This is a genomic window from Lysinibacillus sphaericus OT4b.31, from assembly GCF_000392615.1.
In the GTDB taxonomy this organism is placed as follows: domain Bacteria; phylum Bacillota; class Bacilli; order Bacillales_A; family Planococcaceae; genus Lysinibacillus; species Lysinibacillus sphaericus_B.
Genome location: NZ_KB933398.1, coordinates 2,915,716 through 3,014,938 on the forward strand (window position 1 = coordinate 2,915,716; position 99,223 = coordinate 3,014,938).

The following is a 99,223-nucleotide window of genomic DNA, read 5'->3' on the forward strand; positions in this document are numbered from 1 at the left end:
AAAAAAGGAACGATAAATTATGCAATATTCAGAAAGAATTTTAAAAACACCATCATCATTCATCCGAAACATTTTGAAAGTAACCGATGCAGTGGATGTCATTTCCTTTGCGGGCGGACTTCCAAACCCAATCTCATTCCCAATCGATGCTTTAAGGGCATCTGTTGACCATGCAATTAGCGAAAATGGTAGTAAACTGTTCCAATATTCATCTACTCAAGGCTATGCACCACTTCGCGAATATATCGCTGCCAAATACCAACGTCTGCACGACTTAGATATCAACGCAGATGATGTATTCATTACAACTGGTTCACAGCAAGCACTTGAACTCATTGGGAAAGTACTCATTAACAAAGGTGATGGCATTGTCATCGAGGAACCTGGCTACTTAGGCGCTATTCAAGCATTCACATTAAGTGAGCCAACTTTCTATGGTGTAACTCTTGAAAATGATGGTCTTAACTTAGAAGAATTAGAGACTGCCTTACAACAACCAAACGTAAAATTCGTCTATACTGTACCCAACTTCCAAAATCCAACGGGACTGACATATTCAAAAGAAAAACGTGAGCAAATTTGCGAGATTGTATCAAAATATGACGTAGCTTTAATCGAGGATGATCCGTATGGAGAATTACGATTCCAAGGCGAACCACTTCCTTACATTGGTGCTGGTAAATTAGATAATAGTATTTTATTAGGTTCTTTCTCTAAAACGGTCACACCGGGTATGCGCCTAGGCTTCATCATTACGAAGAATAAAGAGTTGATGCAACATATTGAAACAGCAAAGCAAGCAACTGACCTACACACAAATATTTTCTCACAATATGTCATTTATGATTATTTAGCAAATAATGACTATACTGAACACGTAAAAAAAATTATTTCATTATATAAAAACCAATCAGATGCTATGCTAGAGGCCATTCAGGAGTTCTTCCCTGCACACGTTGATTACACACGACCAGATGGCGGGATGTTCATCTGGGCTACAATGAATAATGGTGCTTCATCTTTAGACGTATTCCAAAAAGCGATGGAACAAAAGGTTGCCTTCGTTCCTGGCGACCCATTCTACACTTCTAAAACAAATGTTAATACAATGCGTCTTAATTATACGAATGCAACACCGGAAGTCATCCGCGAAGGTATTAAACGATTAGGTAGTATTTTATAAACAAGTAATCAACCGTATGAGCGCTGACAACGCTTATACGGTTTTTTTCCATGATATTAATTTTTAATAGAAAAAAATGCTTGCTTAAATGAATTCTTTTCATCCTAAATCACCGTTAATAACAGTACATGACAGTTAGCTTGGATAATAAATGGTCATGCTTAATCGGGTCAATGTTTCCCCAGGATTACAATATGTGTGGGGTCGATCGGCTTTAAATCTAATGGAGTCCCCACTTTTTAATTTATATGCGCTTTCATTGACACGAATAGTTACCTCACCATCAAAAACTGTGATGAATTCCTCAGTACCTTCTCTATGGGCATCTGCACTTAATTTTCCGTTCTTTTCAATTTCGATAGTGTAAATTTCAAAGCGACTATCTTCTTGGAAAGGAAAATAAGGATAAACTTTATATCTTCCATTGTCTTCAGATAATACTTGAACATCATCCCTTAGAATAACTTTCGTATCAGGCTGTGGATTATTTATTAGGGCCGTAAAAGAGATCTTTAGTCCATTCGCTATTTTCCATATCGTTGTAAGAGTTGGGCTTGACTCTCCTCGTTCAATTTGTCCTATCATCGTTTTACTTACTCCACTTAATTGAGAAACTTTTTCCAAACTTAATTTCTCTTGCTCTCTAATCGCTTTTAAATTTCTTGCAAGAATAAGATGAATTTCTTCCATAAACTCACTCCTATAATTTGTACAATATAACGGTCTTTATGTATAATAAAAAGACCGACGCTATACCGTTCTTTTCGGACATTATAGCATACGAAGTAAAAGGAGGGTCAAATATGCCTTTATTTTCATTTTTATTATTTGTTTTTATCACGAGTTTTACTCCAGGTCCCAACAATATCATGGCAATGGCGTATGCAAATAAACATGGATTAAAGAAAACCTTGCCATTTTGTCTAGGTGTAGGCATAGGATTTTTCGTCATTACACTACTATGTAGTCTTTTTAATATTGCCTTAACAAATGTTATGCCTATTATTGAACATCCTTTAACAATTTTTGGGGTATGTTATATGCTATACCTAGCTTATAAAATCCTTGCTAGCAAAGACAGCGGCAACGAAAACACTGAAATTACTAACAATTTACTGCTAATGGCTATGCTGCTACAGTTTGTTAATCCGAAGGGCATTTTATTTGGTATTACTGTAGTAGCAACCTTCATCCTTCCCTATTATTCTTCTTACTTAAGCTATTTTCTTTTTTCATTATTTTTAGGAATGGTCGGTATGATGAGTACATATAGCTGGGGTCTATTTGGTTCCGCATTTCAAAAACTGCTATTGCAATATAGACGACAATTTAATATCGTTATGGCCATCTTACTAGTGTACAGTGCCTTTTCGATACTGATGAACTAGAAGGAAGAAGAAAAACAAGGGGATATTGTGGCAATACTATCGCAGCACGATAGTTTTCGATTAAAAAAAATCTGCCAGTTTTCCGACGGGGGCGTGAACAGGAAACTTCTACAGATGCTCAAGCTCTGGAGGGGTTTGCTGCTTACCTCGGAAATCTAGCAGAATATAGTTGTTTAGCATATTCTGTTTACCTTATTGTCATAGGACATTCCCAATCGAAACATCCAATGATGAGTTATTTTGTATACGTTAAAACGGCGTTTTTCTTAAATTTAGCTAATGCTTTCGTTGCTTCAACTTTATCTGTATATTCAAAAATACGAACTTCCTTTTTCTCAAAGACTGTAATAACCCACATTGTAAAATCTCCCTTCAAAATTGTTTTTTTCATATAAATCATCTAAAAATATGATGCTTCAATCAAACTGTCTTATCTTGCTTAATTCCTATTCTACGCCGATTTCCTCAAAAAGAAATAGGTATGTGAAGCCCTTCACAAACTGTTCAAATTCAAAACGCTTTCATTGAACAAATTGTGAAAATCAGCTTTTTTTAGGCATAACGTGTTTATGTTTCATCGCCAGGACTATGCCTCTTTTCTATCCGTCACTTTGGAGATTCTATCCGTCATTTACTCGTTACTATCCGTCACTTTAAGCATTCTATCCGTCATTTACTCGTTTTTATCCGTCTGCCATCATAAAAGACCATATGCACCCCTTTTCCACGACGCACATACGGCCTTTCCATGTTGATGATAATTAAATTAGTTGTAGCAGTAATAATTTTTCATTAAGGTTGGTCATTTTGCTCAGCACAATACTTCTTCCTGCTTTTGTGTTAACTCAATTTCAAAACCTAAATCTTCGAGCATACGATAATCACGATTCGCTTCTTGTCCTTCAGTAGTTAGGTAATCTCCAACAAAAATGCTATTGGCAGCATACATACCTAGTGGCTGAAGTGACCCAAGATTAACCTCACGACCACCAGAAATGCGAATTTCCTTTGTTGGATTTATATAGCGGAATAATGCTAATACTTTTAAACAATAACGAGGGTTCAATTCTTTTGTGCCCTCTAGCTTCGTGCCATCAATGGCATTTAAAAAATTGACTGGTATCGAATCTGCATCTAATTGGTGCAGTGCACGTGCAATATCCACCACATCATCTTTCGTTTCTTTCATGCCAATAATGGCACCCGAGCATGGGGAAATCCCATGTTTCTTAGCAATTTCCACCGTATTCACACGATCCTCATACGTATGGGAGGTTGTGATGTATGAGTGGTGGCGCTCAGAAGTATTTAAGTTATGATTGTACCGATCTACCCCCGCTTCTTTTAACTGTTGCGCCTGTTCTTCTTTCAATAAGCCAAGACAGGCACAAACTTTTAAGCCGTATTTTTCTTTAATTTCTTCGACCGCTTCACTGACGACATTGACATCCTTACGCGTTGGACCTCGACCACTCGCGACGATGCAATATGTACCTATTTTATTTTCAAATGCTCGTTTCGCACCTGCTAAAATTTCATCTTTTGTAATGAACGGATATTTATCAATTGGCGCAGTTGATTTGGACGACTGCGAGCAATACCCACAATCCTCTGGGCAATACCCACTCTTGGCATTCATAATCATATTTAATTTCACTTTTTTACCATAAAAATGTTTACGAATAGCAAAGGCCCCATCCATTAGCTTTAATAGGTCATCATCGTCACTATTTAAAAGGGCCAATGCCTCTTCATTGCTAATAATTTTTCCCGCAATGACTTCATCTGCTAGTTGTAACCAATCCACTATACATTCTCCTTTTCTACTTGTTCTATTGTGAGCTTTATTCGGCGAAAGTAGCCTTCTATTTCTTATTCGTAACAAGAGCGTTGCTAAATGCCTTCAATTCTGTTGCGTTTACACCTCGCCTGAATCGAGTCATTGCTAGATGCTTCTGTACTGATAACAAAGAAACAAAGACCATTAAGCCGAGGCATAATTGATGGACCTTGCTGATTGAAATACTTTATAAAGCCGTTCCGCTAAAAGTGCCGACGCAATGGCTATGCACAAGTCTGCAACAATGCTATTCAGAAAACCAACTAGAAAAATATGAGACCAGCTCGTTTTCATATGTAGCCAGAAGTTCAATGATACATATAAATACGGTACTGCCACCGCATAAATAACGATGAGCCCTACGATATTTGCGCCGATAAAATGCTTTGTCGTCGGACTCTCTATTCTGTCAATCATTAAACCAATGACAAGGGCAGCAAGTGCAAAACCAATTAGGTAACCAAAAGTTGGTTGCAACACATAGGTGATGCCTCCTCCTTGTGTAAAAACGGGTAAACCAACTAAACCAATTCCAATATAGACTATTTGACTTTGAAAGCCATTACGACTTCCCAGCAAACATCCAGCCAAAAAGACAAAGACAATTTGTAATGTAAACGGCACAACTGGTAGTGGTACTTTAATAAATGCACCAATGGCTGTTAAAGCAGCAAACATCGCAATCATGACGAGTGACAGTGTTGAATGACGTTGTAGCACACCTCATCCCTCCCGTTCCGCAAAAAATTGCACGATTGTTTCTTTCGCTGTATCTATCATGAAACGCATTTCGTCATCCGTTATGACATACGGTGGCATGAAGTACAATATATTTCCAAGTGGACGAATAAGTAACCCTTTTGCTAAAGCGCTTTTATATATTTGATAGCCGATGCGTTCTGCACTTGGCAACGGCTCCTTCGTCACAGGATTCGCGACAAGTTCGATTGCCCCGACGAGCCCTACCTGCCGATATTCACCCACATATGGCAGCTGATTAAATGCCTCCATTGCAAGCTTATACATGCGTTTACCTTTTTGTTGCACAATGTCGATATAATGTTCCTCTTCAAACATTGTTAATACCTCTAATGCAACGCGACAAGCCAATGTATTGCCGGTATAACTGTGTGAATGTAAAAATGCTTTCATTGTCCCGTAATCATCGTAAAAAGCGTTGTATACCTCGTCCGACGTCAGAACAACAGAAAGTGGCAAATAACCACCAGTAAGTCCTTTCGATAAACACATAAAATCTGGGGTAATTGCCGCTTGTTCACAGGCGAACATCGTTCCAGTACGACCAAAACCAACAGCAATTTCATCGGCAATTAAATGAACATTATACTTTGTACACAACACGCGTAATTGCTTTAAATAAATAGGTGGATACATTTTCATGCCTGCCGCCGCTTGGATAAGTGGTTCAATAATAACAGCTGTAATTTCTGCATGGTGTATTACGAGTTGTTGTTCTACAAAGTCAATACACTGGGCTTGGCATGTATCCGGGTGAGTTTTAAAAGGACAACGATAGCAATCAGGCCCCTGCGCACGTACTGTATCCAGTAAAAGTGGCTGATACACCTCGTTATAAAGATCTACTCCACCTACCGATAAAGCACCTAGTGTTTCACCATGATACGCATCCGTTAATGCTAGAAAACGTTTTTTCGATGTTTTCCCCGTTTGCATATGATATTGAAAACTCATTTTTAATGCGATTTCTATTGCTGACGAACCGTTATCTGCAAAAAATACTTTATTTAAACCTTCTGGCGTTAAAGCTACTAACTTCTCCGCTAATTTAATAGCCGGCTCATGTGAAAAATTCGCAAAGATTGCATGCTCTAATGTAAACGCTTGCTCACTTAAAGCCTGACTAATACGGGGGTTGGCATGCCCAAATAAATTAACCCACCAAGAAGACACAGCATCCAAATAGCGATGATCATGTTCATCATAAAGCCAAACACCCTGACCTTTTTTAATAACAATTGGCGGAAACTGCTCATAGTCTTTCATTTGCGAACATGGGTGCCATACATGTTGCATATCTCTTGCCTGTAATTCAGTTAATGCATATTTCATGTCTGTACAGCCTTTCGAACAATGTTGTGTCTGTAATGGCATATTCAACAATCTCCGAAATATTTTGGAACTGCGGAATGGTCGCATATGGTAATGCATGATATTGTAATATCGTTTCTATATTGCTTTGCTCGATCGGGCTACCGGTGTCACCATTGAATACGATGCCAAGTACTTCTATATCTCGGGACTGTAATGACTCTAATGTCAAAAGCGTATGATTGATCGTTCCGAGTGTTGTACGTGTAACGACTACAACAGGTAGTTTGCTCTGAACAATGACATCAAGGAGTGTCATTTCTCCAATAATGTCTAAAGGGACAAAAAGCCCTCCGGCACCTTCACAAATAACGACATCGTATGATTGCTGTAACATCTGCAATTGCTTTAATAAATGCTGGGTATTTATTTGCTGCCCCTCCAGTTGAGCCGCAAAATGAGGTGATGCCGCCTCTTTAAACGAATAACCATTCAAATTATCTAAATCAAGCATTTGCAAAGAATACTTTTCATACATTTCTGTATCGTGGTAATAGGATTCGCCATCCCTGTACACTTCACCCGTTTGTACAGGTTTGTATGGTGTAACACGAAAACCCTGCTGCTGTAATTGGCGCATTAATAATGTGGTAACACACGTTTTACCAACTTCAGTATCTGTTCCAACAACCCAAAAATGTTGCAACGTTAACCTCCCCCTCTTTTGAGTTAACTAACTACACAAATTAAGTTAACACATTTATTTTCACTTTGTAAATGCTCTTTCTTTTTTTCTACAAAAACACTTCATTTCTTCGCGAAATATAGTGAATTTTTAGATAATTATTAACACTCCTTTATAATCAAGTTAAATAAATATTAGGAAATCCCCACTGTGGGTGAAGCCTGTTCGCGCATTTCTCGGTTTATCAGCGATTTCTGCCTTCCTATCAGCGATTCTTATATTTAAAGGCGATGTTGAATAAAGTTTAAACTCGATACTATGGACTTACCGATACTGATTTCGCTATTTAGAGAAGATTTTCATCTGCAATTGAAAGGATTTTGATGTTCTTCTGTAGTATTTAAATACATGGGGGTGGCTGTATGTTTGGAATTTTTAAGGAATCTGAAAAGGTCATCGATATATATGAGCATGTTGGTTTTATTCTTAAATCATTGCTCACTTATGAACTCAAGGACTTACCGATACGCTATGAATTTTGGTACCGTGTGGCCATTCGCCAGGAGGAATTTCGAGCATTGCAGGCGGAACATCGGATGAAAAGTTCCATGCATAGTGCGATTGGACGCTTTCATCAAACACAGTATGAAGCGACAAAACAAAAGTGTACAAAGCTCGCGCGCCTTGCCGATATATATAAATATTTTTGTATCGAAGATGAGCGAGAATCCTTAAATCATCGACTTCATTTTTACAAAGAAACAGTCGCTGAGATATATGACCATGTACAAAATAAAGAACTCTATACTTATTGCGACTCCGTACAACAGCAATTTTGGGATGCAGTCAGTGAAGACATACTAAATGCCATAGCCCACCTAGACTAACACTCGGTGGGCTATGGCATTTAGTTTTAAATAGAGTTTCATCTGCACAAAGCCCATTGATAAACGGGTGTAAGTGATCGATTTCATTTTGGACAACTTTCTTCACTTTCGTGTATATTTCCCTACAGTAAATAAGCAAAAATCTTGTGCTTCCCTTGCAAAATAATCTTCTGTAGATTCCCCTATTTCGTAGCTTACAAGCTATATTATTATTTTAAGACCTATGGTATTTTTATTTTATACAAGTGTACTAACTACAGTGATACTTCATTCAGTAGGGGCTGTTTCCACACTGATGGTTAGTTGAACCAATCGGGCTTTTACGGTCTAGTTGTTTGAACACCTCGAGTCGGCTTACTGATCGTTATAACGGGATAAAAGGAGAGAATTTATGATTGCTTGGATTATTACGGCAGAGATCGCTTTTTGGATTGTCATTATAGTAGGATTAATTTGTAGATATGTCTTTAAAAAACCTAAACTTAGTTTGTTCTTTTTTGCACTTACACCTGTTATTGATTTACTGCTTGTGCTTCTTACAGTAATGGATTTAAAGGCAGGTACACCCGCATCAACAGCACACGGTGTCGCTGCCATTTATATAGGTGTTTCCATTGCTTATGGCAAGACCATGATTGCTTGGGCGGATATTAAATTCCAGCAGTGGTTTTTAAAGGTCCTCATTCAAAAAGAAAAATTAAGCGGAATGGCGAAAGCCAAACATGAAATGACCATGCTTGGTCGCCATATTGTAGCCTACATTATTGGCGCTGGCTTATTGTATGCCATGACACTATTTATTGGTTCGAATACTGATACATCTTCCTTAGTTCAGGTAATGAAAGTATGGGGAATCATTTTAGCTATAGACGCTGTTATAAGTTTTTCTTATGTCATTTTCCCTAGTATAAAATAGACTTCCTATTTTTTATAGAATCAAAAAACAACTAGGTGCCTGCTTAGTTTTCGGCACCTAGTTGTATCGCGTTTTATGACGATTTAACTACCGACTCAACCGATTACATATTTATTTTATTACTTTCCATTCCTTGTACAAGCATTTCTCTAAATTCATGCACTTGATCGGCTTTAATAGCGACTTTTGTATACTTCTTTGTAATGCCTAGCATAAATGTCACATCAATTGGTTCTTTCATCTTCAAAATAAATTGCGGATAGGCCTCACCAAAATCACGCGCAATAAAATCAATGGTATCTTTGCTCAATTTTCCTTGTAAAAGTTCTTTATCTTCAACAAGTTCTTCAATATTTTCAAAGTTAAATTCCGTACGTTTCATTAAACCTAAAGATAAATAAAGCTTATCATGAGTTGCATAGACAGGATTTAAACGAACCGCCTGCACATCCGCTATAAAATATACAACAGAATACACATTCACAAGAAGTAATAGTATGGAAAGTATCATAGATTTCTCATGAAGCCACCAATGAATTCCAATCGTTTCAATAACAATTGCATGGATAAGCATCATTTGAAAGGCGATATAGCTAGAGTTTTTATGCAAGGTTAATCCCGTTCGTGCTGTCCTCTTCCAACTTGCGCAAGCGTAGTAAAGAACTAAAAAATCTGTACACAGCATTTGAATAATTGGTTGCTTTGACGTATGCCTTTCAACCGCTTTAGGGAAAGAAAACAAATCAGGTAATACACTTCCCCTTACATCTGTTAAAATTTTTGGCATATAACGTACGAGAGACGCAACTAATAGTATTTCAAATAGAATGATTGTCCCTTCAATCGCAAATCCTACCCACGTTACCGCTACAAATGGCTGTAAATGCTCAAGTGGAATGATAAAGCGAGCAACAATGCAGCCAGTAGCTGCTAAAATAATCACTTGCTTTACAGAAAATTTACGTTTATAGAGCATAAATAACACGGGTATGACGATGAGAAAATCAATTAATGAGCCAATGACCACTCCATTTGATTCTGCCGGTAAAATCGACATTCCAAGGCCCGTATTATAAAGCGTGTAATTACTAGCTAATACTACTAATAAAAATGCTAACCATATATTTTGCCTCTTTTTTAAAGCGCTCATTACGCATTGCTCCTTTTCATCTCATTACTTTGGGTAACATAATACTTGCTTAAATGAACCTTTTATCCATGTTCTTTTCATGAATTCCTTCATCCAGTCAGAAGCTTAATAATAGCCTCATTATTTATAAAATTTTATTATAATTGGAATTATTTATCAATATCCAACAAATGAAATTCCATTCTTTTAACTGTATTTGTCATTAATCTTTCACTATTCGTTTATACAGTTAAAAAGTTTCATCCTTTGTCAAAAATTTCTTGCGATAAACATGAGGAGAGTAGCCAGTATAGTCCTTAAATCTTTCGATATAATAACTGACCGTGCTAAATCCTGTGCTGACTGCAATAGTGGTTACGGATTGCTCACTATCGCGCAACAGTTCCATACTTTTACGAAGGCGGTAATGCAAAATGTATGTGAAAGGCGTCATGCCCACTATTTTCTTAAAAAAGCGACTACATTCAGCGCGACTTAAAAAAACGTGGGCGGCTAAATTTTCAAGGGTAATTTTCTCCTGATAATGGCTATGTAAATAATCCAGCATCTCCTTAGCACGTTCATGCTGCACAATTACCGATGGAGTCATTCGTTCTTCTGTTAGCAAAGATTGTGTCAAAATTGTTTCCCAAATGAGTAACAGTTCTCGCCATACTTTCATCTCAAAAAATAGTTCGCGCTCTTTCAATAAAACGGCGGCACTTTCAACCGCTTGTGCCAACTCCCCAGAAAACTTAACAAAGGGTAGCCTATTAGTCGTAACATAGGGGAGAACATATTTTGTCGCCATAATACTCCCCTCATGCCCCCCTAATAACTTAGGATCAACATTGACACAGTAAATCTTCGCTTGCTCTTTGTCAGAAGGTTTCGCTTCATGTAAGCAAGATGCATTGACAAAGACACCCTCCCCCTGTTTAAGCACAATTTCATCCGCCCCTACACGATACTGCACACTTCCTTCTTTGACATAGACAAATTGAATCTCCTTATGCCAATGTAACGGTAAAAAATCCATGCGATCTAGTCGCAGTATTGTTTCATACAATGCTACAGGAAACGCCTTCGTGCCATGCAGCGTTAATTCTTGTAAATCCTTTGCTACTTTAATATGTGATAACGCCACTATTTCACCTCAATATATTGATATTAATAACCATATAATTCGATATTTCTTCTGATAAGCACCCTTTATAATTGCTTTATATTGATAGTTTAGGAGATGTTGCAGTATGAATCAACACGTAACGAAAAATCGTACAATGGGTTTTATCCTTGTTATTCTTGGCGCAAGTTTTTGGGGGATTGGGGGTACAGTCGCGCAAAAGCTCTTTCAGCAAGAAAATATTGAGGTTGGCTGGCTTGTATCCAGTCGTCTTCTTTTAGCGGGCTTGTTACTACTTATCGTTTATAAAATTACACATCGTAAAGAATCTCTTTTTGTGATTTGGCGTACAAAGTATAATGCTTTTAGACAAATTTTATTTAGCTTACTCGGCATGCTTGCTGTGCAATATACTTATATGATGTCCATTGCTTTAGGGAATTCTGCAGTAGCAACATTGTTGCAATACTTAGCGCCTCTTTTTATCATGGCCTATTATTTGATCACGAAACACAGCCAATTGACAAAACAGGATGGTATAGCCGTGTCACTCACACTCATCGGAACATTTTTTTTGCTTACTAATGGTTCTCTCTCTACACTTTCAGTTCCAGCAATGGCAGTGTTTTGGGGTGTATTATCTGGTCTTTCGGTCGCCTTTTATACATTATATGCTGTTCCGCTTTTACAACATTTTCATTCGTTACTTGTTGTAGGCTGGTCAATGCTTATTGGTGGTTCAGTTATGTCTTTATTTTATCAACCATGGCACATCGATATTTCAAACTGGGCTTTTTCAACTACAGCTTATTTTTTCTTTATCGTTATTTTTGGGACAATGTTAGCATTTTGGTTTTATATTGAAAGTCTGCAATATTTATCGCCTAAGGAAACAAGTTTACTTGGTAGCCTCGAACCATTAACTGCTGTCATCACAAGCGTACTTTGGCTACAAATTTCCTTTGGAAGCTACCAAGTAATCGGGACTTTACTCATTCTATGTATGATTTTATATCTTACTGTTTTTCAAAAAAACGCATAAAATTGTAACAAAATATAAGTATATAGTAATTTTGTAGTTAATTCAGATAATTCAAATAAATAATGGTTATAAATTCCTATATTAGAAATAATAAACCGAGAATTTATACATAAAATTTACATATTTCATATATCTTTTCTCCTTATTTGTCTATTATACTGAAATTATCATCATATTAAGGAGGTAATTATATGGATAGAAAAGTAATATTCTTCGAAGTACAGGGCGGTAATGACAAAGGACCCGATGGCTATCGAAAAGACACCATGCCGATGGTTCATGCACTTAAACAACGAGGTCAAGATGCTGAAGTCATTTTCTTTGATGTAACAAAAAAAGATAATATTTTTAATTATGTAAAAGAGCAAGGCATCGCCTACGTATCACGCATCAATCCCGGCAACTTACAGCATGAAACAGAATATTTTGAGATGTTGCGTGAGTTGAGTGCAGTGGGCGTTATTGGTATGCCTCACCCTGATGCAATGATTGGCTACGGTTCTAAAGATGTGTTATCGAAGCTGACTGCCACTAACTTAGTGCCGGATGATACGTTTGCCTATTACACGATTGAAGCTTTTAAAACTCAGTTTCCCACTTCACTTGCCATAAATGAACGGGTATTAAAGCAAAATCGAGGTTCAACAGGTGAAGGCATTTGGCGTGTGAAATTAGTCAATCCACTTGCTAAAGGAGTTACAGAAGTGCCACTTGATGCAGAAATTAAATGTACAGAAGCCAAGGATAATCACGTAGAATATTGGAAGCTAGGTGAATTCATGACTTTTTGTGAACAGTACATTACTGGTACAAATGGTATGTTAATCGATATGCGCTTCCTACCTCGTATTACCGAAGGCGAAATCCGCTTATTTATGTTGCGTGATAAACCAGTTCACGTCGTACATAAAAAACCAGCAGATTCCGAGGATGCCTTTAGTGCGACACTGTTCTCAGGCGCCCAATACCGCTATGATGCACCTGAAGAATGGGCTGAACTTGTACAAAACTTTTTAATCCAATTACCTCTTGTCACAAGCATATTGGGCAACTATGATTTGCCACTAATTTGGACAGCCGATTTCATGCTAGATACAAATGGCGCGGGAGAGGACTGCTATATTTTAGGAGAAATGAACTGCTCATGTGTGGGCTTTACGTCTGAACTCACATTGGCTCACCAAGTGGCTGAAGAAATTTTAGCCTGCATTAAAGAGCAAACAGAAATTTCAGCGTAAAAATAAAACATTCCGTCGCACTTTCAGGCCGTAAACAAACTCAAAAAATTGAGTTTGTTTACGGCCTCTTTTCTTTTAAATATAGAAGTATCTATATGAACCCGTTGCTTTGCGCTACGGCGGACGCTTTTCGCGGGCACGGCTTCAATCTCCTCGTCGCTACGCTCCTGCGGGGCCTTCAGCTCATGCTATTCTTTTATTCAACGACAATGAAAGAAGGCAGAAGACAATATAAATTCAATCCACTTCTATGCGCAAGTTTGTCCGTTATTGACTCAATGTACGACGAGTAAGGATCATCGGAAAATTATTCATATTTGAGCGTAAATGTGGAAGAATTCGATCATTTAGTGACATGAAACAAATCTATGCACTTCGAAAAGAAATGATTAAACGTGTAATTGCGGATGCGAAAGAAAAGCATGGTATGCGTTGGACAACCTTGTGCTATTCTCGTTAATAGGGGCTATTTATAACTACTATATCTGATAAAATGACAAAAGGTATTCGGAATGATCACATTCCGAATACCTTTTGTCGTTAATCTGAAAGTTCGACGTTTCCGTCGCACTTTTTTTTACAGATAAACCTTTATGCCCTGAATAAATTCATAAATAAAATAACCTGCAAATCCAATCAATAAGATGCCTGATAACATTGTAAGTGTTTTTATCATCTTACGACTCATCGCCCTACGCGTCACAGAAACAATGGTCATCAGACCCATATCATGCAGTAAAATACCGCTAAGTACTCCTGCAGCGATTACTAAAAAGCTTGTCGACTCAGCCTGATCATAAGACTTTGCTAGCACGACCCCAAAAACATTAACCCAAAAAACTAGATTTCCTGGTGATATCGCTACGAGCAAACCATTTCGATATGATTTAAAAAAAGACTTCGTCACCTTTTCACCAGCCAATGTAATATCATGGTCGGCATTTTTAATAGAATCAATTCCTAATAACAATAAGAACCCTGCCCCAATAATCCACATTGGCAGTTGAATCATCGGCATTGCTAATATTGAAGCAAGCCCCATATACAAAGCGAAAATCAATGCAATGTCGATAGTCATGCCACCAAGCCCTACAGCCCAGCCATGCATAAAACCGTTTTTTAATCCTTGCTTCGTCATTTCCACCGTAATGGCACCTACTGGCATAGCAATTGCCAGCCCTACCATGACATACGCTACATACAAACTCAAAGAAACACTTCTTTCATGCAATAAAATAAGTTTCATACGTCCGTTTATACGATAATTCTAGCATAAAAATACGGTAATATCTTGTATTTTTTATAAATATTCATTTTATTGAGCTCAATTGACAATTAACTATTGCCAAAATGACTGCTCTTTTTGATATGTAGAAATATGGAAAACAAGAAAAAGTTTAAATCCCTGATAGAACAATGACTTATGTTAATGAAAGGAAATGAGCCAGCTACTCTTGCATGAAGCGTGCTAAAGAAGGAGGCTAGATGGTTCGTCCGTGGAAAGCAGATGGCTAGTTCAGCATCTGATTATTACTTCTCGCTTGTATAAAAAAAAGCCTGTTGATAAACTCGAGTTTGTCAACAGGCTGAGTCATCCTACCTTACTGACATGCCTTCTTTTTTTATAGCATTTGCTTCTTCCATTGTGTAACGACATCTTTTAACTTTGCGATTTCTATTTTTAAAGCCACTTGCTTCTCGGTACAACGTTTTTCAGCCTTCATCCATGCTTCTTCTAAAGCAGGTAAATAACTTAAATTCTTTGTTGTTGAGACAAGCTGTAAAAAAATATTCCCTTGTATGAAGTACCAGCGAGGGTTCATATCATCTAACAAAATGGCTTCTTCAATAAGACGAAGTGCTAAAAAAGGACTCGCTTCAACTCGATTTACAAATTGCGCAAATGCACCCCAATATAGTGCTGTATTTGGCTGTAATTTAATAGATTCTGCGTATTGTACCATCGCCTTATCATACTCTTTCGCAAGTGCAAAATATTCAGCCATTGTATAGTAAGCATTGGCCTGAGCCTCGATTGGTCCTGCCAGTAACTCATCTACTACGTTACTGAATTGTTCATGATCCTGACTTCCTAAATAGCTCGCAAGTACATCACGCTCTGGATACGATCCATCTGTACGTTCGACACTTTGTTTCACCTTTTCATTCGTAGGGTTTGGCATATTGGCATAGCCATTGGCCTCTAAAAGCGCGACATGTTGCTGAACTGTTGAGAATGAAGCATCCCCTGCAAACAATTCATTAGCTATTAATGCTTTTGCTAAAGTATAGCTGTCTTTAACTCTACCATTTACAAACAATTCATTTATGTGTTGTACTTGCTCCTCAAATTGTTTTATCACTATTAAATTCCTCACCTTCACCAAAGAAAAAGTCTTATAGGTAGTTTACCATCTTTAGAAAGAAAAGTAGCTATTATCGTAAAAGCCACTGCCAAACAATGATTACTAGTCTTTCAATTTAAACGCCTCTACATATTTATTCAGTTCTTTTGCCAGTTGACTTGTTTCATAGGATCCATTTGTCACTTCGTCAATACTTGCCGTTGTTTGTTGCGCAGCTGCTTTAATATTATTCATCGTCTCTTCTATTTCGCGTATAGCCTCTGTTAACTGTTGAATCATTTGTACGACATGATCGGACTTCTCTGTTTCGAGAGTCAATACATTAGAAATACCTGTGATTTGCTCTACTGTTTCTGCAACTGCTGTTGAAATCTCACTTAACGACTGTACTGTTAAACTTACAGTGTCAGTACCTTTTTCTATATATTTCGTATTGTCGTTTGTGGAAGATATAACATGCTGAATACGTTCCATAATGTCTTGGACAAGCTTGTCCACTTCTAATACTTCTTGATTTGATTGTTCGGCAAGTTTGCGTACTTCCTCTGCAACAACTGCAAAGCCTTTACCATGTTCACCGGCTCTTGCCGCTTCTATAGATGCATTTAGTGCTAAAAGGTTTGTTTGTGTAGCGATGCCAGCAATTGTATTCGTAATATCTTGGACCTTTGTTGCGGATACTACTAAATTTTGAACTGTATGACTGACTTCATCAGAACCTTGACGAATTAACGCCATATCATTATTTATGTCTTTTGCACGTTGCTCGCCCTCGCTTGCAATTTTCATCGTGTCATTTGAAATTTCAACGCTATAATCAGCCTTCACTTTCATATTTTGTAAATCATCTGCTAATGACGTAAGTGCTCCTGTAGCATTTTCTGCATGATGCATACCTTCTGTCACCGCCGTCGATACCTCACCAATATTATTCGCAACAATTTGAACAGTATCGGTCATGCCGTTAAGTGTATTAGACGTTTCAACTGCATTGGCGGTTAATGCATCCGATGTGGACCGCATTGTTACAATCATATTTTGTAAACTCTTTGTCATACGATTTAAAGTATTGGCTAAATCGCCTACCTCATCATGACTTTTAACATCCGTCCCCTTTACAGCTAAGTTGCCATCCGCAATTTGTTTCGCCTGTTCAATTAAAAGGCTAATCGGTCTTACTTTTCGACGGATTAAGAAGCCTGTAATGATTGAAGCTAATAGCATGGGAATGATGCTTATTAAAATACCATTGCGTACAACATCCCACGTTCGTTCTTTCACGATATTGGCATCAAAATCGATAACACTAATGGCAATAATTTCTTTACTAGGATCATGATCCTTAAAAATGGGAGCATAACCAGACAGACGGTTCATCCCACCAAATGAATACGCTTCAGAATAAGTTGGGTGCTTCATGTCCAGTAGCATTGCAATCGCATCTTCATCGATATAAAAATCATCTCCTGGCGCAAATCCTTTATTCGCTAAGTGCTCATCAAGAGCAAGTATTGTCCCATCTAATGTTAAAATGTACTGGGTTTGAAATATATCTTTATGATTGGTTGTCCAATTTAAATCATTGCCGATGCGTTCCATTGCTTGTTTATCCCCAGTAAGTGCTTTTTCAATTTCTGCTGAACCTATTAATCCTGTCGTAATATTGGCACAACCATATGCCTCGACGCCAGCAGCATCATATAATTTGTTGTAAGCTGTTATGTATGTAGCAACCGAAGTAATACCTAGCATCACCACAAGGATGCCTGCAATAATCGTCCCTAGTTGAAAAGTTAATGAATTTCGTAAATTCACGTTTCATACTCTCCCCTTTCTTGTAAAAATCTATGAAAATTCGACTTTATCAATCATCATACTATAATAACATGTATTTAAAAAGCATCTTTTAAACTTAAACTTTCGCAAATACCTTGGTTGTTTTTCGGAATTATGAGATAATTGAAGTATATTTTCTTTATCTGAGAGGCAAATACATTTTAGGGGGGCTTGCTATGAATAGCCGTTTTCATTTTTTGACTCTTATTATGGGAAATTTATTAACACTTGGAGCCATTTTTATTTATGCCATACAAAGCCAAGTACAGGTCGCCCTCAGCACCTACGGCCTCGTGATGGGATATTTAAGTACGCTACTAATTTTTATTTTTTATTTATGGGGGAATGAGAAACCACATGTATCAAACCGTTTTTTCAAATAGAGGAAATGAGTAAAGATTGTAGTAAATGCCAATGCTACAATCTTTATCAATTGTTAAACTAGTAAGATGATAATAGCTTTCTCCCCTTTTGCTCAAATAGCAATCGCCGCAATATCTCCACCAATTAGCTATCTTTAAAAATATCACAACATTCTTATGCAGTTGTAGCAAAATCGTTTTCATGTTCTCTAGACACAAAATAGACGAAAAAAACTTTTAAATATTCTCTGTCCTTTTTTACGCAATTTCTTTCTATTTTCGGAGTATTCACCGCTGAAAATGGCTGATGATTGTAGAAAAATAAAATTTTTTGTGGAAAATTAAAAAACAATGATTGAGTAGTATATCAATTTTCTGTATAATCAGCTTGTTTGACAATACTTTATATGAACTTGGGGGTAGACAATTGGGTAAAGCATTGATTATAGGAGCTGGCGGAGTAGCCAGTGTTGTGGTACACAAGTGTGTTCAAAATTCGGACGTATTTGAGGAAATTTGTATCGCAAGTAGAACTGTTTCAAAATGTGACGCTCTAAAAGAGAAACTAGACGGCGGAAAAACAAAGATTCATACTGCACAGGTAGATGCCGATAATACAGACGAGGTTATTGAGCTTATTAAAGCCTTTGGACCAGACGTTGTGATTAACGTTGCACTACCTTATCAAGACTTAACGATTATGGATGCTTGCTTAGCGACAGGTGTGCACTATGTGGATACTGCAAACTACGAGCCACCTGAAACGGCAAAATTTGAATATAAATGGCAATGGGCTTACAAAGAAAAGTTCGAGAAAGCTGGTTTAACAGCATTACTTGGTAGCGGTTTTGACCCAGGTGTAACGGGCGTTTTCACTGCTCATGCACAAAAACATGAATTTGACGAAATTCACTACATTGATATTGTCGATGCCAATGCTGGTGATCACGGTTATCATTTCGCAACAAACTTCAATCCAGAAATCAATATTCGCGAAATTACGGCAAATGGTCGTTACTGGAAAGATGGCGAGTGGATTGAAACAGCGCCACTTGAGAAAAAAGAAGTGTATAACTTACCAGAAATCGGTCCAAAAGATATTTACCTGTTATACCATGAAGAATTAGAATCACTTGCGAAAAACATTAAAGGTTTAAAGCAAATTCGCTTCTGGATGACATTCTCTGAAAAATACTTAACACACTTAAAAGTATTAGAGAACGTTGGCATGACATCGATTGAGCCAATCGAATTTGAAGGACAAATGATTCAACCAATTCACTTCCTTAAAGCAATTTTACCGGATCCGGCATCACTTGGACCACGCACTAAAGGAAAAACAAATATCGGTTGTATCATCCGTGGACTAAAAGATGGCAAAGAGAAAACTTACTACGTGTATAATGTATGCGATCACGAAGCTTGTTACAACGAGGTTGGTTCACAAGCGATTTCATACACAACTGGTGTACCAGCAATGATTGGTGCAATGCTTGTCATGAACGGTCAATGGCGCAAACCAGGTGTGTGGAACGTAGAAGATTTCAATCCAGATCCATTCATGGATGCACTAAATAAATGGGGTCTACCATGGCAAGAAAGCCACAACCCAGAATTACTTGCCCTTGATTTAGATGCAAAGGAATTAAGCCGATGAAACCAATCGATTTCACAAAAGTTCCATCCCCTTCTTACGTTGTGGATGAACGATTATTAACCAAAAATCTTGAGCTTTTAAAATCGATTCAAGAACGCACAGGCTGTCGTATATTGCTTGCCCTAAAAGGATTTTCGATGCATTCGACATTCCCTTTAGTTGGTGAATACCTAGCAGGCATTACGTCAAGTTCCCTATACGAAGCGCGTCTTGGCTATGAAAAAATGGGCAAGGAAGTCCACGTCTACGCACCTGCTTATGTAGAGCATGAAATGGACGAGCTGCTTGGCTATGTCGATCACATCGTTTTTAACTCATTCAACCAATGGGCACAGTTCAAGAACAAGGTAAAAGCGGCTGGTAAATCAATCGATTGTGGTATTCGTGTTAATCCTGAGTACTCTGAAATTGAAACGGCGCTTTATGACCCTTGTTATACAAACTCACGGCTTGGTACAACATTAGCTAATTTCGACAAGACACAACTTGACGGTATCGACGGCTTACACTTCCATGCGATGTGTGAGCAAAACTCTGATACGTTAGAACGTATTATTAAAGTAGTCGAAGAGAAATTTGGCGATGTTCTACACCAAATGAAATGGTTAAACTTCGGTGGCGGTCACCATATTACACGCGAAGATTACGATATCGATAAGCTTGTAGACATTATTAATTACATTCAAGATAAGTATGACCTGCTTGTTTATTTAGAACCTGGTGAAGCAGTAGCATTAAACACAGGCTACTTAGTGGCAACGGTTCTAGATATTCAGAAAAACGGTATGGACCTAGCAATTTTAGATACATCTGCAACATGTCATATGCCAGATGTACTAGAAATGCCTTACCGCCCAGTTATTATTGGTGCAGGTCAGCCAAATGAACTTGCTTATACCTATCGCTTAGGAGGGCTTACATGCCTTGCAGGTGATGTAATTGGTGATTATTCATTTGAAGAACCATTACAACCAGGCGATCGTCTTGTTTTCACAGATATGGCACATTACTCTATGGTGAAAACCCATATGTTTAATGGTGTGAACCTTCCTTCTATCGTTTCTTATAATGATGAAGAAGGCGTTAAAGTCATTCGTGAATTTAAGTTTGAAGATTATAGCGGTAGACTTTCTTAATGAAACGAAGAGCCCCTCCAACTAGATGACTGGAGGGGCTCTTCAATATTGACAAAGACATTAACAGGAAAACAGTAAAATACAGTATCTCCCCTCTTAGGAAGTACTGTGTATTTCTTTATTCATAAGGCTTTCCCCTCTTCAACGAGGATAAAACGTTGCCTGTCACTAGAGGACCTGTTTTAAAACCTACAACGATTGCTTTATTTACTATGGGTTGTATTGACTATGTCATTTTCAGGTTGAGAAAAAACTCGCTCACCCAGGAAAAATAAAATTGAAAAAACATAGAGACTCAGGCCTCTACGTTTTCTTCTTCATTTTCAAGCATTTTGTGTAAATAATTAATAATTTCACGGATACCATCCAATGAGTTAACAAGTATTTTAGGGTCCACGTATGTGATCATACGATTTTCAAGGTTAGCCACAGCAGTAAAGTAACGTGTTTTTGAATAATTGACAAGCCCCATCTGCTTTAATACCGACTCTTCTAAATCAAGAATTTCACGAGCCTCTGTTACGAGTAAACCATAGTTCACGACATCTGTATTTAATACGATGACACGTGCCGTTGGTGAATTTGAAGAACGATTGTATAATATACGCTCAAAATCTAGCACAGGTACAAGTTCTCCACGGATTCTTGTAAAGCCAAGTAAATAATTGGGCAAATGAGGAATCGGCGTAATATGCTCTAATTTTTCAATGGATATCGCTTGTTCAACTGGCACTGCATATTCCTCTGTTCCACAAGCAAAAACCACTGCCTTTACACTTTCCATACGGTCACTTCCTTCAATTTTGTGTTATTTTTTCGCTGTCTCTTTGACTACTTCGACAAGCAAATCTGCTAATTTCTCTAATTCCTCTACTGGGATTTTTTCATTTGTCGTATGAATATCTTCATAGCCAACAGATAAATTCACCGTAGGAATACCAAATCCTGCAATGACATTGGCATCTGAACCACCACCAGAAATACCAAGCAATGGTGTACGATCAATATTACGTGCTGCAGCCATTGCTACTTGAACAACTTTATCAGATTCTGTTACACGGAAGCCAGGGTACATAAGCTTCACTTCTACTTCAGCACGCGCTCCCATTGAAGCTGCAATTTGCTCAAAAGTTTCTTTCATGTGATTTGTTTGAGTATCTAATTTTGCCTGATCAATTGACCGTGCTTCGGCTAAAATCGTCACTTCATCACAGACAATATTCGTTGCCTGACCACCCTCAAAGCGCCCAATATTTGCCGTTGTTTCTTCGTCTAAACGACCAAGCTTCATTTGTGCTATACACTTTGAAGCAACAGTAATTGCTGATATCCCTTTTTCTGGCGCAACGCCTGCATGAGCTGTTTTACCAATTATCTTTGCGAAAATTTTTGCTTGGAAGGGAGCTGCCGTTACGATACCGCCAACCTTGCCATCACTATCCACTGCGAAGCCATACTTTGCTTTTATTTTTGCAGGATCTAATTCTTTTGCTCCCACTAATCCACTCTCTTCGCCTGCGGTAATGATAAATTCAATATCCCCATGTGCAATATTTTGCTCTTTTAAGCGCTTTACCATTTCAAATAATGCCGCAAGACCAGCTTTATCATCGGCACCTAAAATTGTTGTACCATCAGAAACAATATAGCCATCTTCACGAATGGATGGTTTAATGCCTTTCCCTGGTACGACTGTATCCATATGACAAGTGAAATAGATTGGTTCTACCTCTAATGTACCTTTTAAAGTAGCGATTAAATTCCCTGCACCATGTCCATTACGTGTATGTGCATCATCTTGCTCTACTGTAAAGCCAAGTGCAGTTAATTTGTCGATTAAAATCGGTGCAATCACCTGTTCATGCTTTGTTTCTGAATCGATTTGTACGAGTTCAAAAAACTCTTCTACTAAACGACTTGTCATATTGTAAGACTCCCTTAGTTTACGTGTTTTTCCACGTCATAGTATAAGTATTATTTTAGCACAACCACTGTGTAGTTGAAATCATTCACATGAGATATCTTCCCTATTATGGGGAAGAACAGATAAATGCTCCTGTGAACAGGGGCGTGTAACCCTTTCCATAGCTAACTTTATCGTTGTAATATAATTGACTTCTCTTCTTGTAATGCTGCTAAATATTCAACTGCTTTATGATGTTTATCCTGCAATCGCCACATCGTATTATGTACATCATCCTGTACACGAGATACCTGCTCTCCTGCTGTCGATATTTTTGAATGCACAGACCAAGCTGAAAAAATATCATCGAAGAAATAATCCGCAAATTTAACCAAACCATCCGTCTCAACGTGTAGAGATTTAGTAGACATATCTTGTACGTCTAATAATTCATTTTGAAAACGCTGTAATGCAATTTGGGCATTATGAAGATAGCTTTCGGTTTTATCGAGGGAATCATGCTTTAAATGTGTAGCAATGAGACCTCCACCAAAAAACGTATCCCATGTCGAATAACCACTTGCTGAGTGCAAAGAAGCTGCTGCTTGTCCAAGCTTAGTAAGTGCTGCGTCTCCTGCTTCTTCAGCTTCTTTTATTTCTAGCATGAGCTGCTTAGTTAACATTTCTTCATTTGCTAATTGTTCTAATCTCTGTGCTTTTTCAGGAGCATGTAATTGGAGATAGCCTTTCTTTTTTGCATTTAATTGTGATAAGGCTGCATGCAGTTGTTGTTCATTGATTTGAGCCAACTTTACATTCACCTGCCCTAGATCTTGCGTCAAGTCCCGTTGCATATTTGTTGCTTCTTTTATTTTTAACTCTAGGATGGCTGCTTTATCAATTTTTTCTGCACGTAGCTCATCACGTTGTCCTGTCCATGTGCGGATCATATTCATAAACGAAAATCCTTCTAACTTATCGAGTCTTTTACGAATATGATTGAGTGCTGTCGAGTGATTGTATATTTCCTGTTGTGCATGGTCAATTTGCCCTTCAATTAAAAGTTTTTGTTCACTTAACCTGCTAGCATTTCTCAACTGCGCATGAAGCATTTCTTGCTCTTTTTGTAATTGTTGCCATTCCATTCATCTCAACTCCCCTTATATAGTTGTACGAATAAACGCAAAAAATGTTTCAATAATCTGTCATTTTACGACATTTTTTTCTTGTCTGCCTTCACTTTTATCGCAACCAACTACCTAATCATCTACTGATAGGAGCATATGGAACAATCTTTACAGCATGTCCTTTCCAAGAAAAACCCAGTAACCAAAAGGCTACTGGGCTTGTCTATACTTATAGCGGAATATTTCCGTGTTTTTTGTCTGGACGTGTTTCGTGTTTATTGGCTAACATATCTAATCCTTGTATTAACTTGATACGTGTATCACGAGGATCGATAACATCGTCTACCATACCACGAGATGCTGCAACGTAAGGGTTTGCAAATTTTTCTTTGTATTCTTCGATTTTTGCTGCACGTGTCGCTTCTGGATCATCGGATTTTGCGATTTCACGTGCGAAGATGATGTTTGCTGCACCTGCTGCACCCATAACAGCGATTTCAGCGTTTGGCCATGAGAATACAAGGTCAGCACCAATCGATTTAGAGTTAAGCGCAACATACGCACCACCGTATGCTTTACGCAGAATCACTGTAATTTTCGGAACAGTTGCTTCTGAGTATGCATAAAGGATTTTTGCACCATGTCGGATGATACCACCATGTTCTTGTTTAACGCCCGGGAAGAAGCCAGAAACGTCTTCAAATGTAATGATTGGTACATTGTATGCATCACAAGTACGGATGAAACGAGCTGCTTTGTCTGAAGAGTCGATATCAAGACCACCAGCTAAAACTTTTGGTTGGTTACAAACAAGACCCACCGATTCACCTGCAATACGTGCAAAACCAACAACAACGTTTTTCGCAAATTCAGAGTGAACTTCCATGAATGAACCTTCGTCCACTACTTGTTCTACTACTTTACGCACATCGTATGGACGAGTTGTTTCAATCGGCACAGTATCAACGATTTCTGGACGGTAGTCGTCACCTTCTGGCTTCGCTTGACGAGGTGCTTTCTCTTTATTGTTTTGCGGTAAATAGCTTAGTAGTTGTTTAATTTGATCAACAGCCGCCTCTTCAGAAGGAGCACGGAAATGAGCATTACCACTGATTGCATTATTTACTTTTGAACCACCAAGGTCTTCAGCAGAGATTTTTTCACCTGTTACCGTTTCAATAACTTTTGGTCCAGTAATGAACATTTGAGATGTTTTATCTACCATTAGGATAAAGTCTGTGATTGCGGGAGAATACACAGCACCACCTGCACATGGACCCATAATAACTGAGATTTGTGGAATTACACCAGAGTAGATTGCATTACGGTAGAAAATATGACCGTACCCATCAAGTGAAAGTACACCCTCTTGAATACGTGCGCCACCTGAATCGTTAATCCCAATAAATGGCGTACCGTTTTTCGCAGCAAGACCCATTACTGTTGCCATTTTTTTCGCGTGCATTTCACCAAGTGCTCCACCGAATACAGTGAAATCTTGAGAGAATAAGTATACTGGACGTCCGTTAATTTTACCGAAACCAGTTACGACACCGTCTCCAGGGCCTTCCATTTTGTCCATACCGAAGTCTACTGTACGATGTGTAATGAATGGGTTAATCTCGAAAAATGTACCTTCGTCTAGTAATAAGTCAATACGTTCACGCGCCGTTAACTTTCCTTTTTCGTGTTGCTTTTCGATGCGCTCATAGCCACCACCAAGTTCAATTACCGTCTTACGATCGTACAAGTCATTAATTTTGTCGAACATATCCATATAGATCACTTATCCCCTTTTCCACTTTTATCGCATAGTTCATACAACACACCAAAAGATGATTTAGGATGCATAAAAGCAACCTCTGCACCACCAGCACCTGGGCCTGGCTCATCTGATAAAAGACGCACACCTTTTTCACGAAGTTCTGCCATACGCTCACGAATTCCTGTTACACCGAATGCAACATGGTGAATACCTTCTCCACGTTTTTCAATGAATCCATGAATTGCACTTTTCTCACTCATTGGTTCTAACAACTCCATTTTCACGTTGCCAGCGTCGATGAATGCAACGCGAACCTGTTGAGATTCAACTTCTTCAACTTTCAGTAACTTTAATCCTAAAATTTCTGTATAATATGTAATGCGTTCATCAAGATTGCGCACTGCAATCCCAATATGGTCTACTTTCTCCATGGTGACATCTCCTTCTGTTATGGTACATACTCTATTTTACAGACTTTTTTGTCAAAACTCTACTACTTGAGAAATTTTTCAGATTTGCTAAACTATTTATAAGAAAAGAAGGAGCGAACGAGCATATGAGTAATAAAAAATTTCAAAAAATCGTTGTCTATGCAATGGTAGTTATCATGTTAATTTCATCTCTTGCATTCGGTTTATCAATGCTAGTCTAAAGGAATGCTAAGCGTCCACACTACTGTGGGCGCTCTTTCTTTACCTTCAGTCCTTTAAATGACTGCTTTATTTCTAAATAACGATCCATTTCTTCGATTAATTGATAGAGAGCTGCCTGTGCTAAAAATTCCTCATGATTTATAGGCAATGGTAATTGAGAGAAATCCCGTTTCACATGCTCCAATTTCTCCCTAAAATGACCTGCCGTATTACCTGAATGAACATGCTCTCCTAAGTCCTGCAAAAAATCTGCCACAATTGCAGCCTCTTGTACTATAACAGGAAGTGCCGTTATTTTTGGTAGCACTCGTTCGATTATTTCGAGCTGTTGTTCGCGCATATCAAAATATACATAATAGTCATTTTCTCGCCTCGTGAAATGATTTTCAACATCTTTAAAGGCTAATGACTTTGCACGATTCAACGTTTTGACCGCTTGAATTAATTCTTGCCCGTCCCACAATGTATCGCCTTCTCTTAAATACTCGGCAATTTCTAAAAAAATCTTACTGTAAAGCTCCTCAATTTTCACTCGATAATAATTTAATTCTTTTTGAATATCTGGCATATACATATTAATCGCAATACCTGTCCCGTAACCAATCGCCATTAAAGCCAGCTCATTATAAACGAGCGATAATGAAAAACCTCCAGCTGCATAGATATGCATAATGATAACCGCACTAGAGACAAAGCCATCTGCTACTTTTAAAGACACTATTGTTGGTATAAACAGCACAAGCATGCCTGCTAACGTTAGCGGATGATACGTAAATAATTCAAAGCTCAAAAATGCATAGAGCATGGCGATAATACTTGCAATAAAGCGTGTATAGGCAGCGTGAAGAGATTTTTTCTTAGTGGGCTGCACACATAATATCGTTAGAATACCAGCTGATGCATAAGAAGCTAATTCAAAGTACTGGGCAATGGCAATAGCCATTGCTGCCCCGGCTGCTGTTTTTAATGTACGATAGCCGATTGAAAACTTTTTCAAGTCGACTGCCTCCCATCTTGCAGCATTCATAACGAAGTTTTCTTCATTAGAAGTTCTGCTTATCTTTCTAAATTTGTCTGAATAAGACGATTATTTAGCCAATATTACAAAAATTCATAAAGGAATATGACTAAAGTGCACGAGGCACCCTAGTCATAGTCATATGAATCTTATAGTTCTTCGCAGTATTCTTCGAAGTTTGCTTGCAAGTTTGTCACAACTGACATTGGGTCATGCCCTTCGATTTCATAGCGTCCCACTTCTGCTACTACTTGTCCATCTTTTAGCAAAATAAATGATGGAGATGAAGGTAAGTGGTCCTCACCGAAGTGATAACGAGCTGCTGCCGTCGCATCTTTATCTTGACCTGCAAAGACAGTTACCAGATGGTCTGGACGTTTATCGTAATGCACACATTGTGTTGCTGCTGGACGTGCAATGCCTCCTGCACATCCACAAACTGAGTTCACCATTACTAACGTTGTCCCCGGACGAGCAAACGCCTCTTCAACAGCTTCTGGTGTGCGTAGCTGCTCATAACCTGCAGCCTCAATTTCAGCACGTGCTGTTTTTAAAATTTCTTGCATAAATAAATCGTAATCCATATTCATAAAGCGAAAGCTCCTTTCAAGTTCGCGCCACCCTCTGTTTTGACACTTTAGATTTTCTGCGCTAATACATCTCCTATCATAGCAGTTAGTGACGAATTTGTGCACCTACATGCTCATATAAAAGAACATATTATTTCTGTGACTGCTCATCGCTAAACAAACGATCCACACCTTGTGTTACCGTCAATTGTCCATTTAGAATTTGATGCTCCAAAAGTTGTACCTGGGCTTTACGATCCGCATCACCATAAAATGCATCAATTAAATGGTCAGTAATCATTGATTGAAACCATTCTTTTGTTTGATTTTGGCGCCTGATGGACCAGTAATGATTTGCTTCAACAGACTCTCTAAATTGGCCAATTGTATCCCACACTTTGTCGAGCCCTCGTTTTTCCCACGAACTAACTGGCATCGCTGTAGACATCCAACCTGGTGTTGCTGGCTGAAGGAAATGCAAAATTTGTTTGTACTCGGATACAGTCTTTTTCGCAAGACGGACATTATCGCCGTCAGCTTTATGCACAACAATGGCGTCCGCTAATTCCATAATGCCCTTTTTCATGCCTTGCAGCTCATCTCCTGCACCTGTCAACACTAACAGTAAGAAGAAGTCAACCATACCACGGACATACGTTTCACTTTGCCCGACACCAACCGTCTCAATTAAAATCACATCATAGCCTGCTGCCTCGCAGACAAGCATTGTTTCACGCGTCTTTTTATGAACACCCCCAAGGGTACCTGCAGACGGTGATGGACGAACGAACGCATTTGGCTTTTTCACAAGCTCTTCCATACGCGTCTTATCTCCTAGAATACTGCCCCCTGATAATGAGGAACTCGGGTCTATTGCTAGGACCGCTACCTTTTTCCCCATCTCACATAGCATCGTTCCGAAAGCTTCAATGAACGAACTTTTTCCTGCACCAGGTACACCCGTAATACCAATTCGGACACTGTTTCCTGTATGTGCAAGAAGCTCTTGTAATAACTCTTGCGCCTGTACTTTGTGGGCTGCATTTGAGCTTTCAATAAGCGTAATCGCTCTCGACAATTGCGTACGAGAGCCTGCACGTACTTCACGCGCAAGCTCCTGTATGTCGATTTTCTCTACTTTTTTCTTGCGGAATTTTTTCGGTACACCGTATTGCATACCGTCGTGAGATGCCTCTACGCCACCCATGACAAATAGTGCACTGTCCTGCGTCCCATTGTTTTTGTCCATTATTTAGACACTTCCTCATAACCTAAACGTTTGTAGATTTCCTCGATAATTTTGATGGCCGATACAGGAATAACTGTACCTGGGCCAAAGATTGCCACTGCGCCGGCTTCATAAAGGAATTCATAATCTTGTGCTGGAATAACGCCCCCAACGATAATGATAATGTCCTCGCGTCCTAACTTTGTCAATTCAGCAACCAGTGCTGGTACCAATGTTTTATGACCTGCTGCTAAAGAGGACACGCCAATGCAATGCACGTCATTTTCAACTGCCATTTGTGCAGTTTCCTCTGGCGTCATGAATAACGGTGAAATATCTACATCAAATCCTAGGTCAGCATAGCCTGTTGCGATAACTTTCGCGCCGCGGTCATGGCCATCTTGGCCCATTTTTGCGACTAGAATACGTGGGCGACGACCTTCATTTTCAAGGAATTCGTCTGTCATATTTTTCACTTCAGTAATTTGCTCTTCGTCAGAGAAGTTAGCAGAATATACGCCAGAGATAGAACGGATAATCGCTTTATGACGACCTGATACAACCTCAATAGCATCTGAAATTTCACCTAGCGATGCGCGTGCACGTGCTGCGTCAACAGCTACAGCTAGTAAGTTCTCTTCACCATCTTGTGCAGCTTTTGTTAGACGAGCTAAATGTTTTTGCACTTCTGCTTCATCACGAGAGGCCTTCATCGCATCTAATTGCTCAATTTGCTTTTGACGAACAAGTGTATTGTCAATGTCAAGAATATCGATAGGCTCTTCTTTGTCTAAACGATATTTATTTACACCCACAATTGTTTCTGATTTAGAGTCGATTTTTGCTTGGCGTTTTGCCGCAGCTTCTTCAACTTTCATTTTTGGAAGACCTGTTTCAATCGCTTTCGCCATGCCGCCAAGCTCTTCAATCTCTTCGATTAACGCCCACGCAGATTGTGTGATTTCATCTGTTAATTTCTCAACGTAGTATGAACCACCCCATGGATCGATTATTTTTGTCATAGCAGTTTCCTCTTGTAAGAATAACTGTGTATTACGTGCAATACGTGCAGAGAAGTCTGTTGGTAAAGCAATGGCTTCATCAAGTGCGTTTGTATGAAGTGATTGTGTATGCCCCATTGACGACGCATTCGCTTCAATTAATGTACGTGTCACGTTATTGAATGGATCTTGTTCTGTTAAAGACCAACCCGATGTTTGTGAATGTGTACGTAATGCTAATGTTTTAGGATTTTTCGGATTGAACGTTGACATCATTTGCGCCCAAATACGACGAGCAGCACGCATTTTTGCTACTTCCATGTAATAGTTCATGCCAATTGCCCAGAAGAACGATAAGCGTGGCGCAAAGGCATCGATATCAATTCCTGCTTTTAGCCCTGTACGAACATACTCAAGACCATCTGCAAGTGTATAGGCAAGCTCGATGTCATTCGTTGCGCCAGCTTCTTGAATATGGTAACCAGAAATAGAAATCGAGTTGAATTTAGGCATGAATTTCGCTGTATATTCAAAAATGTCTGCAATAATTTTCATCGACATTGCTGGTGGGTAAATATATGTGTTACGCACCATATATTCTTTTAAAATGTCGTTTTGAATTGTGCCAGCCAGTTGCTCGGGTGTAACGCCTTGCTCTTCAGCCGCAACGATATAGAATGCTAGCACTGGTAAAACAGCACCATTCATTGTCATTGAAACTGACATTTGATCTAAAGGAATTTGGTCGAATAAGATTTTCATATCTTCCACAGAGTCAATCGCTACGCCTGCTTTACCAACGTCACCTGTTACACGCGGGTGGTCAGAATCATAGCCACGGTGGGTAGCGAGGTCGAAGGCAACGGAAAGACCTTTTTGACCCATAGCAAGATTTCGTTTATAGAACGCATTTGATTCCTCAGCAGTTGAGAAACCAGCGTATTGACGTACTGTCCAAGGACGAGCTACATACATAGTAGGGTATGGGCCACGTGTATTTGGTGCAATCCCTGCAACGTCATTTAAGTGTTTTGCATCTTTGATATCTTCTTTTGTATAAATATCTTTAATTTCAATACCTTCGTTGGTCATGAATTTTTCTTCAGACGCCTCTGGTGCTTCAACTGTTAATACTTTTCCGATTTCAACTGCACTAAAATTTGGCTTGCTCATCGTTGGACCTCCTTCATGCTAACAAACACTGAATTTAATTTTTCAATGATGTTTTGTCCTGCGAAAATAAAGCCGTTTAAGCCATTTACTAACCAAGCTTCTTCTTCGTCTTTAAATTTACCTGCAACGTCCACAATCACATTAGCTGGTTTACCAGCTAAAATTGCTGGTACTAATTCCTTTGTATTGTCGTCATTTGCTGCAATAACAACGTATTTAGCCTCCGTTGCATGTAACCAAGCTAAAGCCTCCTCCGCTGTTGTAACAGGCTCGCTTTTTTGCGGTACTAAACCTACTGTATTTAAGAAACCAGAAACGAAATCTGCACGCGGTTTCGAACTTTTCAGTGAGCCTAAAGCTAAAATGCCTGTTTTTACATTAGCAGCAGTCATGTCAGCGCGTAATTGCTCGAAAGGTATAGCAATACGTTTAATTTCTGCAAATAGTGGATTTGTTTCAGGATCAAATACGTCTGCAGGATTCGCATAAATATTCGTACCAATTAATGATTGCTTACGAGTTTGTGCTGCTTTAATACGTGCTTGATAAGATTTTTCGAGCTCTTCTGCTAATTTACCGGATGCTGTGTATGCGTCAATGCCGCCAGCCGCTTCGATTTCTAGGAATAATGCCCAGGCTTCTTTCACAAAGTCTGCTGTCAACGATTCAATGAAGTACGAACCACCAGCAGGGTCTGTTATCTTTAATACATTTGTTTCTTCTTTTAATACTAATGATACGTTACGAGCAATACGAACAGATTGTTCTGTCGGTTTCGTTAACGCATCGTGTGGGTGAACTGTAAAGACGTCCGCACCGCCAATTAATCCAGAAAGCGCTTCATTTGCAGCACGCAGTAGGTTTACATAAACATCTAATTTAGAGAAACTACGAAGTGAAGTTTCTGCTACCGTTGGAATTTTTACATTTTTTTCTATGCCATACGCAGATGAGAACGCTTTCCAAAGTACTTTAAAAGCACGGAGTTTTGCGATTTCAGTAAAGAATTGTGTATCCACTGCAAATGAAACATAAAATTTCTTCGCGAATGCTTCAAAGCTTTCTCCTTGCTCTGCATATTTTGCCGCAGTTGCAAGCGCATACGCCAATTCCTGCACGGCATTGGCACCTTCATTGTGATAAATCACTGTGTTTGCCGAATATGTGCGTACATTAGGGAAGTCCGCAAGAACGATTGGGCTTTGAGACACGATGAAACCTTTTACAGCTTCACGTTTGTCAGCTGCAATTTTGTCGAATACTGCTAATAATGGGTCTTTTGCGCTTTTTACCGTAATTTTAAACGAATATTCTGAGAAATAAGTTGCTAATTGTGCCACTATTTCTTCAGTCCATTCAAAACTAACATGGCTATCAACTGTGACGATTTCATTACCACGAGCTAAGCTATCATCAAGTTGTGCAAAGAATGCTCCGCTTGTGTCAGCATAAACTTGCTGTGCCACACGAAAAACTTGACTATCTTGTAGGGAACGGATTGTAGCAACCTGTTTATCAAGTTCATCACCAAGTTTTGCTACTAAACTTTCTTGTGTGTAAAGAGGATCTAATGTAATACCTTCACTTGTTTTCGTTAAAAGAGACTCGAATGGTTTCCCTTTTAAAGCTTTGATTGCTGCATCTTGCCATTCTGAATAAGACGGCTTTTCAAATTCTATATTTTTCATGTTGTTTGACATGCGGACGCTTAATCAGCTTCCCCCCTTAGTAGTTTCTATTTGTTATTCTACATGACAAATTGCGACTCGAAAAGCATTAAAAAATCGGAAACCGTTATACAACAGGTTTCCGATAAGTCGTCAGTAGACTGACGTCGAGGATAAATTTGTATTTTCGAGTATTTCTTTTACTCTATTTAGGAATTTACCACAAACTAATCCATCTAAAACCCGATGGTCTAAAGATAAACATAAATTCACAATATCACGTGCTGCAAACATACCACCTGGTAAGACTACTGGTTTTTTAACAATACTTTCCACTTGCAGGATGGCTGCCTGCGGATAATTAATGATGCCCATTGACTGTACAGAACCGAAAGCACCCGTATTATTAACCGTAAATGTGCCACCTTTACTATCATCCATAGTTAGTTTTCCTGCACGAACTTTCGAAGCAAGTTCATGAATATCTCGTGCAATACCTTTAATTGATTTTTCGTCAGCGTGTTTTATAACAGGGACGAATAATGCATCATCTGTAGCAACTGCTATGGAAATATTAATATCATGCTTTTGAATAATTTTGTCATCTGCCCACATGGAATTCATCATAGGGAATTCCTTTAAGGCCTGTGCAACAGCTTTGACAAAGAAAGCAAAGTACGTAAGATTAAAGCCTTCTTTTTGTTTAAATTCTGTCTTCATGCTGTCTCGGTAAGCAACTAAATCTGTAACATCCACTTCCATCATCATCCATGCATGTGGCACTTCTTGTGCACTACGCACCATGTTATTTGCAATGGCACGGCGTATCTTTGTTACAGGAATTTCAATATCACCTGCTTGAATAGCCTGTGGTATAGCTGCTTTTTCCTGAGGTACTGAAGTTGATATTATTGGCTGAACAACAGCAGTGGCAATTACTGGCTCAGAAGACGTTACCTCTGTCGTTGGCACATTGCCAGCCTCAATCAATTGTTGAAGGTCTTTCCTTGTGATACGTCCGCCATCACCAGTCCCTGTAACAAGCTCAAGCGCAATATCATGTTCCTGTGCAAGTCGGAGTACGGCTGGTGAGTAGCGAACTTTATCACGTTTCACTGGCTTTTCAGCAGTTATAGTTGCTGTTGTTACTTTAGGCGACTCTTGTTTTTTTTGTACACCTGCATTTAAAATCGCCGTGCTTACTGCTGATTTTTTCGCTGGAGGTGGAGGCGGTAACTCACTGTCACCCGCTATTTCAATCGAACAAACAACCGCTCCAACAGGTAAAGTTTGCCCTTCCTCTGCTAGTAGCTCTGTAATGACCCCTTCAAAGGAAGATGGGATTTCTGCATTTACTTTATCAGTTGCAACTTCTGCTAATGAATCATATTTTTTCACCTTATCGCCTGGTTGTACGAGCCATTTTTCAATCGTACCCTCTGTCACACTTTCACCAAGCTGTGGCATTGTAATATTTTGAATCGCCATCATCTATTCCTCCCATCAATTACGCCTCGGCATAATTGAGTCCGAATTTTGAATTGTGCATATGCAATGCAAAATTCGTGACATCCGCCGAAAGCTTTAACTTTTTCAGTAAGTGCCGTCCCTTACACACACTGCATAGTGAATAACTATTTAGTATTATTATCACCATCTATAGTGGTGGAAGACTGCAACTGAATGGTTAAAAAGCGGCTAGCTCCCGCATCGCTTTTTCTACTTTTTCAGGATTGATCATGAAAAACTTTTCCATTGTTGGTGCATATGGCATCGCAGGTACATCAGGTCCTGCTAATCGTTGGATTGGCGCATCAAGGTCAAACAAGCAATGCTCTGCAATAATCGCCGCAACCTCACTCATAATGCTTCCCTCTTTATTATCCTCAGTGACAAGTAATACTTTACCTGTTTTACTCGCTGCTTCAATGATTGCTTCTTTATCTAGTGGATAGACTGTACGTAAATCAAGAATATGTGCAGAAATACCATCTGCCGCTAATCTTTCTGCCGCTTGTAGAGCAAAATGAACAGCTAGCCCATACGTAATAACAGTAACATCGTCACCTTCACGCTTAACATCGGCTTTACCGATTGGGAGTGTATAGTCATCTAATGGGACCTCACCTTTTATCAGTCGATACGCACGCTTATGCTCGAAAAATAAAACAGGATCTTCGTCGCGAATTGCTGCTTTTAACAAGCCCTTGGCATCATAAGGTGTTGATGGAATGACAATCTTTAAACCTGGTGTGCCTGCAAAAAGAGATTCTACTGATTGTGAATGATAGAGCGCTCCATGAATCCCACCACCAAATGGTGCACGTACTACAATTGGACAAGTCCAGTCGTTGTTCGAGCGATAACGGATTTTGGCTGCCTCCGATACGATTTGGTTAACAGCCGGCATGATGAAGTCTGCAAACTGCATTTCAGCGATTGGGCGCATGCCATACATGGCTGCACCAATGCCAACTCCTGCAATTGCACTTTCCGCAAGCGGAGTATCAAGTACACGATACTCACCAAATTGTTCGTAAAGACCAGTTGTTGCTTTGAAAACGCCGCCTTTACGACCAACGTCTTCTCCTAAAATGAAAACACGGTCATCGCGTTCCATCTCTTCCTTCATCGCTAATGTAATCGCATCAATATAAGACATTACTGCCATTACACGTCACCTCCGTCCACTGGTGCATATACGTATTTCAGTGCTTCCTCCGGCTTGGCATAAGGTGCTGCTTCCGCATAATCTGTCGCTTCATTCACCTCTGCCATGACACGGTCTTCTATTTCAGCACGAAGCGTTTCTGTCATAACACCAACATCTTGTAAGTACTTTTCAAATAATACAATAGGGTCCTTGGCCTTTCCTTCTGCAATATCTTCAGCTGTTCGATATTGACGATCATCATCATCCGAAGAGTGCGCTGTTAATCGGAAAGTCACTGTTTCTATTAAACTTGGACCACCACCACTACGTGCACGATCTGCTGCCTCTTTAATAACTTTATATACTTGCAATGGACATTTACCGTCAACAGTTACACCTGGCATGCCATAGCCAATGCCACGATCAGATACTTTAGCACAGCCTAACTGGCGCTCTACTGGTACTGAGATTGCGTATTGATTATTTTCTACCATAATAATTACTGGCAGTTTATGCACACCTGCGAAGTTCGCCCCTTCATGGAAGTCCCCTTGGTTAGACGATCCTTCACCTAAGGTAACAAAGGAAACGAAGTCCTCATTTTGTAAACGTCCAGCAAGCGCTACCCCCACTGCATGTGGAACTTGCGTTGTAACTGGTGAGGAACCCGTCAAAATACGATTTTTCTTTTGTCCAAAATGTCCAGGCATTTGGCGACCACCTGAATTTGGATCCTCAGCCTTAGCAAAAGCGGATAACATTAACTCTTTTGGTGTCATACCAAAATGTAACACAACGCCCATATCTCGATAATAAGGTGCAATATAATCTTTCTCCTTATTCAAGGCAAAGGCTGCCCCTACTTGTGCTGCCTCCTGTCCCTGACAAGAGATAACAAATGGAATTTTTCCTGAACGATTTAACAGCCACATACGTTCATCCAGTCTTCTAGCCATTAACATTGTTTCGAACATAGCAAGTACATCTTCATTTGATAAACCCAAATCTTCATGTTTTATTTGAACATCTTGCATACGAACACCCCTCTCGTATTAAAAAAATTCTATAGCGCTTTAAATCCCCACATAAAATGCGCTTTCAGCTAATCATTTAAAAGTGAAGCGCCCGATCATCGACTGCTAACGCGGACTCCACCAAGACCTCATTCAGTGATGGATGTGGATGGATAGCCTGACTAATTTCCCACGGCGTAGCGTCAAGTAACTTAGCAAGAGAAGCCTCTCCTATTAAATCTGTCACGTGCGGTCCTACCATATGAATACCCAAAATATCATTTGTCTGCTCATCAGCAACAATTTTCACAAAGCCATCCGTTTCCCCATTAACAAGTGCCTTACCGATTGCTTTAAATGGGAACTTACCGACTTTTATGACATAGTCCTGCTCGCGTGCAGCACTTTCTGTTAAGCCAATGCTTGCAACTTCAGGATAGGAATAAACACATTTTGGTACCTTCAGTACATCAAGTGCTTCTGTTGTCCCTGTGGCAATGTGTTCAATTGCAGACAATCCTTCATGAGAAGCTACATGCGCCAATTGCAAGCCACCGATAACATCTCCTATAGCATACATATGTGATTCTTTGGTTTGATAAGTATTTCGTACTTGGATAAAGCCATTTTCAATTTCAATTTCTGTATTTTCTAAACCGATACCTTGCGTATTTGCTTCACGTCCTACACAAAGTAATAATTTATCTGCCTCAAATAATTCTTCCTTGTCATTAAGTGCAGCTGAAATGAAAACGTTATCATTTTCAATTTTAAAGGTTGCTGTATCTAACTTAGCGTTCGTCACTATGCGGACGCCTCTTTTTTCAAGTTGTTTCGTTACTTCTTTGACGATATCTGCATCTTCCGCAGGTAAAATAGATGGGCCGTATTCTATAACCGTTACATAAACGCCAAAATCACAAAGCATGGATGCCCACTCTATACCGATAACTCCGCCACCAACAATTAGTAACGACCTTGGTAAATTCTCCATTTGCAACGCATGATCAGAGTTCATAACGTAATTTCCGTCAACAGTTAGACCTGCCATACCTCTAGGTTTAGACCCCGTTGCGATAACAACATTTGTCGGTACAAGCATTTCATTTTCTTCGCCATTGTTCATTTCAACCGAAATGGTACCTGGCATTGGAGAAAAAATAGACGGACCCAAAATTCGTCCTGTTCCTTCATACACATCGATTTTGCCTTTTTTCATCAGTGTATTCACACCTTGACTTAATTGCTCAACAACGGCTTGCTTTCTGGCCTGTACCTTATCGAATTGCAATGTAACTCCTTCAATGTCTACACCAAATTCACTCGCTGTTTTATTGGCCATACGGTACACTTCGGCACTTCGAAGTAACGCTTTACTAGGGATACAACCTTTATGCAAGCATGTTCCTCCAAGTCGCTCTCGTTCAACAATGGCTGTTTTCAAGCCTAGTTGTGCTGCGCGAATTGCAGCTACATAGCCACCTGTACCACCGCCTAAGATGACAACATCATAATTTTGAGCCATTCGATATTCCCCCTTATAAAAAAAGTGCTAATGCATCCCTTACCCAAGACAAGCGCTGACCTCCTTGTGGTGATTGCTCAGTTGAAAGCGCAGCCACTGTAAGGATTTAGTACAATCGTACCCGTCAGAGAAACCAACGTGAAAGTAAGTGTTCACTTCACTTGAGAAAGGATGAAGATGAAGCTTAAGCTCAGACATCATTTAAAGCTTATATTTCTTAATCTTTATAATAGAAGAAGTCGACAAAGCGACTTCTTTTAGCTACTAGATAATTATTTATTAACGACCGTGCAAAATATTTTTTTCATTTTTTAAAAATTGACTACGTGACTTAGCTACACGAGCAATACGTTCTTCTGCTAAACGATTGGCTGCCACATAGGTTGGCACACCATCACGTTTTGAAATGGCAAAGATTCTTTCAATACTATCGTAAATACCATCCACACGTTTCATCGCACGTTCACGATTATAACCGTATAATTCATCTGCAACATTGATAACGCCACCTGCGTTAATAACATAATCAGGTGCATACACTATACCTAATTCATGTAAGTAATCTCCATGGCGTGAGTCCTGTAATTGGTTGTTTGCCGAACCAGCAATGACCTTCGCTTTTAACTGTGGAATCGTGTCGTCATTTAAAATGGCTCCAAGTGCACATGGTGAGAAAATATCAGCGTCTTGTGAGTAGATTTCCTCTGGTGCCACTGCTATTGCACCAAAGTCATTCACAACACGGTCAATGGCTGCTTGGTTAATATCTGTTACAACAAGTTTTGCACCTTCATTATGTAAATACTCGCAAAGCTTGTATGCTACATTTCCTAGCCCCTGTACAGCAATTGTACGGCCCTCTAGCATTTCCGAACCAAACGCTTCCTTTGCTGCGGCTTTCATACCACGATATACACCATAAGCAGTTACTGGCGACGGATTTCCTGATGAGCCAAATGCTGGAGAGATTCCTGTTACATAATTTGTCTCCTCATGAATTAAATCCATATCTGTCACTGTTGTACCAACATCTTCGGCCGTAATATAGCGACCGTTCAGTCCTTGAATGAATCGTCCTAATGCACGAAACATTTCTTCATTTTTATCTGTAAATGGGTCACCGATAATGACCGTTTTTCCACCGCCGAGGTTTAGACCAGCTGCTGCATTTTTATATGTCATGCCGCGTGCCAAGCGCAATGCGTCCTCAATCGCATTTTCTTCTGTTGCGTATGTCCACATACGTGCACCGCCTAGTGCTGGTCCAAGTGTTGTGTCATGGATAGCGATAATCGCTTTTAACCCTGATGCTTCATCTTGGCAAAATACCAATTGTTCATAATCATACTTTTCCATATACTTGAAGATTTCCATGAAAACTCGCCCCTTTGCTTTGAAAAGTGCATCCCCAAATGCCCATTCCAATCAAGTTATTAATAGTAATAAAACTATTTTGTAATGGATAATATTGCACCATTTAATTTTACAATACTGACAATTTCACAATTTCGCAACTATTATTACACTTTCTCTATTAAGAAAGAATTTTCTAAAAATTCAGTTCCTATCACTAGTTTTCTATAACTCACTACAGCGCTCGCAAACTATGACTGGCACATAGGCTTTCTTGACATTCCATCATCCACAGGTACAATTAAACTAGGTATGAGGAGGGATACGCATGGCTCGTTTTGCTGCATTCATTGTAATGCTTATTCCTGGTCTTATGGCTGCAGGTGGCATTAAATTTATGCGTGATACATTATTCGGTAAGCTCATCTCACCTTTCCCATTTTTATGGCTACAATTTGTTGTTGGCATCATATTCTTTGTTGTCGGCTTTGGCTTTTTCGCAGGCTTTTTACTTCACCGCGATCGAAAAAAAGGAAAAGTGGCTCCGCGCTTCCAAAAAAAATAGAAATAGCTATCCAAATAAGTCGTTTTGACTTACTGGATAGCTATTTTTATTGACGTTGTTGTATTGCGATCACCTTATCAGGGAAATCTGTAATCCAGCCAACAACAGCTGGATGTGGATTCGTCAAAAATTTTTCATTTCCATCAATCGCATAAAAACGACATGCTTTAGCGCTTGCTACACATGCCTCTAAATAGCGTGGTTTATAATACTTTTTATGCATATGCACGCTGTCAATTGCTTGGTAATCACATAATAAATCCCATTTCAATTTTTTGGTGGCGATAAGTGCTGTCTCATATTGTGGCGTATATTGTTTCACCATTTCTAATAACTCATAGTGAAACGATGAAAAATGACTGCCCTCAGGTAATGTTAGTCCTTGAAGCATACGGACAAGTGCACCTTTATTGTCAAGGATAGTCGATTTTAATTCGACATTTAGTGGGAGTTGTTGTGTATTTGCCCACGCTAAAACTGCATCAAACACTGGAATTTTATACGATGAAAATAGTCGTGCCCACGGCTTTCCAAGTTTAAACCGCTGTAGCTCATCTATCGTACATGCATTCACAAGTTTATTGATGCCAACTAGTCTTGATAATTGTGGATCATGGTACACAACTGGTACCCCTTCTTTTGACAGCTGAATATCTATTTCAATACCGTCAGCTCCAAGCTCTAGTGCTTTTTCAAAAGCTTTAAAACTATTTTCAAGTGCATAAGCCGAAGCTCCCCGATGTGCAAAAACAGGGACAAACGATTCGTTAGACATTTAATTCACCGAATTCGAGTAAAAATTTACCATTTGTCACTTTAGTCAATAGTGATGATTTTTTGCCGATTTGAATATACGTACCTGGATGCGCTTCCTTTTTCACGATAATTTCTTCTTTTCCGGCATGGCGCATTTCATCCATCATTAACTTAATTTCACGATCTACCGTCACTGCCTCGGCCTTCATTTTTGACAAACTCTGCTTGGTTTGCTCAAAAGTAGCAATTTGTTGTGTAGTCATTTGATTGAGGAGTGGTAATAAGCTCTTAAGCTTCGCTTCATGATCAGCGATTTCCGATTGCAGTTGTTTAAGCATTGTTGCTTTTTCCTGCATCAATGAATAGCTCTCCTGTTTATTGACACTTTCAATGATTAAATCTGTTCGACGCTCTAAACGATTTCCAGAAATAGCGGTAACAATAGAACTTTTTGCAACAGCTTGACCACCAATAATTTTACCCTTGCGTTCATCTACAAAAATAGAATGTGCCGAAAGTTGCGAGCCAAGTGAATAAAAGCCTATATGGATACTGTCAGCTGCTACTAAATTGGCTTCATTTACATGTTTTACGAAAATGTTGCCGCCCGCTTCCACAAGCGTAGAGCCAAGGCCAAAAATACCACCCCGAATATACACATCACCCTCAATGGATTTGATGAGTTTCGCTCCACTTACGCCTTCTGCTCCTTCAATCGAAATATCGCCTGTCGCAATCACTGTATAACCAGAAGTAACAGTCCCTTTAATGCTTAAAGACCCATTAAATTCTAAGTTGCCCGTTCCAACTCCAACATCTCCATTTATTGGTAAATGACGGTTAACGCCTATCATACCTTTGACATCATCTAAAACACCAGCTATTTTTGACCGGATGACAGTTTTGCCATCTTCCTCTACTTCATAGGCTGATTTTTTGTCATAACGAATAGGGAAATCACGCCCTGGCGCCGCAGCTAAAATGTCACCGCATACATTTTGACCTGGTTGACCTAATGTTGCAGGAATTTTTTCACCAAGCCACGATCCCTCTGAGATTTCTGATATAAAATTCATATCATAGTAATCAGCTTTTCCGTCTTCACGAATAACGGGTTTTCTCTCTGGTTTTGGTAAATATGTAATTTGCGCATCTGTTCCTGCTACCGGTGATGTTCCTTGAGCAATTAAAAATGCTTTCCCTGGTTCAATTTTAGTAATATCAAAATCTAAAATTCCATGTGTAATACCTTCGTTTGCTAGTGTTTCAACTATTTGTTGAGTTAACTTATCTTTATTCTTATGAATGTAGTCTGTTGTTTCATATATAAATATAGAGGCAGACATTTTATCTCGTGCAATTTCAGCTTCTACATTTGGAAGCCAACGTCCAATTTCAACAGGACTTGTACCTTCTGTCGCTAATACAGTTTTCAATGTAGAAAAATTAGACAGTTTTAATCGTGGATGACTACGTAAGATGCCGTCAAATTCTTTTAATGGAAAACCAGCACTATATGTAAGCATAAATACCTTTCCGTTTTCTTCCGATATTTCGAAGTTATCATTCCGAACTAGGATCACGTTACCTCCTCCTTCCCTCTATCTGTAAGTATATACAATCTATTTACATTTGTTTAGAGACAATTGTCACTACTCACAAAGAAAATACCCCTACTTTATCAGTAATGTTACGATAGAATCCAAGCATTTTCATCGGCAATAATAGCCTATTTATACTATACAAAAACATAATTTACGTCATTAAAAGGTTGGTACTGCCATAATTGTACAAAATTTCTGTAAAATAAAGTCAGTCTATATTTTATCTTTTTCTACACTTAACTACTAGGGATGTCTTCCTCACTATTTTTTGTTTACTTAGTATTGGGTCTTGTCTCCTAAATTGCAAAAAAAATACGCCTCTCAAACAGTCAGCGCAAACTGTCTAAAAAGGCGTTATAAATTTCGCTATATCAGCGTTATCTAAAATAGATTTACCTAGTTATTCTCCGCTAAGCTATCGTACATAAACCCTAGTCTTACCAACGTTAGCTCGCCATCATATCGATGCGAATCTTGTCCGCAATCATAGCGATGAATTCGCTATTTGTCGGCTTGGACTTTAAGTGATGCACCGTATAACCGAACATCGACGAAATAGACTCATAATTGCCACGATTCCAGGCAACTTCAATGGCATGACGAATGGCACGTTCTACACGTGACGGCGTTGTATTGAATTTTTTCGCGATTTCTGGATATAGAATTTTCGTCACAGAACCTAATAACTCGATATCTTCATACACCATTTGAATCGCCTCACGTAAATAAGAGTAACCTTTAATATGGGCTGGAACACCGATTTCTTTAATAATGGCTGTAATCGTACTGTCTAATTGATGCTGATTTAATTTCTGAGGAGCTGTTTGTTGTAAAACACTTGTCTTTTTCGGTAATGTAGCCTTTTGACCTGCACAATGCAAGATCTTCTGAACCAACTGATCGAACTCAAATGGCTTTAACATAAAGTATGAAGCCCCTAAATCTACTGCTTGTTTCATAACATCCTCTTGTCCAAATGCAGTTAACATAATGACTTGTATAGAAGACATACGGTCATTTTGATACATGGCCTCTAATACCGCTAACCCATCAAGATGTGGCATGATAATATCTAGCAATAAAATATCTGGTGTAAACTCTTCAAGCATTTGAAGACAAATTTTACCATTTGAAGCAGTTGCAATTATTTCAATCTCCGGATGTCCTTGAAAATACTGTTCCATTGTTTTTAATAACTCACGATTATCATCTGCTATCGCCACTTTTACTTTTGTCATTTCAATTCCTCCTTCTGGACTTCGCTTTGAATTATCAAAGCGTTAAACCTTTTTCCCCTTTATGCCTTTTTGACACACTGTGGAATTTTCGACATTTTTGTGTTAAAAACCTTTTCTATTTCCAAAAATGAGTATGTAGTCCGATACTTTCTTTTTATATCGACAATTTACGATATTTCCCAGTGAAATGTCGTGCGCTCATAAGGTTTATTTTAGTTAAAAATTACATATAAAACTACACTTTTTTTTAAGTATCGATAAATCCCTCTTATTTTGGTATGAAATACTTGGTGAATGAGATAATATATTGCATAAACTTTAGAGAACGGAGCTACCAAAGGCAGCCCCGTTATTTATTCATGTGATTTATTTAACATTTCTGCAACTGTAATTGCTGCCCCTTTTTTAGGTTCCTCCACAAACATATGTGTGACTGCACCTACAAAACGACCGTCTTGAATGATAGGGCTACCACTCATACCCTGCAGGATGCCACCTGTTTTCTCGATAAGCTTTTGGTCAGACACGACAAACTCAAGTCGTCCATTTTCAACTTTTGTGATATCTATTGAAAATGTTTCCACCTTACTGCCCTCAATCGCCGTATAGATTTGAGCTTTACCTGTTTTTATATCTTTTTCATGCATAATTTCAATTGCTTTTGGCAACCTTTGTTGATAACTGTCTTCCCAACGTCCAAAAATACCATAAACTGTATTTTTATCAATACTACCTAGTCGTTCTTGGTGTTTTTCAATGGAAGAAATTTTGTAGCCTGGTTGCCCAGGTGTGCTTTTACGGATTTGTTGGATGGAAGCTAAAAAAATGGAACCAGCTCGAAAGACAGGGGCTTCTTGTAAGGTTGAGTCAACAATTTGATGGCCTAATGCACCGTAATTTTTTGTCTCTGGATCAATGTATGTCAATGTCCCTACTCCATCTGTTTCATCTTTCAAAAAAGAAATAACATGTTCTGCTTCTTTGTCCTTTAATTCAACTGTTACTTGTTTTCCTTCACTTTTCATCGTCCATGTCTGTTGACCCTGTTGTGCAATAGCTTGTTTGGCATCATCAAGTGTTTTTACAGTGGTATCATTTATTTTTTCAATGACTGCACCACCCTTCATCCATTGATTGGAAGCTAACAACACATCATGAGCAACAAATACATGAGATAACTGAAGTTGAATCCCAATTGCTTCGCCCATCGGAATAAGCTTTTTGGCCGCAAAAGCTTGAATGGGCAAACATAAGAACACGATGAGCATAGGCAAAATGACAAATTGACGCCAACGACGATTCATACGACACCTCCTTTTCATTTTAGTCTTGTTACTATGTGTTTTTGTATCATTCTTATAAGCGGTAAATATTTGCGCAAAATGCAAAAAACCCAGAAACAGTTGAAATTGTTTCTGGATATTTTTAAAATAATGTTAACGCATGCGTTTTTTTCGCTCATTGGCCATGTTTAAAAGCTCTGTTGCGTGCTGTAAAGTTAAGTCTGTAATTTCAGCACCTGACATCATTCTACTTACTTCTTCAATGCGCGCATGTGTATCTATTTCAGCCAATGACGTAAACGTACGGTCATGCTCGACTTCTTTTTTTATAAAATAATGATGATCTGCCATTGCAGCCACTTGTGGTAAATGTGAAATACATAACACTTGAGAATTAATAGAAATTGCGGCAATTTTTTCAGCAATTGCTTGTGCCACTCGACCACTCACACCTGTATCAACCTCATCAAAAATAATGGATGTTACACCATTCGATGAAGAGAAAATGGTCTTTAACGCTAACATCATACGCGATAATTCACCGCCAGAAGCAATTTTCGGTAAAGATTTCGGTGGTTCTCCGACATTCGTTGAAATATAGAATATGACCTGATCTTTACCATTTGCATCGAAATAAGGCAAAGCATCAAAATTCACGATAAACTTTGCTTTTTCCATATGTAATTCCCGCAACTCAGCCATAATAGCTTCACTTAATTCATGAGCAGCTACTTTCCGGACATTAGATAGTTCTGTTGCTAATTCATTCAAAATTTCTTCCATTTCAAGAACTTTACGTTCTTTCACTTGTAAAATTTCGTCACGATTTAATAACTCGTTCAGCTCTGTTTTAATTTTTTCATAATAGGTTAAAATATCTTCAACCGTTGCTCCATATTTACGCTTCATGTTTTGTAAAAGAGCAAGTCGTTGCTCGACTTCGTTTAGTCGGGCTGGATCAAATTCGAGTTCGTCTAGTACATTTTTCACCTGATAGGCTGCATCCTGCAAAGCATAAAACGCTGTTGTGACAGCTTCCGAAGCATCTTTAAATTGTTCATCAATGGTAGCAGCATCCTCTAAAGCTCCCATGGCACTACCAATCCAGTCCAAGCCTTTCGTTTCTCCTTGGATTGCTTCATAAGCTGCACTAGATCGTTCAAAAATTTTATTGAAGTTCATCAGACGGCGACGTTCATCGAGCAGCTCGTCTTCCTCACCTAGTTTTAAATTTGCGTCTTCTAATTCTTTCATTTGAAACTGGTACAAATCAATGCGTTGCGCCATTATCTGCTCATCTATAGAAATCGATGCCAATTCTTTCTTCAACGCTCGATATTCTTCATATTGCTTACCGTATATATCTTGAATGGGTGTAAGCTGTTCCTCAGCAAATTGGTCAAGTAAATGAATATGTTGTTTTTCATCCATTAATTCTTGGTTTTCATGCTGGCCATGAATGTCAATCAGACTAGCCCCGATATCCCGTAATACGGATAATGGAACAAGTTTGCCATTCACACGACAGATACTTTTACCAGTGTCATTCAAATCACGACGCAATATGATGGTATCTTCTTCTATTTCTATACCGGCATCCTCTAATTTTTTGTAAACAAGGTGTACAGGACTTGGAATTTGGAATAATCCACCTAACTCTGCTTTTTTAGCGCCATGGCGAATAAATTCTGAATTTCCTCTACCACCAGCAAGTAAATGCACGGCATCAATAATAATCGATTTCCCTGCTCCTGTTTCTCCCGTTAACACCGTTAAACCATCTGAAAAGCTAACTGTTAAATCCTCAATGATGGCAAAGTTTCGAATACTAAGCTCTCTTAACACAAAATGTCACCTCTGTATCAAATTCTCCCTGTTATTTTTCCCGTTACTAACTGGTGCAAATACTAAGTCTTTCACATCAAAATACAGACTATGAAAAGTTATGCCCCTATTAGTTCAACTAAAAATCAGGGAACCAACGATTAAAGTTTCACTTTATAACATTTCTAACAAGCGATTTTTTGTATTTTCACGCTCATTTTCGTCGCGACAAATGATTAAAATTGTATCGTCCCCAGAAATAGTTCCTAAAATTTCTGGCCAATCTAAATGGTCAAGAAGCGATGCGATGGCATTCGCATTTCCTGGAAGTGCCTTCATGACTAAAAAATGCGAAGCACCATCAATACTAATAAAAGCATCTGCTAATGCACGGTGTAATTTTTGTACAGGATTGAATCGTTGGTCTGCGGGTAAGCTATATTTGTAACGTCCATCTTGCAATGGTACCTTGACAAGGTGCAATTCTTTAATATCTCGTGAGACTGTTGCTTGCGTCACATTATAGCCTGCATCCTTTAAAAAATCGACTAAATCATCTTGAGTTTCAATTTCATGATTTGCAATAATATCCCTAATTCGTATATGTCTTTGACTTTTATTCATATCCGTCACCTCTTATAAATAGTTAAGTATTTGTATATTTACACTACCATCTTGAACATAAAAGCACAAGAAAAAACACGGCTCTACTAGCGAGCACGTGTTATTTTAGTGCACTATGCGCTTCTTCAACGAGTGCATTAAAAGTTGTATATGCAGGAATTTTTTCCGCATCTACTGGATTCACTAAATGGAATAAAAATTCAATATTACCTTCGCCACCTGTAATTGGCGAAAAAGATGCATCCTTGACAATAAATCCAACTTGTGTGGCCATTTTTGCAGTCTTTTCTAAGACATCAAGGTGTACCTTTTTATCACGAACAATGCCCTTTTTACCTACATTTTCTTTTCCGGCTTCAAACTGTGGCTTTACTAAAGCCATGACATCCCCACCAGGCATTAATACTGTTTTTAAAACTGGTAAAATTAAAGATAATGAAATAAAGCTGACATCTATTGTGGCAAAGTCAGGCAATCCCTTTGTTAAATCAGCCGCCGTCGTATAGCGAAAATTTGTTTTTTCCATAACGGTTACACGTTCATCGGATCGTATTTTCCATGCAAGCTGATTTGAACCTACATCTAATGCATAACAATGTCTTGCACCATTTTGTAGGGCACAATCTGTAAAGCCACCTGTAGAGGAGCCGATGTCCAACATCAGCTTACCTTCTACAGACATATCAAAAATTTGTAGTGCTTTTTCCAGTTTCAAGCCTCCACGGCTCACATACTTTAAATCTGAACCTTTTACTTGTAGTGGTGCATCGATAACAATTTTTTCTCCGGCCTTATCAATGCGAATTTCATTTGAAAAGACAAGCCCAGCCATAATAGAGCGTTTCGCCTTTTCTCGTGTTTCACACAGTCCACGCTCTACAAGTAAAATATCTACACGTTCTTTCGGTTGTTTTGTCATTATTTGTTTAAACCTACTTGCTGTTTTTGTTGTAGTAACACATGCATTCGTGCTACTGTATCTTCTGCTGTCATATGGATTTCTGCAAGCAATTGGTCTACATTGCCATGCTCGATAAATTGGTCTGGGATACCCATGCGATCGATAAGTGCATTTAAATAGCCGTGGTCATGAGCAAATTCGAGCACACCGCTACCAAAACCGCCTTGTAATATCGCCTCTTCAATCGTTAGTACTGGCATATGATTCGTTAAAATACGATGTAGCATATCTTCATCCATCGGTTTAATGAATCGTGCATTGACCACTTCTACGTCGATACCTTGTTGTGCTAAAAGATTTGCAGCTTCCATAGCCATTGGAATTGTCGTTCCAAATGTTAAAATAGCAGCGTCTTTTCCTGCTCGCAATACTTCCCAGCTACCAATCGGCAAACTCATTAGTTCATCATCCATCGGTACCCCTAAACCATTGCCTCGCGGATAGCGAAGCGCAATCGGTCCACCATCATAATCGATCGCTGTTTTCACCATATGCTGTCCTTCATTTTCATCCTTAGGCATCATAATGGTCATATTTGGCAAATGACGAAGGAATGCAATGTCAAATACACCTTGGTGTGTTTCACCATCTGCTCCAACTAAACCGGCACGGTCAATACCAATAAAGACATTTAAATTTGGCCGTGCAATATCATGAAGGACCTGATCGTAAGCACGTTGTAAAAACGTTGAGTAAATAGCTAGAAATGGCTTCATTTTCTGTGTCGCAAGACCTGCCGCCATCGTTGCAGCATGCTGCTCAGCTATCCCAACATCAAAGAAACGTTTAGGAAAATCTTGTTGAATTCCTTGTAATTTTGAGCCCACTGGCATTGCAGGAGTAATTGTGACAATACGCTCATCTTCATGTGAAATTTTGCGAACTGTCTCAGCGATTAAACTGCTCCAAGCAGGACCTTTTGTTTCTGATTTCACAAATGCGCCAGTCTCCATTTTATAAGGACCTGTCCCATGCCAATTACCAATTGTATCATCTTCAGCAGGTTTGTAACCTTTACCCTTTTTCGTAATAACATGAACAAGGACAGGGCCATTTACCTTTTTAGCATACGATAACGTCGTTTCAAGTGCGTCAAAATCATGTCCATCGATTGGTCCTAAATATTTAAAGCCCAATTCTTCAAAGAAAACACCTGATACAACCATATATTTCAAACTATCTTTTAAACGTTCTGCTGTTGATGCAAGTTTACCACCAAGAACAGGTATTTTATTTATTAATGATTCTAATTCTTCTTTGGCTTTGGAATATTCCTTGGCCGTGCGCAGACGACCGAGTACACTATGCAAGGCACCAACGTTCGGTGCAATCGACATTTCATTATCATTTAAAATGACAATCATATTTGTTTTCGCATGGCCAATATGATTTAACGCCTCTAGCGCCATACCGCCTGTTAAGGCCCCGTCCCCGATAATAGGGACCACAAAGTTTTTTTCGTTTTTAATATCACGTGCTGCTGCCATACCCATAGCTGCTGACAAAGAAGTCGAGCTATGACCTGTTTCCCATTCATCATGTTCACTCTCCACAAGCTTTGGAAATCCACAAAGCCCTTTGAACTGACGTAATGTATCAAATTGACTCGCGCGACCTGTCAAAATTTTATGCACGTAAGCTTGGTGGCCAACATCCCATAAAAACTTATCTTTTGGACTGTCAAACATTTTATGAAGCATAATTGTGAGCTCCACAACGCCTAGGTTTGGTCCGATATGACCACCTGTGACAGAACATTTTTCGATTAAGAAGGTACGAATTTCTTTTGCAAGCTGTTCGAGCTCCTTCTTATTTAAGTTTTTTAAAAAGGATGGACTAGAGATCTTGTTTAAATCCACCTTTTTCACACACCTTTTCAATAAATTATTCACCGCATTCGTGTTTCCACCATTATAACAGTGTTATCATTATGCTAAAAGTACGAACACTTTATTGTTTACACATTGGCAAACGTCCTCACCTATTCTAGCATAATTGTTCCCTTTAACGCCTTGTTTTTCTCTTAGTTTTTACGATGAACAATATATGATGCAAACTCTTGTAGTAAGCTACCATTTACTTGTAATTTGCTTAGTGCTGTAATAGCAAGCTGATAATGCTCGTCAAGTTTTTCTTTTGCTCCATTTAACGTTAACAATGCCGGATAAGTGCTTTTATCGCTCGCTACATCTTTACCTGCTGTTTTTCCTAGTTCCTCTGTAGTTCCCTCAATATCTAAAATATCGTCTTGGATTTGGAAAGCAAGGCCTATATGATGTGCGTATTCCTTTAAAACTGCACGTTCTTCTTGAGATACATCAGCTAATACTGCGCCTGATTCTATGCTAAAGCGTAATAATGCACCTGTTTTATTGATATGAACATGTTCAAGCTCAGTTAGGCTTAACTGACGTTTCTCACCTTCCATATCCAGCACTTGACCACCAACCATGCCTTCTGCGCCAGCTGCCACACTTAAGAGATTTACTAATTCAATTCGTTTCTCCGCAGATACATTCATGCGCGCCAAAATGCCGAAAGCTAATGTATTTAATGCATCTCCCGCAAGTGTTGCTAGCGCCTCACCAAATACCTTATGATTCGTCGGCTTACCACGACGGAAATCATCATTATCCATACTTGGTAGGTCATCATGGATTAATGAATACGTATGAATCATTTCAATAACCGCACCTACAGTGAGCCCATCCTTTTTGTCTTTAGCAAACAGTTCTAATACCGCTAATACGAAAAGCGGACGAATGCGCTTGCCTCCTGCTTTTAAAGAATAGAGCATCGATTCCTTTAAATCGGCCGGTGCGTCAATTTTTTCAACAAGTGCGAACATTTCAGCTTCTACTTGTGGTGTATTGCTTTCAATAAAATGTTTTAATTGCTCGTTCATTGATTAGTTCTCTCCCTTTAGCGGATCAAATGCTGTTGTTTCACCTGTCTCTTGGACAATCGAGATTAACTGTTGTTCTGCATGTTGAAGCTTACCATGGCAAAATTGTGATAGTTCCATGCCTTGCTTATATAAATCAATCGCATTTTCTAATGGTACGTCGCCTTGCTCTAACTGACGGACAATTTCTTCAAGTGCCGTCATTGCTTCTGCGAATGTTTGTTGGTTCTTCGCCATGTCTATTCCCCCTCATTATTTGGCAAGACATTTGTCACTTCAGCAATAACTTTCCCATCATGGAAGGAAAGTACTAGCTGATCTTTTGGCTTTAAGTTAGCGGATGATTTTAACATTTTTTCATCTTTGTAAGCAACCGTAAAGCCCCTTGTTAAAATAGAAAGTGGATTTAATGCTTCAAGCGTTCGCACAGATGCCTCAAATTGTTGCTTTTGCTTCGTTACAAAATGTGTTGCTGAACGTGTTAGCTGATGGATGCGTGCTTCCAGCTCTTTTTGATGGAATGCTAATGCTTTTTTCGGTGATTGTTGCTCCACAGCACTGTGCAATTTTTGAAGTTGTGCTGCTTTTTTCATTAAATCTACCTGCATTGCTTTCTGCAACCCCGACTCAATTTGTGCGAGTCTCTCCGTAAATGGTCGATATAATCTCTCCGGCATCGACAGTGGATAAGACTGTTGGAGCTTATTTAGACGTTGTCGCTCTGCCATAAGTTGCGCTCTTACTATTTGATGAAGTTGCGACTTTTGTGCGAGTACACGCTGGAATAGTTCCTGCTGATCTGGCACGGCCATTTCTGCTGCTGCAGTTGGTGTGGGTGCCCGCAAATCTGCGACATAATCAGCTATAGTCGTATCGGTTTCATGACCAACCGCACTAATGATGGGGATACGGCTTTCGAAGATTGCACGTGCAACCACTTCCTCATTAAATGCCCATAAATCCTCAATGGACCCTCCACCACGACCAACAAGTAATACGTCACAACTTGCATCACGATTAGCACGTTCAATACTTTGTACAATGCTTGGTGCTGCTTGCACCCCCTGCACAAGTGTTGGATAAATTAAAATTTCAGCAAGCGGATATCGCCGTTTTAGTGTTGTGCAAATATCGCGAATCGCCGCTCCCGTGGTTGACGTTAAGATACCAATTTTTTCCGGGAACTTCGGTAACGACTGTTTCCATTCAGCTTTAAAAAGTCCTTCCTTTTGTAACTGTTCCTTCAGTTGGTTAAAGGCAACGAACAAGCTGCCGATGCCATCCGGCTGCATTTCCTGCACATATAATTGATATGTACCATAACCTTCGTAAACGTTTACATCTCCTCGGATAAATACCTGCATACCATCCGTTGGCTCGAATGCTAGTTTCGATGCGGCTGCTTTAAACATCGTTGCCGCTATCCGTGCACCGTCATCCTTTAACGTAAAGTAAATATGCCCTGATTGATGTACCTTGACATTTGATAGCTCTCCCTTGACATAAACCTCACGTAAATGCGGGTCAGCATCAAATTTTCGTTTAATATATTTTGTTAACGCTTTTACAGTTAAATAAGAAGCTGATGACATTTTGATTCGGCTCCTTTACTAAAATCAAGTTTTTCACAAAACTACACTTATCATAACATTTTTTATTGTGCCTGACCTGTAAAAATGCAGTTTCGCAAGAAAAATGGCCCATGTTAAAAGCACGAACTAATGCATTTGCTTGAAATCTACCAGCAAACGGAAAAGACCACATAACGACAGTATCGTCATGCGGAGAATGTTTTAATAAAAAATGAACAATAATGTACCGACAATAAAACAATAATAGGTAAAGTAGCTAAGCTTACCACTTTTCATAATGCCCATAAACCATCGCATTGCAAAATATGTCATAAATAATGTAGCAATAAAAGTTGCTGCATACGGCACTGCTAATGCACTCTTATTTGGCTCATCTAAAAAATCTGTAATCCCGAGTACGACGCCACCAAGACTAACTGGAATATAAAGCATGAACGAGAAGCGTAATGCGGTGTCCTGCCTCATGCCAACTGCAATGGCCGAAATAATAGTTGCACCTGAACGACTAATGCCAGGCGTTAATGCTACTGCTTGACCAAGGCCTACTATTATTGCATCTTTCGCACGCAAATCAGCATCCTTCTTCGTCCCGCGCATATTACGAATTAACCAAAGTGCAATGCCGGTTACAAATAACATCATAGCAATTGTCGTCATGCTTATATTATCTGCAATGACATCGCTTAGTAAAACACCTAATATCCCGGCTGGAATGGAACCTATCAAAATGTATAATGCAAAACGAAAATCCACTTTATAGCGTCTTTCACGCGTTTTGATATAAAGGAAAAAATGTGTTATGAGTCGTACTATATCTTCCCGATAAATAAACACAATGGCCAACAATGAAGCCGTATTCGTTAGGATGGCGAATGTAAAGCCTTGTTCACCCAAACCAAGTAATTCACTAGCAATCATGACATGACCACTCGATGATACCGGAATAGGCTCTGTAAACCCTTGCACAAGTCCAATAAAAATATGCTTCAAAATAAGTATTATATCGAAGTTCTCCATTAATACCCTCCATAATTAGTATGTATAATGCAAACTTTAGTTAAGACGTTGGGATTATCTGAAAGGTTCGCACAAAAAAGAGCATATCTCAATCTATGAGATATGCCCAGACTATAGACAAACTCAAAAAATCTTTTTTCTTTGAAAATAGAAGTATCTATACGAACCCATTGATTTGCGCTACGTCGAACGCTTTTCGCAGGCAGGACTTCAGTCTCCTCGTCGCTACGCTCCTGCGGGGCCTTCAACTCATGCTATTCTTTGCAGAAGTCGCCGCCTATGCTCCAATCAACTAGTGTATCCTATTCAACGACAACGAAAAAAGGTAGAAGACTGTACAAATCCCATCCGTTTTAATGCGCAAGTTGTCCGTTATTGGCTCAGTGTACGACGAGTAAGGATCATCGAAAAATCATTGAATATCACTATTTGGGCGCATCATGTGGAAGAAGCCAATCATTTATATCATCAAAGTGACATGAAACAAATTATGCACGTCAAAAAGAAAAGATTGAACGTTTATCTGCGGATGCGAAAGAAAAGCATGGTATGCGTTGGACAACCTTACGAAGGATTAAAAAATTGTTCATGCAGGTAATACTACTTACTTTTGAAGAAGCTAGCTAATTGGACATGGCAAAGTTCAAAAATGGCAGAAAATAGTTACTTGTAGCGTACTACTGTCGTTAATAGGGGCTATTTGGTACGAATATGTCTGATAAAATGTCAAAAGGTATTCGGAATATGATCATTCCGAACACCTTTTTTCGTCAATTTGAGCAATCTCAATCTATAAGTTATGCTCTTTAAATAGTATCTTTTTCAATTAGACATTGCTTGAATCAATGTCATAATTCACTATCATATCAATAAAAGCGCATACTATTAAGGAGAATAAAGTAATTGTTCATATCACATTTATATTCCGCAACAGGGGACGCTTTTCGCGGGCAAGCACCGAGCCGCTTCGGGGCAACAGGGACTTTTATGTGCGAAAGCGAAGCGTCAGCAACAGGATGTTGGTCACGAAAGCGAATGCGTTGACACAGGACGTGACGCTTTTAGCCTTCATTCCCATAAAAGCTCAGCCCAGGGTCTCGGTTCGCTTACTTTTCCCGCTGAAGTTGCCGCCTTACGCTCCTACCAAAATGTTCGTGTATCTTTAAGACAAACTATTTATGAAAGTAATTTGCTTATGAATCTTTTTAGGTTTAACTTACTAAAAATCGATACGTAATGTAGAATCTTTACTCATTATTGCACTTTATTGGCAAGCGTATTTTCTGCTGCTTGCACTGTGTTGAAAAGTAACATTGTGATCGTCATTGGCCCAACTCCACCTGGTACTGGTGTCATATGAGACGCAACACCATCGACATCTGAAAAGTTTACGTCGCCACACAGCTTGTTATTTTCATCGCGGTTAATACCGACATCAATAACAACTGCGCCTGCTTTAACATGCTCCTTCGTAATGAAGTTAGCACGTCCAACTGCTGCAATTAAAATATCCGCTTGTTTAGTGAATGAAGGTAAATCAGGTGTTTTTGAATGCGTGTATGTCACGGTTGCATCCTTTTGCAAAAGAAGTTGTCCCATAGGTTTCCCTACGATATGACTTCGACCAACAATGACCGCATGCTTTCCTGCAATTTCAATTCCTGAATATTCAAGAAGCTTCATAACACCAAACGGCGTACACGGTAAAAAAGTTTCTTGGCCAAGCATCATTTTTCCAACACTTATTGGTGAGAAGCCATCGACGTCCTTTTCAACGGCGATTGTAGCAATAACAGTATCCTCATCAATATGTTTTGGGAGTGGTAATTGAACTAAAATACCGTGAATGTCTTCACGTCCATTTAATAATTCGATTTGTTTTAGTAATTCTTCTTGCGTAGTTTCTTCTGGTAATTTTACTAGCTCTGAAAACATACCAATGGCTTCACAAGATTTTTGTTTGTTTCTTACATATGTAGCAGAAGCTTGGTTGTCCCCAACTAATACAACCGCCAAGCCTGGTGTTAATCCTTGCTCTTTTAAGCGAGCTACACGCTCTGCTACAGAATTACGAATTTCTTGACCAATTTCTTTACCATTAATTATTGCACTTGACATAAACCTATGTTACTCCTTCCAATACAACACGTTTTTATTGTTCTGTAAATTTAGAAAGTACGCCATTGACAAATTTCGACGATCCATCGTCGCCAAATGTTTTGCATAACTCGATTGCTTCGTTAAGTACTACTCTTTTTGGTGTTTCTGGCATGTATAAAAGTTCGTATACAGCTAGACGTAACACGGTTCTTTCAATTTTCGGTAGACGGGCAATTGACCACTTTTCTAGATGCTGCGCAAGGGCCGCATCAATTTCCTCCAAATTTTCAGCTGTTCCATTTGCAATCTTTTCGTAGAAAGCATTTGTTGGTTGACCTTTAATATGTCCCATTGCTTCTTCGACTGTTAGATTGGTATTGTCTAGCTGAAACAAAACTTGCAACGCTTTTTCGCGTGCTTCATGTCGTTTCATGTAAAGCTCTCCTTCTTAAGTGGCATTAAGGTTTATAATAGCATAAATTCATGTGAGAAACATGATTTCAAGCAAGTTTTCAATAATCTGAAACCTTTTTCAAGCAACTTTCTGCTTATTTTAACTTTCTTTTGCAAATAAAGTTATGCGCGAAAGCAAATCGACAACCGCAAATGGTTTTATGCATAAAAATTAAGCGCTAGTCGCAACTGGTTTTATGCACGAAAGCGGAGCGACAGCCAGCAATGTCACCTTTTGTAAAAATGATGGTGCTAGCTATATTTTTTAAAAATAGTTTGAATGATATAATGAGAACAATTCATTTCCACTTTAGAGGTGTAAATGGACATCTGAAGTAATGAATTCCAAATTCCAAATTCCTTTTGCTATTGCTAGGAGGCTATCTATGAAAGAACATTATTATACAATCGGTGAGGTGGCAAAGTTGTCAAATCTTTCTGTGCAGACACTTCGCTACTACGATCAAATTGATTTATTTAAACCAGCTTATACTGATACCTCTAGTAATTATCGTTATTATAAAGATGATCAGATTTTTTACTTAGATATAATTAAATCACTGAAGTATATCGGTACGTCGCTTGAAGATATAAAAAAAGCACTCATGCTGACACCTGCAGAACTACTCATTTTTTTAGAACAAAAAGAACAACGACTTGAAGAAAAAATCTCCCGATTAAACGAAGTAAAATACACCCTACTGAAAACTAAAAAACAAATGCAAGAACAAATTGATATTCCGGTCTTTGGTGAAGTATATACGCAGTTAGAAGAAGAAATGGCCATTTTACAAGTTACCACAACCGAACTAACACCGACATCCAGCACAAATTCGTACTATGGTACATTGACCAAAATCATCGAAAATGAAGGCAGTGTATTAAATAGTCGTTACGGTTGCATCTACCCACTTGCAAAGTACGCAGATGTAAATGATATTATGTACGATGCCATATTTACACCGCTACTAACCGAGCGTACCTTTTCTAAACTTTCAACCGATGTCAAACAAACGATTGTACCCGCAGGCATATATGTATGCATTGCCTTTATCTATCACCCTGAAACATATTTTTCTTTTTATGAAAAACTTAAGAATTATGTAGAGTCGCAAAAAAAAGCATTCGAAACCACTGTATATGAACTATATATGCCGGCTACATTAATAGCAGAGCAAGAAAAAAAGTTTATTGTTGAGTTGAAAATTAGGCAAAAATCCCTCAATTAATGTCACTTCCTTCTTTTTTCAAACAAATCTTTTGACCCTATAGTTACTATAGGGTTTAATGTAATAATTGAAAATATTCTAGTAGATTGGATTTTGTATTTCCCATGTAACGTGAAATGTTGAAGGAGTAAAGAAAATGAACAAGAAACAAACCTTAACGCTAATTATTTTGTTAAGTAATTTATTTATCGCCTTTTTAGGCATCGGCCTAGTAATTCCTGTTTTACCAACGATTATGAACGAACTTAATATTACAGGGTCTGTCGTAGGTTATATGGTCGCGGCATTTGCGATTACGCAGCTTATTGTTTCACCAATTGCTGGTAAACTCGTAGACCGCATCGGTCGGAAAGTTATGATCGTTGCAGGTCTTTTTGTTTTTGGACTTTCAGAGCTGTTATTTGGGGTTGGCCGTACAATCGAAGTGTTATTTATATCACGTATGCTCGGTGGTGTAAGTGCTGCATTTATTATGCCTGCGGTGACGGCGTACATTGCTGATATTACAACAATGGCGCAACGTCCAAAGGCTCTCGGCTATATGAGTGCTGCTATTAGCACGGGCTTTATTATTGGACCAGGGCTTGGTGGTTTTTTGGCGGAAATCGGTACACGTGTACCATTCTACGCCGCAGGTATACTTGGTTTCATAGCAGCAATATTATCATTAACATTATTAAAAGAACCAACACGAGCAAAAGACGATGCAGAAGCTGCAAGCTCTATTTTGGGTAGTGCAAAACGCATTTTTAGTCCGTTATATTTCATCGCCTTCGTGTTAATTTTTGTCCTATCATTTGGTCTTGCAGCATTTGAATCGCTGTTTAGTTTATTCGTAGATCATAAATTTGCATTTACCCCAAAGGATATTGCAATAATTATTACTGGTAGTGGAATTGTCGGTGCACTTGCACAGCTGTTATTATTTGATTGGTTGACAAGAAAAATGGGCGAAATTAACGTCATTCGCTACTCGCTTGTACTATCCGCTGTCCTTACTTTTGCCATGACAATCGTTAATCATTATGCCGCAATATTATTCGTCACTTTCTTTATTTTTGTGGGCTTTGATTTAATACGACCTGCAGTTACTTCTTATTTATCGAAAATCGCAGGAAATGAACAAGGCTTCGTTGGCGGCATGAACTCAATGTTTACCAGCCTTGGTAATATATTCGGACCCATTTTAGGTGGCATATTGTTCGACATAAATTTAAACTATCCATACTACTTTGCCACAATCGTGTTAGTCTTCGGTGTGGTGCTTGCATTTTACTGGAAAAAACCAAAACATATTGAAATATAATTTATCACCAAAAGAAAAATTTTAAAGGCAACTCTAGTATTGCATCCTAACAGAAAACGAGGTTATCTCAAAATTTTGAGATAACCTCGTTTTTCTTATTCTTGTACAGCCACTTCTTCTTTTTCAAAATGAATGCCTGTAATATGTACATTCACTTCTGCTGTTTCAAGTGCAGTCATATTTAAAATCGCTTGGCGAATTTGTGTTTGTACGTCCTTCGCAACTTTTGGAATTGCATAACCATATTTTACAGAGCAAAATACATCAATGGCAATTTCTCCACTTTCTGTGACGCCAGATTTAATGCCCTTATTGTGTACTTTTTTACCAAAGCGTTCCACAACACCCGTTGCTATATTACCACGTGTTGCAGCGATACCTTCTACCTCGCTAACAGCAATCCCAGCGACAATTTCAATTACTTCCGCCGCTACCTCAATTTTACCAAGCTCCTCTTTTCCAGCTGGTGTTGGTTGTACAAAAGATTGTCCTACTTTCTCTGCCATGCAAATATCATCCTTTCCTTTACGCATCGCAAGCAAATGCTGTTGTTACATTTATTATACTATAAATAGGAAGGTTTGGCTTAGGAAAGCCGTTTTAATTTCAAATCGATATTTTCTAATAAGTTAGGCGATAAATTCCTAGCCTTTCTAGATAAATCAAAAAGTGATGTCGATAAATTTTAAAACAGTATCTATAAATAGTGAAAAGCGAAGAAATCATATGGATTCCTTCGCCTTTGTATGAACGATTATTTACTTGTCCCTAATACGTCGTTTTCTTCTAGGAATTTCGTGTTGAATTTCGCAGATTTGAATACGTCGTTATTCATTAATGCTTCATGGAATGGAATGGTTGTATTGATGCCAGGTCCAGAAACTTCAAATTCCCCTAGTGCACGATTCATTTTCGCAATGGCTTCCTCACGCGTATCTGCATGAACGATTAACTTCGCTACCATTGAATCATAGTATGGAGGGATTGTATAGCCTGCATACACAGCAGAGTCAATACGTACACCATAACCACCTGGAGTGATATAAGTATCTACAGTACCAGCTGATGGCATAAAGTTTTTGTATGCATTTTCTGCGTTAATACGGCATTCAATTGCCCATCCAGTTAATTTAATATCTTCTTGTGCAAATGGAAGCTTTTCACCAGAAGCAATTTTCAATTGTTGTTGTACAAGGTCGACACCAGAAATCATCTCTGTTACTGGATGTTCTACTTGAATACGAGTATTCATTTCCATGAAGTAGAACTTGTCTTCCTGATAATCGTAGATGAATTCGATTGTACCAGCACCTTCATAATTACATGCCTGTGCTGCCTTCACCGCAGCTGCACCCATTTCAGCACGACGTTCAGAAGATAGTGCAGGAGATGGTGCTTCCTCAACTAATTTCTGCATACGACGCTGCACTGTACAGTCACGCTCGCCTAAATGTACGACGTTACCATAACCATCTGCTAAAATTTGAATTTCGCAGTGACGGAAGTATTCGATGAATTTTTCTAAATATACGCCTGGATTGCCGAATGCTGCAGCAGCCTCTTTTTGCGTAATGTCGATGCCTTTTACAAGGTCTTCTTCTGTACGAGCTACACGGATACCTTTACCACCACCACCAGCAGTTGCTTTGATGATAACTGGGTAACCAATTTTAGCAGCCCATTCTTTACCTGTTTCGATATCTGGCACAATACCAGTACCTGGAACAAGTGGAACATCTGCTGCTTCCATTGTTGTACGCGCAACGTCTTTAATCCCCATGATTTTAATCGAATCAGATGAAGGACCAATGAATTTGATGCCTGCGTTTTCACATGCTTCAGCGAAGTCAGCGTTTTCCGATACGAAACCGTAACCTGGGTGGATACCGTCTGCACCTGTTTTTTCTGCTACACTAAGTAAAGCTGGGAAACTAAGGTATGAATCTTTTGATAGTTTAGGACCGATGCAATATGCTTCATCTGCTAATTTCACATGTAATGCGTCTGCGTCTGCTTCAGAGTATACAGCAACAGATTTGATACCTAGCTCTTTACAAGCACGAATGATTCGTACAGCGATTTCGCCGCGGTTTGCAATTAAAACTTTTTTCATGGTTGTATACACTCCTTACTCAGCTTTTACAAGGAATAATGGTTGACCGTATTCAACTAATTCGCCATCTTTAACAAGTACTTCAACGATTTCACCTTTTACTTCTGCTTCGATTTCGTTGAACAGTTTCATAGCTTCTACGATACATACGATCATCTCGTCGCCTACTTTGTCGCCCACTTGTACGTAAGCTGGTGATTCTGGGTTTGGAGCAGCATAGAAAGTACCAACCATTGGAGATACAATTTTATGTAACGATGGGTCGTTGTTTGTTGGTGCTGCTGGAGCTTCTTCTACTTTTGCTGGGGCTGCTGGTGCTGGAGCTGCTGCTGATGCACTTTGTTGTACAACAGGAGCTGAAACTTCTTTCTTAGGTGCTACAGTTTCAGTAACAACCACACTGTTCTTTTTTAATTTAACTTTTGCGCCATCTACTTCATAAACGAACTCGTCGATTGAAGAAGAATCTACCAATTTAATGATTTCACGAATTTCTTGAATTTTGAACATGTTTAACTCTCCTTATGAAATAATATCTACTACACCCACTATTCTATATTTATTTCGGTCAATTTGAAATAGTTAAATGAAAATTAAGTAAATCTAAACAAAATAAAAGGCTTTCTTTTACTAAACGAAAGCCTTTTCATTATCCTGATATATAACAACTAATGACTAATAAACAGAATATTCCTTTTTTTCACTAATCTTAATAGCCGTTGTTTGCACTAAATTTAACTTGCACATCATTGGCGCCTTCCCATTCGCTTTTCACCAAATAAATTATTTCATTTGCTTGTGATTTAGATAACTCTTCCGCCATGACAGTGACAGATACTTTTTCTCCGTCCGCTTTAACAAAGGCATCCGAATATCCTAACGATTTAACTAGCATTTCTAACATGGCTTCCGCTGATTCCTGTTTAATAATCCCATCGATTTCATTGAATGCCTTATTTTTTTCTTCAGCTGTGTATTCTTCAGAGGCAATTTTTTGCGTTAACTGCTGACGTAATTGACTTCTCTCATCACTTACTTGCATACGCATTTCTTCAAATAAATGACTTGGCGATGATACTTCAGTCGTCACATCTTGTTTGGAAGCCTCTTGATCTGTTACACCTGTTATCGCTGTTTGCTGTAATGTATCATCTGAAAAAATTGTTAAGCCATTAAATTGTTTTGCTGGGTCAACTAAATAGTATACTGAAATTACTGCTACTAGACTTAATAATGTCATAAACCAAACAGTTCTTCTACGCACGCGCATTTATTTTTCCCCCTTATTTTCCATTGGAACGATAATAATTCGATGAATAGGCAATTGCATCACTTGACTGACGACAGCACGAATTTCATTTTTAATAAAAATATCCGATGCTCCCTCTGAAACAATAAGCATTCCTGTTACATCTTTCACGCCTTGGTCAGTACCCCTAAAATATTGGCTAAATAGATTATTTTCATCCGTCTCATTTGTCATCTCTCCATAATAAAAATAAACTTTTACCTCCCCAACACCTTGCATAGCTCGTAGTGTCTTTTCTAGCTTTTCTTCATTTGTAGACGGTGTTACTCGCTCATTTGTTGAATTCGTTTGAAACATAGGAAACACGATGAAAAGTCCCATGGAGGCAGCAATGAGCATTAAGACCAAAAATGGTGTTGTTTTTTTTCGTACCTTTTCCACATCACTTGTACATTGCCTCCCTTCATCTTCTCTTTTTCAAGTGTATGTACGCTTGTTTCCTCCTATGAATTGATAAATGGAATCTTTAATAGCAATTGCAAAAATACTAACGTAATGACGAGTTTTGTTAGTGAAATTATCTGCTTATCATCGGTTAGAAACACGAAAAGCTGACAAATAAAGAGCAACGCCAATAAAAGAATCAATCTATCTCCCCCCAGCCATAACCTGCACAAAAACGATAAGGAAAAAACAAGAAAACATAAATGAAAAAGCAATTAGAAATGATACTGCACATAATGTAAATAGAGATTTACTAACCTGATCAAGTAGTTTACAAATATCATCAAAAGCAATCGGTTCTAAAATAGCAGCTAGCATCTTTAATGAATATGCACTAACAACAAGTTGCACAGTCGGTACAAACGAAATTGTGATAACAGCTATAAAGGCACTAATACTACTAATAGAAGAAGAAAATTGCGTCATATGCTGAAACATTGAAAAGCTATCGACTATAAAAGACCCGACAACTGGAATATTTTCTTCAATAAGTTTTTTCACAGGTTCTGAAACAGCTTTATTGACACTAAATGCCGCAACGCCACTTGCCGACATTAAAATGATGTAGCATACGACAGATGCCGAAACGATACTCATAATTGTAAAACGAATAAGATCCGCAATTCTCGAAAAGGATATTTCTTTTACAATGACGCTGCAAACATCAAAGACAATGGCAAAAAGCACCCCCGGAATAAGCCACTTACTACTGATGATAGTTAAGACTTGTACAAAAAAGAGTAAAAAAGGCTGCCAAGAAGCAATGGCTGTAATACTACTAGATAGAAGAAAGCTTGATGTTAGAATTGGATAGAATGCCGTGAAGATATGCGAAAGTCCCTGTGCAATTTGATCGATTAAATTGAATGAATTGACCACCACAGGGCCGATTGTCGCTAACACAATGAGAAAAAAAAGGATCCTTGTCCCATTTTCAAACTCAGGTAGCACCATATTGACAATAAGAATAATAATGACGTAGCCACACAAAATGAGTGTCATTTTGAGCAAGAGAAAAAAAGGATCTATCAAAAACGACAGTAGTTGCTCCTGCAATGTTATTCGCTCCTTAGCTTATCCTTTGTAAAATGGCCGACACCTCCTGTAAAACAGCCAAAAATTCTTTGAACCAGTACAACAAAATAACAATTTTCACCGCGTCAAAAACCAAGCCCCCGAGTACTTTATAGCTATGTTCAACAAGCAACATAGACACCCATTGCCCTACATAAAAAAGGCTAGCACTCATGACAATAGCTTTTGCATAAGGCAAAAAGGCTAACATTTCGAGGAGCTGTTTCACGAGTGGCAATAGGAGTGTCGAAAACAATAAACTGAACAGTAAAAACGAAAACATTACACTAATGAGCGCATGGAGTGGTTTTATAACTTCTTTTATAAGCAATAATAAAAGCAGCATGACAACAGCGACAATGACAATTTCCATCTACATTACCCAGAAGAGGTAAGCCATTGAAAGAAGGTTAAAATTTCATTGAAAAATATCCGTAAAAATCGCAGTAATTCTGCTGTCATATATAAGTAAGCAATGAAAAATAAGAAAAACGAAAACTCTTTCTTCCCTGTTTGATCAAAGAAAACATGAAGAAGCGCAACGACTAGTCCCACTCCAGCGACTCTTAATACGTCTTGTAATTCCATTCATACGCCCCCTCGTGTACAGCAATATATGTCGCTAGCCCAAAAAAAAGACCTCTATACAGACGTATAGAGATCTTAGTATGAAAATATTTAAGTTTCTTTTTAAATTGCGCTAGTATCATTTACACCCTTAAGCCATGGAGACATTGAGCCCACCAGATGGTTGGTTTCTTATGCATGCCACAGAATTTGGCGACTATAGACAGAGTTCTTGTGGGCAAGTGGGTGTAAGTCAACTGAACATGAGCTAAAATTAAATTAACTTTGCAATAATGTCTTTCACAGAGCCCGGTTGCACTAAATAACTATTTTCGCCCATCCACATTGATAAGTATTGAGAATTTCCTTGCTCTGCACTTTCCTTACGAATAGTAGACGTTAAATAATGTTGCAGTGGATACGGTGCTACAACCGCATCCTTCATACGTTCAGAAAAATCATTAGCTAAACCGCGTGCCGGTTTGCCGGTAAAGGCACGAGTAACAGTCGTCTGCTGTGCTTTTGATTCAAGTATAGCATTTTTATATACTGGCGAAATTTCGCATTCATCTGCCACTAAAAGGGCTGTACCAATCTGTATAGCCTGCGCACCATGTGCTAATGCCGTAGTCACATCTTCTTTAGAGACTATACCACCTGCTACAATGATGGGAATGGTAATTTTCCCTGCAACTTGTTGTAGTAAATCATGACGTGCGATTAACTGCATAGGCTCAGTAAAGGAGCCTCGATGTCCGCCGGCTTCCCCACCTTGTAAAACCACAGCATCCATGCCTGCTTCCTCCACACACTTCGCTTCATGCAATGTGGTAGCCGTACCGATAACATAAACATTATTTTCTTTAAGACGACGAATGACATCTGCTGACGGGATGCCAAATGTAAATGAGCAAATCGCTACACCTTCATCCAGCACCGCTTGGACTTGTCCTTCAAAAACTTCCGATGACACTACACTTTGAACAGGTGATAGACCAAGCTCGTCATAAAACGGTTGTAGCGCCATACGTGCATTCTGAAGTACTTCCACATCAATACGTGGTTCCTCCTGCACAAATAAATTTACCCCAAATGGCTTATGCGTAAGTTTCTTAACCTGCTGAATAAAGCTTTTCGTTTGCTCTCCATCTAAATAGCCTGCTCCAATAGAGCCTAAAATCCCGGCATCTGCACAAGCTGCAACAAACTTTGGCGATGTAACCCCAGCCATGGGCGCTTGAATAATTGGATATTGAAGCTCAAATTTATGTAACATAGCATTCACTCCTTACTTTTATTGTAAACTTTTCTTCCACATATGACCATCTATCTGATGATAGAAACAAACGATTAAATATTAAAAAAGACAATTGTTCGTCTATCTATTCTCATAATTTGCAATCAAAAAGTCATAAATGTATAAAGAATATGTAAAAACCTACTCTTTTTAGTAAAGAGTAGGCTTGATATACGTTGATTACGCGCGAGATACGTAAGAAGAATCCGTTGTATTGATAATTAAAACATCACCTTGGTTGACGAAGAATGGTACTTGGACGATAAGACCTGTTTGAAGAGTTGCAGGTTTAGTACCGCCTGAAGCTGTATCTCCTTTAATACCTGGTTCTGTTTCAGTTACTTCTAGCTCAACAGTATTTGGTAATTCTACACCAAGCATTTCACCTTGATAAGATTGGATGTGTACTTCCATATTTTCTTTAAGGAACTTTAACTCATACTCAATTGCAGAGGATGCTAATTCTGATTGATCATAAGATTCCATATCCATGAAGACATGCTCGTCACCTTGTGCATATAAATACTGCATTTTACGGTTATCAATTTGTGCTTTTTCAACTTTCTCACCAGCACGGAAAGTTTTTTCTTGTACGTTACCATTACGAAGGTTACGTAATTTTGAGCGCACGAATGCAGCACCTTTACCTGGTTTTACGTGTTGGAAATCCATAACACGGTATAGTTGGCCATCAACAATAATTGTTAGACCTGTTCGGAAATCGTTTACTGAAATCATTTGTTTTCCTCCATTGTTTATAAAATGATGAGTTCTTTTGACGAATGCGTTAGGAGTTCATTACCTGTCTCTGTGATTAAAATATCGTCCTCGATACGTAGACCACCGATTCCCGGTAAATAAACACCTGGTTCAATCGTTACGGCCATGCCCGGCTCTAATACCGTTTCTGAACGCATCGATAAGCCAGGGCCTTCATGTACTTCAAGACCAATGCCATGTCCTAATGAATGACCAAATGCCTCGCCATAGCCTTTTTCTGTTAAGTAGTCACGTGCAATCGCATCTGCCTGAATACCTGTTAATCCAGGACCCACTTTTTCAAGTGCTAAAAGTTGTGAAGCAAGTACTGCATTGTACATATCTACTAATTTTGCAGATGGTTCGCCAACAGCTACTGTACGTGTCATATCAGAGATATAGCCATTGTAAAGTGCGCCATAATCTAGTGTGACAAAGTCGCCTTTTTCAATTACTTTATCTGTTGCAACACCATGAGGTAATGCTGAACGAAGACCAGACGCGACGATTGTATCAAATGAGGACTGCGTAGCCCCTTGTTTACGCATGAAAAATTCTAATTCATTCGAAACCTCAAGCTCAGTTTTCCCCGGCTTGATGAAGTCTATAATATGTGTAAATGCGTGATCAGCAATTTCACACGCAACCTTAATAATATTAATCTCTTGTTCCGTCTTAATCAAGCGAATTTTTTCAATTAGTCCAGAAACAGGTACTAAATCCGTTTGAATCACATTTTTGTATAGCTCATATGTGCCATAGCTTACAGCATCTTTCTCAAAGCCCAATAATTTGATGCCCATTGCTTTTACTTGTGTTGCTATTTCTTCGAGGATTGTCGCTTCATGTTTTACGATGCGGAAATCCTTGATTTGAGCAGCCGCTTGTTCAGTGTAACGGAAATCTGTGATAAACACAGCATCGTTTTGTGATACAATCGCTACACCCGCTGTCCCTGTAAAGCCAGTCATATAACGACGGTTGTACTCGTTCGTAATTAAAATACCCTCGATGTTTTGTTCTTGTAGTGCTTTACGAAGCTTTTGTAATTTTAACATGTTATTTCTCCCCTTCGATGAATGTGCGTAGCGCTAGCTCGTAGCCTTTTGTACCTAGACCGCAAATCTGGCCGATGCAAGCTGGTGCAAGATAAGAATGATGGCGGAAAGCCTCACGTTTATGGATATTCGAAATATGTACCTCTATAACTGGCACTGAAATCCCTGCAATTGCATCATGTAACGCAATGCTCGTATGTGTATAAGCACCAGGATTAAAAATAATACCATCATATTTTTCGTCTTCTGCCTCATGCACCCAATCAACTAGCTCTCCCTCATGATTGGATTGACGAAACTCAACTGTTGCACCGAGAGTTGCCGCAAGATTCCGAACATTTTTTTTCACATCATCTAACGTTTCATGTCCGTAAATATGCGGCTCTCGTTTACCCAGCCGATTTAAATTAGGGCCATTTAAACATAATAACTTCACGCAATATTCGCCTCTTTCTATGTACTTGCACTTTATTTTATCACACCCGTTGCATACGGCAACTAATTTCCTTTTTGTGCAGTATGCTCTTTCTGGTGAAAATTTGCTGTTTCAAGTAGGAACCGTAATAAGCAAATTACCACGACCATGAAGGGAATTGATAATTTTTTAAAAGAGGCAGACTGTAAAGGCAAATCAAGGATAATCCATTCTAAAGTAATGGTAAAAATAAGACCAAGTAAAAAAGACGTCAGCACCGCTGGTATAATATGGACATATTGCAAAGTAACATACAAAAAGAAACCACATAAAAATAAAACGAATGTTAGAAAGCTCCACTGAAATAATTTCGAACTATCTTCAAACAACTCCCACTTCTTATAAAACCCTATCGGACTCCAATCAATTAAATGAAAGAACTGAAGCGCTCTCAAGCACAATACTAGCGTAAGCGCACCTACAATTGATGTTATACTCGCTATTTTCAAGCATATCCCTCCTAAATGTGAACGACTCAGTTCTTTCGATTTGAGCGTGATGAGCCTATTACCGCAGCGAAGTGTTCAACGCTTTGGAACCGGGCGTTATGGGTTATTGGTTATAGATCTAAGCGCTGAACGGACTGGGCCTGTGTGTTAAGCGGTTTGGCCTGAGCGGTAAACCATTGCACCCGAGCGCTTCTGGGCTCGACCCGAGCGGTAAGCGGTTGGACCTGAGCGCTTCTTGGCTTCACACGAGCGGTAAACCGGTGGACACGAGCGCTTCTGGGCTTCACACGAGCGGTAAACCGGTGGACACGAGCGCTTCTTGGCTTCACCCGAGCATTTATCACCTCAACCTGAGCGTTACGCAACATACTACGTGAACGTAACATACTAATAAAACAAAATTATAAATTTAGTGTAGCCATATAGAAAATTTACTATGCGTTCCTCTAGAGGTTTTTCACTAAATTTAGTACAATGGTACAGTTGAAATATTTAAAGAGAGTGGTGTTAGCCTTGAGCAATTCACCTGTATACGGGGGACAAGCACAATTAGAAGGTGTGATGTTCGGAGGAAAGGAACATACGATTACAGCCATTCGCCGTAACGATGAGTCCATTGATTATTATCATTACAAAAAAGTTCAAAAACCTATTCTACAAAAATTAAAAAAAATTCCTTTTGTACGTGGTGTTGTGGCACTTGTTGAATCAGCTGGTTTAGGTTCACGCCATATGCAATTTTCAGGGGATCGCTATGATGTTACACCTGGCGAAGAAGAGGAAAATGTAGAGGAAGGTTCTAAACTGCAAATGATTTTAGGGGTTGCCGTTGTGGGGATTCTGTCCTTTTTATTTGGCAAATTTGCATTTACATTAATCCCTGTATTTATTGCGGATTTTTTCTCCAAGTGGATAGAAGGTAAAACAGGCCAGATTCTATTGGAAAGTGGTATTAAACTTATTTTACTACTTACCTATTTATATTTTATCTCTTTAACACCTATTATAAAAAGAGTCTTCCAATATCACGGTGCCGAGCATAAAGTAATCAATTGCTATGAAGCTGGTATGGAAGTAACTGTTGCAAATGTACAAGCACAATCACGTTTACATTATCGTTGCGGTAGTAGTTTCATGCTCTTCACTGTGTTTGTGGGTATGTTTTTATATTTCTTCGTACCAACGGATCCACTTTGGTTACGTATTGTAGACCGCATTTTATTAATTCCCGTAGTACTTGGTGTATCATTTGAAGTACTCCAAGCCACAAATGCGTGCCGTAACATACCTGTTTTACGCTTCCTTGGTTATCCAGGTTTATGGCTCCAATTATTGACTACGCGAGAGCCGAAAGACGATCAAGTCGAAGTAGCCATTGCTTCATTCAAAATGCTACGTCAAGTTGAACAACAGCCGGAAATCGCTGCAACTTTAAATCATGACTAAAAAGCAAGAGAGATCATCCGCGAATGATTTCTCTTGCTTTTCTACTTTATCCCGCATTAACGGTCAGTAATACACCCACCTCCAGTGGACATAGACAACGAGTGAACGAGATGTCAATCAACTGACCGTAAATGCCCGATTGGTTCAACTAACAATGCTTGGGGGATGAAGAATCCTCCAAGCATTGAAGTTTCTTTATTGAGGCTGTACAGCGATGAGTTGTTGTCTTGCCGTCTCATACTCTTCTTGCAATGTCGTGATAATTTCACGCACTGTCTCTCGCTGCTCGATATTTGTAACGCCATGACCTGCTGACCAAATATCTCGCCAAGCTTTAGCATCCACAAGATGGGTTAAATCAATATCTTCTCTTGGCTTTAACGTGGACGGATCAATTCCTTCTTTGAGTAACGACGGAATTAATACATTAACATGCACTCCACTGAACGCATCCGTATATAAAATATCGTCGGTCTTACTTGCAATAACCATTTTTTTATAGTCTTCTGGTGCATTGCCATCATCACAAGCTAAAAAGCGTGTTCCCATATAGGCATAGTCTGCGCCAATTATTTGCGCGGCCAACACGTCTGCACCGCTAGAAATAGAGCCAGATAAAATAATTGTACCATCAAAGAATTTTTTCACGGCAGATACAAAACCAAATGGATTCAGTTGACCACCGTGTCCACCAGCTCCCGCACAGACAAGAATAAGGCCATCCACACCTGTTGCCGCGGATTTCTCTGCATGCTTGACATTCGCTACATCTGCATACACCTTGCCACCGTAGCCATGCACAATTTCAATGACCCGCTTCGGATTACCAAGTGATGTAATAACAATCGGTGGTTCGTGCCTTTCAATTAACTGCAAATCCTCTTCGAAACGCTCGTTCGCTACAGGATGACAAATGAAATTAACAGCCCAAGGCTCTGTTGGTAACGCCTCTTTAATCTCCTGTAACCACTCTGCACAAACCTCTGTTGGTCTTGCATTCAATAAAGGAAATGAACCGATAGCCCCTGCCTTACTCGCTGCAATCACCATCGCTGGGTTAGATACTAAAAACATCGGTGCAACTATAATTGGTAAACTCGACATAAACCTTCCCCCTTTAAATTGAATATTCTATAAATATCACATAAATCCTACTTAAAATTGGAATTTCAGTATTTACTCTTCATTTTTTGTTTAAATCCTAAAATAGCCGTAATAAAAATAATGGTAGTATAACCGAAGACGATAGCGAGAGGTATAAAAATATCTTGGTATTGTCCACTTAACACTGCGCGCGCAGCATCCACAGCATGGACGAATGGAAGTAATCGGGCGATTGAATGAAATGTATCACCCATCATATCAAGCTGAAACCATATACCACTTAACCAAGTTGTCACATTTACAAATATCGCAAAAATCCCACCCACCTGTTTATCTGTAAATATCGTACCAAGTAATAAGCCAAGTCCAATATACAGTAAGGAAATAACGATGAGTACGATACCCATGAATAGGACAGATAGATTAAGCGACAGCCCTAAAAATAAAGCAGCGAGTATACATACACTGATCTGTAATGCCGCTATCGCTAATAATGGCAGGACATACCCTATGATGTAATCGGCAGCAGACATCGGTGAAGCAAAGATTCGCATTAAAAAGGAGGTACTTTTATCCTTGCCAAGCAACATCCCTGAAAAAAGTGTAAGGAACGAAAAACCAAAAATAATGACACCTGGTGTTAGATTATTAATTTCATATAATGAAATTGGCGTATTTTTTTGCATGACCGAAAATAAGCCCATAAGTAGGACAGGTAAGCCTATACCGAAAAGCAGTGTTAAGGGATCTCGTACGATTTCTTTATGATTTCTTGTCGCAAATATAGCAGCCATCAACGCGACTCCCCCTCCGTCAGTTCTAAAAAGACATCTTCAAATGTTTGTTTTCCTGTTTGACTCATCAATTGCTTAGTCGTACCGAGTGCTCGTAATTTTCCTTGATGCATAATACCAACTCGGTCCGCTAACATCTCCACTTCTTCTAAATAATGAGTTGTTAAAACAATGGTGACATGCCCTTTCAATTGACGTAAAATCCCCCATAAATCACGACGTGCACGCACATCCATGCCTAATGTAGGCTCATCTAAAAACAAAATTTTCGGATTTGACATCATGGCCATTGCCACACTTAGTCGTCGCTTAAAACCACCCGATAAAATCTTAGCCTTCTCGTGCTGGCTCATCTGCAAGCCAAACGTATTCATCTGTGCAATCGCATGTTGTTCCGCTTGTATTTTTGAATAGCCATAAATTCGAGCCATTAATCGTAAATTTTCCACAACCGTTAAATTTGGTGCAACTGCTGTTTCTTGCGGAGAAATATTAATGTTATTCTTAGCAACAATGGGATTGTGAACGATGCTCACTCCGTCCAAAAGAGCGTCACCACTTGTAGGTGTAACAAGTCCACATAGCATTTTAATGGTTGTGGTCTTGCCCGCCGCATTTTGACCAAGAAGCGCAAAAAATTCACCTTTTTCAATGTTTAATGATAAGTGATCGACTACTGCTCGTTCCTGATAATGTTTCGATAATTCTTTTATTTCAATGGTCATGATTCTCACCTCTTTCTAAGATGGCATTGATTTTTTCAATATCACGCTTCGATAGTTGATATTGCATCAGCCATGTCACGATATATGTTCCTATAAAACTCGCAAGTAAGGAAAATATATTGGCCATCGTTTTAGGCATCCATATAATCATAACAATGGGTATCCAGACACTTGCCGTCACGCTAAAATGCACGATATATTGCTTCAACATGCCCCATCTAGCGATTTCAAAGACTAATGCCGCCATGGCAAATGTGACACCTATCATCCCCGTTAAAAAAATTTGTGTACAAACAGCTACTGTTTCACTTGTAAATAAAGCACGAAAATTTGGCACAACCGCTAAATAACTTTCTTGACCTAAGCCAAGAGATATACAGAGCTGTACAATTTGCCCAATGGTAACACCGATCACAAATCCCCCTACAAAGCGTATCACAATATCCTTTTGCATCTCTTTCACCTCATATTCCTAATTGCTTTTTAATCTTTGAGACATAGCGCCTTGAGGCATACGTTTTAATATCACCTTGTAGCACTACCCCTATAGTTCCTGTCTTACTAATATCCATTTGTTTAATCATGTTTCGATTGACGATTTCAGCATTTGAAATACGTACAAATATTTGCGGATTTAACTTCTTATCAAGTTCATACAAACGACTGCGCACCGTGTAAATGCCCCGCGATGTTTGGACGAAGACCTTTTTTGCTTCCGTATAGATACGCAAAATATCTTTACAGGCAATCATCTCCGCTCCCCTACTAGACGAATCAGCCTCTTCAGTAGCAATACGCTGCATGATTTGTTCGATTTCCTCTGTCATTTTATCTGTGAGAATAATAACTTTTGGTTCTTGATATGTCGGATCGATCGACACTTCTATTTTCATATCATCACAGTCCTTTCATTCGCCTTCACTATAAAGTTTTCAAACATTGATGTAAATGTATTATGGATGACTGGTCGTTTTTCCAGCATAAGTGGTGTATACAGCAAAAAAAGTGCCTATCCGCCTTGTAGGCAAGATAGATGTAGCTTTGAAATAAAGTTTGATCAAAAATGTTCCGTGAACCCACATTTTACTGCAAAATAAAAAGAATCCATTTTGAAAAAAGATTGATCAAAATGGATTCTTCATTTGTAAATGCAGATTGTGTTTTTATAAAGAAATTTGAGTAAAACTCATAGAAGTCCCTAAAAAGAACGGTTTGAATAGTCGGCTGAATAAACATTCAACTTTTTTATAAACAGTACGACTTTATTTTTAATCCACACCTTTTGTAGGCTTTGAATAAAGTTTGAGTAAAAGTATTGGCTCAACCCTGATTTAGCAGCCAAAGAAAAGAAACCATTTTGAAAACATTTGATCAAAGTGTTCTCTTTTCTTATCAACGAGTTTGCTGTTTTGATAAAAAAGATTGGATATTTTATTTGATTTCCTCAGCCAGCTCCAAAATAATTCCTTCTGGCCCACGAACGTAGCATAATTTATAAGCGTTTTCGTAGTTTTGTATCTCACCAATAAGTCCTGCGCCTTTCATAGTCAATTTGGTAACAAGGGCTTCAATATCTTCAACAGCAAAGGCAATATGCCGGATACCCAGAGTATTTGCTAAAGGACGCTGTATGCCATTTTCATCTGATGGCGTGTGAAATTTTACTAGTTCTATATTTGCGTCACCTTCTGGCGTTCGCAACATTACTAGTTCTATATTTGCATCACCTTCTGGCGTTCGCAACATTGCAACTTCCTCTTTAACGTCTTGAAGCCCTATTATCCGCTCCATCCGCTCCACCCACTCACCTTCCACTTTTCCTTCCCCCAGCATTTCAAGGCCAAAGTCAAGAAAAAACGCTTTCGCGGCAGGAAGATCATTGACGATTATACCCACATGATCTATTCTATGGATTTTCATATCTCATACCACCTTTTCCCTAATTTTATCACATATGTCTCCTAAAGATTTCTTCTCGATTGCTTAATAGCTTTTCTTCTTTATTCAACAAACTGTGCCTTTAACAGAACAATTTATTTTCAATTAACAATTCATTAATCCACCTTTTAATTCAGATATTCTTTCCCTTCATTATAAAAATGCCCCTTTAGATAACCATATATCCACAGGGGGAAAACATCGCGACTTTATTTCAAACCTACAATAGATATAGCTTTATAATAAAGATTGATCAAATTAATACTAATAGCCTTGATAAACAAACAAAAAGAAAGAGCGTGTTTTAAAAAAAAGATTAATCAAAACACGCGCTTAATATATTTTATTGAATCATTCTTTTATAAAAAAGTTTGATCATTTCTATGATATTTCCTCCATTAAAGCGCCCTTTAATGGAGAAACATGCCAGGCAAGCCCTCAGCCAATTTCCCATGGCTTTTGGGACAGCCCCTCTAATCCTTTAACTGATGGAAAACCTGTTCAATTTTGCCTCAGTACCAAGCATGACAGTAAACATAAAAACACCCCTTTAGATTAATATAATCCAAAGGGGGAAAACCGTGCAACTTTATATCAAATTCACAATAAACACTTTTTCATTATTTTATAAACCACATTTAAGCTGTGCACCGCAGTTTGTACATGTGTTACAGCCGCCCATTTCCTCGACTGTTCCTTTACGACATACCGGGCAAGTATTCCCAACGTCAGAGCCGATAACAGTTGTTGACTCCAGCGCTTGAATCGTATCGATTAATACGACCGGACGCTTTGTGTGTTCTTCTACTAGTTCTTCTTCAAATGATAGCTGATCCATATCATTTTCTTCGGCCTTTAGTGTAAGTACTTGTGAGTCACGGCTACCATCTACATAAACCGTACCACCTTTAGCGCCACCTTTATATAGACGCTCATATACTTTTTCTACCTGCTGTACTGTATAGCCTCTTGGAGCGTTCACCGTTTTTGAAATCGATGAATCGATCCATTTTTGAATGATACATTGTACATCGGCATGAGCCTCTGGTTTTAATTCCATCGATGATACGAACCATGATGGTAAGTCGTTCGCACTTGCTGCTGGATGACTGTCTAAGTATTCCTGAACGATTTCTGCTTTCACCTCGATGAATTTACCTAAGCGACCCGAACGGTAATATGTGAACGAGAAATAAGGCTCAAGACCTGTTGCTACACCAACCATCGTTCCAGTAGAACCTGTAGGCGCCACTGTAAGTAAATGCGAGTTACGAATACCTGTTGCTAAAATTTGCTCTTTGATATGCGTTGGCATTTTTTGCATGAAGCCTGTTTCTGTGAAGGCTTTACGTAAACGTGCAGTTTCTTCTGCTGTCGCACCTACTAAGAATGGGAAGCTACCACGTTCTTTTGCTAGTTCTGTTGAAGCCTCATAAGCAGTCTCTGCAATTGTTTTAAAGATTTCATCAACAAGTGCATTGCCTCCCTCTGAGCCATATTCTTTTTCGCAATAGATAAGTAAATCTGCTAAGCCCATTACCCCTAAGCCAACACGTCGCTCACCAAGGGCTTGTACACGGTTTTCTTCTAGGAAATAAGGCGTTGCATCAATAACATTATCCTGCATACGTACACCTACGCGTACCGTTTCACGTAATGCTTCATAATCAACTGTTTGATTTTCTTTATTAGCAAACTGCGCTAAATTTACAGCAGCTAAATTACACACCGAATAAGGTGCAAGTGGTTGCTCACCACATGGATTTGTTGCAACAACGCTTTGACCATATGCCTTAGCGTTTGTCATATCGTTTGCGTTATCGATGAAGAAGATACCTGGCTCTGCAGAGTATGTTGCACATACATTGATAAGATTCCAAAGCTCTTTCGCTTTAATCGTACGGTATGTGCGCACTTTATAGCCTAATTTCTCCCATTCACGTACGTCGCCAACCTTATGCCATTCCGTATTGTAGAGAGTCATTTCCTCTTTTGTATATTCTTCAACTGCTGGGAAACGAAGCTCAAAATCCGCATCTTTTTCAACAGCTTCCATAAATTCTTTTGTCAATGTTACAGAGATATTAGCGCCCGTTAAAAACTCTGAGTTATGGACTGTATACGTACCACCGTCGCGTAATTTATTTTCTGCATCACGAATAATCGCAGTATCAAATCCGCCTAAGCCTTCGATGTTTTTGTAATTTACAATACCCTGATACATTGCTTCATCTTGCTGAGATAAAGGCTTGAAGTTTAATTTTTCTTTTGCTAGACGGATAATAGACTTGTCCGTCGTGTTTTCGATTAAGTATCGTAAAATACGTGGATTTTGCATTTTTGAAATGATAAATTCCACAATATCAGGATGCCAATCGGCCAGCATAATCATCTGTGCGCCACGACGTGATCCACCCTGTTCAACAAGGTGTGTCAGCTTGGCAATATCGTCTAGCCATGAAACCGAACCAGACGATTTCCCGTTCACACCACGTGCTAAAGTATTACGTGGACGCAGAGTTGAACCATTTGTTCCTACTCCCCCACCACGGCTCATAATTTCCATTACTTGCTTACGGTGATCACTAATACCCTCACGTGAATCTGCAACAAATGGCATTACGTAGCAATTGAAGAACGTTACATCTGTTTCAGAACCTGCTCCATAAATAACACGTCCAGCTGGGATAAATCGCAATGATACTAATTGCTCATAAAATCTCTCAAACCATTCTTGGCGTTTTTCTGCTGTTTTTTCAACAGAGGCAAGCCCTGTTGCATTTCGTTTTGCGATTTGCTCATAATAAATTTCAAGAGGCTTTTCTAACACGTCAATTGAACGCGTAATCACACCCGTTTCTTGCTCTTTTGGCTCATCTAAAACGCTACGGTAGTCTTCCTCGATCAAAATGTCTGCTGTTTTTGTAGTCATATCAATCTTTTGAATTGTCCCTAAACCACGTGCAGGGAATTTTGGATCTGCCTTTACTGTTAAGACAACGAAATCACCAGCTTTTAATGTTTTCTTCTCTGTGTCCTTAAACGAGTAGCGATCGATCATTACCAATCTAGAAACACCTTTATGCGTAATGTGCATATCAGGGGTTACGGGGTGAACCTGTGGAAATAGTTCAATATCCTTGTTCAATTGTTCGATTTGTTTGTTTACTTCGGGTTGATGATTTGTGAGTACCATCGTTTTGCCTCCCTTATTTTCATCCTTACAATAATAAATACACAATATCATGTGTCGTTAAACACTACATATTGTGTATATTCCTTAACAAAAGATACTATATATAGTTTTTTAATTCAACTCTTGCAATTTTGACTAGAATCAGTACTGCTTGTCAGCACAAGGTTTAAACGCAAAAAAAATATTTTTCTTATACCATTTCTTACTTTTTGAAGTTCCAATCATCATGTGCATATTTTTTTTCTTCAAGTGCATGGACATATTCTAATTGCTCCTCAGAAAGTGTAAATGGTTTTAAATCAATTTGCAACGATTTTGCAAAACCATCTCGGAAAGCCGTCACACATTGTTCAATAGAAACAGGTTCTTTGACAAGGCTATTAATGGCAACAGCCTTCTCTGGCAGCTTTTTACGCATGCGTTCTTTCGCTTCATCACTTGAAAAATTAAATACTGATAATAGTTTTTCTTCATCGAGATCAAGTAAAATTGCACCATGCTGTAAAATGACACCTTTTTGACGCGTTTGCGCACTACCCGCTATTTTTTTTCCTTCTACGACAAGCTCATACCAACTTGGTGCATCAAAACAAACAGCACTCTTTGGCTGCTTCAAGTCGGCCTTTTTTTCTTCCGTATCCGGCACACTAAAATACGCGTCCATCCCTAAATTATGAAAGCCCTGTAAAATCCCCTCGCTCAATACACGATACGCCTCTGTTACCGATTCAGGCATATTTGGATAGCTTTCTGTGACAATGACGCTATATGTCAACTCATGTTCGTGTAAAACTGCTCTTCCACCTGTTGGACGTCGCACAAAACCTAGACCTTGTTCACGAACTGCTTCTAAATTAATATCTCTTTTCGCCTGCTGAAAATAGCCAATTGAAAGTGTCGCAGGCTCCCACTCATAAAACCGAATCACTGGAGGAATTAAACCCTCACTATGCCAATCAAGCAATGCCTCATCCAGCGCCATATTAAACGAAGGACTACATTTCCCTGAATTTAGAAAATACCAAGTTGTCATACAATCATCTCCTACAAGTATCAATTATGCCTCGGCGTAATTAAAACCAAATTTTGAATTGCTTTTTGGACCTGCGCAGGTTGACACAATGTTCGTCATCTCAGTCAAACCACAGGACGTGGCGATTTACCCAGGCAGGTCGATTAATGGTTGTCGCATAGACGCAACGGGTTCCTTCAAAACTTGTGCCATCCGCCGGGGCTTGTTCTTCATTCAAATTATTTTTACAATCACATCACCTTATAGAGGCAAGAGACTGCGTGACTGATACTACTTCATAACATGTGCTACTTAAAGCTATCTTATTTTTAGCCACAATCTAGTTAATTTTATCAAACTCATTGGACTATCGCTACCGCATCTTTTATAATGATAAAGAAGATAGAAAGGGGTAAGAAAATCTTGGACATACTTATCACAATTGGTGTAATTTTAGTAGTTCTAATTGCATATATCGCGATAAATGCAATGCGTCTAAAAAAAGCCGTAACCAACTTAACACAAGAACAGTTTATTGAAGGCTACCGTAAAGCACAGCTAATTGATGTGCGTGAGCAAAAAGAATTCGAGGCAGGTCATATTCTTGGCGCACGAAGCGTTCCTTCTACAGCACTACGTCAACGTTACAAAGAAATCCGACCAGATTTACCAGTATATTTATACTGCCAAAATACAGGTCGTAGTGCTCGTGCTGCACTATTCTTAAAAAAACGTGGCTACAACCAAATTTACCAGCTTGAAGGCGGCTTCCGTAATTGGACTGGTAAAATAAAAACAAAAAAACAATAAGAATTGCGCATTTGCACATTTTTCCGCTGACAGTTCACATAAAGCGCAAAAAAGCTGCACACTCGGTAAGCTACTGAGAGGACGAAACACGAATCGAAGCGACCTCCTGTGTGCGGCGCCAATGCCTATACTTTCTTATATTTTTTATAAAGAGCTAGCAGCTGCTTTAATTGCTAGCTTTTTTCTAATATTCTGAGTTTCTACTATATAATAGTAGTTGTCTAACGACTAACCATTTAGTTCTCTTTCACCAAGCCCTTGATCATGCATAGGACAAAAAGAGTAAAGCACGTAAAGGTATATACATTTCATTAGTAGCGAACATTTCTTGTTGCACATAAATGATTCAGGCTCCATCGCTATCAGCCTGCTTGACATAGATACACATCTTGTCATACTCTTCGTTCTTTCTATAGCTCTGCTAAATTATGAATGGCTACAAGACTAATCTCTTTCATTTCGCCTTCTTCTGCCAATAACCTTGCTGCTTCCTTCACTTGATTCATCTTTTTACCTAATTCAGGAAAATAAAACGAAATCATGCTACTAGCTATGACAACCAGCATAAATTTAACTTTTTTAGTATGTCTAAAAATACTAAGTTGTGTAAATAATTTATCAATCGGCACGCTATTTTTCTATTTTCTGAAAATAGCCAATTTTTAATACTTGAATAAAAGCGTAAGCATTGATAGGATGTATAATATCTTAAAATATTGTATTGTCTTTACGACGATACGTGCTATGAATGCTATGGATAAAACTATAGCAGGAGCATTTCTGGAGAGAGCGCAATATGCGTCGCCGAAGGGTTCACTATCTCAGGCAAAAGGACAGAGGAGTAATACAAACTTTCACCACGAAAGCTATACCACACGAATGTTGAGCTTAATTTTTTTAAATTAAACATCCTCAAATGGTATTTGTTATTCTGACGTTTACGAGACTAGTGTCGCTACTAGTCTCTTTTTTATTTTCCAGTCTTAGCTTTACGCATCTTTGGAGGGGTTAACGTGGAACAACAACAGTTAAAACGCGAATTAAAAAATCGTCATGTGCAATTAATTGCCATCGGCGGCACAATAGGCACAGGCTTATTTTTAGGATCAGGAAAAGCCATCGCCTTAGCAGGACCTTCAATTATTTTCGCCTATCTAATTGTCGGAATTGCCCTGTTCTTTGTTATGCGTGCGCTTGGTGAACTATTATTATCGAATGCAGGTTATACATCATTTACAGATTTCGCCACAGAATATATCGGTCCATGGGCAGGCTATGTCACTGGTTGGACATACTGGTTCTGCTGGATTATGACGGCGATGGCGGATATTATTGCAGTCGGTGTCTATACACAATATTGGTTTGATATTCCACAATGGGTACCAGCAATTGGCTGTTTAGTACTGCTATTAATTTTAAATTTACTGACAGTAAAACTATTTGGTGAACTAGAATTCTGGTTTGCGCTTATTAAAGTCGTGACGATTGTTGCCCTCATTATTATAGGATTATTTATGCTATTTACTGGGTTCCAAACAAGCTCTGGTACAGTTTCTGTGGAAAATCTTTGGGGACATGGTGGGATTTTCCCTAACGGCATCTATGGATTCCTCATGGCCTTCCAAATGGTAGTCTTTGCTTTTGTAGGTGTTGAACTAGTCGGTGTTTCCGCTGCTGAAACAGCAAATCCACAAAAAAATATCCCATCTGCCATCAATAAAATTCCAATACGAATTTTACTTTTTTACGTGGGTGCTCTATTTGTCCTTTTATGCATTAACCCTTGGAATGAAATGTCTGCGGCAAGCAGCCCATTTGTGCAAGTATTTACACTAGCTGGAATTCCTATTGCAGCAGGTATTATTAATTTTGTCGTGCTAACATCAGCTGCTTCAGCCGGTAATAGTGGCCTATTCTCTACTAGCCGCATGCTCTTTAATCTTGGTAGCAATAAACAAGCATCACCATCATTTGCAAAATTAAATAAAAACAGCGTACCAAGTAATGCACTTGTTGTGTCTGCGTTTGTTGTATCAGTAGGAGCATTATTAAGTAAGCTAATGCCGGAGAATGCCTTTAGTGTCGTGACGACAATTAGTGCTATCTGTTTTATATGGGTATGGAGTATCATTTTAATCTCTCATATTATTTATAAACGCAAAAATCGAGCACGCCATGAAGCATCGATTTTCAAAGCGCCATTTACACCATTTGTGAACTACTTGGTGCTTGCCTTCTTCGCCTTCTTATTAGTGATCATGTTCATCTCTGAAGCAACGCGTACAGCGTTACTATTAACACCGCTATGGTTTATTGTGTTATTTATTCTCTATAAAGTAAAAAGAAAATCAGAATGATCTGACTAACTTTTTTGGGTCAGATTAGTTTGTTTACAGTCTTTTTTCTAATAGAAGTGTCTATATGAGCCCGTTGATTTCTGCTACGGTGGACGCTTTTCGTGGGCATGGCTTCCGTCTCCTCGTCGCTACGCTCCTGCGGGGTTTTCAAAGAATAAAATAAAATCAGTAGACAAGCCTGTATGCTTGTCTACTGATTTTTTAGTGCATGTGCTAAGTTACAACATACCTCATTCTCAAGGATTACCCCAAGAACAATGGTGATTCGCACCTCAGAAAAACCTCTATAGTAACTAAAAAATATTCATGTTCCACTCTGTGGCAATATGCTTCAGTAAATGAACACCTGCAACACTGTTACCTATTGTATCTATTGCAGGCCCATAAATGCCGATTCCACAACCAGCCGGAAATGGTGATTGTAAGCTTGCATGGCTTGGCACAGTCGCTAGAATCGCTCCCGAGACACCACTCTTAGCAGGCAATCCGATAAACGCCGCAAATTTACCAGACGCATTATACATACCACAAGTCACCATTAACGCTTTTGTTAATTTGGCTACTTGCTTTGGAAATAACTGTGTTTTTAATATAGGATGATATCCATCATTGGCAATTACTAATCCTATCATGGCCATATCAGCAACATCTACTTCAATAGCACACTGCTTTAAATAAACTTCCAGCGCTTCCTCAACTGGGCAATCTAAATAACCAGATGCCATCAAATAGTATGCTAGCGCTCTATTCCGATTAGCCGTTTCCCATTCCGAGTGAAAAACCTCTTCATTGACACTAACTTTTTTTCCTATCATTTTTTCTAAAAAATGCAGTAGATTATCTATTTTTTCCTGTGGTGAGGCGCCTGCAAGCATAGAAGATACTGTAATAGCTCCTGCATTAATCATCGGGTTAAAAGGTTTTCCTGGCTGATGACTTTCTAAGCGTACGATGGAATTAAACGTATCACCTGTAGGTTCTACATCAACACGCTCTAATACATAAGACAATCCTTTATCCATACATGCTGAAATAAAACTAACAATTTTAGATACACTTTGGAGTGTAAAGGTTTCAGTTGTATCTCCTGCCCTCATTTCCCTACCATCTGGGCCGATGATAGCAATGGCTAGTTGATTTGGATCTTTTTGGGCCAATGCTGGTATATAGCTAGCGCAGTTTCCTTCTTTGGCATAAGGTCGAAACTGTTCCACCCATTGTGCTATTTTTGTATGATCTTCTATCATATTTAATTTCCCCTTTCAAGAAAAACAGAGCCTTCATAGTATTACTCTATGAAGACTCTAGTCAAATTTAGCCTACTTGTTAAAACTTTGGAGGAGTAGCGTCCTGTGGAATTAACGAAACATAAGGTTCACCATCAAGACGCTCTTGCCATTCTTTCGTCGCCTCTTTAATAAGCGCTGGATTGTCGATCAATGTTATTGCTGTACAAGCCATGGTTTTTGCCGCCTGCAACATGCCTTTATGCGCAATCGGCATCACACCTTGAGACACAACCTGCCATGTATGAAGCGGTGTACCTAAAGCCATGCATGTTGTTGTACATTGCACAGTTGGAACATTCCAGCTTACATCCCCTACATCGGTAGAGCCACCCATTATAAACTCTGGTAATATACTAGGTATGCTATCCGCAATGACTTTATCTTTTAGCTGTATGGCATCCATTTTATTTAGCCCTACTAATGCTGTTGCCTGAACCTCAGGAGAAAATGTCTTAAAAATAGCTGCAGCATGCTTGTCGTCTTCAGTTGTATACGTAGGCATGCCAATTTCAAGCATTTGCTTATACATAATATCATAAAGTGTTTTATTTGGTATAAGATTTGCAGCGGCTCCTTCAAAAACAACCTCTACAGATGTTTCTGTCATTAATGTGGCACCTTTTGCTATGTTTTCAACACGCTTATAAATCTCTTGCACTTGATGTTTTTTAGGTGCTCGTACTAAGTATGTCACCTCTGCATACTGTTGTACAACATTTGGTGATGTCCCACCTGTATTGGTCACTGCATAATGTAAGCGCGCTTCCGGAATAATGTGCTCACGTAAATAATTAACACCGACATTCATTAACTCCACGGCATCTAAAGCACTTCTTCCAAGATGAGGGGCCGCGGCTGCATGTGCACTTTTTCCCGTAAACTTAAAAGTAGCTGCATAGTTTGCTAGAGAACTACATGTCATCACTGTTGAAAAGGTACCTGGATGCCATGATATCGCAATGTCTACATCATCAAAGATTCCCGCCTGAGCCATATAAGCCTTCCCTGAACCATTTTCCTCAGCAGGACAGCCGTAAAAACGGATAGTCGCAGATTGATTATTTTCCTCAAGGTAATCTTTAACAGCCACTGCTGCAGCAAATGCACCTGTGCCTAATAAATTATGACCACAGCCATGACCATTCCCTCCCACCTCGAGCGGTTCATGCTGAGTGGTGCCGCCTCTCTGACTTAAACCCGGTAGCGCATCATACTCACCAAGAAAAGCAATAACTGGTTTCCCTGTGCCAAATGTTGCTACAAGTGCTGTATCAAGATTGGCAATACCAATTTCCGTCTCAAAGCCTTCTTTTTCTAAAGCTTCCTTCATATATTGAACAGATTTTTCCTCATGGAAGTGAAGTTCAGGAACTGCCCAAATGGCATCACTTAACTGTATACCCGCTTCCCTCTTTGCTTCGACTAATGTTGAAATTTTTTCATGTAAACGCATACTTTTTCCTCCTTAAGCGACTGTATTATTTTCTGAATTCAATAGATTTCCTTTTTGATCATTCAAAGTAAGGAGCGCTATTATACAAATTACCGCAAAGGCAATTAACATCCAAAAGGCTGCATCAAATGAACCGTCAAAGGCATCTACCATAAATCCAATAGCCATTGGTGTCACAAATCCCGCTAATTGCCCACCTGTATTGGCAACGCCCATTGCTGAACCTGTAATGGATGAAGGCAATTTCTTTAGAACAATTGCAGGCAGCAGTGTGATTACAAATGCAATAAAAATAGAAACCATAGTTTGATAGCCTATAAACATTGTCACTGTTTCAGCAGTAAACATTAAATATAATAAAAGCCCAATGATTGCACATGAAATGGAACCTAAAATTTTATCCATCCCGCGCGGTAATTTATCTATGATGTATCCGCTACCATACACGCCAATAATCGTCGTGATAGCTGGAATTGTTTGTGCCCAACCAATGGACATCAAATCGAGTCCACGATTTTTCTGAAGATAAGTAGGAATCCATGATACTAATCCCCAGTTCACTGCATAAATACAGAAATACGCAATGATTAAATTCCACATAAGCGGCGTTTTAAATAGTTCCTTAAAGTTCACTTTGTTTGTAGCACTCACCTTATTTTCAACATTTCCAGTTGATGCCACTGTATCTTCAGGTAATTTAATATATTTCCAATACAAAAAGGCAATAATAGCGCCAATCGCCCCAATAATGATGAACATCATACGCCAACCGATTGTCCCTAACATATAAGCCGACAGTAAAGGAACAATTAGTGACATAATCCCCGCAGAGGTAAGCATAATCGACATCGCTCTACCTCTTTCTTCCCTCGGAAAGATAGTAGCGATTATTTTTGAGCTAGAGGGTTGAAACCCACCTTCTCCAATACCAAATAAAAATCGAATAACAATCATTGTTACTAAAGACCAAGCAATAGCTGTTAAACCTGTGAAAATTGACCACATGATTACCGATAGAAGTAAGATTTTTTTAGCACCAAATTTATCTGCAAGCCAACCACCAGGTATCTGCATAATCGCATAACCTAGAAAAAAAGCACTTAATATCACGCCCGTTGAGGAAGCATCTAAACTTAGATCGTCTGTGATGGATACTACTGCATAGTTCATGATGTAGCGATCTAAGTTCCCTAATGACCACCCTAAAAATAATAATCCTAATATCAAATTTCTAGATTTCTTTGTTATATCATTTGTTACCATGTCATGCCCTCCCATGTTTTAAAAATGCATTTTCACTACATAAATCTAAGGATACGATTTGCTTTGAAAAGGTATTTATCCGTCTGCTTCGAGCGATATATTTTAACCAATTCAACATAGTTCGTAGCCAGTTAAACACGATTGCGTTCATCTCTCCCTGTCTATTAAAATCAATCCCCTTATATAACGACAATTTCGTTATATATTCGTATAATAAGCAAAATTATATGATATTTCAATATTTTTTTAAAATTTTTATAAATAAAAGATGGTGCCCCCAAAATAATTGAGACACCATCTTTCTAAAGAAAACTGTGTAAACCCCTGTTTTATCGTGCTTTTTCATAATCGAAAAATGGCCCAAAAACCACTTAGAAGGTTCGGGACATCTTTTCATTAATTTGTATTTTTTGACGAGATAAGTTGGTAAATTTTAATTGGTCTTCCCCGTGTATGTTGCAACTCTTCACCATAGATTTTGGCTAAGCCTACACTACATAAATCTGCAACTATACGCTGTGCATTGCGCTCACTCATCTGGAGTTGTGACGCTAAATCTTTTGTCGTAAAATGCTTCCAGCGCATTTTTTGAATTAATGCTTGAATTTTTGTATATGTTTTAACACTTACACTTGCTTTTTTCAATTTCTCAATTACAACGGGATCTTCCGCTCGATAAGAGTACGAGAGCTCCTCCGTATTGCCCACAGATTCAATAATGGTTCCATCATCTTGAATCATCACAATATCAATGGATTCGTTTACTTTCGTTTGACGCAATCCCCTATGAGCGTGTAATTCCGCATTAAACACAGTCTGAGCAAAGCCAATGCCAGCAGTCACTTTCGCATCCATTTCGATTGACAGCTGATACATTTTTTCTTTTATAAATTGAATTTGCCCTTCGATTGCTCCTCTCGTGCTAAAAATTGTATATTTACCATTGCCTTCTTCTATTAAGGAACCATCCACCTGTTCACATAGCTGCAATAAATTTTCCTTCATCCGTAATTCTAAATACTGAATTTGATAGCCTAGCTTCATCCGCTCTTTTAATGAGTCGAAATCTTTTATTTCTAGCATTAGAGCGCCAATTTGCGTCTCTTTATAATAGGAGGTCTTGATTTTTTCAGTAAATAACTGAACGGTATGATAAATCTCAGTCTTTGTAGGGGATACCCAATAAGAGGGGACACCAGCTTCTTTTAGCTGTTCATCTACTGTTGGATAACAAGTAATGGCAAATTCAATTTTTCCTTTCTGCCAAAGCTGAAAATGAAAGTCAAATAACTCTTTCGGATCAATTGCTACATCAAATTCTTTGACAAACAGCTGTTTCACATTTTTTTCGATTTTCTCAAGCCCTTCTGCTGCCATCTGTGCAGGAGAAGGAATAATATCTACACTTACACTGTCAATGAGCTTTCCCATACTATAAGATTGCTCCAAAAAACCTTGATAAATGGCTGCCTCAGAAAAGAAAATATGTGTAAGTTTGTCCTGTGGCACGCTCGTCTGACTGGCAATCTTAAATGGTATATAGCCAGAAAAAAGCCAAAAATCAACATGCTGATCATGGGCTTCCACAATATTTTTTGTTTCCGTAGCAATTGAATAAATATAGGGCTTAAACTCCATATCCTGTTCAATTTCTTGGGCTAACAATATAATTCTTTCTACCGATTTTGCAGGCCCAACAACACCAATTTTATACATCATTTATTCCTACTTTCTATGTCAACTGCTCTCATCATGCTAAATATATATTGGTCTCTACCTTTCAATTGTAAATAGTATAACGAAGAAATGAACGGCTAGCCAAATGAAAGGACCATCACAATAGGTAGTGATTTCAAAATTAACTTTCTATTTTATCTATATAACCCATAATAAAGCAAAATTTAGGCATAAAAAACCCCGAACTACATAACAGTTCGGGGTAATATTTTATGCAAATTGTGTGAAAATTGTGTGGGTGCCAGGCACCTACAAATCATTTGGATATAACTTATTATATAGAAGCTCTAATTTTTTCGAAAGCTTCCCATACGCAGTTTGCCAAGCTTTGCGAGCTGTTTCACTATTTTCAGCAGGAATTGCTTCATGCAATGCATGTACTTCCGCTACTTTTTTCAAATCACTCTCAGCTTGTGTTAGCTTTGAATAATTTTTCACGATGTTTTTTTCTGAAGAACTCAACTTATCATAGTCTGCTCGGATGGTCGCTACCTTCGTTTGTAAATCGGCTACATAATCACCATTTTGAACAAGCAAATTAATAGCTTCTATTAAGCCTAATGCCGTTTCGTTTGCTTTTTGTTGGTTCTTATCAGCCTCAATAATCTTTTGGCGAGTATCCTGGCTTACCAAGTTCATTTGCTTTGCAGTAAGTTTTGCAAATGCTTTAATAACCGTTGTCGGATTACTAGCAAATGACTTATCATACTGCTTCATGAAAGTCTCTACTTTTTTAACATCTGAAACAGCTGCTGTTAAAATCGAGGCATTAGTGATGAGCTTCTTATCACTTGAACTCAACTTATTATATTGAGCAGAAAGATTCTGAATTTCTTGGAGAGACACCGTATATAAATCGTCCGACACCATTGCCGCTATTTGTCCATTTAATTTTGAAATATTCGGTGCATTTCCATCTACTAAACGATTATTTAGTAAATCTTCGTACTGTGGTTTTGCTAAATGCTGCTGATTTGCTGGTAATTTTGCATAGGCCTTTTCCACAGTCTCTATTTTCTTCGCTTGCTTAGCAACGTCCATTTCCTCTCTAGCAGTTTGTACCTTTTTATGGAATGATTTTACCCCAGTAACGTCTTTAGTTGCTGCCGTTAATAAATGGTAGTTTGTCACATACTTACGTGCTGAAGATGAGAGGTTTTTATAAGTCGCTGTCGCTGCGTTTACAGCCGTTTCTAATTGCGTGAAGGAGTATTTTGTTACATCAGCAAACTTCGCAATGTCAGCTTTTAGAGCTTCTGCTGCCGCTTTATCTGCTGGCTCTTTACCATCAACCGTTACATTTGGTGATTTATTCAAAAATTCATCTGCATTATAAACAAGTGATTGCTGCAAACTTGTCAACTTATTATAAGCTTTTAACGTATTACTATAAGTAGATTGTAATTTACTTTCAGCTACACCGCTTGTCAATGTAAGATTTTTATATGCGGCCATGTCCTTAATGACTTTTTCTGCTGTTTTGATATCTTTTTGCAGCGTTAAAATGCTTTGATAACCGATAATTTTAGCAGCTGAAGTTTTCGTTAAGCTTTTATAATCAGTAATTATTTGGTTAACATTTTTCACATGACCTTGCCATGATTCCGCAGATGGATTTATCGGATAGCTTACGTCTCCTATGTAGCGAGCTATCTCAGTATTTAAAAAATAAATTTGATTTTCCTCTGCATTTTCTGCAGCTAGTAATTGCGTGACATACGTAGCTGGCACTAGTTGCAGCTGTTTGTAAGTGAGCTTTTCATAGGCTGTACGAATTGATTTTGCAGCTGTTACTTGCTTGCTCGGTGTATTATTTACTGATAATTTATCGAAAAGCTTAATAAATTGTTCAATCTTTTTGATGTCCTGCTTCGCTTCATTTAAGATTGTTTGATTTTGTACAGTGACTTGATAGTTTTTTGATAACTTCGCTATATCTGTTTCAATCGCCTCAACAGCTACTTTTAGAGACTCCATGCTTGTAGGTACATACTTCACAAGGGAATTTTCATAGGATAATAATGCAACAATCGCTTGATTCAATCTTCTTACTTCAGCAATTTCTGCAATATCTGCAGGTTCTTTCAAAATGTCCTTAATATTAGTATATAAAACATCACCTATATCTAAGCTGCGTTGTAATAAATCAAACTTATCGTAGGCATCTTCAATTTCTTTTATATATTTAGGTAAGTCTTTTTCACTTACTTCTTTTACTTTATTTACTTTTTCATTTAGTTTGTTTATTGCCTCTACGTCAGTAAGTGCTCTCTTTAATACATCATAGTTGGTCACATTTGCCTTCGCAGCGGGCGATAGGTCTTGATATTTTTTTTCTAATGCATCTATTTCCGCTTTAAATGATTCTAAGCTAGATACATTATATTTGCTGTCGCTTATACGTAAAGTTTTAATATCGTTAATCAATGTATCAGACGGTTCTTTAGATACTGTTATCGGTGCAGATACATCCGACTCAACAACTGCTGGACCAACCTTCGCCTGCACTTTCACTATAAAATCTTTCATTCCATTTTCTAATGCATCTGCTGGAATTTTATAAGTACCAGCTGTTGCACCGTTGATAATAGTGAACGATTCACCTACTTTATAAAACCATTGATAGCTATATGTAATTTGACTACTTTGTAACTTTGCCCCGCCTTTATCTGTTACTTTGGCCCCTGATACCCTTACCGTTTCACCTGGTGCTACAAAGTTTGTAGTCGAATCAAATGTTGGCTGTGTAATCTCAAGTTCCAATGTATTAATGGTACGTGATTCACTTTTATACGTACTACCAGTCGTCGAAGTCGCTTCTACAAAAATTGTTTTACCTGCTGCTTCAGCTGGGATTGTAAAAGATGCCATTGTTGCACCTGAAATTGGTTTGTTCGTAGTAGTCTTGGTACCACTTTCGTTCTCTACATAGTACCACTGATACTTATTTACAATTGTGTTTGCTGGTAAGTTTTCAATAGACGCCTTTAATGTTTCATTTACGGTATTCGTTCCTGTGATTAAAATAGTTGAAACTCCCTCTGCTCCAGCTACTGTAGGAACAATAAGGGCTGCCGGAATAGCTGCTACGGTGAAAAGTAATTTTTTATTCAATATTCAGTCCTCCTCATTTCATCTCTAAAATTATATCGGTAACAATTCAATAATTTCCTTTGTTTTACCGCATTTTTCTCATAAAGTGTATTTCTTACCTAATTTAATAATCAAAAAAATAATAATTTGATTTTATTTACCATTTTATATCATAAATCAACTTTATTTTTCTTTTCCAACTATTACCCAACCATAATGGAAGTATCTGCTTCCTTTTTTCTGACAAAAAAATCTAGCCATCAATAATGATTGCTAGACTTTTTTTGTTTATTTATTTTTAACTTCATACTAGGTTTAATACCATTTTTTGACTTATTCATTAAAATTCAATGACCATTACGAAGTATGTAACTATCCTTTATGTAGTTTCCAAGATTGTTATATATATGTATAATACAAATGTTATTATACTATTTATAACATTTAAGGAGGTAGATGGGTGTATGGAAAATCTATATACACCAAGTTTGACCGGGAATGACGTGGAGAAAACAAAAAGCTTTGAGGTTAGCAACCTATTTTTCGTGGCAATAATTGGTGGGATTCTTGCCGTTTCAGTGTTAGGTATACGAAATGCAAAATCCTTGAAATTAGAGAAAAAATACATACAACTATTAACGGTTATTAGTATTATTCTATTCATATCCAAAATTGTACTCGTTTACTTAATCTCACAACAAATAATTGCGATCGATGATACGTTTATTAAGCTTGTTGGGCGATTAACTGGAGCTGTTGGCTTTTTTATATTCTTTGCATTTCTTAACAAACCCTACAAAGAACATATAGCAGTTGGTGGAGATACAGAACCTTTAATGGGATCAGGCTTGACTTGGTGTATACTGGCAGGTCTGATTGATGCACTTATTCTAGCGTTTATTTTAGCAATGTAAAAAAGGAAGGCGTGTACCTTGATGAACGAATACGAAGAAACATCTTTTGAAGTCATCGAGCATTATTTTGATATTGGAAAATATAATCAAGTTATTGAGCTCGTAAAGGAAGAATTACAAGACCATATAGAAAATAGTATGCTTTGGTATATGTTAGGATATAGCAACTATACTATTGACGAATTTGATGATGCTGAAGAGCAATTACACGAAGCGATGAGATTAGGCCATGATGAAGAAATTGTCTTTTATGTGTTAGGCCATCTTTATATGGAAACTGAGAAATGGCAAGAAGCGGAAGCATCCTTTCTAGAAGTACTTTGCTTGAATCCAAACGATGCAGAGACACACGCTAGCTATGCCGTCCTAATGAAAAAAACAGGTCATCGAAAAAAAGCAAAATTATTAATAGAAAAAGCTTTAGAATTAGATCCAGAAAATGCCTATGTTCTACGAAAGCATTTTACTTTAGAAGGCGTCCATGGTGACAAGCAACAACAAGTACTAGCACTTGAGCAATATATGAATTCCGCAGATAGTGAATTAGCCAAGCTACTGCATCTTGGCAATAATGCTTCCTTTCGACATAACGACAAAGAAGCTAAAGAATATTATAGACAAGCCTATCTTCTACAGCCAGAAGATAAAAATTTACTATCAATATTAGAAGAAATGGAATTTTCAGGACACCCATTATTAGCACTAAATCGTATAATAGAACGCTTTGGAGGTGCACCTGTTTTTTGGCTAATTGGTGTTGGGACGACTTTCACACTCTTGTTCTTAGGTTTTGAAGATATAGGAATATTATGGATGAAGTGCTATATTGTACTTGCACTTTATACATGGATTTCAGTCCCGTTAGTGAAGGGACTAAAAAAATTAAGGGGATACAATTATGGATAAAGTAAAATGGTTACAACAAATGGTTGAGCAAAGCCCAACAGACCCTCAGGCACACTACTGGCTTGGAAAAGAACTTGCTGAAAATAGTCGTTGGCTAGAAGCCATTCAGTCTTATACTACTGGCATTTCTTTCTGTGCAGACGAAACGCTACGTAAGGAAATCATCAATGAGCTGACTAAGGCGAGCATACATATTCAACAAGCAGAGACAACGCACCCCGAACAAATTTATGTGTTGGATGAAGTTGACCAGATTAACGCAATTAACGAGGAGAACGAGGGTGACGAAACAATTGCCGCTTCAGCTGAAGAGCTATTTGTAAAAGTGGAAGAAGAAGAGACAGAACAACAAACAAGTTTATTGGATCTTGAACCGCGATTAAAAGTCATTGATGGCGAAAATCCCAAAATAACTGCAAAAAAAATGAAGAATCAAGTCACGTTTGCAGATGTTGCTGGTCTTGACGATTTAAAAAAGACTATTAATCTTCGCATTATTAGTCCTTTTTACAACAAAGGTCTGTTTGCAAAGTTTCGAAAAAAAGTAGGCGGTGGTGTTCTCCTGTACGGACCACCCGGATGTGGAAAAACATTTATAGCCAAGGCAACTGCTGGTGAATGTAAGGCTAATTTCTACCCTGTTCATATTACAGACATTCTAAGTGGGTACACTGGCGAAAGTGAACAAAATTTAGAAGGCTTTTTTGATAAAGCACGTTTGCAAAAGCCAAGTATTATGTTCTTTGATGAAGTAGATACACTTGGTTATAGTCGTTCTCATTCTTCAGCAAATGCTAGAAGCTTAATTAATACCTTCCTTACAGAGATGGAAGGAATCGATACAAACACAGATGAAATTCTTGTAATGGCAGCAACGAATACCCCGTGGGATGTTGATAATGCGTTAAAGCGTCCAGGTCGATTCGACCGACTCATTTTTGTCGCCCCACCAGATGAAAAAGCAAGAAAACTAATTTTTCAATTGAAGCTAAAAGGAAGATATGCTGAAGACATTGATGTAACAACACTTGCGGCGCAAACTGAGTTTTTCTCAGGTGCAGATATCGAAAATGTCATAGAATTAGCTACTGAAAATGTACTTGCTGAAATTTTAACAACTGGTGATGAACGACCAATTACAACAAATGATCTACTACATGTATTAAAAGATTTACAACCATCTACATTAGAATGGCTACGTACAGCAAAAAACTACGTTAAATACGCAAACCAAACAGGACTCTACAATGATGTTGAAAAATATCTGCGTGCCCATGGTCGGCGCATATAAAATAAGATTCAAGGCAGTAAGGAAAATCAGCAGAAAAGAGGCATCTCAAACTTAGAGACGCCTCTTTTTTAACGCTATAGTTTATGCACAACTAAATAATGGGGCCATCTTGGGGTAAGCCAGGTTTATCGCTTCCGTCAGTCGGAGTTTTATTCGAGTCAAGGGAATCGCTCGGGTCCTTACGGTTTCCGCTCAGGTCGAGCGAAGAAACGCTCGGGTACACACGCTTTCCGCTCGGGGCAAGGCCAGTATCGCTCGGGTCCTACCGTTTAACGCTCGGGTCAAGGTCAGTTTCGCTCGGGTACACACGCTTTTCCGCTCGGGTCTAGCCAAGAATCGCTTAGGCACTCACGCTTTCCGCTCGGGGCAAGGCGAGATACGCTCTGGCCCACACGTTTTTCGCTCGGGTCTAACCAAGATTCGCTCTGGTACACGTGGTTTCCGCTCGGGTTAAGGTCAGTTTCGCTCAGGTCGAGCCAAGAAACGCTCGGGTCTAGCCAAGAATCTCTCGGGTATCTAGTTTCCACATGAGACACGACCAAATACCTCCCCATTAGATAGTAATATCAGTAAAACTCCCTTACTTCATTTTCTGGCATAATAAAATCTACAACCTTCAATTTTACATATTGCTATATGTATCCATGCGTATACAATTCCAATAAATCGTTTCAATTTTTTATAAGCATTCATTCGAAAAACTTCCGACTGCGGCATCAAAAAACCTCCTACTCAATGTTCGTACTGAACTCATCGCCTCAGCACGAAATTAATTAGAAGGAATTGATTATGATTTTCTTTTACTATCCATTTTGCAATATATTTTTAGTGCCCTCTAGTGAAATGAGACGACCATCCACTTTGAGCATAATCCAGAATGTTGTTCTCTTCATTGACGGTAATTTGAATAGACATTCCTTTGCCTACCTCTGAATTGATGTAGAACAGTCCATTAAAGGCTTGTACCCGTTCTTGCATGCCCTTTAATCCCATTGAATCAGAGCGGATAATGGCATCCATATTAAATCCTACACCGTCATCTGTGTAAAAAATCCCAAAACCATTTTCCATTTCTTGCAGGTGAATTTCGACCGTGGTTGAAGAGGAATGCTTTATTGCATTGTTTAATAACTCCTGAAAAAGTCGATAAATCATAAGGTTTAATCGTTCATCTTCTAGATAAAGACGATCGATTGAATAAAGTAAGACAAAGTCGGCTCTTTTGCGTGTTTTCTGAATCAGCTTGTCAAGTGCAGCATTCAACCCTAATGTATCTAATAATGGAGGTTTTAAATTCTCACAATATACTCTTAAATCATACAACGATGTTATCATTTGTTCATGTATCTTGGCGAGCTGCCACTGAATGTCCGTCGTATTCTTGGTATGCATAAGTGCATTCACTTCCCGAGCAATATGAAGCTGTTCCTGTAAATTGGTATCATGGAGCTCTTGCGCCAATTGGAACTTCTCTTCCTCAAATCTATACCAGAGTAACTTATTTAGCCACGGTAGTTGATTTTTATCGGCCACCTTCATATGCTTTAACTGTTCTAACAGCTCTTCCACCATTTTCGTATTTTCGATAAAATTATTTAAATATAAAAGTAGCAATTCCAGCCACAACAGTTCCTCATCTTTTAAATGTATCGAATTATTATGATCTACTACCAATATTCTTTTATAATCCACATCTTGGTGGATGAAGGCCATATAAAACTTGTCGATTCTCTTTATATCCCCGAGTTGTAACCGCTCAATTAATACTTCATCGAAATGATTATGTAGGTACTCGGTTGATTTATTGGCAGAAATAAATTGATTATTTTTGTAATCATATGTTAATACATAAACACTGTTAATCTCAAGATGTATAGCGGCCTCCTGTACAAATTTTTGCAGTAAGTCCTCAATTTTAATGACTCGTCCAATTCGATCAACTGTTGTATACAATCGATGGATATAATCGCCTTTTGTAGAAAAAAGAACTTTGCGCTTTCGGTAATCGATTTTTTCCTTGGCATAAAAAAGAGCAGTTAATGACAAAAAAGAGAAGAAGAATATTTCTGCCATTTTTGATATGGGTAGGTCCGCAAACCAATAAACACCTAATAATAGCCACAGTGTAAATACAAATGAAAAACTAACATAATAACGTAAACGTGTAATAAAATATTCCAAATCAAATATACGCTCTGTTAGTTGTGTGAAAATAAAGCTAAAAGGGATTAACATGAGAAATAAAGAGCAGATATCCGCAGAAAGTATTTGTTTTTGAAATATAATTTCTGGTAGAGCATAAAGAAAAAGGAACGGCAAAAACGGAATAATAATACTACTCAGTAAAATTTTTAATTGTGGCGTTTTATATTTCATATAACCTACCACCATCGTACTAAGTATGAATATAAGTAGTAAAAAAAATAACCCTAAGATTGCATTTGATAGTATGAGATGAGTAGCTCGAAAAGTAATACCAAAAATACTCATAAATATTACTAACACAGGTAACATATAAAGTATTTTTATGTTCTTAAAAAACATCCATTCTATATTTAGAAATTCAAAATACTTACTTAAAAAGTGAATTAAAAGTACGAGGCAAAGTAACATACTACTACGATTCACAATAATCCCAACATTGTTTAATATACCAGATGCACCTATACTGACATATGCCAATGAGACCGTGAGAATAAACAGAATCAATAAATTTAATAAAGCCGTATTCTTCTGTTTGTAGTATAGATATAACGAAATCATCAACGTCAGGAAATAATAACTAGTAGGTACTACAAGTATATAGTAAAATTGTTGCGGAATATCTTGTGGTTTTATTTGTACATGAACCAAATGACCATTTGGCTTCATTATTGTTAAATCATTTGCTGCTCTAATTACAAAGTCATATTTTATATTAGCGATATCATTGATTTGAATGCCATCCACGTCTAAAACAGCATCTCTAGGTGATACTCCTTGTTTATCAGCCCAATCCTTATAATATGGGTCAGTGACTATCCAACGTCCATTCTCCTCTTCTATTTCAATATTTAAGAAAGGCTTGCTATAAGTTACAAATAGTAAATAACAACCTATTGTTAAATAAACACCTATAACAAGCCAAAACCATTTGTATTTAGTTGGTTTTAGTTCCACAACCGAAGATCTAAACACAAGTCTTCCTCATAAGATTCTAAAATAGCCTGTTGTTCAAGTGCTGTTACGCCAACTAGAGAAGCCTTTTTTTCTTTTAACAGTGTAACCAATGTCGGATTTTGCTCTAAAAATTGAATCATGTTAATCATAAAATCTCCTCATTTCATTAGTTTTTTTCTAGCGTATAGTCACATTTAGAAAATTTAGAACCTCAACCTGTAGAACTTTAAGAGCTATCGCATAGTGACCAACCATACTTTTTAATCATCAAAAAGTAATTATTAACCATAAATGTAACTATAAAATAATTATACTATCTATTCACAATTTTTCAACATTATTTTCTATTAAATGCTAAAATATTTTAGATTATGAGTAATTCTTGTTCAATATGATATTTTTAGACCCTTGTTTTCGAGCATAAATTGCCCATCATTTCTCCTAAAAAAAATCCGAGGACGTTTTTTAAAACGCTTCTTCCTAGGAACTATATCTGCTACAGCAATACTGTATTTTTATAGCCATTCTATATAAATCACTAGTAGGTTATTTTTTGACATAGTTCATAAGATAGTTGGAAGCTGAAAACATATAAGACTTTAAAAAATGACTTCAGCAGCCAACCTGTTACGGATAGTACTAGAAGACGTAGTTTAGAGCAATTTAAGAATGATTCGAATTTTTCAAATAGACGATATACAGTAGCGTTGAATTACGTTTATTTGTTGTAAGGAAGACCCTTTTCATTTTTAACCTACAGACCACTCTTAACTAAATTTTCTATTTGATTAATACTTTTATTTTCAGCCTCAATAATCAATAATTTTAATAATATTTCTGTTACCTTAGAAAATGAGAATTTACTTGATCCAATTTCTCCATGTGCCCCCATAAAAAACTCTAAATCTCCACATGGGAATAAGGAATGTTCTCTGACAACTTTATTTGTAGTATCGATAATCGCTTCTGCATATTCGTTTGGTATTCCTAAAAATATAGTATCTGACTTCATTGCAATATTATCAGATAAAATTTCATCTAAATCCAAACTAGTATTTACTCTAATATTAAGACTTTTTATATTTTCAGGAGTAAATTTCATGCCTAAGAAAGCATAATTATTCATGTCACGTTTTGAAAGTAAAAGCTCAAGTGCTATGCTTGTAGGCTTAATATACATGCAGTTTTCAATATTTATAGAAGTTGTTAACCTATTTATAATCTCGTAATTTAAATCTGGTAAATTATTTACCTATAATTTACCTTTTTTGTTTTGTCCTAAATTATCTAAAGCAATCATTCATCCAACCCCCAGAATTTTCTCCAGTTTTTTTAATGCTAAATGAAGAAACATTATACTTTTTAATAGCCATTTCATGTGCAGTATCATAATCGATTCCATTTTTCATCATTGTTGATTCAGAAACTTCATGCATATAGAAACTTGCATCTGCACTAGTTATTAGCACCTGTTTTACGAACGGTCGTATCAGTCGGCTTTGCTGGTGAATTTTCCAATATACACTACTAGGCAAGTCAGATTGATGCTCTAATTGCGTTTATATCGATTTGTTGAAGCACACAGGTAGGAGCAAATTGTTCATCAAAGCCGACATATTCAAATCGTACTTCTTCTAATATATTTAAGCTATTTGCAAGCTTGAATTACTATTAAATTTATCCATTACTTCTTTAGATATTTCTCCAATCTTCTCCACTATTAGATATCGGCCAACAAGCACGTCGAGTAACAAGAATTAAAAAGAGTAGAACAAACATCAAAAGTTTGTTCTACTCTATGATTGAATCAATTTCATAATACGTATTTTAAAAAAATCATAGACGTGCAGAATATTGAATGATTACTTAAAAAAACGAATGAAATACCTTATGATGCTGTAGATTCTTGAAGATTAGTATATCTAAGTCTATCCATCGCTAGTCTGGATGCATTGTATGCAATGTGTACTAAATCGAAATGAACTTTAGCTTTTTTCCCTGTACAATGGTAAATCTGATTCAATAGAAAGTAGCCTTTTAGATAGGCATTTACACGTTCAACGGCACTTCGCGCCTTATAGAGTTGGTTCCATTTTTTCGAGCCTCTTGCTGGAGCCGTATATCGTCTAAGATCTTTTGTTATTTTCATTTTATAAACCTTTTGACATAAGCTATCGTGAGCCAATGGACAATCGTTACATTCATGAGGACGTGTATACTTTAGC

General features: G+C 38.4%; 90 protein-coding genes, 1 pseudogene and 1 riboswitch. Of the genes and pseudogenes, 19 read left to right on the plus strand and 72 right to left on the minus strand.

Annotation, left to right across the window (positions count from 1 at the left end; all coding sequences use genetic code 11):
* The first annotated feature begins 19 nt into the window (after positions 1–19).
* On the plus strand, positions 20–1,183 hold the full coding sequence (locus H131_RS13370; protein ID WP_010859697.1) for an aminotransferase-like domain-containing protein: 1,164 nt from the start codon (positions 20–22) through the stop codon (positions 1,181–1,183).
* Positions 1,184–1,318: 135 nt separating this feature from the next.
* Here the strand turns inward: H131_RS13370 and H131_RS13375 are convergent, their stop codons facing one another.
* The gene (locus H131_RS13375) at positions 1,319–1,873 is read right to left on the minus strand and encodes a helix-turn-helix domain-containing protein (protein ID WP_010859698.1); all 555 of its coding nucleotides are present in this window, start codon (positions 1,871–1,873) and stop codon (positions 1,319–1,321) included.
* A gap of 113 nt (positions 1,874–1,986) precedes the next feature.
* On the opposite strand from H131_RS13375, the gene H131_RS13380 reads away from it, so the two are divergent.
* The gene (locus H131_RS13380) at positions 1,987–2,571 is read left to right on the plus strand and encodes a LysE family transporter (protein WP_010859699.1); all 585 of its coding nucleotides are present in this window, start codon (positions 1,987–1,989) and stop codon (positions 2,569–2,571) included.
* Between the two features lie 235 nt (positions 2,572–2,806).
* On the opposite strand, the gene H131_RS25890 is transcribed toward H131_RS13380, so the two are convergent.
* The 5 genes from H131_RS25890 to bioD all read right to left on the minus strand — a co-directional run bounded on the left by H131_RS25890 (position 2,807) and on the right by bioD (position 7,187).
* Positions 2,807–2,929 carry a hypothetical protein gene (locus H131_RS25890; protein ID WP_268891036.1) on the minus strand — a complete coding sequence of 41 codons (123 nt, stop codon included), beginning with the start codon at positions 2,927–2,929 and terminating at the stop codon, positions 2,807–2,809.
* Between the two features lie 453 nt (positions 2,930–3,382).
* On the minus strand, positions 3,383–4,378 hold the full coding sequence (gene bioB, locus H131_RS13385; RefSeq protein ID WP_010859701.1) for a biotin synthase BioB: 996 nt from the start codon (positions 4,376–4,378) through the stop codon (positions 3,383–3,385).
* A 177-nt stretch (positions 4,379–4,555) separates the two neighbouring features.
* Entirely contained in the window at positions 4,556–5,131 is a 576-nt protein-coding gene (locus tag H131_RS13390; RefSeq protein WP_010859702.1) for a biotin transporter BioY, read from the minus strand.
* A 3-nt stretch (positions 5,132–5,134) separates the two neighbouring features.
* Positions 5,135–6,502 (minus strand): adenosylmethionine--8-amino-7-oxononanoate transaminase, encoded by a 1,368-nt coding sequence (gene bioA / locus H131_RS13395; protein WP_010859703.1) that lies wholly within the window; start codon positions 6,500–6,502, stop codon positions 5,135–5,137.
* Positions 6,483–7,187, minus strand: coding sequence for a dethiobiotin synthase (gene bioD / locus H131_RS13400; RefSeq protein WP_010859704.1), 705 nt, complete (start codon positions 7,185–7,187; stop codon positions 6,483–6,485). Before bioD ends, bioA begins: the two co-directional genes overlap by 20 nt.
* A gap of 401 nt (positions 7,188–7,588) precedes the next feature.
* Between bioD and H131_RS13405 the strand changes: the two genes are divergently transcribed.
* Together H131_RS13405 and H131_RS13410 are read left to right on the plus strand one after the other, a co-directional pair.
* Positions 7,589–8,053 (plus strand): hypothetical protein, encoded by a 465-nt coding sequence (locus H131_RS13405; RefSeq protein ID WP_010859705.1) that lies wholly within the window; start codon positions 7,589–7,591, stop codon positions 8,051–8,053.
* 391 nt (positions 8,054–8,444) lie between these two features.
* Complete coding sequence (locus tag H131_RS13410; protein ID WP_010859706.1) at positions 8,445–8,969, plus strand: hypothetical protein; 525 nt, start codon at positions 8,445–8,447, stop codon at positions 8,967–8,969.
* Between the two features lie 103 nt (positions 8,970–9,072).
* On the opposite strand, the gene H131_RS13415 is transcribed toward H131_RS13410, so the two are convergent.
* Positions 9,073–10,119: a hypothetical protein gene (locus tag H131_RS13415; RefSeq protein WP_010859707.1), complete on the minus strand. Its 1,047-nt coding sequence runs from the start codon at positions 10,117–10,119 to the stop codon at positions 9,073–9,075.
* Between the two features lie 229 nt (positions 10,120–10,348).
* Complete coding sequence (locus H131_RS13420; RefSeq protein ID WP_010859708.1) at positions 10,349–11,245, minus strand: AraC family transcriptional regulator; 897 nt, start codon at positions 11,243–11,245, stop codon at positions 10,349–10,351.
* 106 nt (positions 11,246–11,351) lie between these two features.
* On the opposite strand from H131_RS13420, the gene H131_RS13425 reads away from it, so the two are divergent.
* Both H131_RS13425 and H131_RS13430 read left to right on the plus strand, forming a co-directional pair.
* Positions 11,352–12,266: a DMT family transporter gene (locus H131_RS13425; RefSeq protein WP_010859709.1), complete on the plus strand. Its 915-nt coding sequence runs from the start codon at positions 11,352–11,354 to the stop codon at positions 12,264–12,266.
* Positions 12,267–12,457: 191 nt separating this feature from the next.
* On the plus strand, positions 12,458–13,504 hold the full coding sequence (locus H131_RS13430; protein ID WP_010859710.1) for a Cj0069 family protein: 1,047 nt from the start codon (positions 12,458–12,460) through the stop codon (positions 13,502–13,504).
* A gap of 577 nt (positions 13,505–14,081) precedes the next feature.
* Here the strand turns inward: H131_RS13430 and H131_RS13435 are convergent.
* The 3 genes from H131_RS13435 to H131_RS13445 form a co-directional block, all read right to left on the minus strand.
* A complete protein-coding gene (locus H131_RS13435; RefSeq protein ID WP_036130304.1) occupies positions 14,082–14,714 on the minus strand; it encodes a LysE family transporter in 633 nt (210 codons plus the stop codon).
* A 412-nt stretch (positions 14,715–15,126) separates the two neighbouring features.
* A complete protein-coding gene (locus H131_RS13440; protein ID WP_010859713.1) occupies positions 15,127–15,867 on the minus strand; it encodes a tetratricopeptide repeat protein in 741 nt (246 codons plus the stop codon).
* Positions 15,868–15,972: 105 nt separating this feature from the next.
* On the minus strand, positions 15,973–17,685 hold the full coding sequence (locus tag H131_RS13445; protein ID WP_010859714.1) for a methyl-accepting chemotaxis protein: 1,713 nt from the start codon (positions 17,683–17,685) through the stop codon (positions 15,973–15,975).
* An 810-nt stretch (positions 17,686–18,495) separates the two neighbouring features.
* On the opposite strand from H131_RS13445, the gene H131_RS13455 reads away from it, so the two are divergent.
* On the plus strand, positions 18,496–19,725 hold the full coding sequence (locus H131_RS13455) for a saccharopine dehydrogenase family protein (RefSeq protein WP_010859716.1): 1,230 nt from the start codon (positions 18,496–18,498) through the stop codon (positions 19,723–19,725).
* Complete coding sequence (nspC, locus tag H131_RS13460) at positions 19,722–20,861, plus strand: carboxynorspermidine decarboxylase (RefSeq protein ID WP_010859717.1); 1,140 nt, start codon at positions 19,722–19,724, stop codon at positions 20,859–20,861. The genes H131_RS13455 and nspC overlap by 4 nt, the downstream gene beginning before the upstream one ends.
* A gap of 295 nt (positions 20,862–21,156) precedes the next feature.
* On the opposite strand, the gene H131_RS13465 is transcribed toward nspC, so the two are convergent.
* The 5 genes from H131_RS13465 to mce all read right to left on the minus strand — a co-directional run bounded on the left by H131_RS13465 (position 21,157) and on the right by mce (position 26,087).
* Positions 21,157–21,645, minus strand: coding sequence for a chemotaxis protein CheW (locus tag H131_RS13465; protein WP_010859718.1), 489 nt, complete (start codon positions 21,643–21,645; stop codon positions 21,157–21,159).
* A 24-nt stretch (positions 21,646–21,669) separates the two neighbouring features.
* Complete coding sequence (locus tag H131_RS13470) at positions 21,670–22,785, minus strand: M20/M25/M40 family metallo-hydrolase (RefSeq protein WP_010859719.1); 1,116 nt, start codon at positions 22,783–22,785, stop codon at positions 21,670–21,672.
* 170 nt (positions 22,786–22,955) lie between these two features.
* Positions 22,956–23,909: a hypothetical protein gene (locus tag H131_RS13475; protein WP_010859720.1), complete on the minus strand. Its 954-nt coding sequence runs from the start codon at positions 23,907–23,909 to the stop codon at positions 22,956–22,958.
* Between the two features lie 211 nt (positions 23,910–24,120).
* Positions 24,121–25,668, minus strand: a complete 1,548-nt coding sequence (locus tag H131_RS13480; protein WP_010859721.1) for an acyl-CoA carboxylase subunit beta — start codon at positions 25,666–25,668, stop codon at positions 24,121–24,123.
* A 5-nt stretch (positions 25,669–25,673) separates the two neighbouring features.
* Positions 25,674–26,087 (minus strand): methylmalonyl-CoA epimerase, encoded by a 414-nt coding sequence (mce, locus tag H131_RS13485; RefSeq protein WP_010859722.1) that lies wholly within the window; start codon positions 26,085–26,087, stop codon positions 25,674–25,676.
* A gap of 125 nt (positions 26,088–26,212) precedes the next feature.
* Between mce and prli42 the strand changes: the two genes are divergently transcribed.
* A complete protein-coding gene (gene prli42, locus H131_RS24535; protein WP_155242458.1) occupies positions 26,213–26,308 on the plus strand; it encodes a stressosome-associated protein Prli42 in 96 nt (31 codons plus the stop codon).
* A 20-nt stretch (positions 26,309–26,328) separates the two neighbouring features.
* On the opposite strand, the gene H131_RS13490 is transcribed toward prli42, so the two are convergent.
* The 10 genes from H131_RS13490 to H131_RS13535 form a co-directional block, all read right to left on the minus strand.
* Positions 26,329–27,336, minus strand: coding sequence for an aromatic acid exporter family protein (locus H131_RS13490; RefSeq protein ID WP_080647670.1), 1,008 nt, complete (start codon positions 27,334–27,336; stop codon positions 26,329–26,331).
* Positions 27,337–27,476: 140 nt separating this feature from the next.
* Positions 27,477–27,917, minus strand: a complete 441-nt coding sequence (locus H131_RS13495) for a BrxA/BrxB family bacilliredoxin (RefSeq protein WP_010859724.1) — start codon at positions 27,915–27,917, stop codon at positions 27,477–27,479.
* A 130-nt stretch (positions 27,918–28,047) separates the two neighbouring features.
* On the minus strand, positions 28,048–29,145 hold the full coding sequence (gene meaB / locus H131_RS13500) for a methylmalonyl Co-A mutase-associated GTPase MeaB (RefSeq protein ID WP_010859725.1): 1,098 nt from the start codon (positions 29,143–29,145) through the stop codon (positions 28,048–28,050).
* Entirely contained in the window at positions 29,145–31,298 is a 2,154-nt protein-coding gene (gene scpA / locus H131_RS13505) for a methylmalonyl-CoA mutase (protein WP_010859726.1), read from the minus strand. Before scpA ends, meaB begins: the two co-directional genes overlap by 1 nt.
* Positions 31,295–32,986 (minus strand): methylmalonyl-CoA mutase family protein, encoded by a 1,692-nt coding sequence (locus tag H131_RS13510; protein WP_419185150.1) that lies wholly within the window; start codon positions 32,984–32,986, stop codon positions 31,295–31,297. Before H131_RS13510 ends, scpA begins: the two co-directional genes overlap by 4 nt.
* A 132-nt stretch (positions 32,987–33,118) precedes the next feature.
* The gene (locus H131_RS13515; protein WP_010859728.1) at positions 33,119–34,453 is read right to left on the minus strand and encodes a dihydrolipoamide acetyltransferase family protein; all 1,335 of its coding nucleotides are present in this window, start codon (positions 34,451–34,453) and stop codon (positions 33,119–33,121) included.
* Positions 34,454–34,652: 199 nt separating this feature from the next.
* Positions 34,653–35,636, minus strand: coding sequence for an alpha-ketoacid dehydrogenase subunit beta (locus H131_RS13520; RefSeq protein ID WP_010859729.1), 984 nt, complete (start codon positions 35,634–35,636; stop codon positions 34,653–34,655).
* On the minus strand, positions 35,636–36,652 hold the full coding sequence (locus tag H131_RS13525) for a thiamine pyrophosphate-dependent dehydrogenase E1 component subunit alpha (RefSeq protein ID WP_010859730.1): 1,017 nt from the start codon (positions 36,650–36,652) through the stop codon (positions 35,636–35,638). The genes H131_RS13520 and H131_RS13525 overlap by 1 nt, the downstream gene beginning before the upstream one ends.
* A gap of 76 nt (positions 36,653–36,728) precedes the next feature.
* Positions 36,729–38,156, minus strand: coding sequence for a dihydrolipoyl dehydrogenase (lpdA, locus tag H131_RS13530; protein WP_010859731.1), 1,428 nt, complete (start codon positions 38,154–38,156; stop codon positions 36,729–36,731).
* A gap of 279 nt (positions 38,157–38,435) precedes the next feature.
* Entirely contained in the window at positions 38,436–39,530 is a 1,095-nt protein-coding gene (locus tag H131_RS13535; RefSeq protein ID WP_010859732.1) for a Leu/Phe/Val dehydrogenase, read from the minus strand.
* Between the two features lie 307 nt (positions 39,531–39,837).
* Between H131_RS13535 and H131_RS13540 the strand changes: the two genes are divergently transcribed.
* On the plus strand, positions 39,838–40,074 hold the full coding sequence (locus H131_RS13540) for a DUF2627 family protein (protein ID WP_010859733.1): 237 nt from the start codon (positions 39,838–39,840) through the stop codon (positions 40,072–40,074).
* A 46-nt stretch (positions 40,075–40,120) separates the two neighbouring features.
* Here the strand turns inward: H131_RS13540 and H131_RS13545 are convergent, their stop codons facing one another.
* The 12 genes from H131_RS13545 to H131_RS13600 all read right to left on the minus strand — a co-directional run bounded on the left by H131_RS13545 (position 40,121) and on the right by H131_RS13600 (position 53,878).
* Positions 40,121–40,849 carry a glycerophosphodiester phosphodiesterase gene (locus H131_RS13545; protein ID WP_010859734.1) on the minus strand — a complete coding sequence of 243 codons (729 nt, stop codon included), beginning with the start codon at positions 40,847–40,849 and terminating at the stop codon, positions 40,121–40,123.
* Positions 40,842–42,413: a DUF342 domain-containing protein gene (locus H131_RS13550; RefSeq protein WP_010859735.1), complete on the minus strand. Its 1,572-nt coding sequence runs from the start codon at positions 42,411–42,413 to the stop codon at positions 40,842–40,844. The genes H131_RS13545 and H131_RS13550 overlap by 8 nt, the downstream gene beginning before the upstream one ends.
* 467 nt (positions 42,414–42,880) lie before the next feature.
* Positions 42,881–43,672 carry a sporulation transcription factor Spo0A gene (gene spo0A, locus H131_RS13555; RefSeq protein ID WP_010859736.1) on the minus strand — a complete coding sequence of 264 codons (792 nt, stop codon included), beginning with the start codon at positions 43,670–43,672 and terminating at the stop codon, positions 42,881–42,883.
* A 353-nt stretch (positions 43,673–44,025) separates the two neighbouring features.
* Positions 44,026–44,976 carry a SpoIVB peptidase S55 domain-containing protein gene (locus H131_RS13560; RefSeq protein WP_010859737.1) on the minus strand — a complete coding sequence of 317 codons (951 nt, stop codon included), beginning with the start codon at positions 44,974–44,976 and terminating at the stop codon, positions 44,026–44,028.
* Between the two features lie 132 nt (positions 44,977–45,108).
* Positions 45,109–46,800, minus strand: a complete 1,692-nt coding sequence (recN, locus tag H131_RS13565; protein ID WP_010859738.1) for a DNA repair protein RecN — start codon at positions 46,798–46,800, stop codon at positions 45,109–45,111.
* Positions 46,801–46,953: 153 nt separating this feature from the next.
* Positions 46,954–47,403 (minus strand): transcriptional regulator AhrC/ArgR, encoded by a 450-nt coding sequence (gene ahrC, locus H131_RS13570; RefSeq protein WP_010859739.1) that lies wholly within the window; start codon positions 47,401–47,403, stop codon positions 46,954–46,956.
* Positions 47,404–47,503: 100 nt separating this feature from the next.
* Positions 47,504–48,322, minus strand: coding sequence for a TlyA family RNA methyltransferase (locus tag H131_RS13575; RefSeq protein WP_010859740.1), 819 nt, complete (start codon positions 48,320–48,322; stop codon positions 47,504–47,506).
* Positions 48,322–50,223, minus strand: coding sequence for a 1-deoxy-D-xylulose-5-phosphate synthase (dxs, locus tag H131_RS13580; RefSeq protein WP_010859741.1), 1,902 nt, complete (start codon positions 50,221–50,223; stop codon positions 48,322–48,324). The genes H131_RS13575 and dxs overlap by 1 nt, the downstream gene beginning before the upstream one ends.
* A 164-nt stretch (positions 50,224–50,387) precedes the next feature.
* Positions 50,388–51,269 carry a polyprenyl synthetase family protein gene (locus H131_RS13585; RefSeq protein ID WP_010859742.1) on the minus strand — a complete coding sequence of 294 codons (882 nt, stop codon included), beginning with the start codon at positions 51,267–51,269 and terminating at the stop codon, positions 50,388–50,390.
* Positions 51,270–51,272: 3 nt separating this feature from the next.
* Positions 51,273–51,506: an exodeoxyribonuclease VII small subunit gene (gene xseB, locus H131_RS13590; protein WP_010859743.1), complete on the minus strand. Its 234-nt coding sequence runs from the start codon at positions 51,504–51,506 to the stop codon at positions 51,273–51,275.
* Between the two features lie 2 nt (positions 51,507–51,508).
* A complete protein-coding gene (gene xseA / locus H131_RS13595) occupies positions 51,509–52,861 on the minus strand; it encodes an exodeoxyribonuclease VII large subunit (RefSeq protein WP_010859744.1) in 1,353 nt (450 codons plus the stop codon).
* Between the two features lie 201 nt (positions 52,862–53,062).
* Positions 53,063–53,878 (minus strand): undecaprenyl-diphosphate phosphatase, encoded by an 816-nt coding sequence (locus H131_RS13600; RefSeq protein ID WP_010859745.1) that lies wholly within the window; start codon positions 53,876–53,878, stop codon positions 53,063–53,065.
* A gap of 303 nt (positions 53,879–54,181) precedes the next feature.
* On the opposite strand from H131_RS13600, the pseudogene H131_RS25450 reads away from it, so the two are divergent.
* Positions 54,182–54,551: pseudogene (locus tag H131_RS25450) on the plus strand (transposase); the annotation flags it as partial.
* A 581-nt stretch (positions 54,552–55,132) separates the two neighbouring features.
* On the opposite strand, the gene folD reads toward H131_RS25450, so the two are convergent.
* Both folD and nusB read right to left on the minus strand, forming a co-directional pair.
* Positions 55,133–55,996 (minus strand): bifunctional methylenetetrahydrofolate dehydrogenase/methenyltetrahydrofolate cyclohydrolase FolD, encoded by an 864-nt coding sequence (folD, locus tag H131_RS13605; RefSeq protein WP_010859746.1) that lies wholly within the window; start codon positions 55,994–55,996, stop codon positions 55,133–55,135.
* A 34-nt stretch (positions 55,997–56,030) separates the two neighbouring features.
* Positions 56,031–56,411 (minus strand): transcription antitermination factor NusB, encoded by a 381-nt coding sequence (gene nusB / locus H131_RS13610; protein ID WP_010859747.1) that lies wholly within the window; start codon positions 56,409–56,411, stop codon positions 56,031–56,033.
* Positions 56,412–56,817: 406 nt separating this feature from the next.
* Between nusB and H131_RS13615 the strand changes: the two genes are divergently transcribed.
* Positions 56,818–57,660, plus strand: coding sequence for a MerR family transcriptional regulator (locus H131_RS13615; protein ID WP_010859748.1), 843 nt, complete (start codon positions 56,818–56,820; stop codon positions 57,658–57,660).
* Positions 57,661–57,796: 136 nt separating this feature from the next.
* Positions 57,797–58,966 (plus strand): MFS transporter, encoded by a 1,170-nt coding sequence (locus H131_RS13620; RefSeq protein WP_010859749.1) that lies wholly within the window; start codon positions 57,797–57,799, stop codon positions 58,964–58,966.
* A 95-nt stretch (positions 58,967–59,061) separates the two neighbouring features.
* Here H131_RS13620 and H131_RS13625 read toward each other — a convergent pair whose 3' ends face one another.
* From H131_RS13625 to H131_RS13685, 13 genes are all read right to left on the minus strand, one after another.
* A complete protein-coding gene (locus H131_RS13625; protein WP_010859750.1) occupies positions 59,062–59,472 on the minus strand; it encodes an Asp23/Gls24 family envelope stress response protein in 411 nt (136 codons plus the stop codon).
* A 248-nt stretch (positions 59,473–59,720) separates the two neighbouring features.
* Positions 59,721–61,079 (minus strand): acetyl-CoA carboxylase biotin carboxylase subunit, encoded by a 1,359-nt coding sequence (accC, locus tag H131_RS13630; protein WP_010859751.1) that lies wholly within the window; start codon positions 61,077–61,079, stop codon positions 59,721–59,723.
* 15 nt (positions 61,080–61,094) lie between these two features.
* Positions 61,095–61,589: an acetyl-CoA carboxylase biotin carboxyl carrier protein gene (gene accB, locus H131_RS13635; protein WP_010859752.1), complete on the minus strand. Its 495-nt coding sequence runs from the start codon at positions 61,587–61,589 to the stop codon at positions 61,095–61,097.
* Between the two features lie 199 nt (positions 61,590–61,788).
* The gene (locus H131_RS13640) at positions 61,789–62,349 is read right to left on the minus strand and encodes a SpoIIIAH-like family protein (protein WP_010859753.1); all 561 of its coding nucleotides are present in this window, start codon (positions 62,347–62,349) and stop codon (positions 61,789–61,791) included.
* Positions 62,350–62,769 (minus strand): hypothetical protein, encoded by a 420-nt coding sequence (locus H131_RS13645; RefSeq protein ID WP_010859754.1) that lies wholly within the window; start codon positions 62,767–62,769, stop codon positions 62,350–62,352.
* 207 nt (positions 62,770–62,976) lie between these two features.
* Positions 62,977–63,888: a stage III sporulation protein AE gene (locus tag H131_RS13650; protein WP_010859755.1), complete on the minus strand. Its 912-nt coding sequence runs from the start codon at positions 63,886–63,888 to the stop codon at positions 62,977–62,979.
* A 13-nt stretch (positions 63,889–63,901) separates the two neighbouring features.
* Positions 63,902–64,279, minus strand: a complete 378-nt coding sequence (locus H131_RS13655) for a hypothetical protein (protein ID WP_010859756.1) — start codon at positions 64,277–64,279, stop codon at positions 63,902–63,904.
* 5 nt (positions 64,280–64,284) lie between these two features.
* Complete coding sequence (locus tag H131_RS13660) at positions 64,285–64,494, minus strand: hypothetical protein (protein WP_010859757.1); 210 nt, start codon at positions 64,492–64,494, stop codon at positions 64,285–64,287.
* Between the two features lie 253 nt (positions 64,495–64,747).
* On the minus strand, positions 64,748–65,749 hold the full coding sequence (locus H131_RS13665) for an NAD(P)H-dependent flavin oxidoreductase (protein WP_010859758.1): 1,002 nt from the start codon (positions 65,747–65,749) through the stop codon (positions 64,748–64,750).
* Between the two features lie 201 nt (positions 65,750–65,950).
* On the minus strand, positions 65,951–66,508 hold the full coding sequence (gene efp, locus H131_RS13670) for an elongation factor P (RefSeq protein WP_010859759.1): 558 nt from the start codon (positions 66,506–66,508) through the stop codon (positions 65,951–65,953).
* A gap of 17 nt (positions 66,509–66,525) precedes the next feature.
* Complete coding sequence (locus H131_RS13675) at positions 66,526–67,587, minus strand: M24 family metallopeptidase (protein WP_010859760.1); 1,062 nt, start codon at positions 67,585–67,587, stop codon at positions 66,526–66,528.
* A 1-nt stretch (position 67,588) separates the two neighbouring features.
* Positions 67,589–68,023, minus strand: a complete 435-nt coding sequence (gene aroQ, locus H131_RS13680) for a type II 3-dehydroquinate dehydratase (RefSeq protein WP_010859761.1) — start codon at positions 68,021–68,023, stop codon at positions 67,589–67,591.
* Positions 68,024–68,085: 62 nt separating this feature from the next.
* On the minus strand, positions 68,086–68,511 hold the full coding sequence (locus H131_RS13685) for a hypothetical protein (protein ID WP_010859762.1): 426 nt from the start codon (positions 68,509–68,511) through the stop codon (positions 68,086–68,088).
* A gap of 474 nt (positions 68,512–68,985) precedes the next feature.
* On the opposite strand from H131_RS13685, the gene H131_RS13690 reads away from it, so the two are divergent.
* Complete coding sequence (locus H131_RS13690; protein ID WP_010859763.1) at positions 68,986–69,957, plus strand: DUF1385 domain-containing protein; 972 nt, start codon at positions 68,986–68,988, stop codon at positions 69,955–69,957.
* A gap of 195 nt (positions 69,958–70,152) precedes the next feature.
* On the opposite strand, the gene H131_RS13695 is transcribed toward H131_RS13690, so the two are convergent.
* From H131_RS13695 to H131_RS13730, 8 genes are all read right to left on the minus strand, one after another.
* Positions 70,153–71,061, minus strand: coding sequence for an NAD(P)H-dependent flavin oxidoreductase (locus H131_RS13695; RefSeq protein WP_010859764.1), 909 nt, complete (start codon positions 71,059–71,061; stop codon positions 70,153–70,155).
* Positions 71,062–71,126: 65 nt separating this feature from the next.
* Positions 71,127–71,855 (minus strand): ABC transporter permease, encoded by a 729-nt coding sequence (locus H131_RS13700; RefSeq protein ID WP_010859765.1) that lies wholly within the window; start codon positions 71,853–71,855, stop codon positions 71,127–71,129.
* Positions 71,855–72,580 (minus strand): ABC transporter ATP-binding protein, encoded by a 726-nt coding sequence (locus tag H131_RS13705; protein ID WP_010859766.1) that lies wholly within the window; start codon positions 72,578–72,580, stop codon positions 71,855–71,857. The genes H131_RS13700 and H131_RS13705 overlap by 1 nt, the downstream gene beginning before the upstream one ends.
* Positions 72,570–73,034, minus strand: coding sequence for a DUF3021 domain-containing protein (locus tag H131_RS13710; protein WP_010859767.1), 465 nt, complete (start codon positions 73,032–73,034; stop codon positions 72,570–72,572). Before H131_RS13710 ends, H131_RS13705 begins: the two co-directional genes overlap by 11 nt.
* 10 nt (positions 73,035–73,044) lie before the next feature.
* Complete coding sequence (locus H131_RS13715; RefSeq protein WP_010859768.1) at positions 73,045–73,473, minus strand: LytTR family DNA-binding domain-containing protein; 429 nt, start codon at positions 73,471–73,473, stop codon at positions 73,045–73,047.
* A gap of 538 nt (positions 73,474–74,011) precedes the next feature.
* Positions 74,012–74,500: a VOC family protein gene (locus tag H131_RS13720; protein ID WP_010859769.1), complete on the minus strand. Its 489-nt coding sequence runs from the start codon at positions 74,498–74,500 to the stop codon at positions 74,012–74,014.
* A gap of 643 nt (positions 74,501–75,143) precedes the next feature.
* A complete protein-coding gene (locus H131_RS13725) occupies positions 75,144–77,714 on the minus strand; it encodes a vitamin B12-dependent ribonucleotide reductase (protein WP_010859770.1) in 2,571 nt (856 codons plus the stop codon).
* A gap of 202 nt (positions 77,715–77,916) precedes the next feature.
* Entirely contained in the window at positions 77,917–78,747 is an 831-nt protein-coding gene (locus H131_RS13730) for a lipoate--protein ligase family protein (RefSeq protein WP_010859771.1), read from the minus strand.
* 402 nt (positions 78,748–79,149) lie between these two features.
* Here H131_RS13730 and H131_RS13735 point away from each other — a divergent pair, with 402 nt between their 5' ends.
* On the plus strand, positions 79,150–79,536 hold the full coding sequence (locus tag H131_RS13735; RefSeq protein WP_010859772.1) for a rhodanese-like domain-containing protein: 387 nt from the start codon (positions 79,150–79,152) through the stop codon (positions 79,534–79,536).
* A 410-nt stretch (positions 79,537–79,946) separates the two neighbouring features.
* On the opposite strand, the gene H131_RS13740 is transcribed toward H131_RS13735, so the two are convergent.
* Entirely contained in the window at positions 79,947–80,102 is a 156-nt protein-coding gene (locus H131_RS13740) for a hypothetical protein (protein WP_155242460.1), read from the minus strand.
* Between the two features lie 204 nt (positions 80,103–80,306).
* Positions 80,307–80,383, plus strand: a riboswitch (glycine riboswitch).
* A 166-nt stretch (positions 80,384–80,549) separates the two neighbouring features.
* On the opposite strand from H131_RS13740, the gene H131_RS13745 reads away from it, so the two are divergent.
* Positions 80,550–81,893, plus strand: coding sequence for an amino acid permease (locus H131_RS13745; RefSeq protein ID WP_010859774.1), 1,344 nt, complete (start codon positions 80,550–80,552; stop codon positions 81,891–81,893).
* Positions 81,894–82,186: 293 nt separating this feature from the next.
* Here the strand turns inward: H131_RS13745 and H131_RS13750 are convergent, their stop codons facing one another.
* From H131_RS13750 to H131_RS13770, 5 genes are all read right to left on the minus strand, one after another.
* On the minus strand, positions 82,187–83,140 hold the full coding sequence (locus tag H131_RS13750; protein ID WP_010859775.1) for a glutaminase: 954 nt from the start codon (positions 83,138–83,140) through the stop codon (positions 82,187–82,189).
* Between the two features lie 79 nt (positions 83,141–83,219).
* A complete protein-coding gene (locus H131_RS13755) occupies positions 83,220–84,635 on the minus strand; it encodes a M20 family metallopeptidase (protein ID WP_010859776.1) in 1,416 nt (471 codons plus the stop codon).
* Between the two features lie 12 nt (positions 84,636–84,647).
* Complete coding sequence (locus H131_RS13760) at positions 84,648–85,898, minus strand: MFS transporter (protein ID WP_010859777.1); 1,251 nt, start codon at positions 85,896–85,898, stop codon at positions 84,648–84,650.
* 396 nt (positions 85,899–86,294) lie between these two features.
* Positions 86,295–87,617: a hypothetical protein gene (locus tag H131_RS13765; protein WP_230491852.1), complete on the minus strand. Its 1,323-nt coding sequence runs from the start codon at positions 87,615–87,617 to the stop codon at positions 86,295–86,297.
* A gap of 267 nt (positions 87,618–87,884) precedes the next feature.
* Entirely contained in the window at positions 87,885–90,749 is a 2,865-nt protein-coding gene (locus H131_RS13770; protein ID WP_010859779.1) for a hypothetical protein, read from the minus strand.
* 443 nt (positions 90,750–91,192) lie between these two features.
* Here H131_RS13770 and H131_RS25010 point away from each other — a divergent pair, with 443 nt between their 5' ends.
* The 3 genes from H131_RS25010 to H131_RS13785 are packed head-to-tail and all read left to right on the plus strand — an operon-like array spanning position 91,193 to position 93,839.
* Positions 91,193–91,642: a hypothetical protein gene (locus tag H131_RS25010; RefSeq protein WP_010859780.1), complete on the plus strand. Its 450-nt coding sequence runs from the start codon at positions 91,193–91,195 to the stop codon at positions 91,640–91,642.
* Between the two features lie 18 nt (positions 91,643–91,660).
* On the plus strand, positions 91,661–92,548 hold the full coding sequence (locus H131_RS13780; RefSeq protein WP_036130316.1) for a tetratricopeptide repeat protein: 888 nt from the start codon (positions 91,661–91,663) through the stop codon (positions 92,546–92,548).
* Positions 92,541–93,839 carry an ATP-binding protein gene (locus H131_RS13785; protein ID WP_010859782.1) on the plus strand — a complete coding sequence of 433 codons (1,299 nt, stop codon included), beginning with the start codon at positions 92,541–92,543 and terminating at the stop codon, positions 93,837–93,839. Before H131_RS13780 ends, H131_RS13785 begins: the two co-directional genes overlap by 8 nt.
* Before the next feature lie 825 nt (positions 93,840–94,664).
* Here H131_RS13785 and H131_RS13795 read toward each other — a convergent pair.
* The 5 genes from H131_RS13795 to H131_RS13810 form a co-directional block, all read right to left on the minus strand.
* On the minus strand, positions 94,665–97,016 hold the full coding sequence (locus tag H131_RS13795) for a sensor histidine kinase (RefSeq protein ID WP_010859784.1): 2,352 nt from the start codon (positions 97,014–97,016) through the stop codon (positions 94,665–94,667).
* A complete protein-coding gene (gene comX / locus H131_RS13800; RefSeq protein WP_036130322.1) occupies positions 96,989–97,147 on the minus strand; it encodes a competence pheromone ComX in 159 nt (52 codons plus the stop codon). Before comX ends, H131_RS13795 begins: the two co-directional genes overlap by 28 nt.
* Positions 97,148–97,752: 605 nt before the next feature.
* Positions 97,753–98,178: a hypothetical protein gene (locus H131_RS13805; RefSeq protein ID WP_010859786.1), complete on the minus strand. Its 426-nt coding sequence runs from the start codon at positions 98,176–98,178 to the stop codon at positions 97,753–97,755.
* A gap of 103 nt (positions 98,179–98,281) precedes the next feature.
* On the minus strand, positions 98,282–98,533 hold the full coding sequence (locus tag H131_RS24545) for a hypothetical protein (RefSeq protein ID WP_010859787.1): 252 nt from the start codon (positions 98,531–98,533) through the stop codon (positions 98,282–98,284).
* Between the two features lie 353 nt (positions 98,534–98,886).
* A partial coding sequence (locus H131_RS13810) for a transposase (RefSeq protein WP_010859788.1) occupies positions 98,887–99,223 on the minus strand: 337 nt, incomplete at its 5' end.

What these genes read in the sequence shown, in the direction of transcription:
- H131_RS13370 (WP_010859697.1), top strand. Translation starts at nt 20, where the DNA reads ATGCAATATTCAGAAAGAATTTTAAAAACACCATCATCATTCATCCGA.
- H131_RS13375 (WP_010859698.1), bottom strand. Translation starts at nt 1,873, where the DNA reads ATGGAAGAAATTCATCTTATTCTTGCAAGAAATTTAAAAGCGATTAGA.
- H131_RS13380 (WP_010859699.1), top strand. Translation starts at nt 1,987, where the DNA reads ATGCCTTTATTTTCATTTTTATTATTTGTTTTTATCACGAGTTTTACT.
- H131_RS25890 (WP_268891036.1), bottom strand. Translation starts at nt 2,929, where the DNA reads ATGTGGGTTATTACAGTCTTTGAGAAAAAGGAAGTTCGTATTTTTGAA.
- bioA (WP_010859703.1), bottom strand. Translation starts at nt 6,502, where the DNA reads ATGAAATATGCATTAACTGAATTACAGGCAAGAGATATGCAACATGTA.
- H131_RS13405 (WP_010859705.1), top strand. Translation starts at nt 7,589, where the DNA reads ATGTTTGGAATTTTTAAGGAATCTGAAAAGGTCATCGATATATATGAG.
- H131_RS13410 (WP_010859706.1), top strand. Translation starts at nt 8,445, where the DNA reads ATGATTGCTTGGATTATTACGGCAGAGATCGCTTTTTGGATTGTCATT.
- H131_RS13415 (WP_010859707.1), bottom strand. Translation starts at nt 10,119, where the DNA reads ATGAGCGCTTTAAAAAAGAGGCAAAATATATGGTTAGCATTTTTATTA.
- H131_RS13425 (WP_010859709.1), top strand. Translation starts at nt 11,352, where the DNA reads ATGAATCAACACGTAACGAAAAATCGTACAATGGGTTTTATCCTTGTT.
- H131_RS13430 (WP_010859710.1), top strand. Translation starts at nt 12,458, where the DNA reads ATGGATAGAAAAGTAATATTCTTCGAAGTACAGGGCGGTAATGACAAA.
- nspC (WP_010859717.1), top strand. Translation starts at nt 19,722, where the DNA reads ATGAAACCAATCGATTTCACAAAAGTTCCATCCCCTTCTTACGTTGTG.
- H131_RS13465 (WP_010859718.1), bottom strand. Translation starts at nt 21,645, where the DNA reads ATGGAAAGTGTAAAGGCAGTGGTTTTTGCTTGTGGAACAGAGGAATAT.
- H131_RS13470 (WP_010859719.1), bottom strand. Translation starts at nt 22,785, where the DNA reads ATGACAAGTCGTTTAGTAGAAGAGTTTTTTGAACTCGTACAAATCGAT.
- H131_RS13475 (WP_010859720.1), bottom strand. Translation starts at nt 23,909, where the DNA reads ATGGAATGGCAACAATTACAAAAAGAGCAAGAAATGCTTCATGCGCAG.
- H131_RS13480 (WP_010859721.1), bottom strand. Translation starts at nt 25,668, where the DNA reads ATGGATATGTTCGACAAAATTAATGACTTGTACGATCGTAAGACGGTA.
- mce (WP_010859722.1), bottom strand. Translation starts at nt 26,087, where the DNA reads ATGGAGAAAGTAGACCATATTGGGATTGCAGTGCGCAATCTTGATGAA.
- prli42 (WP_155242458.1), top strand. Translation starts at nt 26,213, where the DNA reads ATGAGTAATAAAAAATTTCAAAAAATCGTTGTCTATGCAATGGTAGTT.
- H131_RS13490 (WP_080647670.1), bottom strand. Translation starts at nt 27,336, where the DNA reads ATGAATGCTGCAAGATGGGAGGCAGTCGACTTGAAAAAGTTTTCAATC.
- H131_RS13495 (WP_010859724.1), bottom strand. Translation starts at nt 27,917, where the DNA reads ATGAATATGGATTACGATTTATTTATGCAAGAAATTTTAAAAACAGCA.
- meaB (WP_010859725.1), bottom strand. Translation starts at nt 29,145, where the DNA reads ATGGACAAAAACAATGGGACGCAGGACAGTGCACTATTTGTCATGGGT.
- scpA (WP_010859726.1), bottom strand. Translation starts at nt 31,298, where the DNA reads ATGAGCAAGCCAAATTTTAGTGCAGTTGAAATCGGAAAAGTATTAACA.
- H131_RS13510 (WP_419185150.1), bottom strand. Translation starts at nt 32,986, where the DNA reads ATGAAAAATATAGAATTTGAAAAGCCGTCTTATTCAGAATGGCAAGAT.
- H131_RS13515 (WP_010859728.1), bottom strand. Translation starts at nt 34,453, where the DNA reads ATGGCGATTCAAAATATTACAATGCCACAGCTTGGTGAAAGTGTGACA.
- H131_RS13520 (WP_010859729.1), bottom strand. Translation starts at nt 35,636, where the DNA reads ATGGCAGTAATGTCTTATATTGATGCGATTACATTAGCGATGAAGGAA.
- H131_RS13525 (WP_010859730.1), bottom strand. Translation starts at nt 36,652, where the DNA reads ATGCAAGATGTTCAAATAAAACATGAAGATTTGGGTTTATCAAATGAA.
- lpdA (WP_010859731.1), bottom strand. Translation starts at nt 38,156, where the DNA reads ATGGCTCAAAATTATGATGTTGTCATCTTAGGCGGTGGTACAGGTGGC.
- H131_RS13535 (WP_010859732.1), bottom strand. Translation starts at nt 39,530, where the DNA reads ATGGAAATCTTCAAGTATATGGAAAAGTATGATTATGAACAATTGGTA.
- H131_RS13540 (WP_010859733.1), top strand. Translation starts at nt 39,838, where the DNA reads ATGGCTCGTTTTGCTGCATTCATTGTAATGCTTATTCCTGGTCTTATG.
- H131_RS13545 (WP_010859734.1), bottom strand. Translation starts at nt 40,849, where the DNA reads ATGTCTAACGAATCGTTTGTCCCTGTTTTTGCACATCGGGGAGCTTCG.
- spo0A (WP_010859736.1), bottom strand. Translation starts at nt 43,672, where the DNA reads ATGACAAAAGTAAAAGTGGCGATAGCAGATGATAATCGTGAGTTATTA.
- H131_RS13560 (WP_010859737.1), bottom strand. Translation starts at nt 44,976, where the DNA reads ATGAATCGTCGTTGGCGTCAATTTGTCATTTTGCCTATGCTCATCGTG.
- ahrC (WP_010859739.1), bottom strand. Translation starts at nt 47,403, where the DNA reads ATGAATAAAAGTCAAAGACATATACGAATTAGGGATATTATTGCAAAT.
- H131_RS13575 (WP_010859740.1), bottom strand. Translation starts at nt 48,322, where the DNA reads ATGACAAAACAACCGAAAGAACGTGTAGATATTTTACTTGTAGAGCGT.
- H131_RS13585 (WP_010859742.1), bottom strand. Translation starts at nt 51,269, where the DNA reads ATGAACGAGCAATTAAAACATTTTATTGAAAGCAATACACCACAAGTA.
- xseB (WP_010859743.1), bottom strand. Translation starts at nt 51,506, where the DNA reads ATGGCGAAGAACCAACAAACATTCGCAGAAGCAATGACGGCACTTGAA.
- xseA (WP_010859744.1), bottom strand. Translation starts at nt 52,861, where the DNA reads ATGTCATCAGCTTCTTATTTAACTGTAAAAGCGTTAACAAAATATATT.
- H131_RS13600 (WP_010859745.1), bottom strand. Translation starts at nt 53,878, where the DNA reads ATGGAGAACTTCGATATAATACTTATTTTGAAGCATATTTTTATTGGA.
- folD (WP_010859746.1), bottom strand. Translation starts at nt 55,996, where the DNA reads ATGTCAAGTGCAATAATTAATGGTAAAGAAATTGGTCAAGAAATTCGT.
- nusB (WP_010859747.1), bottom strand. Translation starts at nt 56,411, where the DNA reads ATGAAACGACATGAAGCACGCGAAAAAGCGTTGCAAGTTTTGTTTCAG.
- H131_RS13615 (WP_010859748.1), top strand. Translation starts at nt 56,818, where the DNA reads ATGAAAGAACATTATTATACAATCGGTGAGGTGGCAAAGTTGTCAAAT.
- H131_RS13620 (WP_010859749.1), top strand. Translation starts at nt 57,797, where the DNA reads ATGAACAAGAAACAAACCTTAACGCTAATTATTTTGTTAAGTAATTTA.
- H131_RS13625 (WP_010859750.1), bottom strand. Translation starts at nt 59,472, where the DNA reads ATGGCAGAGAAAGTAGGACAATCTTTTGTACAACCAACACCAGCTGGA.
- accC (WP_010859751.1), bottom strand. Translation starts at nt 61,079, where the DNA reads ATGAAAAAAGTTTTAATTGCAAACCGCGGCGAAATCGCTGTACGAATC.
- accB (WP_010859752.1), bottom strand. Translation starts at nt 61,589, where the DNA reads ATGTTCAAAATTCAAGAAATTCGTGAAATCATTAAATTGGTAGATTCT.
- H131_RS13640 (WP_010859753.1), bottom strand. Translation starts at nt 62,349, where the DNA reads ATGCGCGTGCGTAGAAGAACTGTTTGGTTTATGACATTATTAAGTCTA.
- H131_RS13655 (WP_010859756.1), bottom strand. Translation starts at nt 64,279, where the DNA reads ATGGAAATTGTCATTGTCGCTGTTGTCATGCTGCTTTTATTATTGCTT.
- H131_RS13660 (WP_010859757.1), bottom strand. Translation starts at nt 64,494, where the DNA reads ATGGAATTACAAGACGTATTAAGAGTCGCTGGAGTGGGACTAGTCGTT.
- H131_RS13665 (WP_010859758.1), bottom strand. Translation starts at nt 65,749, where the DNA reads ATGTTACATAAATTTGAGCTTCAATATCCAATTATTCAAGCGCCCATG.
- efp (WP_010859759.1), bottom strand. Translation starts at nt 66,508, where the DNA reads ATGATTTCAGTAAACGATTTCCGAACAGGTCTAACAATTATTGTTGAT.
- H131_RS13675 (WP_010859760.1), bottom strand. Translation starts at nt 67,587, where the DNA reads ATGTTAAAATTACAAAAGCTTCGTAAAGCACTACAAGAACAAAACATC.
- H131_RS13690 (WP_010859763.1), top strand. Translation starts at nt 68,986, where the DNA reads ATGGTACAGTTGAAATATTTAAAGAGAGTGGTGTTAGCCTTGAGCAAT.
- H131_RS13695 (WP_010859764.1), bottom strand. Translation starts at nt 71,061, where the DNA reads ATGTCGAGTTTACCAATTATAGTTGCACCGATGTTTTTAGTATCTAAC.
- H131_RS13700 (WP_010859765.1), bottom strand. Translation starts at nt 71,855, where the DNA reads ATGGCTGCTATATTTGCGACAAGAAATCATAAAGAAATCGTACGAGAT.
- H131_RS13705 (WP_010859766.1), bottom strand. Translation starts at nt 72,580, where the DNA reads ATGACCATTGAAATAAAAGAATTATCGAAACATTATCAGGAACGAGCA.
- H131_RS13710 (WP_010859767.1), bottom strand. Translation starts at nt 73,034, where the DNA reads ATGCAAAAGGATATTGTGATACGCTTTGTAGGGGGATTTGTGATCGGT.
- H131_RS13715 (WP_010859768.1), bottom strand. Translation starts at nt 73,473, where the DNA reads ATGAAAATAGAAGTGTCGATCGATCCGACATATCAAGAACCAAAAGTT.
- H131_RS13720 (WP_010859769.1), bottom strand. Translation starts at nt 74,500, where the DNA reads ATGAAAATCCATAGAATAGATCATGTGGGTATAATCGTCAATGATCTT.
- H131_RS13725 (WP_010859770.1), bottom strand. Translation starts at nt 77,714, where the DNA reads ATGGTACTCACAAATCATCAACCCGAAGTAAACAAACAAATCGAACAA.
- H131_RS13730 (WP_010859771.1), bottom strand. Translation starts at nt 78,747, where the DNA reads ATGACAACTTGGTATTTTCTAAATTCAGGGAAATGTAGTCCTTCGTTT.
- H131_RS13740 (WP_155242460.1), bottom strand. Translation starts at nt 80,102, where the DNA reads ATGCTGGTTGTCATAGCTAGTAGCATGATTTCGTTTTATTTTCCTGAA.
- H131_RS13750 (WP_010859775.1), bottom strand. Translation starts at nt 83,140, where the DNA reads ATGATAGAAGATCATACAAAAATAGCACAATGGGTGGAACAGTTTCGA.
- H131_RS13755 (WP_010859776.1), bottom strand. Translation starts at nt 84,635, where the DNA reads ATGCGTTTACATGAAAAAATTTCAACATTAGTCGAAGCAAAGAGGGAA.
- H131_RS13760 (WP_010859777.1), bottom strand. Translation starts at nt 85,898, where the DNA reads ATGGTAACAAATGATATAACAAAGAAATCTAGAAATTTGATATTAGGA.
- H131_RS13765 (WP_230491852.1), bottom strand. Translation starts at nt 87,617, where the DNA reads ATGATGTATAAAATTGGTGTTGTTGGGCCTGCAAAATCGGTAGAAAGA.
- H131_RS25010 (WP_010859780.1), top strand. Translation starts at nt 91,193, where the DNA reads ATGGAAAATCTATATACACCAAGTTTGACCGGGAATGACGTGGAGAAA.
- H131_RS13785 (WP_010859782.1), top strand. Translation starts at nt 92,541, where the DNA reads ATGGATAAAGTAAAATGGTTACAACAAATGGTTGAGCAAAGCCCAACA.
- comX (WP_036130322.1), bottom strand. Translation starts at nt 97,147, where the DNA reads ATGATTAACATGATTCAATTTTTAGAGCAAAATCCGACATTGGTTACA.
- H131_RS13805 (WP_010859786.1), bottom strand. Translation starts at nt 98,178, where the DNA reads ATGTATATTAAGCCTACAAGCATAGCACTTGAGCTTTTACTTTCAAAA.